Origin of the sequence: Aeromonas sp. FDAARGOS 1419, assembly GCF_019047045.1 — a bacterium.
Taxonomy (GTDB): domain Bacteria; phylum Pseudomonadota; class Gammaproteobacteria; order Enterobacterales; family Aeromonadaceae; genus Aeromonas; species Aeromonas veronii.
The window spans coordinates 3,567,501-3,682,843 of record NZ_CP077209.1 but is presented as its reverse complement, the minus strand read 5'-3'; the positions used below and the strand labels follow the sequence as shown (position 1 = coordinate 3,682,843).

Below are 115,343 nucleotides of genomic sequence, written 5' to 3'. Positions count from 1 at the left end.
GCCAGCGACCGGCGCCGGTGCCACCATCAACTCAGCTCGGTGGGGTCGATATCCAGACTCCAGCGCACCCTTTTGGTCTCAGGCCAGCCTTCCAGCTCCTTAACCGCCCAATCCAGCAGTTGGGCCAGCGGTGCCCGGTTCGGCCCCTGCACCAGCAACTGCATGCGGAACTTGCCAGCCTTGCGCTCCATAAAGCCGCTGATGGGCCCCAGCACCTGAACGTGGGGATAGCGGGCGCTGCGCAGGGTATCGGCGAGGCGGGCGAGGAACAGCTGCACCTCGTCACGGCCATTGGCCTCGGCGCGGAACAGCCCCTGATAGCTGAAGGGCGGCAGCCCCAGCAGGCGGCGCTCTTTCAACGCCGTATCGGCGAAGTGGCCGTAGCCATTCTGGGTCAGATCCTGCAGCAGGGCGTGCTCCGGATGGTGGCTCTGCAGCACTACCAACCCGGGTTTGCTGGCGCGACCGGCGCGGCCCGCCACCTGGGTGTAGAGCTGGGCCAGTTTCTCGGCGGCGCGAAAATCGGCGCTGAACAGGGCACCATCCACATCCAGCAGACCCACCAGCGTCACATCCGGGAAGTGGTGGCCCTTGGCCAGCATCTGGGTGCCGATCAGGATCTTGTACTTGCCCGCCTTGATGTCGCCGAGATGGGTCTCCAGCTCCCCCTTGCGACGGGTGTTGTCCCGATCGATGCGCACCACCGGATATTGTGGGAAAACCGTGGTAAGCAGCTGTTCCAGCTGCTCGGTGCCCACTCCCGATCCGATCAGTTCGTTGCTGCCACACTCGGGGCAGTGGTGGGGCAAGGGGCGCACGCTGTCACAGTGGTGGCAGTGCAGCCGTCGTCCGGCCTGATGCCAGGTGTACCAGGCGTCGCAGCGCTCGCAGGCGGCGCTCCAGCCGCACTGGTGGCAAATCAGAGCCGGGGCATAGCCACGGCGGTTGAGAAACAGCATCACCTGATTGCCCGCCGCCAGATGCTCTGCCATCAGCTGCTCCAGCTGGGGGGAAAGCCCGGCCTGCAGCCGCACGTTTTTGATATCGAGGATCACCTGACGGGCGGTCTGGGCATTGCCGGCGCGGCGAGTCAGGGTGAGGTGGTGATACTTGCCGGTGCGGGCGTTGTGCAATGTCTCCAGGGACGGGGTAGCCGAGCCAAGCAGGATGGGGATACCGGCACGATGAGCCCGCATCACCGCCAGATCTCGCGCGTGGTAGCGAAAACCGTCCTGCTGCTTGAAAGAGCCGTCGTGCTCTTCGTCGATGATGATGATGCCGAGGTTGTGAAACGGGGTGAACACCGCCGAGCGGGTGCCGATCAGGATGGCGGCGCCACCGTCGCGGCAGGCGAGCCAGGCGTCGAGCCGTTCCCGATCGTTCATGGCGGAGTTCATCGCTACCACCGGCACGTTGAAGCGGCGCCGGAAGCGGTTGATGGTCTGCGGGGTGAGACCGATCTCCGGAACCATCACCAGCGCCTGCTTGCCCGCCTTGAGCAAGGGCTCAAGGATGCTTAAATACACCTCGGTTTTGCCGGAGCCGGTAATGCCATCCAGCAGGAAGGCACCGAACTTGTCGCTCTGGCTGGTAACGGCAGAGACAGCCAGCGCCTGCTCGCCATTGAGGCACAGCCCCTCCCCCGGTTCAAAACGGGCAGCCCAGTCGCCGTCATGGCTTGGCTCCAGCGAGCGCTTCTCCAGCAGCCCCTTCTTCTCCAGCGCGGTGAGAGCGGCGCTCTGGATCTCCTCCTGCTTGAGGGCGGAGGGGGTCTGCGGCCCTTTGCGCAGCAGGGCGAGCGCTTGCTGCTGCTTGGCCGCCCGCTTGAGCTCGTTAAGGTCGATGGCCATGCCCGCCTCGGTGGCAAACCAGAACTCCAGCTCACGATAGGCGGCAGGCTCCCCCTTGCGCACCAGCACTGGAAGGGCGTGGGGCAGCACTTCCCCCAGCGGATGCTGGTAGTAGCTGGCGCTCCAGTTCATCAGCGCCAGAATATCCGGCCCCAGCACCGGCGTCGCATCGAGTACGCGCTTGATGGGCTTGAGCTTGTTGCGGGGCACCTGGCTGTCAGCCGGATGATCCACCACCAACCCGACCAGGGTCTGGGGACCGAAAGGGATCTCGACCCGGCAACCGAGGGCAGGTAACGGCAGGGGAGAGAGATAGTCGAAGTGACGGCGTAGCGGCACCGGGACAGCGACACGAACCAGATCCAGCGTTTGGGAAGAATTCACCAGGGGTTGCCTATTTTTTCTGCGAAGCCACTTGCCTGATCTCAGGCATTTCCTATATTATTCGCAGCCTTTGAAACTGTGTTCAACAATCGTGTGGTGTCCGACAAGAGATCGGATGGCGACACGGCCTATTAATTGAGGTTGTCCATGAAAGCTGGTATCCATCCTGACTACGTAGCCATCACCGCCAAGTGCTCTTGCGGTAACGTCATCAACACTTTCTCTACCATCGGTAAAGATCTGAACCTGGACGTGTGCTCCGAGTGCCACCCGTTCTACACCGGCAAGCAGAAAGAAGTTTCTAGCGGCGGCCGCGTAGACAAGTTCAACAAGCGTTTCGGTGCGATGACCACCAAGAAGTAATTTTACTTCTGAAGAATTCTGAAAAAGGCGCCCAATGGGCGCCTTTTTTACGATCCCTGTTTTTCATCCTTCATGTTCCCGCAGCCAGACGTACTCTCCCCTACTGGCCAAACCCTCTGGAACGACGCAAATAGACATACCCCTCACCCGGGCTCCCCCAGCGCGGGCTCCCTGCGTTGTCATAGGCGCGATCCAGCAATCTGACGCTGTCGGGGCCAATCCAGATATGCTGCACCAGCGTCGTGGCACCACCAAAATCGGTGGAGCAGTGGCCCACCCGGGTGTGACCGGCATATTCGCCGGAGGGAGTGCGTGTCAGCCAGATCTCGCAACCGTGGCGCAAGGAGAGCTGCTGTGGGGTCAGACTGTCGAGCAGGGCGGGATCATGCCAAGCACCGGCAAAATCGGTAGCCCGAGGCATGGTCAGCTCTGCCATCAGGATCCGCCCGTCAGGGGCGGGTGAGAAGCGATAAATACGCTGGCGAAAGGGGCGGATGGAGCGCATGCTAAGATACTGCTCGGCATAGACCCAGCGATAGCCCTGATAGCCGGGCCAGATCTCCATCAGGCGCAGCTCGGCACTGGTAAAGCGGCTGTCGTAACTGGCCTGCTCCCGGCTCGTAAAGGCCCCGTTGAACCAGCTGAGTAGCGGCTCCATACCGGGCTTGAGTGGGGTAGCCTGAGGCGCCGAACCTGCCAACACCAGACAGGAACAGAGCAGCCCGAATACGGCCACCAGCAACTTTGCCATCGAATCCTTCCGAATCATCATAGTGGCGGCGATTATATGAGCGAATTACCCCAATAACAGCCATTACGATCAAATCATTGCCACTCTGGTGCAAAAACCTCACAAGGATGCCAGTCCGCTCACTAAACCCGATATTTTGCCACCGCCTTGTTGAGCAGCTGGGCCTGCTCGTTGAGGCCCTCGCTGGATCTCGCATTTTCCTCCGCCATGATGCTCGACTCCTGGGCGATGTCGCGGATGTTGTTGACGTTGCGGTTCACCTCGTTGGCCACCAGACTCTGCTGTTCGATGGCGGCGGCAATCTGGGTGCTCATGTCCATGATGTTGGTAACATCCTGAGTGATCTGCCCCAGCAACTCCCCTGCAGTACTGGCCTGATCCGAGCTGCGGTTGCCCTGCTCGCGGCAGGTTGCCATCACCTCGACGATGCTGCCGGTCTGTTTCTGCAGCGAGCTGATGATGCCGGCGATCTCCTGGGTCGATTTCTGGGTACGGATGGCCAGATTGCGCACCTCATCGGCTACTACCGCAAAGCCACGCCCCTGATCCCCTGCCCTGGCTGCTTCGATGGCCGCGTTGAGAGCCAGCAGGTTGGTCTGCTCGGCAATACCACGGATCACGTCGAGCACGGAGCCGATGGTCTCGCTCTCTTTTTGCAGCTGGCTCACCTCACGGGATGAACTCTCCAGATTGCCCGCCAGCGAGCGGATCTGCTCGACAGTGTTCTCGACCGCAGTCCGCCCCTCCATCGCCTTGTTGTTGGTCGCCTGCGCATTGTTGGCCGCCTGCTCGGTGTTGCGGGCGATCTCTTCGATGGTGGAGCCCATCTCGGTGGACGCGGTCGCCACCATGTCGGTCTCCTGCAGCTGGCGCGCCGCCCCTTCACTGGTGCGCTTGACGTTGGCCGAGAGGTGATCCGCCGCTTCGGTCAGGGTGTGCACGCTCTGCTTCACATCGCCAATCAGGTTGCGAAACCCGTCCAGCATCACGTCGAGATTACCTGCCAGCTGGGACATTTCATCTGCCCCGCGCAGCTCTATCTTCAGGCGCAGGTCATTATCCTGGCGAATGCGGTTGACGGTATCATTCACCTGAGTAATGGGACGGTCGATGCTGCGCCCCAGCAACACGCTCATGATGGCGATCAGCACCACAATCACCCCGCCACAGACCAGCATCAGGCTGTTGAGGCGAGCGCTCTGCCGCTCCAGCTCAGCGACAATGTGCTGATCAACGGCGGCAAACCCCTGTTCGGTCTGATGCACCAGATCCCGCATCTGGTTGCGCAGCCCCTCATCCTCTTTCAGCCCCAGTATCTGCATCCCCTGCACCAGCGCCACAAAGTCCTGCCGGTACTGCTTGCTGGCCTGCTCCAGCTTGCCGCGACCCGCCTCCGGCAAAGTGGCAAGGCTATCCTGAAAACTCTTGTGCAAGGTTTCGAAACGCTCCAGATACTGGATATCGGAGCGCAGCATGAAGTCTTTCTCCGCCCGTCTCAGCTGCAACATGGTGATGAGCAGCCCCTGCTGATCCAGCTGCTTGAGCCCATTCTCCACCTCATGCACCGCCGCCCGCAGCTTGCCATAGAGCCCCTCCTCCGGCCCCAGACCAATCTTCTGCTGCTGGGCCACCAGATCGTTGAAGGCTTTGCCATAGCCGCTGATCTGCTGATCCAGTCTGGTCAGCTCCCCCTCGACGGCCGCCAGATTGTCATCGGTCACCAGCTCCCGGTTGTGCTGGTGAAAGTCAGACAGCCCCTGATTGAAGCGCTCGACGAAGGTCATATCCTTGCGGATCAGAAAATCCTTCTCGGCCCGGCGCAAGTTGAGCATGGCGATCTCCAGCTGGTCGATATTGCGCTGGGCTTCGGTCAGGTGACGGTGCACCTGGCTGGAGTAGATAAACAGGCCGCTCAGTACCAGCATGGCAACGGCAACCAGCACGGTATTCAGGATCAACTTATGACGGATAAGCACGATAGACCTCTCGCAAACTGGCAGTGAACTGCATTGAGCTTATGCAGAAAAGCGGCGACAGGTGATCTGTGCAAGGAATATTCATTGAAATGCCACACCCACTCCTTATACTGGTTGCACCTGTTTCCAGCCGTGGATTTGACACTATGGAATACAATACTTCCGAACTGTGCGACATCTATCAGGACATGGTGGATGTGCTTGAACCCATGCTCTGCTCCTTCGGCGGCCGCGCCTCTTTCGGCGGCGTCATCACCACCGTCAAATGCTTCGAATCGAATGGCCTGATCCGTGAACTCGTCAAAGAGAACGGACTGGGTCGCGTCTTGCTGATCGATGGCGGTGGCTCCATGCGCCGAGCTCTGATCGACAGCGACATCGCCACCACGGCGGCCGAGAACGATTGGGAAGGGATTGTCTGCTACGGCTGCGTCCGCGAAGTCGATATTCTGGAAGATCTGGATATCGGCATTCAGGCACTGGCAGCCATTCCGGTCGGTGCCGACAGCAAGGATGTGGGGGAGACCGATCTGCCGGTCAACTTCGGTGGCGTGACCTTCCTGCCTGACGACCATCTCTACGCCGATACCACAGGGGTGATCCTCTCCCCCGAGGCACTCGATATCGAGTAAGCCACAAACAGCGTGACGACGGGAGCCTTGGCTCCCGTTTTTTATGCCTGCAACTTGCTGAAAAATGACAAAAAAAGAGGGCCAGATAAACTGGCCCTTAACTGGAAGCAATGTGAGCAATGTCGTGCCTTCACAAGAAGTCCATCACGTTGGAACAAATGAAGTCTTTCCCGGAAAACAAGTTAACAATAATCATTCTCATTTAACTAGGCAAGCGCTATTTGCAGAAAGTGCAAAAAAATTGACCACCGCGAAGGGTGGTCAATCTGGTCAGGCTTGCCGGGTGGCCGTTTGCAGGCTGGATAATCCGGCCTCGCCCACCAGCTTGCGGCTGAGGTAGCGCAACAAGACACCGTAGAGTGGCACGAATAAACCAAGGCTTATCAGCAACTTGAATACGTAATCAACGGTTGCGATCTCGACCCAGTGCTCTGCCATGAAAGGATCTGTGGTGCGCCAGAAGGCCACACTGAAGAAAGCGATGGTATCAACCAGATTACCAAACAGGGTGGAGGCCGCTGGCGCAATCCACCACTGCTTGAGCAGACGCAGGCGGTTGAACACCACCACATCCATGAACTGCCCTACCAGATAGGCCATAAAGCTGGCCAGTGCGATACGCGCCACGAACAGGTTGAATTCGGCCAGATGACCAACACCCTGGAAGCTCCCTTCGAAGAAGAGCACGGAGAGCGCATAGGAGACCGCCAGTGCTGGCAACATCACGGTCTGGATAATCTTGCGCGCCAGACCGGCACCGAAGATCCGCACCGTCAGGTCAGTGGCGAGGAAGATAAACGGGAAGCTGAACGCACCCCAGGTAGTGTGGAAGCCAAACACAGTGATCGGCAGCTGCACCAGATAGTTGCTGCTGGCAATGATCAGGATGTGGAACAACGACAGGCGAACGAGCGCCGTTTGGTACTGCGCAGGGGTCAGATTCATCTTGTGACCTTTTTGGTTAATGGGGTTAGGGAACCCATATCGCCACCATTGGCGATAATCGAGGGGCGAGATTATACGCCCCAAAACCGATAGTTCAATCTTTATGCGATTACGCTTGTCCAGGTTGGCCTGCGGCAGAGCAAGCCTTGTGGGCGATAGTCACGCCTTGTGCTGTCTGGCGAGCCAGAGCAGCGCCTCCCGATCCACCGGGCGCACCGCCTCCAGCCAGCAGCCGCTGTAGTGTTCATACTCCAGCCGAAACTGACTCTCTTCAAACTCCAGCAACCAGCTATGGCGGTCGGCCCCCGCATCCTGCTCGAGCGGCTGCAGCTCCCACTCTCGCAGCAAGGCCTGCGCTAACAGCGGAAACGAGTCCCAGTCGAGCGCCGGACAATCCAGCGTCACCACGCCAGCTTCGTTATCTACCTGTTTGTTGATTTGCCAACTCATTCCCTGTCTCTCAGCTACTGCAGGATAGCTCACCACCGCAATACCATGCCGGAGTCGGGGTGGCGAGATCCTCATATTCGGGTTGTTCATCATAGGGGTGCTGCAAGGCGGCGAACAGCCGCTCAAACGGCTGCATATCCCCTACGTCGGCGGCGTCGATCACCTGCTGGGCCAGCGCATTGCGCAGCACATACTTGGGGTTGATGGCATCCATCTGCGCCTTACGCACAGCATCCTCGCTGCCTTCGCGCATTAGCCGCGCCCGATAGCGTTCCAGCCACTCCTGCCAAACACCAGGTTCAGACAACAGGGCCAGCAGAGACGCAGGCCACGCCCCCTCTTGCGTCACCTCACCGAGACGTCGAAGGAACAGGTGATAATCCACCTTGTGGGCCGCCAGCAACCGGAACAGCTCGCGGAACAGAGCAGGGTCATCCTCCTCCCACACTGCCAGTCCGAGCTTGGCCCGCATCAGCTCGGAGTAGTGCAGCATCAGCTGCTGCTCATACTGGGCCAACGCTGCAGCCAGCGCATCACCGTTTACATGGCCAGCCAGCGCCTGCGCCAGTTTTTGCAGATTCCAATAACCGACCGCGGGCTGCTGATCCAGTGCGTAACGACCCGCCGGATCCGAGTGGTTGCAGACAAAGTCCGGCACGTAGGCATCGATAAAGCCGTAGGGGCCGTAATCCAGCGTCAGGCCGAGCAGCGACATGTTGTCGGTATTCATTACCCCGTGACAGAAGCCCGCAGCCTGCCATTTGGCGATCAACCGCGCGGTGCAGCGCACTACCTCGGCAAACAGTTCGGCACCACTCTCCAGCTCGGGGAAGTGGTGGCGCAGCAGATAGTCGATGAGTGGCGGGATCTTCTCTCCCTGCCCGCTCCAGGCGAAATACTCGATATGGCCGAAGCGCAGATGGCTGGGGGCGGTGCGCAGCACGGTCGCTCCCGTCTCCACCTGCTCGCGATAAACGGGCTCCTGACTCCCCACCAGCACCAGAGCACGGGTGGTCGGGATGCCGAGGGCATGGAGCGCCTCGGAGGCGAGATACTCGCGGATGCTGGAGCGCAGCACGGCACGACCGTCACCAAAGCGGGAAAACGGCGTCTTTCCTGCCCCCTTCAGGTGCAGATCCCAGCGCTGGCCATCCGGCGCCAGCTGCTCACCCAGCAACAGCGCGCGACCATCACCAAGCCGGGGGCTATAACCCCCGAACTGATGGCCCGCATAGACCTGCGCTACCGGCTGCATGCCTGGCAGCACCTTTCCCTCGCCACAACAGGCGATCCAGTCAGCCTCGCTGACGCCTCCCAATCCCAGCTCATCCAGCAAAGTCCGGTTGAGATGAAGCAACCGGGGTTGCTGCAGCGGCTGGGGGACCACGGGTTCACAGGCCCAAGGCAGCTCGGTCGCAAAAGTGTTGATCAACTTCATGGTTGTGCCATTCGTCCCTGCGTATGCTCGTGTCACTCTTTATACTGCCGTCAGCCATGCTTGTGCTCACTGGCAACCATCATTTTTCAATTCAAGGAGAAGAAGATGCAAAAATGGGTATATGCCCTGCCCTTGCTGGCACTGGCGTGGGGTCATCAGGCCAAGGCTGCAGATATCGAGGCAGGCAAGGCCAAGGCGGCGGTCTGTGCCGCCTGTCACGGCGTAGAAGGCAAGGCGATGATCCCCAACTATCCCCATCTGGCGGGTCAGAATGCCGCCTATCTGGTGAAACAGTTGAAAGCGTTCAAGGATGGCACCCGCAAAGAGCCCTTGATGGACCCCTTCATGGCGCCGCTGACCGATGCGGATATCGACAATCTGGCGGCCTTCTACGCCAGCCTGAAATAACCTCGCGTCTGACCCCAGGTTCTTCCGAGCCGCGCTTACCGTGGTCGATTAGGCTGCCTAATCGACCCTAACGACGGCAGTAGTCGATGATCAGGTCCATAAAGGCTTCGCCAAAGCGTTCCAGCTTGCGGTGACCGACACCGTTGATAGCCAGCATCTCGTCTTCGGTCATCGGCATCAGCTGAGCCATCTCAACCAGGGTCGCATCGTTGAACACCACGTAGGGCGGCACCTCTTCATCCTCGGCAATCTGCTTGCGCAGGCCGCGCAGCTCCTTGAACAACCGTTTGTCGTAGTTGGCGTTATCGAGCAGACCGTTGCGCTTCTCCTTGCGGCTGGAGATGGGCTGCAGGCGGGGTACCGCCAGTTCCAGCTTCACCTCGCCACGCAGTACCGGACGGGCCGCTTCGGTCAACTGCAGCACCAGATTGCGAGTGATGTTCTGGGTCAGCAGCCCCTTGTGGATCAGCTGGCGGATCACGCTCATCCAGTATTCGTGGCTCTGATCCTTGCCGATGCCGTAGGTCGACAGCTTATCGTGGCCATGATCCTTGATGCGCTGGTTCAGCGACCCGCGCAGCACCTCCACCACATAACCCACCCCGAAATTCTGGCCCACCCGCCAGACGCAGGAGAGCGCCTTCTGGGCATCTTCAGTGCCGTCATAGCTCTTGGGCGGATCGAGACAGATATCGCAGTTGCCGCACGGCTTGTCGTTGTACTCGCCGAAGTAGTTGAGCAGCACCTGACGGCGGCAGGTTTGCGCCTCGGCAAACGCCGCCATCACGTTGAGCTTGTACTGCTCCACCTGCAACTGCTGCGGGTTCTCGATGTTGTCGAGCAGGCGGCGCACCCGGCCGATATCGGCGGGATCGTAGAGCAGCAGCGCCTCGGCGGGGGTGCCATCGCGACCGGCGCGGCCGGTCTCCTGATAGTAGGATTCGATGTTCTTCGGAATGTCGTAGTGCACCACGAAGCGTACGTTGGGCTTGTCGATACCCATACCGAACGCCACCGTCGCCACCACTATCTCGATGTCATCCTTGAGGAAGGCATCCTGGGTCTGCTGGCGCAGCTCGAGCGGCAGCCCCGCATGATAGGGCGCCGCCTTGCAGCCGTGGCGGGATAACCGCTCGGCCACCTCCTCCACCCGGTTGCGACTGGAGCAGTAGACGATGCCACAGTTGCCCTTCTGGCTCTGCACGTAACGCAGCAGCTGCTCGGCCGCCTTGAACTTCTCCACCAGGCTGTAGCGGATATTGGGGCGATCGAAGCTGGCAGTGTGAATAAAGGGATCGTTGAGCTCCAAACGGTGGAGCATGTCGCTGCGGGTCGCCTCGTCGGCAGTGGCGGTCAGCGCCACCACCGGCACCTGCGGGAACCACTGTTTTAGCCGCCCCAGCGCCGCATACTCAGGCCGGAAATCGTGGCCCCACTGGGAGACGCAGTGCGCCTCGTCGATGGCGAACAGCCCGAGCGGCAGCTCGGCCAGTCGATCCATAAACTCGTGCTGCAACAAGCGCTCGGGGGAGACATAAACCAGCTTGATCTCGCCGCGACGCATGGCGGCAAAGTTCTGGATCATCTCCTCCCGACTGAGGGCCGAGTTGATGTAGACCGCCGCTACGCCGTTGGCGCGCAGGCTGTCGACCTGATCCTTCATCAGCGAAATAAGAGGAGAGACCACCACACCGAGCCCGGGCCGCAGCAGTGCCGGGATCTGGTAACAGAGCGACTTGCCGCCGCCAGTGGGCTTGAGCACCAGCGCATCGCGCCCCGCGACGATCTGCTCGATGATTTCGAGCTGACCCGGCCGAAACTGCTGATAGCCGAAGACCGCCTGCAGCAGGGCAAGCGGACTCTCTGGCTGAGGATCTGGCAGGGTTTCGGCAATCGCAGTCATGGGCTCTCCTTTGGGGTCGCCATTCTAAAGCAGCCGCCGCCCACAATAAACCTGCCATTGCGACTGTTAAGGAACTGTTGCAGACTGGCTGGAGTTTTTACTCGGCTTTGATGACAAGGATTGGGATCAGAGAATGAAACAGATGCTCAAGAAGATGGCGCTCAGTGGCATTGCCAACCTGTTTGCCGAGAAGATGCCGTTCAACAAGCTGATCGGCATGCAGGTGACCCACTACGACTTCGACAAGGTGGAACTGCGCATCAAGATGGACGACAAGCTGATCGGCAACCCTTTCCACAACATCCTGCACGGCGGCGTCACCGCCACACTGCTCGATGTGGCGGGCGGCATGATCGTCGCCGCCTCCTGCATCGACGAGCTGGAGGAGTTCTCCCCCAGCTATCTCAAGGAGCGCTTCGCCCGCCTAGGCACTATCGATCTGCGGGTGGATTACCTGCGCCCGGGACGCGGCAACGAGTTTATCGCCACCGCCCACATCATCCGGGCTGGCAGCAAGGTGGCCGTCGCCCGGATGGAGCTGCACAACGAAGAGGGCACCCACATCGCCTTCGGCACTGGTACCTATCTGGTGGGTTGAACCAAGTTAGTGCATAAAAACCACGCGGCTAATCTACTTTTAATCATTAGATTCCTTACCCCCTCTGGCCGAACAAGGTCCATACTGATAGTCGGGATTGTGTGCAGAGGGAGGATTGCAGGCGATGAGTGCGAAACTGGCCATCAAACCATCCAGAGCCTTGTTGACACAGCTCGAGTCCATGCTCGACGAGGTGCAGACACCCGAGTGTCGCCACTGGTTGGAACAGGAGCTTGAGGGGTATTCTCTCTCCTCACCCCTGCCTTGGTATCGCATCGTTCCCTGTCGGCAACGCGGTCACTTTCTGGATCTGAAAACGGGAAAATATTTGACCTGTCATATCAACAGTCAAACGCTATGCCAACGCGATCTGGCCCAAATTCAGTTCATTTATGCCCGTGAACCCGCCGCCCACTATTTGCTGCAACGCAATTCCGGTATTGAACCCTGGCCAGAACAGCTGCTGGAAGATTATCAGGAGCAGTTGATCCCCGGCCATCTATGCCTGCAAGCCTGGCATGAGCCCGTTATTTCATTACGTGCACAACTGATGGAGGGAATAGAACATTTCATTAGTGAGTACCCCAAGCACGCGGCCTTGCTGCCTCAACACAGTTTCAAGGCTTTGCGGCATCAGCACTGGCATATCTGAGTAAGCGCCTGGCGCGCAAGGAGGGCACCATAGACAAGACCCATAGCGAGATTGCCACAATCTAGAGTGCCGGAGTCAGGATCAGACTCCACCGATGGGCCACCGAGCGGTGGCCCTTTTAATGTCTGTGGGCTTGCTTCGACCCTGCATACATCAAGTCAGATCACTTGGCCAGGTAACAGGTCAGCAGCTAATGAAAAACCGAGTAACTGGAAGGAAAATGCAAAAAGGCCGCTCTATTGAGCGGCCTTTTCAAATTTGGTCGGTGTGAGAGGATTCGAACCTCCGACCCCTTCGTCCCGAACGAAGTGCGCTACCAAGCTGCGCTACACACCGATGTCTGCGGGACGGGAATTTACCGAAAGCCCAGACCCGACACAAGCCTTTTTTGCGTTTGGCAGGAAAAAAAGTGCCATTTGCTCAACTATTCAGCACTCTTTTCACCCGTTTACCGGACTGCAGCCAGCTGGTGACATTCCGGCAACCGGACGTCAGGCCAGGCGCAGGGATGCTGGCCCCAGCAGACGGCGCTGCCAGTCAGCCACAGTGCCATGCTCCAGCCAGTCGGCTGCATGCTGGCGCCAGTTGGGGGAGAGAGCAGGATTCTCCAGCAGCATCAGCAGATCCGCTTCATTGCGCACCTGATTGAACAGGATATCCGCCGTGCGCTTCACCGTCAGTTCGGGATAGGGTCTGTCTACCAGCTCCATGGCCGTGTCAGGCGCGATCATGCCCTCCTCCAGTACCCGCAGCAGCCAGCCACAACGGCCATTCAGCTGCATCACCTGCGACATCTGGCCATAGCCAAAGCGCTGGTTGAGCTTGAAGCAGGGGGATCTTGGCTGACTTATCTGGATCAGCGCCTCGCCGAGTCGATAGACATCGCCAATGCAGGCTTGCACCTCGGTCAGCCCGAGACCGGAGAGATTCTCGCCAAAGGCGGCAGGTTGCCAGGGTGTGCGTGGCGCAGGCAAGCCCAGCGCGGTTTGCCAGGTCTGCCACCAGAGATAGTGATCGGCCGGATAGTAGTGGAGCGCCCGATCCGGGCCACCGTGGTGGCGCTGGTCACACTGTTCATCCCCTTCCAGACCGGCAAAGGTACAGCGAACTGGTGCAGAGATCGGTTGCTTGTGAATGGCGCTGGTGAGGCCGGGCACCAGCTCGGTGCCACGACCGCTAAAAAGGGAGATCCGCATACTCATCCTCCAGGTTGACGAGAGTAGGCGGATCTTATCATGGCGTCAGACGACGGCCTGCATCTGGGTGGTCATGGCTATCTCGGCGCGACGGAGCTTCTCCGCCCTGGCCATCAGATACCAGCTGCCGAAGGTAAAGAGCGATACCGACAACAGGATCAGGCTGGCCACCGCGTTGATCTCGGGTTTCACCCCTAGCCGCACCGCCGAGAAGACCTCCATCGGCAAGGTGGTCGAGCCCGGGCCGGAGACGAAGCTCGCCAGCACCAGATCATCCAGCGACAGGGCGAACGACATCATGCCGCCTGCCGCCAGCGAGGGGGCGATCATCGGGATGGTGATCAGGAAGAACACCTTCCACGGCTTGGCGCCAAGATCCATGGCCGCCTCCTCGATGGAGAGATCCAGCTCCCGCAACCGCGCCGACACCACGATCGCCACATAGGCGGTACAGAAGGTGGTATGGGCGATCCAGATGGTCAGCATGCCCCGCTCGGCGGGCCAGCCCACCAGCTGGGCCATCGCCACGAACAGCAGCAGCAGCGACAGACCGGTGATCACCTCGGGCATCACCAGCGGCGCCGTCACCATGCCGCCGAACAGGGTGCGACCACGGAAGTGGGGAATTCGGGTCAGCACGAAGGCCGCCACCGTCCCCAGCGCCACCGCAGCGATCGCGGTGTAGAAGGCGATCTCCAGCGAGCGGAACACAGATCCGATCAGCTGCTTGTTATCGAGCAGGCCAAAGTACCACTTCAGCGACCAACCGCCCCACACCGTCACCAGCTTGGAGGCGTTGAAGGAGTAGATCACCATGATGATCATGGGCAGGTAGATAAACAGCAGCCCCAGCCAGAGCATCAGTTTGGCAAAACCGAAACGCTTCATCATGCCTTGCCCTCCAGCTCTTTGGCCTGGTTACGGTTGAAGAGGATGATCGGAATAATCAGCACCGCCAGCATCACTACCGCCAGCGCAGAGGCAACCGGCCAGTCGCGGTTGTTGAAGAACTCCTGCCACAGCACCTTGCCGATCATCAGGGTCTCAGGGCCGCCCAGCATTTCCGGAATAACGAACTCCCCCACCACCGGAATGAACACCAGCATGCAGCCAGCGATAATGCCGTTTTTGGAGAGCGGCACCGTGATCTGCCAGAACCGGGTCAGGTTGCGGGCCCCCAGGTCGGAGGCCGCCTCCAGCAGGCTCTGATCGTGTTTGACCAGATTGGCGTAGAGCGGCAGCACCATGAAGGGCAGGTAGGAGTAAACGATGCCGATATAGACCGCCAGGTTGGTGTTGAGGATCTGCAGCGGCTCGTCGATCACCCCGATCCCCAGCAAGACGCTGTTGAGCAGGCCGTTGTTACTGAGGATCCCCATCCACGCATAGACCCGGATCAGAATGGCGGTCCAGGTCGGCATCATGATCAGCAGCAGCAGAACGGTCTGGGTCTCCTTGTTGGCCCGGGCGATGGAGTAGGCCATCGGATAGCCAATCAGCAGGCAGAGCAGGGTGCTGACGAAGGCCATCTTGAGAGAGCCCAGATAGGCTGCGATATAGAGCTCATCCTCCTGCAGCAGCAGGTAGTTGCCCATGTTGAGCAGTATGGTGAGCTGATTGTCGGCCCAGCTCACCACGTCGGTGTAGGGCGGGATCGCCACATCCGCTTCAGCAAAACTGATCTTCACCACGATGACGAAGGGCAGCAGGAAGAAGAGGAACAGCCAGAAGAAGGGGATGCCAATCACCAGTCGGCGCCCCCCGACCCGCTTCAGTCGTTGCAAGAACTTCATGATTGCAGCACCACGCCGCTGTCATCTTCCCAGTAGAGGAACACCTGGTCATCCCAGGTTGGCCGCTTGCCGTGGCGTTCGGCATTGGCGATGAAAGCCTGAACGATTTTGCCCGAGGGCAGCTGGATGTGATAAACCGAGTGACCGCCCAGATAAGCGATGTCATAGACCTCACCCTTGGTCCAGTTGAAGTCCGGGTGCTCGATCTCCTCCGGCTTTTGCAGACTCATCAGCAGTTTTTCCGGCCGCAGGGCGTAGGTCACCTTCTTGTTCTCGGCGCGGGAGCTGATGCCGTGGCCCACATAGATGGGCTGCTCCAGATCGGCGCAGGCGATGGTGGCGTGGTCCTGCTCATCCTCCACCAGCAGGCCGTCAAACAGGTTGACGTTGCCGATGAACTCGCACACCAGCCGACTGGCCGGAGTCTCGTAGATATCCATCGGGCTGCCGATCTGCTCGATGCAGCCGAGGTGCATGATGGCGATCCGCTCCGCCATGGTCATGGCCTCTTCCTGATCGTGGGTCACCATGACACAGGTAACCCCGACCCGCTCGATGATCTCCACCAGCTCCAGCTGCATCTTGGAACGCAGCTTCTTGTCGAGCGCCCCCATGGGTTCATCCAGCAGCAACAGTTTGGGACGCTTGGCTAGCGAGCGAGCCAACGCCACCCGCTGGCGCTGGCCACCGGAGAGCTGATGCGGTTTGCGGCGGGCATACTGGGTCATCTGCACCAGCTTGAGCATCTCCTCCACCCGAGCATCGATCTCGGCCTTGGGCAGGCCATCCTGCTTGAGGCCAAAGGCGATGTTCTGGGCCACCGTCATATGGGGGAACAGGGCGTAGGACTGGAACATCATGTTGATGGGGCGTTCATAGGGGGGCATGTCGGTGATGTCGACCCCGTCGAGGAACAGTCGCCCCTCAGTCGGGCGCTCGAAACCGGCCAGCATCCGCAGCAGGGTCGATTTGCCGGAACCGGACCCGCCGAGCAGGGCGAAAATCTCCCCCTTGTGAATATTGAGAGATACGTTATCGACCGCCAGCGTTTCGTCGAACTGCTTGCTTACCCGATCAATTTTCACCAGCACTTCTTTGCGCTGCTGACTGCCCTCGAGGGCTTTCTTGTAGGCACTGGAGGCTATCGCCATTACCAAACTCCCCAACGTGATACCGGCCTTGCGGCCGATCCATAAAAGCGATTTGGCGCCCCCGAACGGGCACCAAGGTTAGGTACCGGACTTGATCTTGGTCCAACTCCGGGTGATTAGACGCTGTACCGAGCGGGGATGTGCTTCCTGCACATAGAGTCGCTCCAGCACGGCCTGAGGGGGATAAACCTCCTCATTGTTGCGCACCGCCTCATCCATAAACTCGCCCGCCCTTGAGTTGGGATTCGCGTAGCCCACATAGTCGCTGACCTTGGCGATCACTTCGGGCTGCAGGACGTAGTTGATGAGGGCGTGCGCCTCTTTGACATTGGTGGCATCGGACGGGATCGCCATCATGTCGAACCAGAGATTGCCCCCCTCTTTCGGAATGCTGTAGGCAATTTTCACCCCCTTGCCAGCTTCATCGGCGCGGGCAGCGGCTTGCAGGATGTCGCCGGAAAAACCGGCCGCCACGCAGATGTCGCCATTGGCGAGATCGCCGATGTATTTGGAGGAGTGGAAGTAGGCCACATAGGGCCGCACCTTGAGCAGCAGCGCCTCGGCCTGCTTGATATCCCCCGTCGCATGACTGTTGGGATCGAGCCCGAGGTAGTTGAGGGCAGCAGGGATCATCTCGTCGGCAGAGTCGAGGAAGGCGACGCCGCAGCGAGAGAGTTTCGCCATGTTTTCCGGTTCGAAGATGGTGGCCCAGGAGTCAATCTTGTCGACCCCCAGCACCGCCTTGATTTTGTCGACGTTGTAGCCAATGCCGTTGGTCCCCCACAGATAGGGCACCGCGTACTGATGACCCGGATCCACCTTGTCGAGCTGCTTGAGCAGCACGGGATCCAGGTTGGCCAGATTGGGCAGCAGGGATTTATCCAGCTTCTGGAAGGCTCCCGCCTTGATCTGCTTGGCCAGGAAATTATTGGAGGGCACCACCAGATCGTAACCGGTCCGCCCCGTCAGCAACTTGCCTTCCAGGGTCTCGTTGGAGTCAAACACGTCATAAACGGTCTTGATCCCGGTCGCCTGCTGGAAATCGCTGAGGGTGGTCTCACCGATATAGTCAGACCAGTTGTAGAAGTGCAGCACAGGGGCAGCCTGGGCCACATTCGCCAATCCCATGGTCAGCGCTATGGTTAGCAATCTGGTTGTATTCACGGTGTCAGTTCTCCTGTTTCAGTGGTTGACCGTCTGCGCATCCATTCGCGCGGCCCATCCGGATGGATGGCATCACTACCCTCCCGGCCGAACTGCGGACCGGGAGGGGCATTCGTTACTTACTTGCCGGACTTGATCTTGGTCCAGCTGCGGGTCATCAGACGCTGCACCTTGGCCGGCAGATCCGGGAAGGTGTAGATCTTCTGCAGGGTCGCCGCATCGGGGTAGATACCCGGATCGGTGCGGATCGCCTCATCCACCAGCGGGGTCGCCGCCTTGTTGCCGTTCGGGAACTGCACCACGTTGGTGATGTTGGCGATCACCTCGGGCTTCATCAGGTAGTTGATGAAGGTGTGGGCCGCCTCGACGTTCTTGGCATCCGCCGGAATGGCGATCATGTCAAAGAAGCTGCCTGCCCCCTCTTTCGGAATGGTGTAGGTGAGCGCGACGCCATTCTTGGCCTCGGCTGCCCGCGCCTTGGACTGCTGCAAGTCACCAGAGTAACCGACCGCTACGCAAAGGTTGCCGTTGGCCAGATCCGAGATGTACTTGGAGGAGTGGAAATAGGCGGTATAGGGACGGATGGAGAGGAACAGCTCCTCAGCCTTCTTCAGCTCGGCCGGTTTCTGGCTATCCGGTTTGAAGCCCAGATATTGCAGGGCAGCCGGCAGCATTTCGGTCGGTGAATCGAGGAAGGAGACGCCACACTCTTTCAACTTGGCCATGTTCTCCGGCTTGAACACCAGATCCCAGGAGTTGACCGGGGCATCGGCCCCCAGCACGGCTTTCACCTTCTCGGCGTTGTAGGCATAGCCGATGGTGCCCCACAAATAGGGGATGGAGTACTGGTTGCCCGGATCGCTCGGCTCGAGCGCCTTGAGCAGGTCGACATCCATGTTTTGCCAGTTGGAGAGCTTGGACTTGTCCAGTTTCTGGAACACGCCCGCCTTGATCTGCTTGGCCAGGAAGGGGTTGGATGGCACCACGATGTCGTAGCCAGAACTACCCGCCAGCAACTTGGCTTCCAGCACCTCGTTACTGTCGAACACGTCATAGACCACCTTGATCCCCGTCTCCTTCTGGAAGTTATCCAGGGTATCCGGTGCTATGTAGTCGCTCCAGTTGTAGACGTGCAGCACCTTCTCTTCAGCCATTGCTCCGGCACTTGCCATGACCAGAGCCACAGAGGCAGCGATCACTCCTGTTTTGAAAGACATCATCCTTGTCTCCTAAGCAAATTGTATGCGCATGCCAACCTGCCCGACCCGCCTCAACCCTTCAGCTTTGCGGCTGTCAGATCCAGACTACGCCTGGCCAGATCGACCAATTCATCAACCTGTTCCTCGGTGATGACCAAGGGGGGCGATATGATCATGGTATCGCCTACCGCCCTCATCACCAAGCCATTGTTAAAGCAGAACTCCCGGCAAGTCATCCCCGCATTTGCCTGAGCCGGGAAACGCCGGTTGGTCTGCTTGTCCTCAACGATTTCCAGCGCGGCGACCAATCCTTTGCCTCGGGTTTCTCCCACCAGCGGATGATCGGCCAGCTCCGCCCAGCGGCGCTGCAAATAGGGGCCGATAGTATCATGCACTCGCTTAACTATGCTCTCTTTCTGCATAAGCTGGATATTGGCCACCGCCACGGCGCAAGAGACCGGATGACCCGAGTAGGTGAAGCCGTGGTTGAACTCGCCCCCCTCCTCCACCAGCCCCTTGGCAACCCGGTCACTCACCATCACTGCGCCGAGCGGCAGATAACCGGAGGTGATCCCCTTGGCCAGACACATCAGGTCCGGCTTGATGCCAAACCCTTCGCTGGCAAACCAGTGGCCGGTACGGCCAAAGCCGCAGATCACCTCGTCGGCGATGAGCAGGATGCCGTATTGATCGCAGATGCGCTGGATCTCCGGCCAGTAGCTGTCGGGCGGAATGATGACGCCGCCCGCCCCCTGGATCGGCTCGCCGATAAAGGCAGCCACCTTGTCCACCCCCAGCTCCAGAATCTTCTGCTCCAGCTGACGGGCCCGCTCCAGCCCGAACTCGTGGGCACTCATCCCCTGCCCCTCACCGAAGTGGTAGGGCTGATCGATGTGCACTATGCCGGGAATGGGCAGACCACCCTGGGCATGCATCCCCTTCATACCGCCCAGACTCGCCCCCGCCACGGTGGAGCCGTGATAGGCGTTATGGCGACTGATGATCACCTGTTTGTCAGGCTGACCCTTGCTGGCCCAGTAATGGCGCACCATCCGCAGCACGGTATCGTTGCACTCGGAGCCGGAGCCGGTGAAGAAGACGTGGTTGAGGTGGGCTGGTGTCACCTCGGCCAGCAGGGTAGCCAGCTCGATCACCGGCGGGTGAGCGGTCTGGAAGAAGAGGTTGTAGTAAGGCAACTGCTGCATCTGGCGGGTAGCGGCATCCACCAGCTCCTGGCGGCCATAGCCCATATTGACGCACCACAGGCCCGCCATGCCGTCGAGAATGCGTTTGCCCTCGGAGTCTTCCAGATAGACACCGCTGGCGTTGGTAATGATGCGCGAACCCTTCTTGTTCAGGGCCTGAAAATCGGTAAAGGGGTGCAGGTGGTGGCTGGCATCCAGTTGTTGCCACTCACGGGTTGTCTGCTGCATTTGTTGCTCCTCGGTTCCTTCGATTTAGCAAGATTCAGTCGTCAAATAGTCAGGTGAGTCGGCACGTTCGCAGCCACAGTCACTCACGGCGTGTCTGCTGCATTCGCTACTCCCCTGCGCCTTCGATTTGGCAAGATTCAGTCGTTAATCAATCCAGGTGGCAGCGCTCTTTCGGCCACAACCACTCACAGGTGGCTGCCGCCACCTGACTCACGTTCCGGTCTGTTCGATACAGGGATCGGGGAGGCCGACTCCGACCTCCCCGTTACAGGGGGATCAAACGTTCAGCAGCAAGAACTCCCGCTCCCAGCGACTGATCACCCCGAAGTAGGTTTCGTACTCTTTGCGTTTAACCGCGACGAAGGCGCGGGTGAAGCGCTCCCCCAGCATCTCCTTGATGGGCTCGCACTGTTCGAGATGGCTGAGTGCCTCCTCCAGCGAGCGGGGCAGGCTGTAGGGCAGGTCATAGGCGCTCGACTTCATCTCCGGCAGCGGCTCCAGCTTCTCCATCATGCCGAGATAGCCACAAGCCAGAGTGGCGGCCAGCGCCAGATAGGGGTTGGCATCGGCACCGGCGAAGCGGTTCTCCACCCGCCGCGCGCTCGGGTCGGAGAAGGGCACCCGCAGGCCGCAGGTGCGGTTCTCAACCCCCCACTGGACGTTGCGCGGCGCGCTCTCGCCAAAGGTGAGGCGGCGGTAGGAGTTGACGTTGGGGGCCAGCAGGGCGGTCACCGCCGGGGTGTATTTCTGCAGACCGGCGATGAAGTGCATGAACTGTTCGCTGTTGCCGCCATTCGGGGTACCGAACAGGTTGTGGCCGTTCACATCTTCCAAACTCTGGTGGATGTGCATGGCCGACCCCGGTTCGTCGCTCATCGGCTTGGCCATAAAGGTGGCATAGATACCGTGGCGGTGAGCGGCCTCACGCATGGTGCGCTTGAACAGGAACACCTGATCCGCCAGATCGATGGCATCACCATGCAGGAAGTTGATCTCCATCTGGGCGGCGCCCGACTCGTGGATCAGGGTGTCCACCTCCAGCTCCTGCGCCTCACAGTAGTCATACATGTCTTCAAAGATGGGGTCGAACTCGTTGACTGCATCGATACTGAACGACTGGCGGGCGGTCTCAGGGCGGCCGTTGCGACCGACCGGCGGCACCAGCGGATAGTCGGGGTCTTCGTTGCGGGTGACCAGATAGAATTCCAGCTCGGGCGCCACCACCGGCTTCCAGCCCTGCTTCTCGTAAAATGACAGAACCCGACGCAGCACGGAGCGCGGCGCTATGTCGATCAGCTTGCCGTTGACGTCGAAACAGTCGTGGATCACCTGTGCAGTGGGCTCCAGCGCCCAGGGGACAAAACGGATGGTGTTGGGGTCGGGATAGAGCTGCATGTCCCGCTCCAGCGGGTCGATCATGCTGTCGTCATCCGGATATTCGCCGGTCACCGTCTGGGTGAAAATCACCTCGGGCAGACGCATGCCCCCTTCGCGCAAAAACTTGTTGGCTGGGATGATCTTGCCCCGGGCGTTGCCGGTGAAATCCGGGAACAGGCACTCCACTTCCGTGATGCGATTGCTCTCCATCCAGCCTTTGATACTGTCCATGTTAAACCCCGACTTTACGGTTGCCATTGGCAAGGGTGTCTAATATATGGAACACCCTTGTTATAAAATTGTAATCAACATCACCATAAAAGCCCGCCATCAAGGGCAATGTCAAGCGGGCGTGTTTAAAAAACTATAAATAACGGCGTATATAATGACCAAGGCGGCACCAAATACTAAACACTCAAATCCGTACGAAGCCCACCCTTCTCATCGTTGCAAAGGCGATGCCAACAGAGGGTGAAGCAGGCGCCAGATCCCGACCAATCCCCCGCAGGAACGGACCATTTTTTTGCAAGGGCGCACAATCCTTATCCTATTTGCTTTGCTTGGCTGCATTTTTTTGGTACAAGGCCCGCCCTGATTTGCACTCTCTTGCATGAAACAGGTGCAAATCGGGATACAAGGGCTTGGTCTGTAGGCAGACAGCCCCCATAAACAGGGATAATTGGGTTAGTAAACTGACTGGTAGTTAATCGTATGTGTGATTTCATGACTGAAGACCAACTGGCCTTTTACAAGGGGCAGATCGAGCGACAGATCGTCGAGCTCGAAGAGCGCCTGAACTCCCAGGCCAGCCAGGCCATCGCCACCGACACCAACGAGATGGCTGATGAAATTGACCGTGCCAGTATCGAGGAAGCCCGCCGTCTGGAGCTGAACCGCATCGAGCACGACAAGCTGCACCTGCGCAAGCTGCGGGGCGCATTGAAGCGCATCAGCGAAGGGGATTTTGGTTACTGCGAATCTTGCGGTGACGAGATCTCCCTCAAGCGGCTGCATGCCCGTCCGGAATCCCGTTTCTGCGTCGAATGCCAGAGCACCAAGGAATTTAACGATACCCACGTGTTCCGTCGCGTCGCCTGATTCTTCGAAGAACCGTCACCATTCTGGTGCAACAGACGCCAGCAAGACAGGGCCCCGCGCTCAAACCTTGCACAACGCCTCGCAGCAAGATGGTGACAAGTTCTGTTAGACTCCGGACACCTTCCGGAATCTACAGGAGAACAGAGAGTGAAATGGCTCATCAAGCTGTGTTTGTGCCTGCCACTGCTGGCACAAGCACAGGTTCTGACGGTCAAGGTCCCCAGCCGTCCCGTCAACAATCTTGACCAGGAGTACCAGTACAAGCTGCTGGAACTGGCCCTGACCCGCTCCGGGCAACCCTTTCGCATCCAGCCTGTCGAACTCGACCTCAACCAGTTCACCCTCCAGCAGCAGCTGAGCAAGGGCAAGACCATCAACGTCTTCTGGATGGGCACATCCAGCGTACTCGAATCCTCCCTGATTGCCGTCCCCATTCCGCTGTTTCGCGGGCTGGAAGGATTGCGGCTGTCCTTCATCCACGCGGATGCTCAGGAGAAGTTCAACCAGATCAATACCCTGGCCGACCTCAAACAGCTGAAGGCGGCGCAAGGGGTCGGTTGGGCCGATAACAAAATTCTGGAAAATGCGGGCATCCCGACCTTCTCCGGCCGATACAGCAGCCTGTTTCGCCTTATCAACGACGGCGACAAGATCGACTTCTTCCCTCGCGCCCTGGTGGAGATCTTCGCCGAGCGCAGCGAGCTGGTGGCGCAGTATCCCAACCTCGCTATCGAGCAGCATCTGCTGATCCGCTACCCCTTCGCCCAGTTCTTCTTCGTCAGCCCCGAATACCCCAAGCTGGCCAAGGCGATTCAGACCGGGCTGGAGCGGGCCTATGCCGATGGCAGCTTTATGAAGTTCTTCAATGACAACCCCAAGATCCGCGAAGCGCTCGCCAGCGCCAACCTCGATCAGCGGGTCACCATCGCCCTGCCCAATCCGGATATGACCCCGTTGCTAAAATCCATTCCGGCCCAATATTGGGAGTATCCACCGCAGGGATAAGCATCGCGAGCGCCTGACCACGAAGGTCAGGCAGCGAGAACACAGTGCGCCAGGGAGGTGCCATGAAGGGAATCCAGGAGTGGTTTGCGCAGTACGGCCAGAGCCATCGCCATCCGACAAACGTCGCCATCCACAAACTGGCGGTGCCGGGCATCTATCTCTGCTCGCTGGCGCTGCTCTGGTGTCTGCCACACGGGCCCTTGCCAGAGCCCCTCAACTGGGCGGCAGTGGCAGCCATTCCGGTGCTGCTGTTCTATTTGCAGCTGTCGTTTTCGCTGTTCGCGGGGATGGCCGGACTGACCGCGCTCGGGCTGGCCTTCTGCCACCAGTGGCAGGGGCCGCTGCTGTGGCCCTCGGTGGCAGCGTTCGTGCTGCTCTGGATAGCCCAGTTTGTCGGCCACAAGATCGAGGGCAAGCGCCCCTCCTTCCTCGCCGACCTGCAATTTCTGCTGATAGGCCCCGCCTGGGTGCTTGCCAGCCTCTATCGTCGCCTGGGCATTCCCTATTGAGGAATGCCGGGCCAACAGGAGAGACCATGACACATAACCACACGCGACATAACGCCCTGCGCCGCGCCCTGCCCCTGCTACTGGGGGCCCTGTTTGCCGGCCCGGCGCTGGCCGACAAGGCTGATACCGTCGGTGAAGTGAGCACCGCCTTCAAGCTGTTTGGCCCCAACCACAAGATCCTGGTGGAGGCGTTCGACGACCCGCGCATCGACGGCGTCGCCTGCTATCTGGCGCGCCCAAAGACCGGTGGTGTAAAAGGCGGGCTGGGACTGGCGGAAGATCCCTCCCACGCCTCCCTGTCGTGCCACCAGATCGGCCCCATCGCCCTGCCCGAAAAGCTGAAAGCGGGGGAAGAGGTGTTCGATGTCAGCACCTCGCTGGTGTTCAAGGAGCAGAAAGTGGTGCGTTTTTACGACAAGAAACGCAATGCACTGGTTTACCTGACCTACAGCACCAAACTGGTGGATGGTTCGTACAAGAGTGCAGTCAGCGCCGTTCCCATTATGCCGTGGGGACAATAACCAGCCGGTTTGTCCGGTGATAGCTGACCCATTTTGTTGTAATTTGACGACACACACGCTGCGGAGCAAATACCATGAAAGTCGCCGTATTCAGTACCAAGAGCTATGACAAAGAGCATTTCAACCAGGCCAACAGCCAGTACGGCTTCGACCTGGAGTTTTTCGATGTGCGGCTGGAGGCCAAAACGGCCCGACTGGCTCACGGCTTCCCTGTGGTGTGTCTGTTCGTCAATGACGATGCTGACCGCGAGGTATTGACCGAATTGGCCGCCAACGGTACCCAGGTGATTGCCCTGCGCTGCGCCGGTTACAACAACGTGGATCTGGCCGCCGCCAAAGAGCTGGGGCTGAAAGTGGTGCGGGTGCCCGCCTACTCCCCCGAGGCGACTGCAGAACACGCCGTCGGCATGATGATGTGCCTCAACCGCCGCATCCATAAGGCTTATCAGCGCACCCGCGACGCCAACTTCTCGCTGGAAGGGCTGGTCGGCTTCAACATGCATGGCAAGACCGTTGGCGTCATCGGCACCGGCAAGATCGGTCTGGCCGCCCTGCGCATCCTCAAGGGGTTCGGGGTTCGCCTGCTGGTCAACGATCCTTACCAGAATCCGGCAGCTATCGAGCTGGGAGCCGAGTACGTGGATCTCGATACTCTGTTCCGCCAATCCGACATCATCAGCCTGCACTGCCCGCTGTTCAAAGAGAACTACCACCTGTTGAACAAGGAGGCATTTGCCAAGATGAAGGACGGGGTGATGATCATCAACACCAGTCGTGGCGGCCTGCTCGACTCCAACGCCGCCATCGAGGCACTCAAGACCTCCCGTATCGGCGCACTGGGGCTGGATGTCTACGAAGAGGAAGAGGATCTCTTCTTCTCCGACAAGTCCAACGAGGTGATCACCGATGACGTGTTCCGCCGCCTGTCTGCCTGCCACAACGTGCTGTTCACCGGCCATCAGGCGTTCCTGACCCGCGAGGCACTGCACGCCATCGCCGATACCACCCTCGGCAATATCCGCGCCATCGAGAGCCAGGGCCGCTGCGACAACGAAGTGGAATAAGGGCTCGCCCTCTCTTCGTCACGCGCCGGGTTGTGAGACCCGGCGCCTTCGGGTAGGCTAGCCCCCCTTTTTTATTCAGGAGTCTGGCGCCCATGTTTATCGGATTTGATTACGGCACCTCCAACTGTGCCGTGGCCGTGATGGAACAAGGTAGCCCCAGGCTGCTGAATCTTGGTGCATCCCGCTATCTCCCCTCCACCCTGCATGCCCCCCACCGGGATGCTATCGCCGGTCTGCTGGCCGAAGGGCTGGCCCCCGCCCAGCAGGCGGAGTACCTCAAGCTGCGTGGCCCCGTGGTCACCCGCGCCCAGATGGTTCGCCGCCAGATGCGCGAAGAGGGACTGATCGACGAGCTGAGCTTTGGCGGCGCTGCACTGGAGCGCTATCTGGAAGAGCCGGACGACGGCTACTACATCAAGTCACCGAAATCCTTCCTCGGTGCCTATGGCCTCAAGGCTCCCCAGATCGCCCTGTTTGAAGATATCGTCTGCGCCATGATGCTCCATGTCCGCCAGCAGGCGGAGCAGCAGCTCGGTGCCCCGATCCGCCAGGCGGTGATCGGTCGACCGGTCAACTTCCAGGGTCTGGCGGGGGAAGAGAGCAACCAGCAAGCTATCGCCATCCTGACCGAGGCGGCCCGTCTGGCCGGTTTCGAGCAGGTGGAGTTCCTCTATGAACCGGTGGCCGCCGGGTTTGAATTCGAGGCGCGCCTCACCGAAGACGCCGTGGTACTGGTGGTGGATATCGGCGGCGGTACCACCGACTGCTCCATGCTGCGGATGGGTCCCAGCTACCGCGATCAGCTGGATCGCAGCGGCGATCTGCTCGGCCACAGCGGCCAGCGGATCGGTGGCAACGACTTCGACATCCGCCTGACGGTGGAGGGGATGATGCCGCTGCTCGGCATGCACGAGACCCTCAAGACCGGCAAGCCGCTGCCCCACCCGCTGTTCTGGGATGCGGCTGCCATCAACGACGTCAGCGCCCAGAGCCGCTTCTACAGCCTCGACACCGCCCGCCAGCTGCAGGATCTGCAGCTCGACAGCCAACCCGGCAGCAAGTTGGGGCGTCTGGCCAGCCTGCGGGCCCACAAGCTGAGCCACCAGCTGGTGTGGCGCGCCGAGCAGGGCAAGATCGCCCTATCGGAGCAGGAACTCAATCGCCAGTCGCTGGCCGAGCTGGAAAAAGGGCTGGAAGCGGAGCTGACCCGCGAACAGCTGGCCAACGCCTCGGCCCTGCTGCTGGAAAAAATTGGCGAGCTGATGGACGAAGCGATTGCCGCTGCCGGTGTGCAGCCGGATCGCATCTTCGTCACCGGCGGTAGCGCCCGCTCGCCGCTGATCGCCAGCTTTATCCGCCAGAAGCTCCCGTCCATCCCGCTCGAGGGTGGCGATGACTTCGGCTCGGTGGCCGCGGGTCTTGCCCGTTATGCCGAGCGGCTGTTCGCCAACTGAGCCCTGAGGCCGCGTTAATCGATGGCAACATCACCCGGGTGTTGCCATTAAGCGACAGTCGTGCGGGACAAGGGGCGACAGAAGCGGTCGGTCGTCCCCTCTCCCGCCCTGCTCCCGACAGCCCAAAAAGGGTATTCTTGACGCTCCCCCAACCGGAGCCCCCTCATGCCCAGATTGCCCTTTTTGCTGATCCCCCTGTTACTGCTCGCTGGCTGCAGCTCGACCGCTTTTGTTCAGCAAGATCTGCAACACCACCACTGGGTACTGAGCAAACTGGATGGCGAACCGATCGAGGCCCCCCGCGACAATCCCCCCGATTTCGAGATCGGCGAGCACTTCACCGTCAACGGCATCGCCGGTTGCAACCGCTACTTCGGTCAGGGCCATCTGGAAGATGACAAACTGTGGGTCACCAGTCTGGGCAGCACCGAAATGGCCTGCATGCCGCCGCTCGACACCATAGAACAGGCCGTACTGACCACCCTGACCGAGGGTGCGACCCTGAGCGGCACCAGCCAGAACCTGATCCTGCAGGGCAAACAGCACCGTTTGGAATACACCTTGCGCGACTGGGTGTTCTAGCGCTCACAAAGCCGCATCACAAACAGGAACATGTTGTCCGGCTGTGGCACAATATGAGGCAGAGTTCGCAACGGAGGCTGCCTCAGCCATGTCGATGGATCGCCTGTTTGACAAGATCAAACAACTCCCCACTATTCCCAAGCTGCTGCACGAGTTGATGCAGAGCTTCAACGACGAGAATGCCCGCATCGACGAGATTGCGGCCAAGATCGCCATGGATCAGGTGATCAGCGTCAAGGTGCTGCGGATGGCCAACTCGGCCGCCCTGCGCCGGGGCAACGAAGTGACCTCCATCGAACAGGCGGTGATCCGGCTCGGCTTCAACCGGCTGCGCTCCGTGGTGGTCGCCTCCGGCATCATCGGCACCTTCAAGGCCCCGCCCAGCTTCGACAAGAACAAGTTCTGGACCGAGACCTTCCAGGTCGCCACCATAGCCCGAACCCTGGCCCAGGAGGCCAAGGTGATGGATCCCGAGACCGCCTTCACCTGCGCGTTGATCCACAACATCGGCGAACTGCTTATCCAGAGCACCTTGCCGGAGGAGGCCGAGCTCATCAACATGGCGATCCAGAACGGCAGCAGCCGGGTCGAGGCCCAGCGGGAGATGCTGGGCTACGACTATGCCCAGCTCGGTGCCGAGCTGGCGCGGCGCTGGAACCTCTCTGAGGCCTTCGTCGATGCCATCTCCCAGCAGCTTGACCCGCTCTCCCACGATCCGGTCAGCAAGGAGGCGGTGCTGATCCGCCTCGCCGTGTTTATCTCCTTCGCCTGGAACGCGGGCGTGCCTGCCCAGGCCATCATCGCCCGCTTCCCCAAACCGCTCGCCGACCAGTTGGGACTGGATCCCAAGTCGCTGGCAGGCCAGCTCGAAACACTGCATGAACAGGGTAATGCCCTCGCCGATCTTCTGACTCAATAAGCATCATGACCCATCCGTTTCTGTTTCATCCCCAGGTGGCGCCCTGGTTCAAAGAGAGCGCCGACGCACTGCAATTGACCCTCTTTAGCGAGCTGGATGCGCCGATCCGCGAGGTGTGGCTGCGCCACGAGCCGGATAACGAGGAGTACCTGATCCCGATGACAGCGGTCTCCACCCGCGATCGGCTGCAGGTGTGGCAGGCGACCCTGCCGCTCATCAAGGGACAGGATATCCACCTCTACAGCTTCAAGTGCCTCACCGACGAGGAGCAGTGGTGGCTGCACGGTGCGGGCGTCAGCGCGTCCATGCCGCCACGGGAACAGCATTTTCGCTTCAACAGCCTGCACCAGCCACCGGCCTGGGTGCAGGATCAGGTGTTCTACCAGATCTTCCCCGACCGTTTCTGCAACGGCGATCCGTCGCTGAGCGTCAAGCATCACGAGTACGAATATCGCGGCAAAGCGGTGATCAGCAAGGCGTGGGGCGAGCCGGTCAGTCGCCACGAAGAGGGCCACGGCGCCTGCGAATTTTACGGTGGCGATCTGGCGGGGATCGATGCCAAGCTCCACTACCTGCAATCTCTCGGGGTGACGGCGCTCTACCTCAACCCCATCTTCGATTCGCCGAGCAACCACAAGTACGACACTCAGGACTACTTCAAGGTGGATGCCCACCTCGGCAGCAACGAGCAGTTCGCCGAGCTGACCCGCAACCTGCACCAGCGCGGCATGAAGATCATCCTCGATGCAGTGGTCAACCACACCTCTACCGAGCACCCCTGGTTCTGCCCGCCACTGGGAGCCCAGAGCAACCCGGACTCCCCGTGGCGCAGCTTCTACACCTTTGACAAAGAAGGGGATTATGTCAGCTGGAAGGGCATTCGCAGCCTGCCCAAGCTCGACTTCTCCTGCGAGAAGGTGCAAGACGCCGTCTATCGGGCCGACGACGCCATCCTCCGTTACTGGATGCGCGCACCCTACCAGATCGATGGCTGGCGCTTCGACGTCATCCACATGCTGGGGGAGCGCGGCACCGCCGAGGGCAACCGCAGCCATGTGCGCGCCATTCGCGGCGCGGTGAAGCAGGAGAACCCGGACGCCTATGTGCTCGGCGAACACTTCTTCGAAGCGAGCCAGTGGCTGCAAGGGGATCAGGAGGATGGCGCCATGAACTACTACGGCTTCGCCCACCCGATCCGCGCCTTCCTGGCTGGCAAGGATATCGCCTACCACCCCATCAAGATCAGCGCCGAAGAGCTGGATCGCTGGCTCAAGCTGGCGCGGGCCCATATCCCGTTCAAGAACCAGCTGGCCCAGTTCAACCTGCTGGACAGCCACGATACCGCCCGTTTCCTCCATCTGCTGGGCGAGGACAAACAGCGGATGCAGCTGGCCGCCACCCTGCTGCTCACCTATATCGGTGTGCCGTCTATCTACTACGGCGATGAAGTGGGACTCTCCGGCGGCAACGACCCGGACTGCCGCCGCTGCTTCCCGTGGGATACCACAGACTGGGATCACGTGCTGCACGACCACTATCGCCGGCTGATCCAGATCCGCCGCCAGCGCCCCTCGCTGCGCCGTGGCGATATCCAGACCCTCTACGCCGGGCCCCACAGCTATGTGTTCGCCCGTACCCTGCAAAGCGATCAGGTGGTGGTGGCCTGCAACCGCCATCCGAGCGAGCCGCGCACCATCAGCCTGCCTCTGTGGCAGACCGCCAGCCCCGCCAGCCGCTTCACCGACGCCTTCAACGGCGAGAAGTTCGAAGTGGTGCAGGGCGAGGTGCAGCTCACCATCCCCGCCAACTCGGCCCGGGTGCTGATCTCCAGCTGAGTGGGCAACTGACATGCTGAAAAACAAAACCGGAGCCCAAGGCTCCGGTTTTTTATTCCATTCAATCCACCATGACGTTTGGATCTTTGCCTGCCGCCATCAGTAATTGATGCTGACGTAGGGCACTTCCGGCACCTGCCAGCGCTGCTTGAGGTAGACGGTGAGCACGAAGAAGAAGTTGGCCAGCAGGTTGGCGAAGCGATAGAGAATGGGATCGAAGGCCACCCCGCTCTCTTCCAACCGGACCAGCAGCCGCACCACCTTCTTGCTGCCACAGCGGCACAGATGGAGGGTGGGAATGGGCTGCGGCCCCTGCGGCAGCACGAAACCGGTGACGCTGCCGCGACTCGCCTCGTTGTAGTGGTCGTAACGGGCCTTGAGCCACTCAAGGTCTGCATCGAAGATCCCCAGCTTGCCGCGTACCGAGCCGTTTAGGTTGTAGATAAGTCGCTGCAACGCCGCGAGATCCGCCAGCATGGGCTCGGTATCGGCATCCGGCGCAAGGTGTGACAGCACGGCCCCGACCTGACAGCAGAGCTCGTCGGTGGCGATTTCAAAATCACATTTGAGCGAGGTTTCGAAGATAAAGGGGTAGCAGAGCTCGCGCTTGTCTCTTGGCTTCTTGGGGTTCATGGGGCAACCGGATTGGAGAAAAGGCCAGTTTGCCAGCCCCGGGAAGGGCTGGCAAACGGCAGGTCATTACTTGCGTAACGCGCTGTGGTTCAGGCGTTCTTACTGGTGGGCTCGGTAGACGGCTGGAACTGGTTGATCATCCGTAGCGCCTCCAGCATCCGCTGGTTGAAGCTGGTGAAGCGATCGACCTGTGCAGGTTCCCCTTCCCCTCCCGCCGCCAACACGGCCGGGGTCAGCGCCTGTTGCTGGGATGGTGGCAGCAGGCTATCCGCCTGTTTCTGCACCTGATCCAGCTTCGGCAGATAGTCGGCAAACGGCTTGATCAGATCCTGCAGGGAGTGCGCCCCCTGATAGGTCTGGCTCAGCTTGACGCTCTGCTTGAGCTTGAGAGAGTAGGAGGCCAGCTGGCTGTCATCCAGTTTCAGCTCGCCCGCCTTGTCCAGCAGATCCTCGAAGTTGCCGGAGAAGAAGTTCCCCGCCAGCTCATCGATCCCTTTGACCAGCTTGCCGATGGACTCCATCTCGTCGCTGCTGAGCTCCCCTTCAAGCGAGAAGCTGAAGCTCTGGCTCGACTTGAGGCTGAACTGGCTGCCGCTCTCGCTGCTCTGGGACTTGGTCTGCCAGCTGTCGTTGAAGCGCAGCACCACCTTGTCGCCATCCTTGGTCTGGATCTCCAGATAACCCTGCTGGCGGCTGGCCATCTCGGCCTGCCCCATGTCGGTCGGAGAGACCTTGCCGAAGAACTCCTTCTCGAACTCCTCGAGCCCTTTCTGGATCAGCTTGTAGCTCTGATCGATACCGGTTTTGATATCGTCATTGTCAGTCGCCCACTTGCCGAGCTGCTTCTTCGCCTCGCCAAAGCCATTGTCGACCCCCTTGCGGGCCTGCTCCATCATCCCGGTCAGGTCGTCGTCAGACTTGCCATCGGCCCGCGCGGCACCGAGCCGTCCGGTCACGAACTGCAGCACGTTGTCCGCCACCGACTGGAAGTCAAACAGGGTCTCAGGGGTGATCTCTTCGGGCTCTTTCACCTTCGGCGCCTGATAACCCTGGCCGTTGATCTCCAGCGAGAACTGTAATGCCTGCTGGATCAGCACCTGCGCCCACTTGGGCGGCTTGTGCAAGGAGACAGCCTCCTCGCTCTTGACCTGTTTCTGCTCCGCCTGTTGGGGCGATTTGGGAGAAACACCCACTCCCTTGGGTTGGGCTGCGCCCACGCCTTCGATCTGCATAATGTGTCCTCCCACCATGCCTGTAGATCAGCTATCGGCCTGACTGAACACTTCTTGACCACAAAATGCTGGACAATCTGCCGCTGGCTTTTAAAATCGGGCCCCTTTGGGTGGCCTGTTGCCTTCCCCCGATTTCGACCCGGCCCGGCCGGTGTGCATGTGAGGTATTTATGACCCAGTCCCAACAGCCTTCCGCGAACGCTCCGGCGCCTAGAACCGCGGCCGACTATCAGGCCCAACTCGACGAAAAGCGCGCTCGCCTCACCGAGCTGTTTGCCGGCTTCACCCTCCCGGCGCTGGAAGTGCACAGCTCACCGGCGGAGTACTACCGGATGCGCGCCGAATTTCGCATCTGGCACGAAGGGGATGACCTCTTCCACTGCATGTATGCCCCGGCGACCAAAGAGATCATCAAGATAGACCACTTCCCTACCGCCAGCCGCCTCATCAACCAGTTGATGCCGCTGCTGCTGGAGGGGCTGCGCCCACACCCGGTGCTGCGCCGCAAGCTGTTCCAGATCGACTACCTCTCCACCCAGTCCGGCCAGATCATCGTCAGCCTGCTCTATCACCGCAAGCTGGAAGCAGAGTGGCAACAGGCCGCCGAAGCGCTGCAGGCCGATCTGCGCGCCAAGGGGTTCGAGCTGCAACTGATTGGCCGCGCCCACAAGCAGAAGATCTGTCTGGGGGATGACTTCGTCATCGAACAGCTCAACGTGGCGGGTCGCCAGCTCACCTACAAACAGGTGGAGAACAGCTTCACCCAGCCCAACGCCGCCATCAACGAACAAATGCTGGCCTGGGCGCTGGATGTGACCAAGGGGAGCGAAGGGGACCTGCTGGAGCTCTATTGCGGCAACGGCAACTTCTCCATCGCGCTGGCGCAGAACTTCCGCAAGGTGCTGGCCACCGAGATCGCCAAGCCGAGCGTCGACTCCGCCCAGTTCAACATCGCCGCCAACGGCGTCGACAACCTGATCATCCTTCGGATGTCGGCCGAAGAGTTCACCATGGCGATGCGTGGCGAGCGGGAGTTCAACCGCCTCAAGGGGGTCGATCTCAAGAGCTACCAGTGCAACACCATCTTCGTTGACCCACCCCGCGCAGGTCTGGACGATGCCACCGTCAAGCTGGTGCAGGAGTACGACAACATCCTCTACATCTCCTGCAACCCAGATACCCTGCAGGCCAACATGGCCGTGCTGGGCGAAACCCACGAAATCGCCCGTTTCGCCCTGTTCGACCAGTTCCCCTGGACCCATCACATGGAAGCCGGGGTCTATCTGCGCCGCAAGGCCGGTTGATTCAGGCAGACAAGAAAACAACAACAGGGCCGGATGGCCCTGTTTTGTTATTGACTGAACACCGGCCTCACTCCAGCCGGAAGTGACCCACGATCTCCCGCAGCCGGTCGTAGGTCTGCTGCATCGCCACGGAGCTGGCGACCGTCGCTTCGCTATTGTGGGTCAGCTGGCGGATCACTTCGGCGATGGCACTCATGTTGCGGTTGATCTCTTCGGCCACCGCGCTCTGCTGCTCCGCCGCCGTGGCGATATGGCTGATGAGATCGTTGATCTCCACTACTTCCCCTGCCATCAGATCCAGCGACTCGTTGACCCTGGTGGTGTTCTCGGCCGCCCCCTGACAGCTCTGCTTGGTGTTGCCCATGGCATCCACCACGGTGCGGGTGCCCCGCTGCAGACTGGCCAGCATGGTCTGGATCTCGGCTGTGCTCTGCTGGGTGCGGGCCGCGAGGGAACGCACTTCGTCTGCCACCACCGCAAAGCCACGCCCCTGTTCACCAGCGCGGGCCGCCTCGATGGCGGCGTTGAGGGCCAGCAGGTTGGTCTGTTCGGCAATGCTGCCGATCACCCCGAGCACTGAGCCAATCTGCTGCACATCCTGTTGCATCGCTTCAATGGAGCGGGCAGTGGCTTCCACTTCGTCCACCAGCGCCATCACGCTGGCCATTGCCTGATCTACCACCTGACGGGACTGGCTCGCCAGTTGCTGGCTCTGGCCGGTGAGCTGGGCGGTGCTGGCCGCACTCTCGGAGACGGAGACCGCGGTGCGGCTCATCTCGTTGATGGCGGTCACCACCTGCTCGGTCTCGCGTACATGGTCCGCCAGCAGGGACTGGGCGGCGCCGGTCTGGTTGGCCAGCCCCTCGATGCCGCTGTTGAGCTGGCCGCTCGCCTGCCGCACCTCCCCCATCATCTCCTGCAGCCGCTCGATAAAGCGGTTGATCCCAGCCGAGATCTGGCCCAGGTCATCCTTGCTGGTCACCGCCAGTCGGCGGGTGAGATCGCCGCTGCCGCGGGAGAGCTCCAGCACCAGATCCCGCAGCGAGAGGATGGGGCGATAGGCCACATTGAGCGCCAGCATCGCCAGCACCATCACCACGATCGCCACGCCGCACAGTGCCATGATGATCTGGCCGTTGAGGGCCCGGGTCATGGCACGGATGTAATCGAGGTCGATGTAGCCGGTCAGCGTCCAGCTGCTGCCACGAATATCCAGCTGGTTGGGGCGCGCTTCACTCTCCCCTTGCGGCTTGCTGTTATAGAGGCTGTTGCCCCGGCCGTCGGCCAGCGAGAAGTAGCGGCCATCGCCACTCATCTTCTCCAGCAGGCTTTTGAACTCGCTCATGTCGAGGTAGTAGAGATAGGCCGAATCGGCACCGCGTGGCACCAGTATGGTGATGACCGGCTTGCCATCCACCTGTTGCAGCGGGCTGACGGTGATCTGGTTGTTGGCGGCGGGGATCAGCTTGCGCAGGGCATCGACTTTGGCGCTGTCGTTGATGACCCCGTTCACGTCGAAGGCCATGTCGCCGATCACCTTGACGATGTTGTGAAAGCCGGTCTCTTGCAGAGTTTTCTTGACGTTGGTCACCCCGAAGTTGAGGTTGGCGGCCAGCAGGATTTTCTGATTGATGTCGCTGGCCAGCTTCTCTTTGACCAGAGTGATCTGCTCGGTGATGTTGTGGGTGGCCTGAGTACGAATGTAACCACTGATGAAGTGATTCACGCTGAGCCCGGCGGTGCCGATGGTGACCAGAATGGCCAGTAGCAGCAAGAGGTAAATCTTGACCTTGAATGGCATGGGTTCCCTCCAGAAGAGAGGGCTGGCAACGCCAACCCTCCCTGCCAATCGTTATTTCTTCTTGGCGTACTTCATGGAGTCCAGGGCCACCGCCAGAATGATGATGCCGCCCTTGATGATGAACTGCCAGTAAGGGCTGACGCCGATATAGGTCAAACCATAGTTGATCAGGGTGAAGATAAGTACGCCGGTGATCACACCTGCGACAGTTCCCACCCCGCCGGCAAACGACACCCCGCCCACCACGCACGCCGCGATGGCATCGAGCTCGTACATGAAGCCGAGGTTGTTGGTGGCACTGCCGATCCGGCCCGCTTCCAGCATGCCGCCGAAAGCGTAGAAGACCCCAGCCAGCGCATAGATCATCACCAGATTGACCGCCACGTTGACGCCGGAGACCTTGGCAGCCTCGGGGTTACCGCCGATGGCGAAGATGTTTTTGCCAAAGCGGGTCTTGTTCCACAGCACCCAGACAAAGACGCTGGCGATGGCCGCATAGAAGGTGAGATAGGAGAGCTTGAATCCTCCTATCCGGATAAACCCTTGGGCGAAGCTGGAGAAGCGAGGGTCAAACCCGGCCACCGGCGAGGCACCCACCGAGTCGAAGTAGAGGGAGTTGATACCGTAAACGATGATCATGGTGCCCAGAGTGGTAATGAACGGGGTTACGTTCAGGTAGGCCACGATCAGACCGTTGACCAGACCTATCAGGGCCCCCACCACGCACACCAGCAGGATCACCGCAGGAATGGGCACCTCCCCCAGCGTCGGGAATACCTTGTTGACGTTGGTCAGCGCCTGCAGCATGGTCGCAGCGATCAGCGCTGCCAGACCTACCTGACGACCGGCCGAGAGATCCGTCCCCTGAGTGATGATGATGCCCGCCACCCCCAGCGCTATGATGACCCGCACCGAGGACTGGGTCAGGATGTTGCTGAAGTTGGTGAGGCTCAGGAAGGAGGGCTCCTGGATCACGATGACCATGAGCAGCACCAGCAGCACCAGATAGATGGCGTTTTCCTTGAGCGCCTGCATCAGATTGAAATTTTTAGCCGACTCCATAAATGTCTTCCTGTCTCTAGAGGTACAGAGATGCCAGGCGCAGTATCTCGCTCTGGTCAGTTTCTTTGGTATTGACGATCCCGGCGACCCGGCCATTACTCATCACCATGATCCGGTCGGTGATCCCCAGCAATTCCGGCATCTCTGACGAGATGATGATGATCCCCTTGTCCTTCTTCGCCAGCTCCAGGATGAGCTGGTAGATCTCGAACTTGGCCCCGACGTCGATGCCGCGGGTAGGCTCGTCGAGCATCAGGATCTCCGGCTGGGTCAGCAGCCAGCGGCCGATAATCACCTTCTGCTGGTTGCCCCCGGAGAGGGAACCTATCTGGGTCTGCTGGGTCGGCGTCTTGACCCGCATGGAGTCGATCACCCACTGGGTATCGCTCTTCATCTTGTTGTCGCTGAGCAGCCCCATGGAGCCTTTGTAGCTGTCCATGTTGGCGATCAGGGAGTTGAAGGCGATATCAAGCCGCGAGTAGATGCCGGTGGAGCGGCGCTCTTCCGTCACCAGCGCAAAGCCGTTGCGGATCGCTTCGTGGGCGTTGTGGTTGGCCACCTCTTTGCCGTGCAGCTTGATGCTGCCCTGGCTGCGATCGCGAATGCCGAACAGAGTCTCGACGATGTCGGTGCGCTTGGCCCCCACCAGTCCGGCGATGCCGAGGATCTCCCCCTTGTGCAGGTTGAAGGTGATGTCCTGAATGGAGGGCTGGTTTTTCGCCGTCAGGTGTTCGATCTCGAGGATCACCTCTTTCGGCTGGTTGGTTTTTTCCGGGAAGCGCTGGGTCAGTTCACGGCCGACCATCATGCCGATGATCTGATCCATGGTCATGCCCTTGAGCGGCTGGGTTGCCACCCACTGGCCATCCCGCAATATGGTGATCTCGTCACAGAGCTGGAAGATCTCCTCCATCTTGTGGGAGATGTAGACGATGCCGCACCCCTTCTCCTTCAACTTGTTGATGATCTTGAAGAGGTGGTTCACCTCTTTCTCGGTCAGGGAGGAGGTGGGTTCGTCCATGATGACGATCTTGGCGTCGTAGGAGAACGCCTTGGCGATCTCGATCATCTGCATCTGGGAGACCGACAGGGTCGCGACCTTCACCTTGGGGTCGATGTCGATATCCAGCTCATCGAAGATGCGCTTGGTGTCGTCATACATCTTGCCGTGGTCGATAAACCACCCCTTGGTGGGGTAGCGGCCGAGCCACATGTTGTCCATCACGGTACGCTGCAGCACCAGGTTGAGCTCCTGATGCACCATGGAGACGCCATTTTCCAGCGCCTCTTTGGAGGAGGTGAAGTTGATCTCCTGCCCCTTGAAGAAGATCTTGCCCTGATCCTTCTCGTAAATGCCGAACAGGCACTTGAGCAGTGTGGATTTTCCCGCTCCGTTCTCGCCCATCAACGCATGCACAGAATGAGGACGGACCCGTAAATTGACATTATCGAGTGCCTTGACGCCGGGAAAGCTCTTACTGACGTCAATCATCTCCAACAGCCATTCTGATTGTTGCTGTGTTGTCATATCAGCCATCACATCTGGTTGAAAAAAGGGCAAGGGGATCTCCCTTGCCCTGGAGGAGGGAATTACTCGAATTGGGACAGGTTGTCTTTATCCACACCGACGTAGGCAACACGTACTACCTTGTCGACGATATTCCACTTGGTGCCTTCACCGGCCGGTTTGCCTTCAGCCAGATTCTTGGTCAGCTCGAAGGTGGCTTTGGCCTGGTTGGCCGCATCGTTCAGCACGGTACCCGCCATGGCGCCGCTCTTGACCATGGCCAGCGCTTCCGGCAGCGCATCGACGCCGAATACCGGAATGGCAGTCTTGCCCTGGGCTTTCAGTGACTCGACCGCACCCATTGCCATGCCGTCGTTGTTGGCGATGACCACTTCGATCTTGTTGGCGTTGGGGCCGGAGATCCAGGCGTCCATCTTGTCTTTCGCCATGGCGGTATCCCACATACCGGTATCCATGTGCAGTTGCTCGGTCTTGACGCCGCCATCGTTCAGGGTCTTGACCACGTAGGAGGTGCGCGCTTCGGCATCCGGGTGGCCCGGCTCCCCTTTCAGCAGCACGAACTGGATCACGCCATCCTTGTTCAGATCCCACTCCGGATGGGCTTTCCAGTGTTTGGCAATCAGCTGACCCTGGATGATCCCTGACTCCTTGGAGTCGGTGCCCACGTAGTAGGCCTTGTCGTAGCTGGCCAGATCGGTAGCGCTCGGCTCCTTGTTGTAGAAGACCACCGGGATATCTTCGCCACGGGCTTTCTCAATCACCACCGGGGCCGCAGCCGGGTCAACCAGGTTGATGGCCAGCGCCTTCACCCCTTTGGCCAGCAGCACGTCGATCTGGTCGTTCTGCTTGGACTGGTCGTTCTGGGAGTCGTTCATCAGCAGTTCCACCCCCGGAGTGGCTGCCGCCTCCTTCTCGATGGCCTTGCGTACGACCGCCATGAAGTTGTCGTCGTATTTGTAGACGGTTACCCCGATACGGGTGTCAGCCTGGGCATTGGCTCCAGCCATCATGCCCATCAGCAGGGCGGCAACTGTGGTCAGTTTTTTCATTATGTGTGCTCCGATGTGTCTATCTGTGTTGTAGGGTGGCGAGCAATTGAGCAAGCGCCAATCAATGTAATCAGTTTGTTGTCATTTCTTCTGTGATCATGACGACAAAATGAAAACGTTTACACTCTGTTACATTGAAACTTTATATTTATTTTTCAAATACATATAAATAAAAATCAAATTTGAGACTCAATCTTTCCCACAGCATTGAGGCTAGTCGTTACTGGTCTGTTGTCAAAATGGCGCACTGGCTAGACAGTCGCTTCAATAGCTGGATTAGCGGAGAGTGCAGCCCCAACGGTAACGACGCTCGAGCAGCTGATATTCGGGACGCACGCTCTGGCTCCAGGAGTCATCCCCACCCACCCCCATGTGGGCGCCATCGAGGCAGACCCACAGCCCCTCTTCGACCACCAGATCGCTCTGGTGACGAGCAGCGGCCAGCTGTTGCTGACTGAAGCGGCTGGCACTGAAATGGAAGCAGCCGTTTACTGTCGTGCTACCCAACTGCAACTGGCGGGTATCGCATCGCAAGCCGTTGTCGCTCGGGAAGATGTAAGGGGTGTGCATGGCCTCCAGCGGCAGGCTCCAGCGCCCCAGATCGGCGCCCAGCAGGCGATCCGGATAGTTCTCGTGCGGCCCACGCCCCAGCCATTCAGCTCGCGCCGGTACCTCGGCCAGATGAAGCAACAGACCGATCCGCGGCAGCGAAGGCAGCACCTGCGCCAGCTCGGTCTCTATCTCTAGGCTCATGGCGCCATCGTCGGTAAAGCGATGATGCCAGTGACTTACCAGCAGCAGCTCATCGTGGTGGAAGTAGCCATGACTGACCCGGATATCCCCTCCGGCGACCGCGATCCCTAAGCAGCGGTGTTGCCACTGACCGAGACCACAGCCCTGCCAGCGGGCAATCCAGGAGTTGGGGTCGGCGTGATCCGCTTCGCTGGTGCCGATGTCGTTGTCGAGCGGCGCGCGGTAGAAGTGATCCATGATCGGCGCCAGCAGCTGCTCCTGCCCCAATTTTTGCCAACTGGTGATACGGCCGCTCTGCTTGTCGAGCCACCACTGGCTGTTGGCGGCAGTGATCCGCCAGCCATCCGGCTGTTCGGTCAGGGTGGCGGCAGCGGCAGGAGCAGGCAGGGCAAGGGGGGTCGGCAGGGTGAACTGCTGACGGGCGACCTTGTGATCCGCCTGCGACCAGAGGGTGGCCTGTGGCTGAACGATCGCCAGATCGAGCCAGGCCAGTGAGCCTGCCGCAAAGGTGGGCAACGCCTCGCTCAGGGTCAACTCGACCACCCCTTGCGGCACCAGCATGAGGGAAACCTCCCCTTGCTGCTGCACATGGCCGTTCTCGCACAGCTGCCAGCAAAGCCGCTCGTTATCGGTGGAGCGGAACAAGTATTCGCTCTCGATCCGCACCCGCAACGGGGTGTGCTCAAGCAGAGTGAAGCGGAACGGCTGCTGGGCACGCTTTGCCTCGCACAGGGCTGGATGGGGGGTGCGATCCGGGAACAGCAGGCCGTTGCAGCAGAACTGGCGATCGTTTTGCACATCACCGAAGTCGCCGCCGTAGCCCCAGTAGTGGCGACCATCGGCGGTGTATTTGTCGAGCCCCTGATCGACCCAATCCCAGACAAACCCGCCTTGCAGACGTGGATGATCGCGAAACGCCTGCCAATAGTGGGCGTAGCCCCCCAGACTGTTGCCCATGCCGTGGGCATATTCGCAGAGGATCAGCGGCCGGTGCTCGCCAGGCAGGCCGATCCACTTGGCCAGCGCCCATTTGGGCACCGCCGGGAAGGGTTGATCCTGATGGGTTCTGGCATACATGGGGCAGATGATGTCGGTGGCCGGGGTATCGGCCCCGCCCCCCTCGTACTGCACCGGACGGCTCGGGTCGCTGCGCTTGATCCAGCCATACATGGCATCGTGGGCCGGGCCGTAACCCGACTCGTTGCCGAGCGACCAGATGATGATGGAGGGGTGGTTGAAATCCCGTGCCACCATGCGGGTCGCCCGCTCCAGAAAGGCGTTGCTCCAGGCGGGATCCCGCGCCAGCCGCCCCATGGGGGTCATGCCGTGGGTCTCCAGATTCGCCTCGTCCACCACATAGAGACCGAGTCGATCGCAGAGGCGATAGAAGTCGGGGTGGTTGGGATAGTGGGAGCAGCGCACCGCATTGAAGTTGTGCCGCTTCATCAGCAGCAGATCCCGCTCCATGGTGGCGCGATCGATGGCATAACCCTTGGCGGGATGGTGTTCATGACGGTTGGCACCGCGAACAAGCAGCGGCAGCCCGTTGACCCGCAGCAGGCCGCCACGGATCTCCACCACCCGAAAGCCCACATCACATGCCTCACTCTCGATAGCCTGGCCCTGCTCGTCCAGCAAGGTCAGGGTCAGACGATAGAGATGGGGCGTCTCGGCGCTCCACTTGCGCGGCGCAGCCACATCGATCCACAGCTCGGCGCGATCGTCATACGCCCCTTTTTCATCAATGGCTTGGGTGCCGATCGGCTGGCGCAGGGTCGCGACCCGCTCGCCACCGTCATAGAGATTGGCCTCTACCGACAGCCCAGCCCCATTAGCGACCTGCAGGGCAATCTTGAGACGACCATCCCGATAGCATGCATCCAGTTCAGGCGTCACCCGCATATCCATCAGATGGCGGATCGGTTTGTGCAGCAGGCTGACGGAGCGGAAAATCCCCGACAGCCACCACATATCCTGATCTTCCAGATAGGAGCCGTCGGACCAGCGCAGTACCAGCACCGCCAACCGGTTGCGACCGGCTTGCAGATAAGGAGTCAGATCGAACTCGGCGGGCAGGCGGCTGTCCTGGGAGTAGCCGACCCAGCGGCCGTTGCAGAAGAGATAGAAGGCGCTGCTCACCCCGTCAAAGATGATCCGGCTCTGGCCGCTTGCCAGCCACTCGGCGGGCAGTTCGAACTCGCGGGAGTAGCAACCGGTGGGGTTCTCTGCTGGCACTCGCGGTGGATCGCAGGGAAAGGGGTATTTGATATTGGTGTAGATGGGGCCATCGGTGAGCGGCCGCGTAGCCGGATAGGCGGCATCCAGCTGCCAGTTGCCCGGCACCGTGATGGGGCAGGCATCCACCAGATCCTGCGCCAACCAGCTCTCGGGCACCCGCTCGGGAGCGGCAAAGAAGGAGAAGCGCCACTCGCCATCGAGCAAGAGACGGGAGGAAGAGGCCAGATCACCTCTGGCATCCGCTTCGCTGCGCCAGCTGAACATGGGGGTATGGGCAGCCAGCCGGTTTACCGACGTAATGGCCTGAGTCTGCCAATCCTGACGCGCCACTATCTCCCTGAGCATTCACTCTCTCCCTGCTGATTGGAAAACCTATTCAGTCTAGAGAAGTATGACGCAGGGAACGGCGATCTCGCTCACACAGATGTAAACGATTACACTTAATTTGTTAAGTAAAGCGGAGTAAAAATGATTAAAAATAGGTAAAACAATAACTGTGCAATAAACGGCCCCGAACAGGGCCGCAAAAGGGGGTTATCCGGCCCGAACCGGTGCAACCGAGTGGCGATTGATCAGGGTGGGGGTATAGATCCGGCTCTGGGTCGCGTCACTCTCCCCCGCCGCCAGCTGAATGGCCAGCTTGGCTGCCTGGGCCGCCATCAGCTCGATGGGATAGCGCATGGTGGAGAGCTTGGGGCGCAAGTATCTGGCATAGATGATGTCATCGAAGCCCACTACCGAGACCTCCTCCGGCACTCGCAGGCCGTTGTCTGCCAGCACAGAGATGGCGCCCGCCGCCATGGCATCGTTATAGGCAACCACGGCGGTCACCTTGAGCCCCTTGGCCAGCAGGTTGAGCATGGCGCGCTCCCCCCCCTCCTCGTTCGGCGTGCCGCTCTCGATAAGCTCGGGATCGGCTGCCAGACCGGCTTCCATCAGTCCATCCTGATAACCCTGCAGACGCAAGGTGGCATCCTCGATGGCGTGATCCGAGCTGATAAAGGCGATATGGCGGTGGCCCAGTTCGATCAGGTGGCGAGTCGCCGTAGCCGCCCCCAGCCGGTTGTTGAGGGCGATGCAGCGCCCCTTGAGGGCCGGAATATCGCGGTTGATCAGCACCATGCCGGGCACTCGCATGGCGTAATCGTAAAGTTCCTCGTCGCTCAGCGCCTTGCTGTGCACCACCAGCGCCTCGCAACGCTTGCCGATCAGCAGCTCGATAGCCTCCCGCTCCTGACGCGCCTTGTGAAAACCGTTACCCATCAGCAGGTGAAGGTTCTGCTCGACGGCGATGCCGGAGACCCCCTTCACCAGTGCACCGAAGAAGGGATCGGCCACGTCACCGACCACCACCCCCATGGTGTCGCAAGTCTGGCTCACCAGTGCCCGCGCGTTGGCGTTGGGGGTGTAGCCCAGTTCGGCCATGGCCTTCTGCACCACTTCGCGAGACGCGGCGCTGGCCTTGGGGGAGTTGTTCATCACCCGTGAAACCGTTGCCACTGACACATTGGCCAAACGGGCGACATCCTTGATGGTGCTCATACTGTTTTCACTTCTTTCACTGTGCAATAGAGCGCCATTATACCCAGCAAACCCATTGAAAACAGGGGTGAAACGCATATCTGCCGTCAGGATGATCACAAAAACAGTGTAATCGTTTACACTGTTTTGCAAGCAAGCTCACAGTTTGGTCGCCACACCCTCGGCTAGACTCCTTCCAGACACTTTTTCAGTGGAGAGCAAGATGAACGTTCTGGTCACCGGCGGTTGCGGATATATCGGCAGCCACACCTGTCTGGCCCTGCAAGCGGCAGACATGAATCCCGTGGTGGTCGACAACCTCGGCAACAGCAAGCGCAGCGTGCTGGCCAGAGTCGCCGCCATCAGCGGCCAACAACCCGTTTTCTATCAAGGAGATATTCGCGATGCCGCCCTGCTGGACCGGATCTTCGCCGAACAGCAGATCGATGCGGTGATCCACTTTGCCGCCCTCAAGGCGGTCGGCGAGTCGACCCGCATTCCACTGGATTACTACGAGAACAACCTCGGCGGCACCCTCACTCTGCTACAGGCGATGAAACGGGCCAATGTGCACAATCTGGTGTTCAGCTCATCAGCTACCGTCTACGGCGATCCCGCCAGCCTGCCGATCCGCGAGGATTTCCCCCGCAGTGCTACCAACCCCTACGGTCGATCCAAGCTGATCATCGAGGAGATCCTCGAGGATCTGCAGCTGGCCGAGCCCCACTGGAGCATGACCCTGCTGCGCTACTTCAATCCGGTCGGCGCCCACGAGTCGGGCACCATGGGGGAAGATCCCCAAGGCATTCCCAACAATCTGATGCCCTATATCACTCAGGTCGCCATCGGCCGTCTCGACTGCCTGTCTGTCTTTGGAAACGATTACCCCACCCCGGACGGCACCGGCGTGCGCGACTACATCCATGTAATGGATCTTGCCGAAGGACACGTCAAGGCACTGCAACACTGCGCCGGCAAGGGTGGCGTGCACACCTACAACCTGGGCACAGGTCAGGGCCAGAGCGTGTTGCAGCTGGTCGCCGCCTTCTCTGCCGCCTGTGGCAAGCCGCTGCCATTTCGCATCGAACCGCGCCGCCCGGGCGACATCGCCGCCTGCTGGGCCGATCCGGCCAAGGCCGAGCGTGAACTGGGCTGGCAGGCGACCCGCAACATCGACGCCATGTGCGCCGACAGCTGGCGCTGGCAATCCGCCAATCCGAATGGTTACGAGGAGTAGGCCTGCCTGCCCCCTGTTAATAAACGCCCTATTTTTCAATACCTTATTCAGGAGAGATGATGTTCAACCCCGTCGATCATCCCCATCGCCGCTTCAACCCGCTGACCGGCCAGTATGTGCTGGTCTCCCCCCATCGGGCCAAACGCCCCTGGCAGGGACAGGTGGAGAAGGTGAGTCAGGCCCCCAAACAGGCCCACGATCCCGACTGCTTCCTCTGTGCCGGCAACACCCGGGTCACTGGCGACATCAACCCCGACTACAAGGGTACCTTCGTCTTTACCAACGACTTCGCCGCCCTGATGCAGGATACCCCGGCCGCCGATAGCGCCAGCGATCCCCTGCTGAAACTGGAAGCCGCCCGCGGCACCAGCCGGGTCATCTGCTTCTCACCGGATCACGGCAAGACCCTGCCCGAGCTGCCGCTGCCCGCCATCGAGGGGGTGATCACCACCTGGATGGATCAGGTCGCCGAGTTGTCGGCCCAGTGGGAGTGGGTGCAGGTATTTGAAAACAAAGGGGCCGTCATGGGCTGCTCCAACCCGCACCCCCACGGCCAGATCTGGGGCAGCGATTTCCTGCCCAACGAGATCGCCCGCGAAGAGCAGCACCAGTGCGACTGGCTGTCAGTGCATGGCCGCCCCATGCTGCTGGAGTATGTGGAGCGGGAGCTGGCGGATCGCTCGCGCATCGTGGTGGAGAACGAGCACTGGCTCGCCGTGGTCCCCTTCTGGGCCGCCTGGCCGTTCGAAACCCTGCTACTGCCCAAGGCGCATGTCCCCTCCATGCTCAACCTGACCAAGGCCCAGCAACAGGATCTGGCGGTGGCGCTCAAGGAGCTCACCAGCCGCTACGACAACCTGTTCGAGTGCAGCTTCCCCTACTCCATGGGCTGGCACTTTGCACCGCCCAAATCGGATTGCCCCGAGGCGTGGCAACTGCATGCCCACTTCTATCCGCCACTGCTGCGCTCCGCCACCGTGCGCAAATTTATGGTGGGCTTCGAGATGCTGGCCGAAACCCAGCGCGACCTTACCCCCGAGCAGGCTGCCGAGCGGCTGCGTGCCCTGAGCCCCGTTCACTACACCCAGACCAACCACACCAATGAGGAGGCCCTATGACCCCCAGCCAACGCGTCAGCACCGTTTTTGCCGAGCAATTTGCCAAAGCGCCCGATCTGCTGGTGCGCGCCCCAGGTCGCGTCAACCTCATCGGTGAACATACCGACTACAACGACGGCTTCGTGCTGCCCTGCGCCATCGACTACGAGACCTGCGTTGCCATCGGCCTGCGCGATGACCGGCAAGTGCAGGTGATCGCCGCCGACTACGACAACCAGCGCGACCAGTTCGACCTCGACCAGCCCATCGAGCACCACCCCAGCCAACGCTGGAGCGACTACATCCGCGGCGTGGTGAAGTATCTGCAGGAGCGCGGTTATGCCCTGCGCGGCCTTGATCTTGTGGTCTCCGGCAACGTGCCGCAGGGGGCGGGGCTCTCCTCCTCTGCCTCGCTGGAAGTAGCCATCGGTCAGGCATTCAAAGAGGCGCTGGGGCTCGAGATCAGCCAGGCCGAGATCGCCCTCAACGGTCAGCAGGCGGAGAACCAGTTCGTCGGCTGCAACTGCGGCATCATGGATCAGATGATCTCCGCCAGCGGCAAAACCGATCATGCCCTGCTGCTCGACTGCCGCTCGCTGGAGACCCGCCTCATCCCCATGCCGGCGGATCTGGCAGTGCTGATCATCAACTCCAATGTGCGCCGCGGTCTGGTGGACAGCGAATACAACACTCGTCGCCAGCAGTGTGAATCGGCCGCCCGTCACTACGGGGTCAAGGCGCTGCGCGATCTCGATCTGGCCGGACTGGAAGCGGGAAAAGCCGGGCTGGATGAGGCCTGCTATCGCCGTGCCCGCCACATCGTCGGTGAAAACGCCCGCACCCTGGCGGCGGCCGATGCACTGGCGAGCCACGATCTGACCCGACTAGGCGAGCTGATGGCCGAGTCGCACGCCGCCATGCGCGATGACTTCGAGATCACAGTGCCCGCCATCGACGGTCTGGTGGAGATCATCAAGACTAAAATCGGCACAGATGGCGGCGTGCGGATGACCGGCGGCGGCTTCGGCGGCTGCGTGGTCGCCCTGTTGCACCCCGAGAAGGTGGCCGAGGTGATTGCCGCCGTCGAGGCGGAGTATCCGGCCATCTCGGGCCTCAAGGCAGACTGCTACGTCTGCCGCGCCAGCGCCGGTGCAGGGGGCATCGCATGAAAGAGTTCCATCTGCAAAATGCAGCCGGCCTGCGGTTGAGCGTGCTCGATTTCGGGGCAACGCTCACCGCCCTCGAGATCCCGGTCAATGGCATCTATCGCAATGTGCTGCTGGCTTGTGATCCGCTGGATTACCCCAATCAACGCTCTTATTTGGGGGCGATAGTAGGACGTTTTGCCAATCGTATCGGCAACGCCCGCCTAGAACGAGCAGGGCAAGAGTGGCAACTAGACGCCAACGAGGGCACCACCTGCCTGCACGGGGGCAGTGACTCTCTGCACAACCGGGAGTGGCAACTGGACGGGCTGGCGGAAGATCGCATCCGTCTGCAAACTCGGCTGGCCGATGGCGAACAGGGTTTCCCTGGTAATCTGGACGTCACCCTAGAATACCGGCTGGAGCAGACCGATCTGGTGATCGAGCTGAGCGCAACCACAGATGCTCCGACCCCGGTCAATCTCACCAGCCATGCCTATTTCAACCTGGATGGTGGTGATGTGCGTGATCACCACATCATCATTAATGCAGACCGCTATCTGCCAACCGATGAACACTCGCTGCCGCTTGGTATTGTGCCGGTCGAAGGAGTATTCGATCTACGTCATGGCAAGCGGGTCGGAGAGCAGTGGATGGCCCATTCGCAGCAAAAAAAATGTCTGGGATTCGACCACTGTTTCTTGTTTGGTGATGCCTCGCCCTCACCACAAGCCACCCTGATGGCAGGGGATGGCAGCCTGTGTATGGAGATGTACACCAATCAGCCAGGCGTCCAGCTCTACAGCGGCAACTGGTTGGCTGGCACCCCAAAACGCGGGGGGGGACATTGGGGCAACTATCAGGGGCTCTGCCTGGAAGCACAGCAAGTGCCAGATAGTCCGAACCGTCCAGAATTAGGTAACCCATGGTTGGAGCCAGGAGAACGCTATCAGCACATAACCCGTTATCGGCTCATTCCGGTTATGGCTTGACCCACTGAAGGGGCGCGTCAAGGCGCCCCTTTGTCGCATCTCTCCCGCCCGGCTTATTCAACACAACCAATAAAGAAGCATACTACGGCTTGGCATCGTTACGATATCAGCCACCGCGTGCAGTGCTGATGGGTGTATGGATTTCAGAGTGACGTTGACCTGCTCGTGTCGGGTGAAGTCATTGAGTACCCATTATGTGCTTTACATTCTTACCGCCAACCACACAACTTGGCAGGCATGACGGGAACATATCGGCACGCCCTGTGGCATAAGGAACCACTACGCAACAGGTCATCGAGAGAGGATCAAATTTTGTTAACTGGCTGACCCTTGGTCGAGGCACGGATCAGCAACTCCCCTTCCAGCTTCATCAGTAAAGCGATGGGCTTCTCTCCTTGGGCCAGTTGCAACAAGGTGTCCACCGCCAGTTTACCCATCTCGTCGTAAGGTAGTTCGATAGAACTCAAAGGGGGCTCCATTTCGCAGGCCAGCATCTGGTTATCATGGCCCGCCACCAGAATGTCTTCCGGGATGCGCAATCCCGCCTCGGCTATCGCCTGGTAACAACCCTGAGCCATGTAATCACTGCAACAGAAGATACCATCAGGCGGCTGAGGCAGCGCCAGCAGTTGCCGAGTCTGTTCATAAGCCTCATGTAGCGACCAGTTGCCCACGCGCACCCATTGTGGATCCGGTATCAAATCGTGGTTGATCAACGCCTGACGATACCCCTCCAGCCGCAGACTATTTGCCTCCATCCATGGCTCCCCCTGAATAAGAGCCACTCGTTTGCAGCCTTGCTCCAACAGGTGCGCCGTCACCTTGTAACCCGCCAGCTTATCGGCAGGCAGGATGGAATAACTCTCGGACGAGCCACTGCCCTCCAGGTAGCAGTTGAGCAAAACGGTAGGCACCTGTGGGGAGAGCTCCATCTCGGCAAGTTGTCGTGTCATGGAAGAGGCAAAAATCATCCCCAGATAATCCCCCTGATTGATCTCCTGCTCGATCAACTTGGTGAGCTCCGCGCTGTTGCGATAATCGAATGTAACCAGCATGCGATCTGCCTCCCAAGCGCGTTCATTGCAGGCATTGATCGCATCCAGAAAAGGGTCATATGGAGTCAGGCCATTGAAAACAAAAGCTATTTTTCTAGCAGATGGTCCCTTGGGTAGATGTTCAGCTCGCTTATGCTGGTAACCCAGTTCGGCCGCTTTTTCAAGCACTCTACGCCGCGTTTCCTCCGCCAGTTTGATGGTGGTTGAACCATTGAGCACCAGTGAAACCGTTGATTGGGAAACACCTGCAGCTGCAGCGATGGCGCTCATGGTGATGCGTTTACTATTCATTGATATGGCCATAGTTTGAGCAGTACCGCCCAGATAATAATATTAATTATTTATCTTTTATCATGACTCATGATTACGGACATGAGCAAGCAGCACAACAGCCCGCAAGGACGATAGAGGGGTTTCGGTTATCGTCCCGAGTACAGATGGCTCGCCAGTCATGCCTGTTAACCCCCTAAATTTGTTCATTTTGTGACTAATCCCTGAATTCTGTCCTTCATGATTTGCAACTAAAGATATTAGCTAATATTAATTGCTGTAAGTTTAAATAATTAGTTGCAAGGATATCCGATGGCGATACAGCAGTGGTCAACAGAACGAGCTTGGCAATGGTGGAACAAACAACCTTGGCTATTGGGCTTCAACTATCTCCCCCGCACAGCGGTCAACTGGACCGAAATGTGGCAGGGAGAAACCTTCGACCCAGTCACCATTGACCAGGAACTGGGTTGGGCCAACAAACTGGGCTACAACACCCTGCGAACCAATCTGCCCTTTATCGTCTGGCAGCATGATCGGGATGGCCTGCTCGCGCGCATTGAGCAGTTCCTTGGCCTGTGTAGCAAGCACAATATCCGCGTGATGATGACCTTGATGGATGACTGTGGCTTCTCCGGCGATCACCCCTATCTGGGCCGCCAGCAACCACCTCGGGAAGATGTACACAATAGCCAGGCGGCGGCCAGTCCCGGTCGGAATGTCGTCATTGACCCGACCCAATGGCGCGAAGTGGAACACTATATTCGCGACCTGATACGTACATTTGCACAGGATGAGCGGATCTTTATCTGGGATCTGTACAATGAGCCGACCAACCGGGGCATCTTTTCGGAAGGCGATGTCGAGGTGCGTTTCGATGAGTCGCTGGAGACATATGCCCACTATCTGATGGAGTTGGCTTTTGTCTGGGCCCGAGAAGAGAACCCCTCCCAGCCACTCACCGTCGGCGCGTGGCATGCACCCTACAGCATCGGTCAGGGGGATTCGGAATTTACTCCGGAAAACACCTTTACTCATCCGACCGACCTGCGCGCTATGGAGCTATCGGATGTCATCACTTTCCACTCCTATCAGCGTATGGAGGGGCTGAAAATCTCTCTGGATGTGGTCAGCAAATATCGCCGCCCGCTCCTCTGCACAGAGTGGCTGGCCAGGCATGTCGGCAGCGTGATGGAACAACAACTGCCACTCTTCAAAGAGTTAAAAATAGGTGCCTATCAATGGGGTCTGGTAAAAGGGAAGACGCAAACTCACTTGCCATGGCCTTTCGTTCGCAATATCGACCCCGATTTCCGCAGGGTCTGGTTTCACGACCTGCTGGAGGAGGATGGTACCCCCTACTCTGCCAGTGAAATAGAACTGCTCCACACATTGACCCGTTCATAACGCAAAAGAGGACGCCACCCTAGTGGCGCCCCTCATAACACATTCATGTTGGGAAAGGTTGGCAGATGACAGATCAAAAGATACACAATAGAGAGCTGGTGGGATATTTCAGCTATGCCGTCGGGCAATGCCTCAGTTTCGGCCTGGTGGGATCATTTATCCTCTATTTTTACACCGATATCCTTGGAATATCGCCAGCTGCAGCTGGGGCTATTTTCCTCATTGCCAGAGTATGGGATGCCATCAACGATCCTATTATCGCTGGTTATATGGACACTCTTAATTTCAAACGTGGCAAATTCACACCATATATGCTTTTCGTTCCCTTCTTGATTGCCGGGATCACCTCTCTCAGCTTCATTGGCATGGATTTACCCATGACCACCAAGGTAGCTTATGCAGCAGTCACCTATATCGCGTGGGGGATGATATACACCTTGTCTGATGTACCTTTCTGGACCATGTCATCGGTCATGAGCCAAGAGCCACAGGAGCGAGCCAAGGCCGTAACCGTCGCCATGTTGGGCGTCAATATCGGCATTGGCAGTGCTTCCATTATATTCCCGAAGCTCACCGAACTGTTTGCTGCAACCAGCAGCACCAAGGGCTACATGGAAGGTGCCATCTGCCTGATGCTGATCGCCCTGCCGCTGATGGTGCTCGGAGCAAGCCAGATGAAAGAGCGCATCAAGCCCAATCCGAATGACAAGATCACCATTAGGGACTCTTTCCGCGTCCTGCGTTCCAACAAACCGTTGGCGTATGTACTTGGCGCCTTCTTCTGTAACGTGTTCTTTAATCTGGCCACCGGGCTCTACATTTTCTTCTTCACCTACAACATGGGTGATGCCGGGCTGCTCTCAGTGATGGGCTCTATCGGTGTAGCAACCTCTATGGCCTGTATGCTGATGCCGATATTGACCAGCAAGCTCAGGAAACGTGATCTATTCCTGCTACTCACTCTGCTGGAGATTGCATTACGCATCGGTTTCTATACGACAGGCTACGACAATCTGATAATGGTGTTCAGCTTCCTCGCCTTGATCCATGCGGCCAACGTCATCACCAATCCGCTTATCTCCGCCATGTTGAGTGAGACCATCGAATATGCAGAACTAAAGTCTGGCCGCCGTTGCGCTGCCATCGCGTTCTCGGGGCAGACCTTTACCGGCAAACTGGCTTGGGCCATCGCAGGTGGTATTTCCGGTACCCTGCTGATCTGGCTTGGCTATCAACCGAATGCGGCACAGACTCAGGCTACGATGGACGGACTATTTATCTGTATATCACTTGTGCCGATATTGGGTAGCATATTACGGGTGATGATCATGACCCGCTACAATTTCACCGAAGATAAGCACGCCAAAGTACGTCATGCTCTAAATAAATGGCGATCCATTTCGTCTCTTTAACATAAAAAAATGAATGCTTTACCATAAAATATACGCCAGTCGAATTGAGCGCCTCTATCCATTCAACTTGACTGGCAAATTCCATTCAAGAACATGAAAACTACAATGATTGATAAATTATTTTTTCGTTGCATTGCGCATAGGAAAAGCAATCAACATAAGTTACATGAATCATCGAAAGCCACTGGGTAAACTTTTGCTGAAGTATATTACACGATAATAAATATCCATTGCCTCCATTGGTCTTTGAGGAGTTCAAATTTGTCGGTTTATTTCTGGCACAATATCGTTATTGTGCCAATCGCTCTCTGCGTTCTGGTTTTCTGGCTCGACACCGCCAACCTCGGTCTCTGTGCAGCCTTTCTGACCACAGGATCTTTTGCCTTGCAAGTTATACAAATCATAAAGACCCAAGAAACCAAGGCCATCTCAACCAATATGTATCTGGCCTTCAGCTGTGGCGTACTTCTATGGTTGATCTACGGCCTGCGCACTAACGACATGCCCATCACCATAGCAAACAGCATTACTCTCGCTCTGGCCTGCGCCGTCCTGATGCTCAAGCTGCGTAACGAAAGGAACTGATGAGCATTCATACAACCTGGGGCTGGCACTCGGGGATCACGACGGCTTCTGTCTTGAGGCGCAACAGCTACCGGACAGCCCCAATCGCCCCGAGCTGGGCAACCCCTGGCTGCTGCCTGGCGAGCGTTATCACCACCAGACCCGCTACCGCTTTATCCGCGACTAACTTAAAGAATTCATGATTTTTACATAGCCTCAGCAGTCACAATCGAGCAAGATATGCCGCCCCGAGACCCTTTCGGGGCGTTTTTACATCAACGAAGTTAAGGATTGTTTGTTCGATGACTGACACTTATAGCCTGCTGGTCGCCTTTATTCTGGGCGTCGTCGAGGGGCTGACCGAGTTCCTCCCCGTCTCCTCCACCGGCCACATGATTATCGTCGGCCATCTGCTGGGCTTTGAAGGGCCCAAGGCTGCCACTTTCGAAGTGGTGATCCAGCTTGGCTCTATCCTCGCCGTGGTCGCCGTCTTCTGGCGTCGCCTGTTTGGCCTGATTGGCATCCACTTTGGCCAGAAGCCGTCCCGGGATCACGCCACCCTGTCGCTGATCCACGTCATCCTCGGCATGATGCCCGCCATCGTGGTCGGTCTGGCCATCCACAGCTGGATCAAGGCCAACCTGTTTGGCCCACAAACCGTAATGTACGCACTGGTCGCGGGGGGCATCCTGCTCATCATCGCCGAGAAGTTCCGCCCCGCCGTTACAGCCGAAACTCTGGATGACATCAGCTACAAACAGGCGTTCGGCATCGGTCTGTTCCAGTGTCTGGCGCTGTGGCCAGGCTTCTCACGCTCCGGCGCCACCATCAGTGGTGGCATGCTGATGGGGATCAGCCGTCACGCCGCCGCCGAGTTCTCCTTCATCATGGCAGTGCCCATGATGGTGGCGGCCAGCGGGCTTGATCTCTACAAGAGCCGCGATTTCCTCTCGATGGCCGACTTCCCGATGTTTGCAGTGGGCTTTATCACCGCCTTCGTGGTAGCGATGTTTGCGATCAAGACCTTCCTGACATTGATCCGCCGCATCGACTTTATCCCGTTCGCCATCTACCGCTTTATCGTGGCATTCGCCGTCTATCTGGTGTTTGTCGCCTGACAGGCAGCCTGCAATGAAATGACAAAAGGGACCAACTTGGTCCCTTTTTCTATGGCGTCAGAGTGCTTAGTAGAGGTGCTGGCTGATGCCGTTCAGCAGCCGCGACAGCCCCTTGGTGAACTGCACCGGCGCATCCTGCACCGTGTAGCAGAGGCAACCGTCCGGCGTATGCGGGCTGTGGGAGTGGCTGGCATCGCGCCAGATGAAATCTCCCGCCTTGTAAAGGGTATCGCCATCCTGAATATTGCCCGCCAGCAGCAGGGTCAGCTCATAACCCTGATGGGTGTGCTCGGGGATGCGACCGCCCGCTTCGATATGGAGCAGGCTGGCGCGCGCCCCCATCTCGTCCAGCGGCAGACTCTGCTGACGAATGGCCCCGATATGGCGCCACTTGGGGGAACGGTAGCGGGCCAACACCCGCGGCAAACGGTAGGCGTGACCGGCCACCTCCAGCTCGCCGGGCTGGACTCGGGGCTGGTCATATGTTGGCTCGGACAGGGGCTCGGAGAGGGGCTCTGCCAGCGGCTGCGCCAGAATATCCGCCAGCATGGCGTCGAATCCGGCGTCCAGTCCCACGTCATCGCGGGAGTCCACCTCGGGCTCTGTTGGCGAGGCAAGATATTGCTGCGCCAGCTCCTCTTCGAATGTCTTCAGTCGGGCAGCACAATCGGGGCAGAGTTCACAGTGAGCGGAGAGCCCCACCGCCAGCGGCAGAGGGAGCTCGTCGGCGGCGAAGGCGCGCAGCATAGGGTCGGTCGGATGGGCTTTAATCATGGCCTTGCTCCACTTGCTCTTTCAATTTCTGTAACGCCAGTCTGAGGCGGGACTTGATGGTGCCGAGCGGCACGCCGAGTCGCTCCGCCAGCTCCTGCTGGGAGAACTCCTGCAGATAGATGCCACGCACCACCTGCTGTTGCGGCTCCGGCAGGGTGCCCAGATAGTGGGCCATCTGACGGGTCAGCACCGCATCCTCACCCCCGCTCAGATGCTCCTCTTCGGCCTGAAACTCCAGCACGGGCCACAGCTCCTCGGCGCAGAGATCCTCCTTGCTGGCGCGACGACGGCGCAGCATGTCGAAGCACTGGTTGCGCATCACGGTGTAAATCCAGGTGGTCGGCGCTCCCTTGTCAGGGTGGTAGAGGCGCGCCTTTTGCCACACCAGCAGCATGGTCTCCTGCACCAGCTCCATGGCGTTGGCTTCGCTGCCGAGGTGGCGCAGGCCATAGCTGCGAATGCGCGGCGCAAAGTGTTGGAACAGGCGGGCAAAAGCAGCCTTGTCGGCCTGCTCAGCCACCCTGATCAGCAGAGATTTGAGGTCGCCATCCGGGTTATCCATCACGGGCGAGGTCCTGCGTATGGTCGAGTGTGGTTGGCCAGTATATGCCATTGCGCCATCCCTTTGGTGTGCTGTCGAACATGCTGTGGTGATGACTGGTACGGCGCTGCGGCGCTGGCGGATCAGCGGGTCAGAAAAAATCAGTGGCTGGCCACCAGCACCCCCTTGAGCAGGGCGATGGCGGGCTGATTGTCGGCGGCAGCCAGCAGCAGTTGCTTCTGCTCGGGGGGGATCGGCAACACCTCCAGCCAGCGCTGGGCCACCCAGTTGCCATCATCCCAGCGGGGGGCGGGATAGAGGGCAGCATAGTCGGGATAGTCGGCAAACACCTCCCGCAATGCTTCGACAAGCGGTTGCTGATCGGGATGGAGCCGGCGGGGCGGCCAGGCCGTCAGCGGCGTCACCTCGCCGATGCGCAGGCCGTCTGGCTCCTGCCACAGATCCTCTATCTGCACCCGCTCCATCCCCTGCACCGTGATCCCCAACATGCCGTCCGGCAACCGGTCGAAATCGATAATGGTGACCCGGGTGGCGATGGGCAGCATGTTGCGCAGGGCATCGGGCTGGCGAGGGTCCACCATGCAGAGGGCAAAGCCGGACTCCCCCGCCTCTGCGATCATCCGCTGGTATCTCGGTTCGAAGATCCGCAGCGGCATGACGCCGCCGGGCAGCAGGTGGGCAGATAGGGGAAACAGCGCCAGTCGCATCGCAAACTCCTCGGTTGGGAACCTCTGTTGATACGCCGGGCCAGAGGGAGGAGATCATTCCCGTCATTGGAAAGGAAAAACCCTTAACAATCAGGGGAAAATAGCCTGGACAAGCCGCTTCGATATGCAGTAGAAATGGATAAGCACCGTAATTTCCGCCCAATATTCTGGAATATGGCGCCAAACGCAGTGAAATATCCGCCCGACAGCGAGCGGCGGGTCATCCCTATAGTTTTCTCGGGCCGATGCGGGTAAAATTCACGCCCTTATATATCAGTCATTTTTCGACGCGCAACCTTGGTGGTCAGTTATGAAAGAGCATATTCATCATCTACTTGAACAAACGGTAGCCAATCTCAAGTCAGCAGGCGTCCTGCCGGCGGACCTGGAAGCCCGCGTGCAAGTAGACCGATGCAAGGAAAAAGCTCACGGCGACCTGGCTACCAACCTGGCCATGCTGCTGGCCAAACCGGCCCGCAAGAATCCCCGTGAGCTGGCAGCGGCCATCATCGAGCACCTGCCTGCCTCCGACCTGATCGCCAAGGTCGAGATCGCCGGTCCCGGCTTCATCAACTTCTTCTTCGACCAGCGCTGGCTGGCCGGTCAGGTCGAGGCCATGGTGACCTCTGCCAACGCCAACGTACGGTTGCCCGCGCCACAAACCGTGGTGGTGGACTACTCCGCCCCCAACGTGGCCAAAGAGATGGCGGTGCACCACATCCGCTCCACCGTACTCGGTGACGTGGCTGCGCGTGCGCTGGAATTCCTCGGCCACAAAGTGATCCGTGCCAACCACATCGGTGACTGGGGCACCCAGTTCGGCATGCTGATCGCCTATCTGGAGAAGATGTCCAACGAGCACGCCAGCGACATGGCGCTCAAGGATCTCGAAGCCTTCTACACCCAGGCCAAGCGTTGCTACGACGAAGACGAAGCCTTCGCCGAGCGCGCCCGTAACTACGTGGTCAAGCTGCAGGGCGGCGACGAGTACTGCCGTACCATGTGGAAGAAGCTGGTCGACATGACCATGGAACAGAACCAGATCAACTACGACCGCCTGAATGTCTCCCTGACCAACAAGGACATCATGGGCGAGTCCATGTACAACGACATGCTGCCGGAGATCGTTGCAGACCTGAAAGCCAAGGGACTGGCGGTCGAGAGCGAAGGCGCCACCGTTGTCTTCCTGGACGAGTTCAAGAACAAGGATGGCGAGGCCATGGGCGTCATCATCCAGAAGAGCGATGGCGGTTTCCTCTACACCACCACCGACATCGCCTGTGCCAAATACCGTTACGAGACCCTGGGCGCCGACCGTGTCATGTACTTCATCGACTCCCGTCAGCACCAGCACCTGATGCAGGCCTGGACCATCACCCGCAAGGCGGGCTATGTGCCGGAATCCGTACCGCTTGAGCACCACGCCTTCGGCATGATGCTGGGCAAGGATGGTCGTCCCTACAAGACCCGCTCCGGTGGCACCGTCAAGCTGGTTGACCTGCTGAACGAAGCGGAAGAACGCGCCGCAGCCCTGCTGGAGAGCCGCAACAGCGACCTCTCTGCCGAAGAGAAGGCCAATGTGGTCAATGCCATCGCCATGGGCGCAGTCAAGTATGCGGACCTCTCCAAGAACCGCACCACCGACTACATCTTCGACTGGGATCTGATGCTCTCCTTTGAAGGCAACACTGCCCCTTACCTGCAGTACGCCTACACCCGTATCCAGTCCATCTTCCGCAAGGCCAACATCGATGCCGAGACGCTGACCGGCAACGTGACCCTGAACGAAGAGGCCGAAGAGGTGCTGGCCCAGAAGCTGATCCAGTTCTCCGACGCGGTCAACGGCGTGGCCGACAAAGGCATGCCACACCTGCTCTGTACCTACCTGTACGAGTTGTCAGGCAACTTCATGACCTTCTATGAAGCCTGCCCGATCAACAAGGATGGCGTGGACGAGGCAACCCGTCAGAGCCGTCTGCTGCTGTGCGCCGCCACCGCCAAGGTACTGAAACTGGGCCTCGGCGTACTGGGCATCCATACCCTGGAGCGCATGTAATAGATGGCAACCCGGGATTATGTCGGCAGCCGCCCGCGACGTCGGGCGGGTGGCCGCAATACCAAGAAAGCGGCCCCTCGCCGCTTTCCTGTTATTCCAGTGCTGCTGGTCGTGGCACTGCTGGCAGGCTTTGGTGGCTTCCTTTACATGATCAATGGCAAGGGCAACGACGCCCCCACCATTGAGGAGCAGGTAAAGGCCAACAAGCCAAAAGCGCAGAATAACGGGCTGCCTCAGGAGAAGTGGAGCTACATCGAACGGCTTGAGAACAAGCAGGTCGATATCATAGAGCCGCCGACCCAGCCGGGTGTGCTGCCGCCACCACCGGCAGATACCATGACCCTGCAACCGGAAAAACTGCCGCAGCCGGTGCCGACCGACATTCCCCAACCGGGAACGCCCATCGGCCAGCCCAAGCCCTATCAGCCCAATCCGGCGACCACCCCTTCCACCTCCGGAGCACCGGTTGCCAGCGCGCAAGAGCAGGTGATCGACCGCAAGGCAGAACGGGAACGGATGGAGCGAGAGATCCGTGCCGAGCTGGAACGGGAGCGCGCCGAAGCGGCCAAGGCCAAAGCGGCCACTCCGCCAGCCCAGACCGCAGCCGCCGACAGCGGTCGCTACATGATGCAGTGCGCCGCCCTGCGCTCGCAGGATTCCGCAGAGTCGCTCAAGGCGCGTATCGCCTTCACCGCCGGCCTCTCTTCCAGCCTGCAGGTGATCAATGGCGCCAGCGGCACCGTCTACAAGGTGATGGTGGGCCCCTTCAACGGCAAGGCGGCCGCCGACGCGGCCAACAGCAAGCTGCAGAGCTCCGGCATCAGCGGCTGCATTCCCAAGAAAGGGTAATCCGCTTACCGATGACGCAGGGCCGGGTGGCAACACCCGGCCCTGTTCTTTTGGTGTCACTCGCACCCACGCTCTTTATTACCCCGTTTATCCCGACCAAAGGCAGGGTTGAAAAGCCCGTTTGCCATCCCCATCTTTCTTGCCATGCACAGTCAGGCCGTCATTCGGCTCAAGCGAGGTAAGTAAAGTGACTACCATAGTTTCAGTTCGCCGCAACGGTCAGGTCGTCATCGGTGGCGATGGCCAGGTTTCTCTTGGCAACACCGTCATGAAGGGCAACGCCCGCAAGGTTCATCGCCTCTACAACGGCAAGGTACTGGCAGGTTTTGCCGGTGGTACTGCCGACGCCTTCACCCTGCTCGAACGCTTCGAAGCCAAACTGCAGGCCCATCAGGGTAATCTGGAGCGCGCCGCCGTGGCGCTGGCCAAAGATTGGCGCACCGATCGTGCCCTGCGCCGCCTCGAAGCACTGCTGGCCGTCGCCGACGAGCAAAAATCCTTCATCATCACCGGCAACGGTGACGTGGTGCAGCCGGAGCACGATCTCATCGCCATCGGCAGCGGCGGCAACTTCGCCCAGTCCGCGGCCATCGCCCTGCTGGAAAACACCGATCTGGATGCCAAGAGCATCGTCGAGAAGGCGCTCAAGATCGCCGGCGACATCTGCGTCTTCACCAACCAACACCACACCGTCGAAGTGCTGGACTATTCGGCCAAATAAGCCGGCTACATAGCAACCAATTCTCCAAGGGGTGGGCACTGCCCGCCCCTGATACAGGAACTCCATCATGTCCGAGATGACCCCGAGAGAAATCGTCCACGAACTGGATCGTCACATCATTGGTCAGGCCGATGCCAAGCGCGCGGTGGCCGTCGCCCTGCGCAACCGCTGGCGTCGGATGCAGCTCAACGAAGAGATGCGCCATGAAGTGACTCCGAAGAACATCCTGATGATCGGCCCGACCGGTGTCGGCAAAACCGAGATCGCCCGTCGTCTGGCCAAACTGGCCAACGCCCCCTTCATCAAGGTGGAAGCGACCAAGTTCACCGAAGTGGGCTATGTCGGCAAGGAAGTGGACAGCATCATTCGCGATCTGACCGATGTCGCCATCAAGCTGGTGCGCGAGACTGAGATGGAGAAGATGAAATACCGCGCCGAGGAAGCCGCCGAAGAGCGCATTCTCGATGCGCTGCTGCCCAACCCGCGCAACACCTGGGGCGAGGAAGAGAAAGCCGACAACTCCAACACCCGCCAGATCTTCCGCAAGAAACTGCGCGAAGGTCAGCTGGATGACAAGGAGATCGAGCTGGATCTGGCCGCCTCCCCGATGGGCGTCGAAATCATGACCCCGCCGGGCATGGAAGAGATGGCCAACCAGCTGCAGGGGCTGTTCCAGAATCTGGGCCAGAACCAGAAGAAGAAGCGCAAGATCAAGGTCAAAGAGGCCATGAAGGCGCTGATCGAAGAGGAAGCGGCCAAACTGGTCAACCCGGAAGAGCTGAAGCAGAAAGCCATCGCTGCGGTCGAGAACAACGGCATCGTCTTCCTCGACGAGATCGACAAGATCTGCAAGCGTGGCGAGAGCTCGGGCCCCGATGTCTCCCGTGAAGGGGTTCAGCGCGACCTGCTGCCGCTGGTCGAGGGCTGCACCGTCAACACCAAGCACGGCATGGTCAAGACCGACCATATCCTGTTTGTCGCCTCCGGCGCCTTCCAGATCGCCAAGCCGTCCGACCTCATCCCCGAGCTGCAGGGCCGTCTGCCGATCCGGGTCGAGCTGACCGCGCTGACCACTGAAGATTTCGAGCGGATCCTGACCGAGCCGAACGCCTCCCTGACCGATCAGTACAAGGCGCTGATGGCCACCGAAGGGGTCAACATCGAGTTCACCCAAGATGGTATCCGCCGTCTGGCCGAAGCGGCCTGGCAGGTCAACGAGCGTACCGAGAACATCGGTGCCCGCCGTCTGCACACAGTGATGGAACGCCTGATGGAAGATATCTCCTACGACGCCTCCGAGAAATCCGGCGAGACCTTCGTCATCAACACCGACTACGTCAACGCCCACCTCGGCAAGCTGATTGAAGACGAGGATCTGAGCCGCTTTATTCTGTAAGCGCGCCCCTCCCGATAAAACGCCTCCCTTCGCGGAGGCGTTTTTATTTCTCCACCCCCTCCGTCATCTGCCCGGATTCTGGCCCACACCTGCGGCAACCCGTTCAATCCCAAGCCGTTTCCAAACTTCCCCTTGCCAACGCCCGCCGTTTTTTCATCCCCGCTGAAATCTGCTCAAAAAAAGATCTTTCCTATTCTCGGCGGCTGATTTATACATACGTATAAATCAGATCAAAATCTGTGCAGCAGGAACCTGAAAGATGAATCCAACCCGGCAGAAACTGCTCGATACCGGCCTCGCCATCGCCACCGAGAAGGGGCTGCGCGGCCTGACGGTGCGCGAGCTGGCGGCGGCGGCAGAGGTGAACCTCGGCTCCTTCGTCTACCACTTCGGCAACCGCGACGCCTTTATCGACGAGCTGGTCGAGCTCTGGTACGCCCCCCTCTATGACGAGCTCAAGGCGGTGGCAGCCAAAGGCTCCTACCCCTCTGCCATCGCCATGTTCGAGGCCACCATGGAGGCGCTGATCGGGCTGGTGGCGCGCCAGCGCGGCTTTATCAACCACCTGTTTGGCGATGCGCTGGCGGGTGAAGGGGCGGCCCAGCGCTTTCTGCTCAGCCTGCCGCGCCGTCATCCCCTGCTGCTGATCGAGCAGGTACGGATGGCACAGGCGGAAGGGTCGCTGGTCGCGGGTCACCCGCTCCAGCTGATGATCTTCATCATGGGGTCGGTCGGCCTGCCGCTGGTGATCGCCGGCAGCGGTCGCCAGCTCGGCTGGCTGCCCGAACAGGCCGCCCCCTTTCTCAGCCAGATAGACAGCCCTGAGGCCGCCAGACAACGGCTGGTATGGGCCCTGCGCGGCCTGCGCCCCACCGACATGAAAGAAGGAGAAGCGGCATGAAACAACGCATTGCAATCGTGGCCCTGCTGCTAACCGTTATCGGTGGCTACCTCTGGTGGCAAGGGCGCCCGGCTGACGGCTCCATCCTCTACGGCAACGTCGATATTCGCGACGTCAATCTGGCCTTTCGGGTCGGCGGCCGCGTCGATCAGGTGCTGGTCGATGAGGGGGATAGGGTAAAAGCCGGTCAACTGCTGGCCCGCCTCGATCCGGTTCCCCTCACCCACAGCCGCGACAGCGCCCGCGCCAATCTGGCCGCGCTCACTGCCGCCAACGCCTTGATCCACAAAGGCTATCGCAGCGAAGAGACCGACCGCGCCCGGGCCGCACTGGCCGCCGCCGAAGCAGCTGCACTGGAGGCCGACCAGCAGTGGCGCCGCCAGAGCGCACTGGCAGCCACCGGCGCCATCTCCCGCGGTCAGCTCGATACCGCCCGCTCCCAGCGGGATCAGACCCAGGCGCAGGTGCGCTCCGCCCGCGAGCAGCTCGCCCAGCTCGAAACCGGCTACCGCCCGGAAGAGATTGCCCAGTCCGATGCCCAGCTGGAAGGAGCCAAAGCGGCGCTCGCCAGTGCCGAACTGGCGCTGGCGGATGCCAGCCTGACCGCCCCCAGCGACGGCATCATCATCAGCCGCGCTGTCGAGAACGGCAGCATGGTGCAGAGCGGTGCTACCGCCTTCAACCTCTCCCTGACCGCGCCGGTCTGGGTGCGCGCCTATGTGGAGGAGCCCTGGCTCGGCCACTTCCCGAGCGGCGCCAAAGTGACCCTCACCACCGACTCGCGGCCTGATCAGCCCTATCACGGGGTGGTGGGCTTTGTCTCGCCGACCGCCGAGTTCACCCCGAAATCGGTGGAGACGCCTGACTTGCGCACTCACCTCGTCTACCGGCTGCGCATCGTGGTGCAGGACCCCGACCCGGCCCTGCGCCAGGGGATGCCGGTCACCGTCAGGCTGGCGCCATGAGCTGCGCCATCTCCCTCGAGGGGCTCACCAAACGCTTTGGTGAGCGGGTCGCCCTCAACGCCATCTCGGCCACCATTCCGGCTGGCGGCATCACCGGGCTGGTCGGCCCCGACGGCGCGGGCAAGAGCACTTTGCTGCGCCTGCTGGCCGGTCTGCTGATCCCCGAAGCGGGCACCATCCGAGTGCTGGGGCTGGATCCGGTAAGCGAGGGAGATCTGCTGCGTCAGCGCCTCGGCTACATGCCCCAGCAGTTCGGCCTCTACGAGGATCTCCGCGTGCTGGAGAACCTCACCCTCTACGCTGACTTGCGCGGCGTACTGGAGCCCGAACGCACGCCCACCTTCGCGCGGCTGCTCGCCTTCACCGATCTCGCCCGCTTCACCGCACGACCGGCGGGCAAGCTCTCTGGCGGGATGAAGCAGAAGCTCGGGCTGGCCTGCGCCCTGCTCGGCACCCCGGATGTGCTGCTGCTCGACGAACCAGGGGTAGGGGTCGATCCCATCTCTCGCCGCGCCCTCTGGCAGATGGTGCGCGAGCTGGCCAAGGGGGGGATGACGGTGCTCTGGAGTACCGCCTATCTCGACGAGGCGGAGCTGTGCGACCACGTGCTGCTGATGGCGGATGGCGAGGTGCGCACCAGCGGCACGCCGGCCGACCTGATGGGGGCCATGGCCAGCCGCTGCTGGCTGCTGGAGGCGGGGCAACTGGATGGCCGCGAGCGACGCGCCCTGCTGCGCCGGGCACTGGCTCACCCGGCGGTGATGGATGGCGCGGTAGCGGGGGAGCGGGTTCGCCTGCTGCTGCACCCGGGCATGACGCCCCCGCCGCTGGCGGAGCTGCAACTGACCAACGGCGCCTTTCAACCGGCTCAGCCCCGGCTGGAGGATGCCTTTATCGACCTGCTCGGCGGCGGCCCCGGCGGGGAGTCGAGTCTGGCGGCGGGGATGCGGGAAGCCGAACTGCCGCAGGGAGTCTCCCCCGAAGCGGTGATCGAGGCGCGCCACCTCACCAAGCGCTTCGGCGATTTTGCCGCCACCGATGATGTCAGCTTTGTGGTGCGCCGCGGCGAGATCTTCGGCCTGCTCGGCCCCAACGGGGCGGGCAAGTCCACCACCTTCAAGATGGAGTGCGGCCTGCTGCGCCCGAGCGAGGGACAGGCGCTGGTGACCGGCATCGATCTGGCCCACAGCCCCTCGGCGGCACGCCAGCGCCTCGGCTACATGGCACAGAAGTTCTCCCTCTACAAGCAGCTCACCGTGGCGCAGAACCTCTCCTTCTTCGCCGGTATCTACGGCCTGTTCGGCCGCCACCAGCAGACGCGGATCGATGCCATGGTGACTGCCTTTGCCCTCGCCCCCTGGCTCGATCAGAAGGCGGAATCCCTGCCGCTCGGCCTGCGCCAGCGCTTATCGCTGGCCTGCGCCCTGCTGCACGAGCCGCCGCTGCTGTTCCTCGACGAGCCCACCTCCGGGGTCGATCCGGTGACCCGGCGCGAGTTCTGGTCGCACATCAACGCGCTGGCCGACCACGGCGTCACAGTGCTGGTCACAACCCACTTTATGGATGAGGCGGAGTATTGCGACCGCATCGCCCTCATCTATCGCGGCAAGCTGCTGGCGCTCGGCACCCCGGACGATCTCAAGGAGCTGGCCGCCAAAGAGGCGGCGACCTCTTTGCCAACCGGCTCCTTGCCGACCTGTTCTTTGCCAACAATGGAAGAGGCCTTTATCACGCTGGTCGAGCGGGCCAGCGAGGAGGACGCATGAGCATCAACCGTCGGCGACTGCTGGCCCTCTGCCGCAAGGAGACGCTGCAAATCATCCGCGATCCGAGCAGCATCCTCATCGCTTTCATCATGCCGGTGGTGCTGCTGGTGGTGATGGGTTACGCCATCAATCTGGATGTGGACCACCTGCGCCTCGGCATCTGGCGTACCGACAGCGGCGCCCCGGCGGTGCGGCTGGAGCAGGCCCTGCGCGGCTCTACCGCGCTGGAGATCCACAGCGGCCCGAGCAAGGAGTCCCTGCTCGCCAGTCTGGCCCGCGGCGAGATCCGCGGCCTGCTGGTGATCGATGACGGCTTCTCCCGCGCGCTGGCCGGTCAGGGCAATGGCACGCCGCAGGCGCTGCTGCTGACCGACGGCTCCGAGCCCAACACTGCCAACTTCGTCACCAACTATGTGCAGGGGATCTGGCAGGGGTGGCTCGCTGGCGAGGGGGTCGCCATGCCGGTGTCGATAGAGAGCCGCGCCTGGTTCAATCCGGCGCTGGTGAGCCGCAACTTTCTGGTACCGGGCTCCATTGCGGTGGTAATGACCATCATAGGCGCCCTGCTCACCTCGCTGGTGGTGGCGCGGGAGTGGGAGCGCGGCACCATGGAGGCGCTGCTCGCCACCCCGGTCACCAAGGGGGAGCTGCTGCTCTCCAAGCTGTTGCCCTACTATGGCCTTGGCATCATTGCCATGCTGCTCTGCCTGCTCTTCTCGGTGGCGGTGATGGGCGTGCCGTGGCGCGGCTCCCTGCTGCTGCTCTTTCTGGTCACCAGCGTCTTTCTCGGCAGCGCCCTCGGGCTCGGGCTGTTTCTCTCCACCGTGATGCGCAGCCAGTTCAACGCCGCACAGGCAGCGCTGATCGCCGCCTTTCTGCCCGCCGTGATGCTGTCGGGCTTCGTCTTCGAGATCGCCAGCATGCCGCCTTGGCTTCGGGCCATCACCCACCTCATTCCGGCCCGCTACTTCGCGAGCTCCTTGCAGACCCTCTATCAGGCGGGCAGCGTTTTTTCGATCCTGCTGGTCAACGGTTTCTGTCTGCTGCTGCTGGCCGGTTTCTGGCTGGCCCTGACCGCCCGCAAGACGCGGCGCACTCTGGAGTAACCCATGCTGATCCGACTCTGGTGGCTGATCCGAAAAGAGCTGCAGGCCCTGATGGGCAATACTCAGGGGCGCTTTCTGCTCATCATGCCGGTGCTGCTGCAGACCGCCCTCTTCCCGTTCGCCGCCACTCTGGAGGTGACCGGCAACACGCTGGCCATCTACAACCAGGATGGCGGTGCCCAGAGCCGCGAGCTGCTGGAGCGCCTCACCCATATGCCCGCCTTTACCACCATCATCCCGGTACAAGGCGAGGCGGGCATGACCGAGGCCATCACCGGGCAACAGGCACTGCTCGGGCTGATTATTCCGGGCGATTTTTCGCGCCGGCTGGCACGGGGCGAACAGGCCAAGGTACAGCTGATCATCGACGGACGCCGCTCCAACGGTGGTCAGGTGGCGGCTGGCTACATCAGTCAGGTGATCGCCCGCTGGCAAAGTGAGGGCAAGGGGCAACCCGAGCTGGCGGTACGCAACCTCTACAACCCCAACGTCGAGTTCCACTGGCATATCCTGCCAGCGCTGGTGGCCATCATCACCACCACTGGCTGCCTGATTGTCACCGCCCTCTCGGTCGCGCGGGAGCGGGAAGAGGGCACCTTCGATCAGCTGCTGGTCTCCCCCCTCACCGCGGGCTGGATCATGGCGGGCAAGGCGGTGCCCGGCATCATGGTGGCGGTGGGGCAAGGGTGCATAGTCGCGCTGGCCGCCCGTTTTGTCTTTCACCTCCCCTTTGCCGGCAGCCTCAGCCTGCTGATGGCGGGCATGGTCTGCTACGGGCTGGCACTGGCCGGGATCGGGCTCTTCATCTCGTCGTTCTGCTCGACCCAGCAGCAGGCCTTTCTCGGGGTCTTCTCCTTCACCGTCCCGGCGGTGATCCTCTCGGGCTACATCTCGCCGGTGGAGAACATGCCGCAGGTGTTCCAGTGGCTGGCGGCCATCGACCCCCTCACCCACTTCATCGTGCTGCTCAAGGGGGTCTTCCTCAAGGGGTTTGACTGGTCGGCCGCCTGGCCCCTGCTCTGGCCGCTGCTCGCCATCGCCGGCGTCACCCTGTCGCTAGCGCTCGCCATGTTCCGCCGCCATATCGCCTGACGCGCCACCTTGTTCAGCTGATGCCGGTCTCGCCCAGTGCGAGGCCGGCCATTTTCCGCCAGAAGTTTTCACTCCCCGGCCGTGGGTAAACCGGGCTTTCCCTCCACCACCCCTCACTCCAAGCCAGCGCAGAAATCATCAACTGGTATACCTATTTTTGTATATCTTTGAATTTTATCGAATTACCCCTGACGAGATATATAAATAGACACTTGATTTGCATCAATTGCCCGCCCCGACTGACTGGGTAGCCTAGCCCCAGAATGATGTTTTATTACTCCAAACTAGAGGCAATCATGAGCAAAGTCAGACTGGTCGTTGTGGGCAACGGCATGGTGGGGCACCGCTTCATCGAAGAGTTGATCGAGCGGGCCGAGCCGGGCCGCTACGAGATCACCGTCTTCGGTGCAGAACCCCGTCCCGCCTACGATCGCGTCCATCTCTCCTCCTACTTCTCCCATCACACCAGCGAAGATCTCTCCCTCGTCAAACCCGGCTTCTACGACAAGCACGGCATCCGCCTGCTGCTCGGCGAAGCGGTGAAAAAAATCGACAGGGCCAACCGCGAAGTGCACTCCAACAAGGGCACTGTGGTCGGGTACGACAAGCTGGTGCTGGCCACCGGCTCCTACCCCTGGGTGCCGCCCATTGCGGGCAGTCAGCACCACGAGTGCTTCGTCTACCGCACCATCGAGGATCTGAAAGCCATTCGCAGCGCCGCCAGGAGTGGCAAGAGCGGGGTGGTGATCGGGGGCGGCCTGCTTGGCCTCGAAGCGGCCGGTGCCCTCAAGGCGCTGGGTCTCGAGACCCACGTTGTGGAGTTTGCTCCGGTACTGATGGCCGAGCAGCTCGACGGTCAGGGCGGCCAGCTGCTGCGCCGCAAGATTGAATCCATGGGCGTGCAGGTGCACACCAGCAAGAGCACCAGCGAGATCCTGATGCATGGCGGTGAGCAGGCGAAACACCGCCTCTCCTTCGCCGATGGCAGCCAGCTGGAAGTGGATGTGGTGGTCTTCTCCACCGGCATTCGCCCGCAAGATACCCTCGGCCGTTACGGTGATCTCGCCATCGCCGAGCGCGGCGGCATCGTCATCGACGATCACTGCCTCACCTCAGACCCCGACATCTATGCCATCGGCGAGTGCGCCGCCTGGCAGGGCCGCTTCTTCGGGCTGGTAGCGCCGGGCTACAAGATGGCCCAGATCACCGTCGACCATCTGCTCGGCGGTGACAGCCGCTTCGAAGGGGCAGACATGAGCGCCAAGCTGAAACTGCTCGGCGTCTCCGTCGGCTCCATCGGCGATGCTCACGGCCGCACCCCGGGCAGCCACAGCTATGTGTTTCAGGACGATCAGGCTGGCGTCTACAAGAAGATCGTGGTGAGCGAAGACAACAGCCGATTGCTCGGCGCCGTGCTGGTGGGTGACGTGGATGACTACGGCAACCTGCTGCAGATGATGCTCAACGCCCTGCCGCTGCCGAGCCACCCGGACACCCTGATCCTGCCCGCCTACGCCGGGGCCAAACCGACGCTGGGGGTGGATGCCCTGCCGGAAAGCGCCCAGATCTGCTCCTGCTTTGACGTCTCCAAAGGCGACATCGCTCAGGCGGTGGCCGAGGGGCACACCACCCTCGCCGCCATCAAGCAGCACACCAAGGCCGGCACCGGCTGCGGCGGCTGCGTGCCGCTCATCAGCCAGGTGCTCAACGCCGAGCTGGTGAAGCAGGGCATCGAGGTCAACAACCACCTCTGCGGCCACTTCCCCTACTCCCGTCAGGAGCTGTTCCACCTGGTCAAGGTGGAAGGGATCAAGAGCTTCGACGAGCTGCTGGCCAAGCACGGTCACGGCCATGGCTGCGAGGTGTGCAAACCGACCGTCGGCTCCATCCTCGCCTCCTGCTGGAACGACTATGTGCTGAGCCCGCTCAACACCCAGCTGCAGGACACCAACGACATCTTCCTCGGCAACATGCAAAAGGACGGCAGCTACTCCGTCATCCCGCGCATGGCCGGCGGTGAAGTGACCCCGGAAGGGCTGCTGGCGGTGGCCGAAGTGGCCCGCGACTACAAGCTCTACACCAAGATCACCGGCGCCCAGCGCATCGGCCTGTTCGGGGCCCAGAAGGATGATCTGCCCGCCATCTGGCGCAAGTTGCTGGCAGCGGGCTTCGAAACCGGTCAGGCCTACGCCAAGGCGCTGCGCATGGCCAAGACCTGCGTCGGCAGCACCTGGTGCCGCTTCGGCGTGCAGGACAGCGTCGGCCTCGGGGTCTTCCTCGAGAACCGCTACAAGGGCATTCGTACCCCGCACAAGATGAAGTTCGGCGTCTCCGGCTGTACCCGCGAATGTGCGGAAGCCCAGGGCAAGGACGTCGGCATCATCGCCACCGACGCGGGCTGGAACCTCTACGTGGGTGGCAACGGCGGCATGAAACCGCGCCACGCCGATCTGCTGGCTTCTGACCTTGACCGCGAAACCCTCATCAAGCTGATCGACCGCTTTATGATGTTCTACGTCACCAGCGCCGACAAACTGCAGCGCACATCGGTCTGGCTCGGCAATCTGGAAGGGGGTATCGACTACCTGCGCGAAGTGATCGTCGACGACAAACTCGGGTTAAACGAGACCCTGGAGCGCGATATCCAGACCCTCATCGACAGCTACGAATGCGAATGGTCGCGCACCCTCAACGAAGAGCAGGCGCTGCAGCGCTTCAGCCACTTCATCAACAGCGACAAGCGCGACCCGGACGTTCAGTTCGTCGCCGAACGCGCGCAGCACCGACCGGCCACCCCGGCCGAGCGCATCCCCGTCTACCAGATCGAGGTGGAAACCAAATGATGAAACTTGCCTGCCAACTCAACGACATCCTGCCGGGCACCGGCGTTTGCGCACTCATTGAGGGGCGCCAGATCGCCCTGTTCCGCCCGAGCGCGGCGGCCGAGGTGTTCGCCATCGACAACCGGGATCCCTTCTTCGCCGCCAACGTGCTGTCGCGGGGCCTGATCTGCGAACACGACGGTGAACTCTGGGTCGCCAGCCCGCTCAAGAAGCAGCGCTTTCGTCTGAGCGATGGCCACTGTTTCGACAACCCCGCCATGTCGGTTCAAGGCTACCCCGTTGAAGTGCGCGACCAGCAGGTCTGGGTCGCCGTCTAAAACCAAATTCACTCTCTTTCGGGCTGCCAGAGGGCAGCCCTTTCAAGGACTCACAAGATGTACACGGAAACCATCAACAAGTGTGCCGCCAACGCGGCCCGCATCAACCGCTTCGAGCGCAGCGACAAGCTCGGCTTCTGGCTCAGCTCCGCCATGGCGGGGGCCTATGTGGGCCTCGGCATCATCCTCATCTTCACCCTCGGCAATCTGGTGGATCCCGCCATCCGGCCGCTGGTGATGGGAGCCACCTTCGGCATCGCCCTGACGCTGGTGATCATCGCCGGCTCGGAGCTCTACACCGGCCACACCATGTTCCTCACCTTCGGGGTGAAGACGGGCAAGATCACCATGGCTGACCTGCTGCGCATCCTGCCGCAGACCTGGGCCGGTAACCTGATTGGCTCCATCGTGGTGGCGCTGATCTACTCCTACGGCGGCAGCCTGCTGCCGGACGCAGGCAGTCTGGCCCACAAGGTGGCACTGGCCAAGACCCAGGCACCGGCCCTGACCCTGTTTATGAAGGGGATCCTCTGCAACTGGCTGGTCTGCCTCGCCATCTGGATGGCGCTGCGCACCGAAGGGGCCGCCCGCTTCATCGCCATCTGGTGGTGCCTGCTCGCCTTTATCGCCTCCGGCTACGAGCACTCCATCGCCAACATGACCCTGTTCGCCCTCTCCTGGTTTGGCGCCCACTCCGATGCCTACACCCTGAGCGGCATCGGCCACAACCTGCTGTGGGTGACCCTGGGCAACACCGTCTCCGGCGCCCTCTTCATGGGCCTCGGCTACTGGTATGCCACCCCCAAGGCCGAGCGCCCGGTCGCGGTGAGCGAAACCACCAGTACCGCCAACCAGACCCGAACCACCTGATCCGGAGGCCCCATGGACTACTTGCCCATCTTTTGCCGACTCGACAACAAACCCGTGCTGCTGGTCGGCGGCGGCGAGGTAGCGGAGCGCAAGGCGCGCCTGCTGCTGGATGCCGGTGCCCAGCTCACCGTGGTCGCGCCCGAGCTCGACCCCGAGCTGGCGGAACTGGCTGCCAACGGCAGCATCGAGTGGCTGGCCGGTGAATTTGTGCCGGAACAACTGGCGGGCAAGTGGCTGGTGGTGGCCGCTACCGATCGGCGCGAGGTGAATGCACTGGTTTACCAGAGCGCCAACCGGGCGCGGATCTTTGCCAACGTGGTGGATGACCCGAAGCGCTCCAGCTTCATCATGCCGTCGATCATCGATCGCTCGCCGCTGATGGTGGCCATCTCCTCCGGCGGCAAGGCGCCGGTGCTGGCTCGGCTGCTGCGGGAAAAACTGGAAGCCCTGCTGCCGCAACATCTGGGGGCCGTGGCGGCCTTTGCCGGCAGCCTGCGGGAGCGGGTCAAGGCGCGATTCGCCAGCATGGGAGAGCGGCGCCGCTTCTGGGAGCGGCTGCTCGGGGCGGATCGGCTCGGGCAGGCGCTGGCGCGGGGCGATTGCGCCTCTGCCCACCAGCTGGCCGACAGCCTGTTTGCCGACGAGAGCCGGAGCGCAGGCGAAGTGGTACTGGTGGGAGCCGGCCCCGGCGATCCGGGTCTGCTCACCCTGCACGCCCTGCGCCAGATGCAGCAGGCCGACGTGGTGGTCTATGACCGGCTGGTCTCCGACGAGGTGATGGCGCTGGTGCGCCGCGACGCCAAGCGCATCTTCGTCGGCAAGCAGGCGGGCAACCACTGCGTGCCGCAGGAGGGGATCAACCAGCTCTTGCTGGAGGAGGCGAAGAAGGGGCAACGAGTGGTGCGGCTGAAGGGGGGCGATCCCTTTATCTTCGGCCGTGGCGGCGAGGAGCTGGAGACGCTGGTGGGCAGCGGCATCGGTTTTCAGGTGGTCCCGGGGATCACCGCGGCCAGCGGCTGCGCCGCCTACGCCGGCATTCCGCTCACCCATCGCGACCACGCCCAGAGCGTACGTTTCGTCACCGCCCACGGCAAGGGGGGCGCCCGGGATCTCGACTGGCCGCTGCTCGCCAAGGACAAACAGACTCTGGTGTTCTACATGGGGCTCTCATCCTGCGCCACCATCCGTGAAGAGCTGCTGGCCCACGGCAAGGCAGGCGACACCCCGGTGGCGCTGATCGAGCGCGGCACCCAGCCCTGCCAGCGGGTCATTCGTGGCACCCTTGATGAGCTGCCCGCGCTGGCGGTGGGGGTTGAGAGTCCGGCGCTCATCATGGTGGGCTCGGTGGTCACTTTGGCCGACCAGCTCGCCTGGTTTGGCTCGGCACCACAGGCTCAGCAAGCCCTCGCCTGAGGTATCCTCGGCAACTCACCATGAGGCCACCAGCAGGTGGCCTCACTTTTACCTCCCTCTTCTCCCATCACGGTCATAACCTGTTGTTTTAAGTCTGGTATCCTATGGGCATTGAGCCCTTGGCTACCATCTCAGGAATTCATCCCATGTCTCTTCCCATCAAGAACAGCGCCCGGCAGCGCGCGGATGACAGATCCCGCATTCTCACCCTGCTGCTGCGCGATGATGCCCTCACCGACAGCCTGCTCGATCCGCAGGTGGTGCAGGATGCCGAGCAGCGCGATCAGACCAGCGAACTCACTGCGCTGGTCAACGGGTTGCCCGCCGCCGACGTCGCCGATGCGCTGGAATCGCTGCCGCCCGATGAGCGTCATGCCCTGTGGGCGCTGGTGGAGGAGGAGAAGCGCGGCCAGATCCTGGTCGAAGCGTCGGAGACGGTGTGGGACAGCCTCATCAGCGGGATGAGCGACAAGGAGCTGCTGCACGCCCTGCGTACCCTGGATATCGACGATCAGATCTATCTGGGCCAGTACCTGCCGCGCAACCTGATGGGGCGGTTGCTCACCTATATGGCCCCCGCCGACCGGGATCGGGTGCGGGAGGTGATCCGCTACGGCAAGCACACCGTCGGCGCAATGATGGACTTCGAGATCATAACCATCCGCCCCGAGGTGAGTCTGGCCACAGTGCAGCGCTATCTTCGCCTGCGCGGCAAGATCCCCGCCAACACCGACAAGCTGTTCGTCATCGATCGGCGCAACCATTTGCTGGGGGAGCTGGCCCTCACCACTGTCCTGCTGCACAAGCCCGCCACCCTGGTGAGCGACGTGATGGAGCGGGATCCGGTCACCTTCGATCCGGAGGATAACGACGAAGCGGCCGCCCGCACCTTCGAGCGGGATGACCTGCTCTCCGCCGCCGTGGTGGATGGCAAGGGCAAGCTGATGGGCCGCCTCACCGTCGAAGAGGTGGTGGATCTGGTCTATGAGGAGAGTGACACCGACCTGCGCCGGATGGGGGGTATCAGCGAGGATGAAGACGTGTTCGCCCCAGTCTCCAAGGCGGTCAAGACCCGCTGGGCCTGGCTTGCCATCAACCTCTGCACCGCCTTTGTCGCCTCGCGGGTGATCGGCCTGTTCGAGCACACCATCTCCCAACTGGTGGCGCTGGCGGCCCTGATGCCCATCGTCGCCGGGATCGGCGGCAACACCGGCAACCAGACCATCACCATGATAGTGCGGGCGCTGGCGCTGCAGCACATTCAGACAGGCAACCTCTCCTTCCTGCTGCTACGGGAACTTGGCGTCGCCTTTATCAACGGGCTGGTGTGGGGCGGCACCATGGGCATCGCCACCTATCTGCTCTATCAGGATGCGGCGCTCGGCGCCGTGATGACCCTGGCCATGATGCTCAACCTGCTGGTGGCCGCCCTGATGGGGGTGATTATCCCCATGACCATGACCCGCCTCGGCCGCGACCCGGCAGTCGGTGCCAGCGTGATGATCACCGCCATCACCGATACCGGCGGCTTCTTTATCTTCCTCGGGCTGGCGACCCTGTTCCTGCTGTAAACCGTGCGTTGAAAACAACAAGGGAGCCACTGGCTCCCTTGTTGTTTCAGGCGCGTTTGCCCACCCCTGCCGTTAGCTGCTTATCGCTTGTCAGCGGTGATCAGCAAGCCATTGGTGTCGGGGAAGCCGATGGCCAGCGCCTCTTTTTTGGCATCCGTGGTATAGGTGGTGACATAGGCGACGCGGTTATCCATCGCCCGGGCCAGAGCAGCATTCCAGAGGTTTTCGATCGGCGTGGCGGCAGCGGATTGCTTGAAGTTGCACTTGCCAAACCCGGTCATGGTCAGCTTGCTCAACCCGGCAGTGGCACTCCCCTCGCCCACCAGCGTACAACCTGCCGCCGGAAACTCGATCGCTACCGTCAGCTTGCCGCCGTTGTTGGTGGTATCCACCTTGCCCACCATGTCGCTGCTGAAGCCATCGCTGTCCGTGGCACTCCAGCTGGCCGTGGTCACCGCTTTGGTGGTCAGGGCTGTCACCGCCACATGACCGCTGAAACCGGAATAGATGGGGGAGTTGTCGGAGAACTTGGTGCCGGTGCGAGTGAAATCAAAAACCCAGCGCTTGATCTCCTTGCCCTGCAGATCGATGACCGGCTGATCCTGGAAGGTGATGAGGTTGTGGTCGTTGGTCACCGAGCTGAGCGCCGTGCTGGTACCGAGCCGCTCGCTGTTGCGGATCAACTGCACCGGGTAGATCCCGTCTTTGTCGGCTTTCTGGTCAGCCTGACCCAGCCACTGGCTGTTGGTCTCGACCTTGCCCACCTGATGACCCACCCAGACACCCCAGTACTGCACGGTTTCACCCTTCGGGTAGACCAGCGCCAGACCATCCAGATCCTTGATCATGCGCGGCGTCGCCTTGTCGCCGTCGCGGCTCAGCAGATTCGCTTGGTAAAGACCCGCCTCCGGCAGGGCCAGTGGCACCCGCTTGGCGATGCTGTTGGCAGCTTTTTCGCTGTCACAGGCAGACAGGGCCGCAGCGCAGGCGATGGCCAGCAGCGCTTTGTTGTGCATTTTCATGAGTTTTTATTCCTTGCTGTCGCTTTGTAATTTTTAGATGCAATCAATCGCCGCTGAATTTAAGGGAAAGGTCATCTATCAGTCGAATGGAGATCTGTAACCAACCATTACAGCCTCGCAGGAGCGGCAGACCGCGCCGCTTGCCCCGACCGCACTGCGGTAACGACAGGGTGACTAACGGCGGAAAAGCAGCGAGGGTAGCGACCCGAAAAAACAGATGAAAATCAGAGTCATAACTCTATTAACAGGAGGGTAATTAGCCCGAATTGCCAGCCTGCTCACAATAGGATTCTTTTGCTGTCGATAGAATGCACCACGCTGGCATACCCATAACAAGAGAATCCAACAATGAAAACCACCCTCAAACTGAGCGCGGTGGCAGTTATCTTTTTGCTGTCCGGCTGTGACGACAACAACTCTCAGGCCCCCGGTGATCTCACTCTGCGGCTGATCGAAACCTCTGATATCCACTCCAACCTGCTGAGTTACGACTACTACCAGAACAAGCCGGATGCCTCGCTGGGCTTCGCCCGCACCGCTGTGCTGATCCGCAAGGCCCGCGAAGAAAACGCCAACAACTTGCTGATCGACAACGGCGACCTGATCCAGGGCACCCCGCTGGCCGACTATATCCACGACCAGCAGGTCAAACAGCAGTGGCTGAGCAAGCAGACCCACCCCGCCATCAAGGCGCTCAACACCATGAGCTATGATGTCGGCAACCTGGGCAACCACGAATTCAACTTCGGTCTCGACTTCCTCTCAGAGACCCTGAAAGGGGCCAACTACCCCTACATCAACGCCAACGTCTTTCAGGCCGATGCCTTCAGCCGTGATGGCAAGGGCACCATCGACTGGAGCAAGCAGAAGTTCAAACCCTATGTGGTGCTGGATCGTCAGGTGAAGGATGCCAACGGCAACACCCAGACCATCAAGGTCGGGGTGCTGGGGCTGACTCCGCCCCAGATCACCCAGTGGGACAAGCGCAATCTGGAAGGCAAGGTGGTGGTGGCCGATATGGTCGAGACCGCCGAGCACTATGTACCCGAAATCCGCGCCAAGGGCGCTGACATCGTCGTGGTCGTGGCCCACACCGGCATCATAGGTGACCCGCGCGAACCCATGATGGAGAACGCCGCCCTGCCGCTGGCCAAGGTGAAAGGGGTCGATGCCCTGCTGCTGGGCCACGCCCACCGCACTTTCCCGGGCGATTACCCCAACATGACCGACGTGGACAACGAGAAAGGCACCCTGGCGGGGGTACCGACCGTGATGCCGGGCGTCTGGGGCAACCACCTCGGCATCATCGACCTGCACATGACCTGGAAAGAGGGTCGCTGGGAAGTGGCCTCCAGCCAGTCCCAGCTGCGCAAGATCGACAGCAGCGCCAGCAGCACCGAAGATCAGGCGGTGGTCGATCAGGTCATTGCCGAGCACGAGCAGGCCAACCAGTGGCTGGACGAGCCCCTCAGCAAGATCACCAAGCCAATCCACAGCTTCTTCGCGCTGGTGCAGGATGACCCCTCCATCCAGATCGTCAGCGACGCCCAGCTGTGGCATGCCAAGAAGCTGCAACAGGATGGTCAGCTCAAGGAGAAATGGCCCATCCTCTCCGCCGCCGCACCATTCCGCGGCGGTCGCAACGGCCCGACCGACTTCACCTATGTACCGGCTGGCAATATCTCCCTGCGCAACGTGGCCGACCTCTATGTCTACCCCAACACCCTGCAGGTGGTCGCCATCAATGGCGCGACCGTACAGGAGTGGCTGGAGAAGAGTGCCGTCCAGTTCAACAAGATCGATGCCGCCAGCACCGCTACCCAGTGGCTGGTGAACGAGAAGTACCGCACCTACAACTTCGACGTGATCGACGGGGTGAACTATCAGGTCGATGTGACCAAACCCGCCCGTTACGATGTGGATGGCAACAAGGTGAGCGACAGCTACCGCATCACCAACCTCACCTATCAGGGCAAGGCAATCGACCCGACCCAGATGTTCTACGTGGTGACCAACAACTACCGCGCCAGCGGTGGTGGCAACTTCCCGGGCATCAACGCCAAGGTGATCGTCCATGAAGATCAGTTCGAAACCCGCGAAGTGCTCTCCGAATACCTCAAGGATCTGGCAGAGAAGAATCCGGCCGGTTTCGAGCCCCCGGCAGACAACAACTGGCAGCTGGCCCCCCTGCCCGCCAATCTGGATCTGCGCATCTACAGCTCGCCACGCAGCGAAGCGCAAGCCCTGACCGGCGGCAAGCTGAACTATGTGGAGACCCTGCCACCCACCGATGCCAAACACCCCGGCTTTGGCGTCTACAAGCTGGTGCTGGCACCCTGATCCTCAGGGCTAATCCGGCAATAACCTCTGCAACCCCCTCCTGATACGAGGGGGTTTTTGATGGTGTTGGCAGAGGGGTCAGCGCCTGTACGTCAACCACGACCTGCGGCAACTCGCGCAGCCCATTTATCCCTTCACGCCATTGTCACCCTCTATCACACCATCCAGCTCCCGGCAGGTCTGCCCCATCCCGCCCATAAAAGAACAGGCCCACCGAAGTGGACCTGCTGTTATTTGCGTGACCGGGAGTATCGCGATAGAGGGCGCTACTCCCGCTCCTTCACATAAGGTGTACCAAGTGCCTTGGGTGCCACCGCACGGCCGATAAAACCGGCCAGCAGGAACACGGTCAGGATGTAGGGCAGTGCCTCGATGGCCTGCACCGGAATGGCGAAGCCACCGATGCTGACCCCTTGCAGGCGGATGGCGACCGCATCGAGGAAGCCGAACAGCAGGCAGGCAGCCATGGCATTCCAGGGGCGCCACTTGCCGAACACCAGCGCCGCCAGCGCCATAAAGCCCTTGCCCGCACTCATGTTGGGGATGAACTGGGCCGTCTGGGCCACCGCCAGATAGGTGCCACCGATACCGGCCAGCAGGCCGCCGATGAGGAGCGCGGTGTAGCGCATCCGCACCACAGAGATACCGGCGGTATCGACCGCTGCGGGCGCCTCGCCCACCGCCCGCAGACGCAGACCGAAGCGGGTACGGAACATCACCCACCAGGCCAGCGGCACACAGGCAAATGCCACGTACTCCAGCAGGGAGTGGCCGCTCAGCAGCTCGCTGTAGAGCTGGCCGATCACCGGCACATCCCACAGCTCCTTGGCATAGGGCAGATCGATGGGGGCGAAACGGGCATCACCGGAGAGTGCCGGAGTCTGGCCACCCTGATCGAACCAGTAACGACCCAGCGTCACGGTCAGACCGGCCGCCAGAATGTTGATGGCCATGCCGCTCACCACCTGATCACCGCGATGGGTGATGGTGGCAAAGCCGTGCATCAGGGCGAACAGGATGGAGACACCTACCCCGGCACCCAGACCTACCCAGGCAGAACCGGAGACCGCCGCCGCCGCACCACTGGCGAACGCCGCCGCCAGCAGTTTGCCTTCCAGCGCGATGTTGACCACCCCGGAGCGCTCGCAAAACATACCCGCCATGGCCGCCAAAATGAGAGGCGGCGCGGTACGGATGGTCGCATCCAGCATCAGGATCAGAATTTCAAACATGATCAGACTCCTTTAGCTTGCGCGGCTGAGCGGTTGGCAAACGCCAGATAGAGCTGCTCGATGCGCGGACGCATCATGTGCTCAAGGGCGCCACAGAACAGGATCACCAGACCCTGCAACACCACCACGATGTTGCGGTCGACACCGAACTCGAAGCTGAGCTCGGCGCCCCCTTGATAGAGGAAACCGAACAGCAGGCTGGCGATGATGACGCCAACCGGATGGTTGCGCCCCATCAGCGCCACCGCGATACCGGTGAAGCCGAACCCTTCCACGAAGTTGAGCTTGATCTGGTGTAGCTCACCCTGCAGCACGTTGAGGGCAAAGAAGCCCGACAACATGCCGGAGATCACCATCGCCAGGATCACCACCTTGGGATAGGAGATACCGGCGTAAGCGGAGGCGCTTTGGCTGGCGCCGACCGAGCGGATCTCGTAACCCCAGCGGGTGTGCCAGATAAAGACCCACACCAGCGCCGCACAGATCAGCGCCCAGAAGAAGCTGATATTGAGGGGGCTGTTGGGGATATCCATCCCGAACAGGCTCGCCATCCCGCTCATCTTGGGCAGCCAGCTTGCCTCGGCAAACACCTTGCTCTCGGTCGCCATCGAACCGGGCGGCTTGAACACCTCCACCAGCAGATAGGCCATCAGCGAGGCGGCGATGAAGTTGAACATGATGGTGGTGATCACGATATGGCTGCCGCGCTTGGCTTGCAGCCAGGCCGGAATAAAAGCCCAGGCCGCACCGAACAGACCACCGGCAATGATGGAGAGCGGCAACAGCAGGGCAAACGGCAGCACATCGCCGAGCATCAGACAGACCAGACCGACACCGAGCCCGCCGATATAGGCCTGACCTTCACCACCGATGTTGAACAGACCGGCGTGGAAGGCGACCGCCACCGACAAACCGGTAAAGATAAAGCCGGTTGCGTAGTAGAGGGTGAAGCCGACCCCTTCACCAGTGCCGAACGCGCCGTACCACATGATCTTGGCGGCATCGACCGGGTTGATGTCGAGGTAGTAGAACAGAATGGCCGACACCAGGAAGGCCAGCAGGATGTTGACCGCAGACAAGACGCCTACGGAGACCCAGGCAGGAATACGTACTTGGCTCATCAGTGGGCCTCCTTGGCAACTTCGTCCGGCACTATGTTCGCCATCATCAGACCTATGGTGCGCTCATCCGCCTTGGCACCATCCAGCTCGCCGACGATGCGACCGTCGGCAATGACCAGGATCCGGTCAGCGAGGCTCATGATCTCGTCCAGCTCCACCGAGACCAGCAGCACCGCCTTGCCCTTGTCGCGCATGGCGATGATCTGCTGGTGGATATACTCGATGGCGCCGATGTCGACCCCGCGGGTCGGCTGGCCGATCAACAGCACATCCGGGTCCTGCTCCACTTCACGGGCGATCACCAGCTTCTGCTGGTTGCCACCGGAGAAGTTGGCGGTCTTGTGATCGGGATGAGGCGGGCGCACGTCCCACTTCTCCATCTTGGCCTGACAATCCTGCTGGATCGCCTCCTTGTTCTGCAGCCACCCCTTGTTGTATTGCGGGCGACGGTGATAACCGAGAATAAAGGCCTCTTTCGCCTCGAAGCGGTTGATCAGCCCCATCTTGTGGCGATCTTCCGGCACATGGCCGAGGCCGTAGTTGCGCACCAGCTCGGGATCGGCCGGGTGCTCCGCGCTCACCTTGTGCACGCCGCTGCGGCTGCTGATGGTAAAGCCACCCTTGCTCGGCTTGAGAATGCCGCCAAGCAGGCTGAGCAGTTCGGACTGACCGTTGCCGGAGACCCCGGCGATGCCGACCACTTCACCGGCCCGCACCTCGAAGCTGACCGATTTGACCCGCTCCACCTTGCTGGCGTCGAAATAGCTGAGCCCTTCGATCTTCAGCTTGGCTTCACCGGGCTGGGTTGGCCCCTTGTCGACCTTGAGGCGCACCTTGCGGCCCACCATCAGTTCGGCCAGCTGCTCCTTGTCGGTATCCTTGGTGGCGACGTGGGCCACCATCTCGCCACGGCGCATGATGGAGACCTGATCGGTAATGGCCAGGATCTCCCGCAGCTTGTGGGTGATAAGGATGATGGTCGCCCCCTGATCCCGCAGCTTTTTCAGCACCTCGAACAGGTGATCCGCCTCTTGCGGGGTCAGTACCCCGGTCGGCTCGTCGAGGATCAGGATGCGGGCGCCGCGATAAAGCGCCTTGAGAATTTCGACCCGCTGTTGCAAGCCAACCGGCAGATCTTCGACCTTTTCGTGCAACGGCACGTCGAGGCCATAATCTCGCGCCAGTTCGCCCAGCAGCTTTTCGGCTGACGCCACACTCTGCTGAAGGTGCCAGCCGTTCTCAGCGCCGAGGATGACGTTTTCCAATACGGTGAAGTTATTGACCAGCATGAAGTGCTGGTGAACCATGCCCACCCCTGCGGCAATCGCATCTTGTGAGCCATGGGGTTTGAAAGGATTCCCGTCGATCAGCATCTCGCCTTTGTCGGCATGGTAGAAACCATAAATGATGCTCATCAGGGTGGACTTACCGGCGCCATTTTCGCCGACAATGCCGTGGATACTGCCTTTGCGAACCTTAAGGTCGATCAGCTTGTTGGCGTACACTTCGCCGAACCGCTTATCGATACCTCTTAATTCGATGGCATAGCGATCTGTCTGGTCCATGATGCAGCCCTGCGTTTCATGAAATAAGACTAAAAACCGGCCCGTGCGGGCCGGTGGTGCGTTGAGAGTCGTAGCAGCTATCTAATTAGTATTTGCAGGTGTTATCGCTCATGTAGTCATGAACCTTGACCTTGCCAGCGATGATTTCAGCCTTGATGGCATCTACCTTGGCTTTCATTTCCGGGGTGATCAGCTTCTCGTTGTCCTTGTCGAGTGCCCAATCCACACCGCCTTCGGCCAGACCCAGGTTCTTGATACCCGGCTTCCACTCGCCTTTGGCAGCGTCATCCCAGGTCTGGTAAGCGGCCAGACCCACAGACTTGACCATGGAGGTCAGCATGGTGCCCGGTTGCAGGTGGTTCTGGTTGGAGTCCACACCGATGGCGAACTTGCCGCTGTCCTTGGCTGCCTGATAGACACCGATACCGGTACCGCCAGCTGCGGCGTAAACCACGTCAGCACCCTTGGCGAACTGGGACTTGGCCAGCTCGGCACCTTTGGCCGGGTCAGCAAACGCGGCCGGGGTAGAGCCCGCCATGTTCTGGAACACTTCGATCTTCGGATTGACGAACTTGGCACCCTGCTCGTAACCGCACTGGAATTTGCGGATCAGCGGGATATCCATGCCGCCCACGAAGCCGACTTTGCCGCTCTTGGAAGCGATGGCTGCCAGTGCGCCCACCAGGAAGGAACCTTCATGCTCCTTGAAGATGACGGACTGGACGTTCGGCTTGTCGACCACCATGTCGATGATGGTGAACTGGGTTTTCGGGAATTCGGTCGCAACCTTCTCTACCGCAGAACCCATGTTGAAACCGACCGCCACGATCGGGCCGTTGCCACGGCTGGCCAGACGACGCAGACCCTGCTCGCGCTGGGCTTCGTTCTGGGGTTCAAACTCTTTGACCTTGACGCCCTTGTCCTTGTTGTAGAGCTCGACGCCGTTACGGAACACGGCTTCGTTGAATGATTTGTCATACTTGCCCGCGGTGTCATAAATGACGGCTGGCTCGGAAGCAGCCTGAGCAGAGAGAGCAGCGAGAGTGAGGGAGGCCACAGTGGCCAGCTTGAGCACTTTAGTCACGATCGTATCCTTGATTGTTATTAAGTGAGGGAACTTGCTTGCCTGTCAGAGCAGGCTATCTAGCACGCAGGCTTACTCTAAGTCAGCCCCGATGCGGGTCAAGCAAATGATAAGGGAAAAACGTTTGCGTTAACGGTTTGAATTCTAAGCAAACAACCTTATAAGCAGTTGTTTTTTAGCTACTTTTCAGTTTTTTATGCTAACAACCAAAAGACCCAAACGACATTTCTCTTATTGTTCAGCAAGTTACTGTAAACCGTTTTCCCCTGTTATTCATCCAGCCCCCCGGCAAGCCCGTGATCCGGCTCGCAAAATCCCCACAAACCGCGCGAGCAAGGATTGGCTACAGCTGGAGACCTCCCCATCCCGTTCTCTTTGCACCAGCCAAAAATGGCCGCACCGACTCCCCTCGCCTGCCCGTCGTGCGGAGTTTGCAGTTGGTCTGACGGGGGGATGGCCGTATAATCGCCGACTGTATAAATAAACAGGAGTGGTGATGGACGTTTCAACCCTGCTCGACGGGCTCAACGACAAGCAAAGAGATGCCGTTGCGGCGCCCCGCAGCAACCTGCTGGTGCTGGCCGGTGCCGGTTCGGGCAAGACCCGGGTGCTGGTGCACCGTATCGCCTGGCTGATGCAGGTGGAACGCTGTTCACCCTTCTCCATCATCGCGGTGACCTTTACCAACAAGGCGGCGGCCGAGATGCGCGGTCGGGTCGAGAAGGTGATCGGCGACGGCGTGCGCGGCATGTGGATCGGCACCTTCCACGGCATCGCCCACCGATTGCTGCGGGCCCACCATCTGGATGCGGGCCTGCCGCAGGACTTCCAGATCCTCGACTCCGACGACCAGTACCGTCTGATCCGCCGGGTGCTCAAGGCGCTCAACCTCGACGAGAAGCACTGGGCCCCGCGCGCCGTGATGGGCTACATCAACGGCAAGAAAGATGAAGGCTTGCGCCCCGGCGACATCGACCTCTACGGCGACCCCGTCACCCGCACCTATCAGCAGATCTACAAGACCTATCAGGAGACCTGCGATCGTTCCGGTCTGGTGGACTTCGCAGAACTCTTGCTGCGCGCCCACGAGCTGTGGCTCAACAAGCCGCACATCCTCGAACACTACCGCGACCGCTTCCAGAACATCCTGGTGGACGAGTTTCAGGATACCAACGGCATCCAGTACGCCTGGCTGCGGATGCTTGCGGGCAACAGCGGCAAGGTGATGATCGTCGGCGACGATGACCAGTCCATCTACGGCTGGCGCGGCGCCAAAATCGAGAACATCCAGCGCTTCCTGACCGACTATCAGGGCGCCGAGACCATCCGCCTCGAGCAGAACTACCGCTCCACCGCCAATATCCTCAAAGCGGCCAACAGCGTCATCGCCAACAACGCCGAGCGCCTTGGCAAGGAGCTGTGGACCGAAGGGGCCGAGGGCGACCCGATTTCGCTCTACGCAGCCTTCAACGAGGTGGACGAAGCACGCTTCGTGGTCGGCCGCCTCAAGGATTGGAAGGAAAAGGGCGGCCTGCTGGCCGACTGCGCCATCCTCTATCGCTCCAACGCCCAGTCGCGGGTGCTGGAAGAGGCGCTGATGCAGGACGCCATGCCCTACCGCATCTACGGTGGCCTGCGCTTCTTCGAACGGCAAGAGATCAAAGACGCCATGGCCTACCTGCGGCTTATCAACAACCGTGGCGACGACGCCAGCTTCGAGCGGGTGGTCAACACCCCGACCCGCGGCATCGGCGATCGCACCCTCGAGATCCTGCGCGGCAACGCCCGCGATCAGGGGCTCAATCTGTGGCAATCGGCCAAGGCGCTGCTCAACGACAAGGTGCTGACCGGTCGCGCCGGCAACGCGGTGCGCGGCTTTGTCGATCTGATCGACGCGCTGGAGGAGCAGGTCGCCATGCTGCCGCTGCACCAGCAGGCGGATATCGCCATCCAGAACTCCGGCCTCAAGGCAATGTATCTGGCGGAAAAGGGCGAGAAATCCCAGGCGCGGGTAGAGAACCTCGACGAACTGGTCACCGCCTGCCGCCAGTACCAGCGCCCGGACGAGCTGGAGGATATGAGCGATCTCTCCGCCTTCCTCGCCCACGCGGCGCTGGAATCCGGCGAGAATCAGGCGGACGAATATGCCGACGCGGTGCAGCTGATGACCCTGCACAGCGCCAAGGGCTTGGAGTTCCCGCTGGTGCTGCTGGTCGGCGTCGAAGAGGGCATGTTCCCCAGCCAGCAATCGACCGAGGAGTCGGGCCGGCTGGAGGAGGAGCGCCGCCTCTGTTACGTCGGCATGACCCGCGCCATGGAAAAGCTCTACATCTGTTATGCCGAGAGCCGCCGCATCTACGGCCGCGAGATGTTCCACAAGCCGAGCCGCTTTATCCGCGAAATGCCTGCCGAGTGTCTGGAAGAGATCCGGCTGCGCACTCAGGTCAGCCGCCCCACCCAGTACGGCCGCTTTAGCCAGAACGAAGTGCAGCAGAGCTTCGACGCCAGCGGCATCAAGCTCGGCCAGCGGGTGCTCCATCCGAAATTCGGCGAAGGGGTGGTACTCAACTTCGAAGGGGTCGGCCAGCAGAGCCGGGTGCAGATCCAGTTCGACGACGTCGGCGCCAAGTGGCTGGTGACGGCTTATGCCAGATTGGAAGCGCTTTGATTTTTCCTGCCTTTTGAAATAACCAACCCGGCTTAGGCCGGGTTGATTTTTATATGACCCATCGTGACAACTTTAAATACGCGATCGTCCGAATACGCTTCGCTATTCGAACCTACAGCTGTGTTTAAGCTGTGGAAGAACAATATTTGTCCCATATTGGACAAGGTATATTCAACTTAAGTTTGCTATTAAAAAAGCACCCTTTTCGCAAGCAAAAAAAGTTATTTAAATTTTCCATCCTTGATCGGGAGACTTGTATTTAGCGGAGCGGACGGATGAAAACCCGCTCAGTGTGAGTGGATACTAACAGACAGAGTGGGACTCACAATTTATCCACAGCACGCCAGTTATCCACACATTGCAACTCTGTCTCTGCACCATTATCTTGTGTTACGAAGCGGCAGGAGCACCACATATAGTGGTTTTACATCAAATGAGGAGCAACTCATGGTGATAAACGAAGTATCAAAACCCTTCCCGGGCAAAACTGTGTCCATCCCATGGCAAATGATGGAGGTTATCCATGCCAAAAAGACCACGACGTTCACGTCGTTCAACACCAAAGGCTACAAATGATAAAGCCACCCTTCCAAAGTGGATCAGGTGGCTCATATCAGGGTTCCTAGACGCTTTAAGGCAAAAGCTTGTAGGATTTGTGTTTTTACTTCTGCTTAGTGCAGTCCCGCACGATTACAACGATTACTCTTGGAGTACCAGTCCAGAGGCAATCAAAGTGCAGTACTACCAGATCTAACCAGGGGCCTTCGGGCCCTTTTTTACACCCTTAACTTACAATTTGTGAGTCAAATGTGTAACCGGAATCATGGACAATCGTGACCTAGCCGTCAATGAAAATATATCACTATTTGTGATACACCAACGTTCAGAGAAGCACAAAACCACAATATATTCATATTGTTAAATGACGCAGGACCGTAGGTTCGATTAGCGAAGCGTAATCGGACGATCGAGTAATCAGACGTTCGCGTAATCGAACGCTTACAACGGAACAACCCTTTAGGGGTTTACTCCAATCCCCCCGATGCCCCATCCACCGACCCGCACCAATCCGGTGGATAGACGCCGCTCGCCACATAACGATGGAAGGTGGAATACGGCCAATCGGCCACCCGGGTGACATGACCATGCTTGAGCGGGTTGATATGGACGTAATCCATATGGCGGCGGTAATCCTGCTCATCCCGGATCAGATGTTCCCAATAATGGCGTTGCCAGATGCCCCGCTCCCCGTGACGTAACCGCGTCTGGCTGCGCCGCTCGTTCACCGGCAAGGCGCGGGAAAAGTGGCTTTTGATCAACCGCCACCGCAGGGGGAAATCGGTGTCTCCTTCCGGCAAAGAGAGAATGCAGTGGAGATGGTCGGGCAACACCACCCATGCATGAATGGCGAAGGGGTGAGCCTGTTGCACCTTGGTAACGCTATGGCGCAGCAAGTCGATCTGCTCCACCAGCAACCGGTTATTGCGCCGCTCCAGCAGGTTGACGGTAAAGAACCAGGTTCCTCCGGGCCACCATGCCCGCCGCCAATTGGCCATCCCTTTCCCCTCGTTGAGACCGAAAAGCCAAGCATAGCCTTGCCTCACTTCGATCTGCTTGCGGGCCGTGATGATGCGGATGTTACTTACGCGATCGTCCGATTACGCTTCGCTAATCGAACCTACATGGACAGGAAATCTGGAACACCCACTTTCGGGCAAAGGCGTAACTGGTGGAGCTACGCCTTGTTTTTGGTGAAAGCCTCTGGTCACTTGACCAACTTGCTCTCCATCACCCCTTGCTTGCCCTCCTCTTCACTGACCTGACTCAGCTTGGAGCGGGCCATCAGCAGGCCCATCTTGACCTCCTGCCATACGTAGTAGTTTTTACCCGCCTCGGTGCTGAGGGTCAGGGTGGCATCGTTCTCCGACTTTGAGGTGATGGTGTGGCTGCCCGGCGTCACCTGCTTGAGGATATAGCTGTGGGCCACGGTATCGCCGACCGCCACACCATCCACCAGCACCGGCATTTTCACCGCCGTGCCGAAGGTCTCGTTGCGATAGATATAGAGGTTGGCCGCATCCTTGGGCGCCACAAACTGCTTGGCCTGCGCGTCTGCGGTGGCATCGGCCATGGGTACGGAAGCACAACCGGAAAGCAGCGCCGCCGACAGCAGGGCGGCACTCATCATTATTTGCCTGAACATAGTCGTTATTTTTTAGTGAGTTAACGGGATTTAAAGGTTCGCATGAGCCTGCTCTGGCTGACAATCGCTCAAATCGAGCGGGATGTGACCCGGTTCAATTTTTCGGCATTTGGTGGGATGAAGAGGGGAACTCAGAAACCCGGCCGCCAGATGGGACGCGGCGGTCGGGTGAATTGTAAAGAGTAGGGTGACAGGGAAAGGGATCAGCCTAGTCTAATCAACTCGATGGGGGCGTAGCGCTCCCCGGAGTTTGCCAGCAGCACACACTTCTCATGCTCCGCCTGATAGGGGGTCATATTGTCGGTATGGGCCTCTTTCAGAAAATCGACTGCGCCAGTGGCGGCAATCATCACGCGCTGACCTAGGTTCAGCACATTGCGGTTACGGTCATAGATCTTCATCTTATTCTCCTTTTCTTGTGTCCTGGCGGATGCGCAGGCGTGTGTCCAGGACAACGGCATTCAGCCTACGCCCCTGAAAAAAGGTGATTTATGTCACAGATCAAAAAAGGGGCGATAAGGGACTCACAGGTTCAAAAAGCGAGCAGGGCTGCTTGGCCAGCTGCTGTCGCGCGAAGTCGCGCTGCCCTGCCCTTTCGTCGTGGCGGGCTCGAACCCGGCAGCGGTTGGGGTATATTGGTGGTCGATTAGCCAGTCTCATTCACCGTGGCCGCGCACGCAGGCCGCTGTTTCAACAAGATGGAGAGTGCTCATGAATCGCGACATTACCGCCCAGTTCATCAAGATGTTGACCAACCTCGACCACTGTCTGGCCAAGGCCGAAGCCCACGCCGCGGCGAAGCAGTTCAACGTGGAGAACTTCTTCGGCGAGCGGCTGATCGTCGATATGCTGCCGCTGTCCAAGCAGGTGCTGATCTGCTGCGATTCGGCCCGCGCCGTGGTGGCCACCGCCAGCCACAGCGAGCTGCCGGCCATGGGCGATGAGCCCAAGACCATCGCGGATCTGCGCGCCCATATCGGCAAGACCATCACCTATCTGCAAGGCAAGCTGGACGCGGACTACAGCCAGTATGCCAGCGGCCGTTACCTGCCCCACTGGGCGGGCGGCAAGGGGATGGATGGCCATACCTGCGTCCATGAGTACGGCATTCCCAACTTCTACTTCCACCTCACCATGGCCTACGCCCTGCTGCGCCGCGCCGGGGTCGATCTCGGCAAGCGCGACTATCTGGGCGGGCTCAACCTGCAATAAACGCTGCACGCCACAGGCGGCAAACAGATAGCAAAAGCCTGCCAAGCGGCAGGCTTTTTTATATCGGATGGCACTGGGCTGATGCGCAGAAGGGCTGCGCTCTAGAAGGGGCCGTTGCTCTCGCGCAGCTTGTCGGGCAGGCCGTCGTGATCACCCAACTCACGCTCGGGCACGTCATCCCAGTGCAGCTTGCCGAGGGTGATATTGCGCTCGGGGTGCACGGCGTAGTGGATGCGGTTGTCCTCCCGATCGGTATCGCCAATGCAGAGCAGCCGGACAGTCTCTTCGGTGTTGTTGATAAAGGCGTGGGCCAGCCCGTCACCGGCCTTGAAGCCGACCGAGTCGCCCGGTTGCAGCCGATAGAGCACGCCATCGAGCCAGACATCCGGCGTCCCTTCCAGCACGTGAACAAACTCGTCTTCGGTCTTTTCGGCATGGGGCCAGCTGGTGCGATGGCCGGGCTCGACAATCTCGTGGTGAATGCCGATGCGGCTAAAGCCGAAGTGTTTGCCGAGGGCACAGCCGCGGGAAAGGGGCTCCTGACTGCCGGAGTAGTAGCGCGGCGTCTGCTCTTGCAGCTCGCGCCAGTGTTTGATGCAGGGGTGGCGATTCATAGCGGTTCCTTTTCCATGAGGATGCAGTCACGGGAAGGGTCATCCTGACTGTCAGAATGCGGGGAGAAAAGCAGAAATTTTCTGGTCAGATGAGCCCCTCTGAGGAGGGGCTCAACAAGCAGGAATTACTTGGCCTTGACGCAAGGCAAGGGAGGAAGCTCACCCTGTGCAGCCGTGCGGGTCATCTGGTAGTTGCCGGCAAGATCCCGATAGACACGGGTGTTCCACACCTCTCCGTTGTCGAGCTGGAACTCAATGTCGTAGTTGACCCCGGAGACCACCTGGCTGCGCACCTCGCGGATGCTCTGCAGTTTGGCGGCCGTGTTCATGCGAGCCAGCACGCTGGCCAGCGCAGCCTCTCCTTCAGCATTGGGCAACGGCTGACTCTGCCAGCCACCCGCCATCGGTGCACACTCCGGCGTGGGTGACGAGGTGCTGCAGGCACTCAACAGGCCAGCAACAAGGATGGGTAACAACACGCGTTTCATATCATTTTCTCCTGCCTGCAAAATGACCACCTTATCAACATCTTGCCATTATTGCAGCCCAAAAGGCTCCCGCTGCGCCCCGCTTGGACGCACCAATCGATCAGCGCCCCAGATTGTCCGCCAGCTGTTTGGCGCGGCTGGCCGCCCACTGGTCGATCATCTTCTCCATCTCCTCGGCGGTGATGGGCTCATCCTTGTGGGTAGTATCCGAGCTCTCACGGGCATCCATCACCCGCACCAGCAGCTTGCCGCTCCGGGAGTCGAGCAACTGGGCCATGCTGCCCACCTTGAGCAGGTAGGGCTCCTTGCCGATCACTTCGCGGGTGACGTTGATGGCGATCTTGGCCGGCAGCAGGTCACGCAGCTTGGGGTCGGGGCGGGTCAGGTCGAAGTTGGTGACGGCGGCCTGGATCCGCATGACCTTCGGGCCGGGGGCTGTGGCGATCTTGACGCCCTGCTTGATCAGCTCGCTTTGGAACTTGTCGTGGTAGTAGCGGCCAATCTGGTTCTGTTCGTTGGCGGTCAGCAGATACCACTGGCCGTTCTCCTGCCGGATAAACTGCAGCGGATCGAGCAGCACCTCATTGTATTGGCGCAGGTCAACGCCCGGCTCCTTGTAGACGCGCTGATTGGGGTTGCTCTCGCTCTGCTGGAAGGCAGTCAGCGGGATCGCCTGCAAGCTGTGGGATACCTGATTCTTGACGGCGCAGCCACCCAGCAGGGCCGCAGCCACGGCAACCATCACGACCTTTTTCATATTTGCTCCTGCATTTTACTGTTTGTTTTTGCTGTGGATTTCGCACCACATGGCTGGAGAACCCGTACCGGATGCCACCAATGTCACAGAGAAATAACCTATTCATCACCTTCCCACAAGCAACAGATCAGGATTGTTCAGCTCACATCCAAGTTGTCACAATTGCGGTGCTTTTATACAGGGTCAGCCAGGGTACGAACGGCGATCTGGCGAGGGTTCGGTTGTTTAATCCGGCTAAATGGGGCTGCGAAAAGTGCTCGGTTTTTTTCAAACGATGGGGGCCCGCGAGCGGCGTGAGTTGAACGGGGGAATGCCCTGGAACACGCGATGACCGATCATCAGCCATCTTGCGCAAACTTGCCTGCCGCCGGAGAAGCGGCAGGCTCATTCATCAGTTATCGAGATCCCAGGGGCACTGCTTGACCAGCCCCTCTTTGCCACTGGCGACGATCGCCTGCTGCACCATCCGTTTGTAGCGATTCTTGATATGAGCGGGTAGCGCGGGCACCAACAGCCGCTCGTCAAACTCCGGCAGTGGGCGATCCGGCAGCACCGCCTGCTCCTGCGGGCTGAGGGGCGGCCGGGAGGCCATATTGCTGGCCGAGATGGTGGGCGTGCCCACCAGCATCTGGCGTTGCAGCGGCGCGCTCAGCAGAAAATCCACCAGCAGGTAGGCAGCCTTGAGCCGTGCAGGATCATCCCCGACATGGCGAGCGATGGAGAGGGCATCGAGGGCATAGATGGCCCCCTCCTGCACCATGGCGATCCGCCACTGCTGCTCGTTCTGCTTGTTGCACTCCACCAGCTCCAGCCCCCAGGTGGTAGCAAAGGTCTGCTGGCGCAGATCCTCGCAGCGGTTGGCCTGATTGAACCAGAAGCCGCGACTGGCTCGCAGCCGCTGCGAGAGCTGCTGCTCCACCTCTTGCTGCAAGGTCTTGTCGGCCAGCATCTCGCCGCTGGCAAACAGGGCGGGCGACTTGCCCAGCGAGAGCAGCACCGAAAAGAGCAGCGGCTCGAACTGGTCGCAGAACTCGGCAAACTGACCCGGCGGCGAGCTGTTGGCGAGCACCTGCCAACTGGTGGGCGCTTGCGGCACCTGCTTGTTGTCATAGGCGAGGCTGAACATGGCGTAGGAGAAGGGCACCGAGTAGTTGCGCTCCCCCTGCTTGTCATACTCGGTGTTCTTGAGGGCGGGTTTCACCTCGGGGTAGTGCTGCAGGCGGCTGAAATCGATGGGGAGCAGCAGCTTGAACAGCGGCTGGTGATGGGCCTTGTAGAAGTAGCTGGTCGGCAGCACCACATCGGCGCTGCGGGTGCGCAGGGCGCGGTAGACGCTGTCGAAATCAGTCAGCAGCGGCTCGATCCGGCTGACCGTCGCCTCCACCCCATGGGCTTTGGCGTAGTCGGCAAACTGTTGTTCATAACCCGCTGGCAGATAGCCCCACTCCAGCAATTTGAGCTGAACCGGGGCCGCCAGCGCCGGGGTCATCCCCAGCAACCAGCAAAGAGGCAGTAGACGCATGGCCGGGCACTCCTGACAGGTAAACCTTGCTGGAGTATAGGCCCATGCGCCGACTCGTCAGGCCACCAGCTCGGCGCCCATGCTCGCCAGAATGGAGAGGCTGACCACCGCAAACAGCACGCCGGTCACCAGATTGAGCGGCCGCTGCACCCGCAGCAGCAGGCGCTGGGCGCGATCGGTGGAGAGGCTCCACGCCAGCAACCCGAACCAGCAGAGGGAGATGATGAACAGCTCGCCCACCAGCAGACTGCGGGTCATCCCGTCCACCTCTGGCGTCACCATGGCGGCCAGCAGACCGATAAAGAAGACCAGCGCCTTGGGGTTAAGCAGGTTGGTGGCAAGGCCAGTGCGCACGCCCCTGCCCCAGCCGCGCAGCTCGTTGGCGGCGCTGGCCATCAGGGTGCTGCTCTGCTGGCGAGCCGCCATCAGGGCGCCCCACCCCAACCAGCCCAGATAGAGGGCACCGCAGCACTTGATCACCATAAACAGCAGCGGGTGACTGGCGATCAGCATGCTGATCCCGGTCAGGCTCAGGGTGGCGTGCACCATGATCGCCAGCGAGATGCCCAGCGCCGCGCCAAGGGCGGTCGGCCGGTGCAGGCTGGTGCGCAGGATCAGGGCGAAATCGGGGCCGGGGCTGGCCAGTGCAATCAGGTGCATCAGGCCGAGGGTAACGAACAGACTGGTCAGCATAACAACTCTCGCTTTAACGACGGAGAGTCAGCATGGCGGATCAGCGGGGGGCGCGGCTTGTAAAAGATTGCATCTGGGCACGAAATTCGGCGGGTGTCAGACCGAATGCCTGGCGAAAGCCGTGGTGGAAGTGACTCTGATCGAAGAAGCCGACCGCCAGCGCCACCTCGCTCACCGCCATGCCGCTCGCCAGCAGCCGCTTGCCCTGCTCCAGCCGCAGCCGTTTCAGCCAGGCGTAGGGAGTCATGCCGCTGCGCTTCTTGAACTGGCGCAGGAAGGCGAAACGATCGAGCCCGAGCAGCCCCGCCAGCTCTTCCAGCGAGTGGGGCTCGTCGAGGGCGGCCATCAGGTAGTCGCGCAGGAATCGCAATTGGGGATCCGCCAACTGGTGTACCTCGGGGGCCAGATGCAGCAGCTCCCCCAGCAGGGCAAGCAGCTGGCTCTCGATCAGCAGGCCATCGGCCTTGGGGTTGTCGAGATAGCTGTGCAGCTGGGCAAAGCCCTGATAGAGGTCGGGGCGGCTCTGCAATCCCTTGTCGAAGAAGGGTTCAGGCTGCTCCGGCAGCCAGAGCGCCAGCTGCTGGGGATCGATGGCGAAGACCCGTACCTCATACCCTTCCGGCAGCAGGCTGAGGCCGTCGTGCACCTCGTCCGGGTTGACGGTAGAGAGCACCCCGCGCACCAGATGGTGGCTGTTCCCCTTGTGGATAAACTTCTGGCCACCCCGCTGCACCAGCCCGATATGGTAGTCGAGATGGACATGGCGGCCGTAGCTGAACGCCCTGTGGTGGGAGTGTGACAGCTCGACCCCCGGCAGGTGCGGGGATTGCCAGTAGCGGATAAGGGAATCGGTGGTATTCATGGGTTATAGATACACCAGAAGCGGGCCTTGGGCTTGTAGATTATTGCACGCAACCCCCTCTCAATGCCCCCACAGCCGCGGGGTTGACTCCACCAGCGAGGCGAGCGGCACCCGCTCCACTATCTGACGCATATGTTGCACCAGTTCGGGATTGCCATCTCCCAACGACTTGTTCAGCACGATATGCACCTGCAGCGGAGTGACCGGCAGGTAGATGAGGCGGGTCGCCGCAGGGAGCTTGGCGCGAAAATGGTTGGCGGAAATATCGTTGGAGAAGAGCGCGGCATCGATGCGCCCACGCAGCAACTTCTGCATGTTGCCATGCTCCCAGCTGAGCTGGGAGAGGGTGTCGATGTGGATCTGCGGATGCTGCAACAGCGGCGGCACGATCGCCTGACTCGACCAGCCGATGGTGGTGCCGTAGAGATCTTCTTGCCGTTCAACCGCGTGAAGTCGCGATGGCACCAGTACCACCAGCACTGGTCGCAGCAGCAACAGGTGGGGGTCGATATAGCGGAAATGACTAGCACGCTCGGGACTGTAACTCAGCAGCGGGGTCAGATCGCACTCGCCGCTCTCGAGGTTGCTGAGCAGCCGCGCCACATTGAGCCCCTGCCACTCGATGGTACGCCCGATCGCGGGTTCGATATGACGGCGAAAGTAGTCGATCACCGGCCCGGAGACCTCGCCCTGCTGATCGATGGTGACCAGCGGCGCCAGCTGGAAGACACATCCCCGCAGTGGCGCATTGGCCGCCACGGCTTGGCTGATGGTCATAAGAGGGAGAAGAAGTGCCGATAGCAGTAATAACAAACGCATACCCGAACGAGAGATGCCCATAGGTGACGACCCGATGCCCTGATAGCCATCAGCATGGCACAAGGCAAAGGGGCGGGCTATCCGCTCCTGCCGCGCGTCGGCCTCTTGTGCCCCCTGTTTTCATGGCCATCGACCACCCATTTTATTGCGGTGAAAATCAATACTTCCGCGGCTTTGATGGATTTTGGTCTCTTGAGATATAGTGCGGCCCCATTCATCAAACCGGCGGATGAGCGCCCCGCCGGACAGGTAGATTCATGAGACTGTTTTTGCTGTTGTTGTCGTTGTTTGCTGCGACTGTAAGTTCTGATGAAAAGCCGCGCCTGCCCTATTACGACTGGGGTCGCTGCCCGTTTGAAGGTTGTACCTATCAGTCGTGGACTACCAAGCAAGAGGTGATCGTCAGAGCCGAGCCATCCCTGACGGCCAAAGCGCTGTTCCGGCTACCCCGCGGCCAGCAGGTGGAAGGGCTGACCGGGGTCGTCATTACCGAACAACCGGGGATCGTCGAGATACTCAGATCGGTCAAGCTGGGCTATGGCAAGGAGGGAAAAGGGCCGCTGTTGAATATGAAGGCAGGGGAAACGCTTTATATCCTCGGCGGACTGGGCGAAGGCAATAGCCTGTTCTGGTACAAGGGCAAAACCTACATTCTCGATTATGACTATGCGCGCAAAGAGATCAGATACGGCCGGTCACCGCAGAACCAGTGGTGGGTAAAAATTCGGGACAAGCAGGGGCGTGAGGGTTGGGTTGCCGAAGCCAAAAACTTCGCCCATATGGACCGTTTCGAATAGTGATAGCCAGCCCCCCGAGATCGGGGAGCTGGCCGTGGATGACTCACTGCTTGGGTTGCAGCTTCATCTCTTGCAGATACTCCAGCACCTGGGTTTTGTAGTCCGCCTGATAGGAGAACTTGGTGCTGTCGCACGCCGCGATCAGGTTCACCGCGGTGCAGAACAGGGTTGCCGCCAGCAGCCCCTTGCCAACCCACTGCGGATAACGGCGGCTCCAGCGCACCAGCAACAGCAGGATCGGGAACAGGGCGTAGGGGAAGATCAGCATCAGGTGCCAGTAGTTGAAGATGATGGGCGAGAGCGCCGCACTCACCAGCACCGCCAGCACCGCCGCCAGCGCATAGAGGCCGAGCCAGCTTTCACCATCCACTGGAGCACGGTCGCTGCGCAGCAGACGCGGCTTGAGTTCACGCCACAGCTGCCAGTTGGCCTTTGCTGCCAGCAGCACGGTGGCCGAGCCCACTCCGTAGATCACCACCCGCCACAGCCAGATGGCCGCCATCTGCAGGTATTCGTGTCCCGCCAGCCAGATGAACTGGGTGTCGTTGACCAGCTTGCTGGCAAACAGCCAGGAGCCGTAGCGCAGCCAGTAGAGCACTGATTTCAGCACCGGATAGACATGCACCAGCCCCCAGCCGATATAGCGCTGGCGCGCCTCGGGATCGACGTTCTGGGTGATATGGCTGTTGCTCATCACTTCCATGACGTAAGGGATCAGGGAGGCACCGATCAGCAGGGTAGCCACCACCACCCCGCTCCAGCTCACCTTGAGAATGCGGCGCCAGAACAGATAGGTGGACATTACAGCCAACAGTGGCCAAGAGTAGTGCAGCTGCATCGCCATGCCGATGGCCAGCAGGTGAACGATCATGTGCCAGAAGGAGGCCCGCTCGCGCATATGCCAGGCAGACCAGCAGTGCATGGCCGAGAAAAGGAACAGATAGGAGGGGTTGTAGAGCAGACTCTCGTACTGGAACCAGGGGTTGAGCCAGCAGAGCACCAGAAACAGCAGACGTACCCTGTCATCAAACACCTGACGGATCACTGCATCAAACAGCAGGAATCCGACCAACCGCATCGCCAGCAGCAACACCATGGGAGCATAGGGAGAATCCCACAGCAACAGCGGCCCGCCAATCAGCCAGGCCGACAAACTCCCCGGCACATTGCCCACCGCACTCGCCGCATTGCCATAGCTGAGCCAGACCCCCTCATAAGCCCCAAGGTACCCTTTGTAGAGCATCTGGGTCTGGTCGCCGGTGAGGAGTTGGTGGCTAAAGAACAACCAAGATAACATCAGCCCAGACAAAATAACGGCCCCAAACATCATCTTGCTGTAGCGCTCACTAAACACAACCATCAAATTCATACCAACCAGAAAAATTTGACTGGAACTTTAACAGTTATTCACCAATGTTTCCCAACTGCAACTCACATTTTATCATCGACATCAAGCGTTAAGAATGAATGCAAAAAGTGTATCATTCCTTAACTCCTGAAGCGAAATAGCTCTTTTTGATATTCATATAGAAACCCCAACATACCCTTATGTTTTGATTTCAGGAATACTAATCCGTTTGAGCGTTTCCAACTATGTTGAAACCAGTGTGTTACATATCTATCTGGGTGTGGAGTATAATTTATTTTTTCGCCACTATAATCATAAAAATAATGTTTATCAAAAACCCCAACATTTTCCACAATAGATTCATTTTTAAGAATATAGGTCATAATATCAGGCCCCATATAGAGCTCTGAATTCATGATTTCATTCTCGTAGAAATGGATCAACCGTGCTAATGTAGAAGAATCCTGCTTGGCGTAAATTATTGCCGTACCAATTCTATCACCCTCTTCATAACCAACCCCAAAATTATAGCCATGGAAAATAGCAAACGGATTTTTATTTATTGTAACATCCGTATCCATATATAGACCACCCTCTTCAGCAAGAATTTTCAAGCGAAGATAATCAGTCACAAAAGCATAGAGACCCTTTTCATAGCATCGCCTGGAAAATTCACACCCAGCGATCCAATTTTTTATTTTAGGGTCACAATCTAACCATATCTTATATTTGTACCCCTGCTTACTCCAATCATCAATACATACATGAGCAAGTGGTGGCAAGCGGTCTCCCAACCATATTGCATGTATTTTATCACAACCTATTTCTACATTATTTTTTGTAGTTTTCATGTTACCCCTTCTGATTTTTATATTTTTTATTCCAAAAATACATTCTTACAAAGCGATAAAATCTATATATTTCTCGAGATGCCTTAAAAAGTAGTGGCACCTTAGCCAAGGCTACCTTGTTTTGAATTCCACTCTCCATATCACCGGGACTATATATTGCATATGGTAGCACACCGACTGACTGGACTTTGTGTCGATATGACTCACCAATAAAGTTATCTACTGAACATAGCCATCTGCTACTGCAATCAACCAGCTTTCTGGCTCCTTCAGGATTAATACTATATCCCGTCGTCCACCTAACATTGTTATGCCAGAGTATTGTTTGTATTCCATGCTCATATTCCAGTACCGTCGCGTCACCGATCTGCGGCTCCAGCTTCAAATACTCATATTTTTCATGTAGTTTAGGTAGGGCTTCGAATATATCACAGAAATATCTTGTCGGTAGAAAATCATCCTCAAGGACAATTATCGGCTCATTTAGCTCTATGCATTTCTCCCATAGTAAATAATGACTTGCATAGCAGCCTTTCTCACCAGGAGTCAGTGGACGACTTCTTAATAATTTTCGGTGCATATCATCCGGACACCCTTGTAATCTTTCGGGCAGTCCAGCAAAACCATTTATTGCATCAAAAAATTCAAACTCAACATCAAGTTCTGCCAAAACTCGCTTAACTCGCTCACGGCGAGACTCAGCATTTTTTAAGCTGACAATAAAAATTTTCATATATTATATTCGTCCAATTTATTTCGGCGAGATTGATATTCAAGAAAGTCACTATATAATGCAAATGAATACACTGTTCCCATAAACGTATTGAAAACCCATTGACCTGAACGCATATACAAGAACGATTCAAAATTGTTAATTATTAGCCAATAGATCAAGAAACTAATGGCAATACCTTTTATTAAGGTAGGAGCATTACTCCTCACAGCCTTGTATACAGGATAACACATCAGTACATAGGTGAATACGAGCCCCATTGCACCATAAGAAACTGCAGTTTCAAAATTTGAATTATGCAGATGTCTAAATTCCGCCTTAATATAGTCAGGCAAAACAGTTGACTGAGTAATCACTAAAGAACGACTGCCATCACCGGTACCAAAAATAGGATGAGAATAAAACCAATTAATCGCCTCCAGCCATGTCTGTAGCCTGACACCAATACTTATATCTTTCACCTCCCGCCAGTTCCCTGATAACATGTTATGTAAATCACCTGGATGTGAAAAGCCAGCATAAATACGATTATGAACAAAATCAACATGATATATGAGAATTCCGATGGCGAATAATATACCATATAGCATGATAATCTTTCTGAGTGAAACCCTGTCTCTAAAATAAGCATACAACAATGGTATCAAAAATATAGATATGAACACTGCCAGCCAAGATTGTCTTGACTGTAACATCATCAACAATGCCCCTAAAAGAACCAAAAACAAACATGATATTGAAACAACAATACCTTTGTTATTTATTTTTCGTGGCGCAATAGTATATATAAACCAAAGTGTACAAATGAAAGCTGCGCCTATTATCAAGGAACCATGCTGCGCATTTCTATAGCCAAAGTCTACTCGACTACCGTGCATTCCAATTATAAATTGTTCAAAAAAATCAGAGTAATAAAACAACGTAAAAACACTACCAACAGAAAATGCAAGTAGTGTCACTATAGATCGCTTAAGTGACCCCTTTAGCCAAAAAGCCACGACAAGAAACACCATTAAATAAGAAAACGGTTTGAGATTAGGAGTAGGCTGTGCGAGTTCAGGTATAGTTCTAGTTGACATAAACCAGCTTGCGAACTGAATTACTCCTCCAATTACCAGCAACCAAAATACTACATTTCTGGAAAAAAAATCCCGATACACTGCTATTGCCACCAAACCACCAATAATCATAACGGTTTGAAAGAAATCGCCAACAACCTGAAATGAATCTTTAAACATCACGTAGCATATAATGGAGAGAAACATTAATGATGAGCAACGCTCACTCTCCAAGTATCGCTTTATAGAGTCTGTCATACCTATTAATTACCTTGAGTATGGCAGGAAGCTATCAGTTCACTTCCTGAACACATAATTCCCGCGAATTTTGCGCCACAATCCGAACACATCGGTTCGGGGGAAGATAGCAATCCGGCGGATCTGGAAAGGGTCCTGGTGCATCGCTTTGGGGCCGCTATTGGTAGCGACGGCAAAACGATACCCAGCGGCGATAGCCTGCTCCTTGGCACTCTCGTTCATATCTCCGTAAGGGTAGGCGAACGAGAGCAGCGGATGGCCAAGCAGGGCCTCCAGTTGGCGTTTATTCTCCTGAATTTCATGGGCTTGTTGTTCGGGTGTGAGCTTGCTCAAGCGGGGGTGAGTCAGGGTATGGCCACCAATTTCCACATGACCGCTGGCGGCCAGCGCCTTGACCTGCTCACCACTCATCAATGAGACCTTGGTGTCCGGATTGGTCGGATGCTCCACATCCCAACGGTTATAGCCTTCACCGGTGACCACGTACACCACGGCTTTGTAACCATATTTTTCCAGCAGTGGCAGCATGCGGGTCAGGTTGTCCTGATAGCCGTCATCGGCGGTGATCATCAGGTACTTCTTGCCGTATTGCAGACGGTGGATAAAGCCTTTGTCCGCCAAATCGCGGAAAGTCAGTGTTTCGTAGCCTAGCCACTTCATCAGTCGCAGATGCTTCTCGAACATGGTGATCGGCATCCAGGTGCCATGCACCCCTTTCTCGCTATCCTGCTCGATAAAACGGTGGTACATGATAACCGGCATCTCGCGGCGCAGGGTTTCGACTACAGCATCCTGATAGATGGCTTCGAGGCCGGAGACCACCCCCTGCAAGCCATACTCATCCTGAATGCGTTGGCGAATGACTTCCGGCACCGTCTTGCTGGCCAAGGCGGTCTCGATTTCTCCCTTCAGGGCAGCAAAATCGATAGCCAGATCCTTGGGGCCGATATCGCCAAAATTACTCGCCAGCGCCTCGTCCAGATTCTGTTCGGTCACCAGACCAATGGCCCTGGCTTCACCAATGGCAAAGGCGGGCCGACCACAGAGCAGTGCTTCCATCGCCACCCGACCGGCACCTATCACCAAATCGCTGCCAGCCAGCAGAGCGGGAACATCATCGACGTACCCAACAAACTCGGCACGGCCTTCGAAACGGGCAAAGCGCTCCGGAACCTTGGTACCGCTGACAATCCGCACCTTGCAGGCATCCAGATCGAGTACCTCGTCGAGCAGACGGTAACAGAGCTCCCCTTTGGGGCCGCTCAAACGGCCAATGATGGCAATCACCGGCTTTGGATTATCCGGCGCAGGCACAGGCTGGAATTTGTCGGTTTCGATACCGTTGCGCAGCACCTGCACAATCGCGGGATCGACCCCCAGATTGTCGACAATCTGATGGGCAATATCCTCACAAACGGCAACTGCCCGATAGCCGAGAGCATGGAATGCCTTGCGCGAAGCGTGCACCGGCTGGCGACCATGAACCGTGGTGATCATCGGGGTGCCAGTCAGCTTGCAGGCCACATAACTGCTCCAGCCGGAGGCGCGGGAGTGAGCATGCACCAACTGGATATGGTGCTTTTTGATGAGATAGATAAGGTAGAAGACGTGCCAGAAACGGCGCAAGATGCTGCGCTTGTTGAATCTCAGCTTGAAGACTGGGCCAAGAGTCGGCTTGGTCAGGGTATCTGATACATAAAAGACGTTGTGACCACGCCGGGTCAGTTCGTTACCGACCGTGGTGGCATAGACCTCAGCTCCCGTTACCTCGAGCTGGGAGAGTGCCATCAATATATTCATCGCGCGGTTACCCGGTAGAGAAGAGAGGAACGGCAAGCAGCCACAGAGACCAGAAACCGGAAGCAGGCGAGTGCCCACTTCCGGTTTTGCGCTCAAACTGCCGCGTTGTGCTCACCTGTTAGCGGTTGAGCCAGGCCATGTAATCCGCTACCCCTTCGGCAACGGTTTTGAACTCGGCGTCATAACCCACGCTGCGCAGCTTGGTCATGTCAGCCTGGGTGAAGCTCTGGTAGCGACCCTTGAGGTGATCCGGGAAGGGGATGTATTCGATAGAACCCTTCTGATGATGCTTGATCACCGCTTCGGCCACGTTCTGGAATGGCTCGGCACGGCCGGTACCGCAGTTGAAGATGCCGGAGTGCTGCGGGTGCTGCCAGAACCAGAGGTTTACCTTGCAGACGTCGTCGATATAGATGAAGTCACGCATCTGACCACCGTTCGGGAAGCCATCGCAACCTTCGAACAGCTTGGGATTCTCGCCCTTCTTCACCTGGGTGTTGAGATGGAAGGCAACGGAGGCCATGGAGCCTTTGTGCTGTTCGCGCGGGCCGTAGACGTTGAAGTACTTGAGGCCAACAACCTGAGAGTTGATCTCCGGCATCCAGCGGCGCACGTACTGGTCAAACAACTGCTTGGAGTAGCCGTAGACGTTGAGCGGCTGTTCGAACTTGGGATCTTCGATGAAGTTGTCGTTGCGGCCACCGTAGGTCGCGGCAGAAGAGGCGTAAATGAACGGGATTTCACGCTCGATGCAGTAGTGGAACAGATCCTTGGAGTACTCGTAGTTGACCTCCATGATGAACTTGCCGTTCCACTCGGTGGTGGCAGAGCAGGCGCCTTCGTGGAAGATCACCTCGATGCCGTTGTCCCACTCTTCAAACTCGTCACCGGAGACGATCCGAGCCTGAAACTCGTCTTTGTCCATGTAGTCAGCGATGGTCAGATCGACCAGGTTGACGAACTTGGTGCCGTCGGTCAGGTCATCAATGACCACGATATCGGTCCGTCCTTGAGCGTTCAGCTGCTTGACCAGATTGCTGCCGATAAAGCCAGCACCGCCAGTTACTACGATCATGGAGTTTGCCTCTCGTACGTTGATGGCTACATGTGACTGCTTGTTAAAGCTGTGTATAGTGAGCCAATTTGAAATTGCCGAAAAGTTTATCACGGGCCGTCCGGGGATTCGACCTTGTTCAAAACTGCCCCGAGCGGAACCTGTTGGAGGAATGAGTGATGAAAACCAGAGACAGGATCATTCACAGCGCGACCGAGCTGTTCAACGATCAGGGTGAACGCAACATCACCACCAACCATATTGCGGCGCACATGGGCATCAGCCCGGGCAACCTCTACTACCACTTCCGCAATAAAGAAGACATCATCCACTCCATCTTCGACCAGTATGCCCGACACCTGAGCGAGAGCTTCGTGCCGACCCGCAATCGTGAAATCACCCTGCAGGATCTGATGGGCTATCTGGATGCCATCTTCTATCTGATGTGGCAGTTCCGCTTCTTCTACGCCAACCTGCCGGACATCCTGAGCCGTGACGAACCGCTGCAACAGAAGTACCTCAAGGCCCAGGAGCAGATGCGCTCCTCCGTGGTCACACTGCTCAGAAGCCTACGCGAAGGGGGCATTATCGATGTCAGCGATGAAGACCTGCCGGATCTGGGACAGACCATCAAGATGGTGGTGACCTGCTGGATCCCGTTCCAGATTGCCCAGGCCCCCAACACCCGCATCACCAAACCGCTGCTCTATCAAGGCGTGTTGAAGGTGCTGTTCCTGCTGCGCCCCTATGTGCAACCCCAGGTGGCCGGACAGATCCAGCAGCTGGAGCAGCACTACCGTCAGCTGGCCCAACCAGCTGGGTGAGATCTGTTTCACATTTGTTGAATATCAGCACAATCATTTGAATTTACCGCAACAGATTGCAGTAAAATGTCGCCCTCTGTTGATACGCAGCTGAAATAGCCACTAAGGATCGAGGATGTCTAACGGATTCTATCGTCACCTGACCGAGCAACTGAACCAGGTGCAAGCTGAAGGGTTGTACAAGCAGGAGCGCATCATCACCTCCGCCCAGCAGGCCAGCATCGCCGTCGGCGGTGAGCAGGTACTGAACTTCTGTGCCAACAACTATCTTGGGCTGGCCAACCACCCGGATCTGATCGCTGCCGCCCATCAGGGACTCGACAGCCATGGCTTCGGCATGGCCTCGGTGCGCTTCATCTGTGGCACCCAGGATCAGCACAAAGCGCTGGAGCAGAAGATGTCTGCCTTCCTCGGCACCGAAGACACCATCCTCTACTCCTCCTGTTTCGATGCCAACGGCGGTCTTTTTGAAACCCTGTTCGGCGCCGAAGATGCCATCATCTCCGATGCCCTCAACCACGCTTCCATCATCGACGGCGTGCGACTGTGCAAGGCCAAGCGTTATCGCTACGCCAATAACGATATGGCCGAGCTGGAAGCCCAGCTCAAGCAGGCTGACGCCGATGGCGCCCGCTTCAAGCTGATCGCCACCGACGGTGTCTTCTCCATGGATGGGGTCATCGCCGACCTCAAATCCATCTGCGATCTGGCAGACAAATACGATGCGCTGGTGATGGTGGATGACTCCCACGCCGTCGGCTTTATCGGCGAAAATGGTCGTGGCACCCACGAATATTGCGGCGTGATGGAGCGGGTCGACATCATCACCGGCACCCTGGGCAAGGCGCTCGGCGGCGCGTCCGGTGGCTATACCTCCGGCAAGAAAGAGGTGATCGACTGGCTGCGTCAGCGCTCCCGCCCCTACCTCTTCTCCAACTCGCTGGCCCCCTCTATTGTCGCCGCCACCATCAAGGTGATCGACATGCTGGCGGAAGGTCACGACCTGCGTGCCCGCCTGAAAGAGAACAGCCGTTACTTCCGCGAGCGGATGAGTGCCGCCGGCTTCACTCTGGCTGGTGCCGACCACGCCATCATTCCGGTGATGCTGGGGGATGCCAAACTGGCCTCCGAAATGGCAAGCCGCATGCTGGCAGCCGGCATCTATGTGGTGGGCTTCTCCTTCCCGGTCGTGCCCAAGGGCCAGGCGCGCATTCGCACCCAGATGTCTGCCGCTCACACCCGCGAGCAGCTGGACAAGGCGATCGACGCCTTTATCCGCATCGGCCGTGAACTCGGCGTTATCTGATTTGAATCAAGGGGCTGCAGCCCCTTTTTTCTGCATTCATATTGAAGGAACAGCCATGAAAGCACTCTCCAAACTGCACAAAGAGGTCGGCATCTGGATGACGGATGTGCCAGCCCCCGAGCTCGGCTACAACGACCTGCTGATCAAGATCCGCAAAACCGCCATCTGCGGCACCGATATCCACATCTACAACTGGGACGAGTGGTCCCAGAAGACCATTCCGGTACCCATGGTGGTCGGCCACGAATATGTCGGCGAAGTGGTCGCCATCGGTCAGGAGGTGCGCGGCTTCGCTATCGGCGATCGGGTCTCCGGCGAAGGGCACATCACCTGCGGTCACTGCCGCAACTGCCGCGCCGGGCGCACTCACCTCTGCCGCAACACCATTGGCGTTGGCGTCAACCGCCCGGGCGCTTTTGCCGAGTATCTGGTGATCCCCGCATTCAACGCCTTCAAGCTGCCGGACAACATCCCGGACGAGCTGGCTGCCATCTTCGACCCGTTCGGCAATGCGGTGCACACCGCCCTCTCCTTCGATCTGGTGGGTGAAGATGTGCTCATCACCGGGGCTGGCCCCATCGGCATCATGGCCGCCGCCGTCTGCCGCCATGTGGGTGCGCGCCACGTGGTGATCACCGACGTCAACGAATACCGGCTGGAGCTGGCCCGCAAGATGGGCGCCACCCGCGCGGTCAACGTGGCCAAGGAGAAGCTGGCCGACGTGATGAGCGAGCTGGGCATGACCGAAGGGTTCGACGTGGGGCTGGAGATGTCCGGCGTCCCGAGCGCCTTCCAGGAGATGCTCGACAAGATGAACCACGGCGGCAAGATCGCCATGCTTGGCATCCCCCCCTCCACCATGGCCATCGACTGGAACAAGGTGATCTTCAAGGGGCTGTTTATCAAAGGGATCTATGGCCGCGAGATGTTCGAGACCTGGTACAAAATGGCCAGCCTGATCCAGTCAGGGCTAGATCTCTCCCCCATCATCACCCACAGATTCCACATCGACGAATTCCAGCAGGGGTTCGATGCGATGCGCTCCGGCCACTCCGGCAAGGTGATCCTGAGCTGGGATAAATAACCCTTTTCACCCTTTGGTTACTCGAAACCCGGCGAATGCCGGGTTTCTTTTTATCTCCACCACCAGAATTGCCGTGAGATCGCCCAAAACTTTGTACGCAGAGTGTTTAACACTTCACACACAAGCGTTTAAATGGCTGTAACTATTCGGTTATAATCCCGTCGTTTACATGGATAATAAAAGACTGCTGGGAGTATATGAGCGTGTTGAAAAAACTGAGCTATTTGCTGGCTGTCGGGATGACGGCCGCCAGCTTGTCTGGGGCAGTGCTTGCTGCCGATGAGATGTCACCGGAGGCTATTGCCGAGCGGATCAAACCAATCGGTCAGGTCTATACCGCCAAGGATCTGGAAGGTATTGCCGGCGCGAGTGCTGCACCGACGGCGGCCGCCTCTTCCGGTCCCCGCGATGGCGAAACGGTATACAAGGGCGCCTGCTTTGCCTGTCACGACACCGGCGCCGCTGGTGCCCCCAAACGGGGTGACAAGGCAGCCTGGGATCCTCGCATCGCCCAGGGCATTGATACTCTCAAGAAACATGCCATTGAAGGCTTTACCGGCAAGTCCGGCATGATGCCTCCGCGCGGCACCTGTGCGAACTGTAGTGATGAAGAGATTGAAAACGCCATCCACTACATGATCGACAAGCTGTAAGTATTTGAAAGGGCCGCAATTGCGGCCCTTTCAATCTATCGGCTTCCGACTACTCTTGTAAGGTAGACATATCGGGAGTTGCACATGTCGTCCCAATCCATCGAACCCCACTACTCAACTCCTCTGTTGGCGTTGGTCTCTGCCATTATGGACTTCCCGGCGTCACAAACCGCCACGTCTGACGATTACGATTCCCTGATCCAGCAGATTGACCAACTCTGCCCGCTGCAACATTTCGGCATGCTGGGCCTCTCCGATACCGGTCTGAACTGGCTTTACGCCTACAAGGTCAGCGATATCTTCAAGCAACAGCTGGGCCGTGAGCAGTCCCGCATCACCGATCAGCTCACCCAGCTGGATGAGGCCGAAGGGTGGTGCGTCTTCCCCATTGAGCATGGCCAGATACAGTGGTTGCTGGCTCGCGGCACCCCTGCCGACCTGCCGACCCTGCGTCTGCTGCTGGAGTGTCTGGCCAAACGGCTGACCGAAACCCAGGCGGGATCCCATCTCACCGAGCTCCCTTCACCGCTGATCCGCAAAGACCCGAACTGGAAAAAGAAAATCGAGAGCATCAGCCGCATCATGCGGCTCGCCAATACCCTGCCGGCTCAGGCGCTCTTCTCCCAGCTGGAAGCGGTACTGTGCCAGATGCTCACCATCGAGGACATGCTGCTGGTCAGGCTAACCAGTCAGAAGCTGGAAAAGATCTACCCCGCCCATCCCCATCAGGGAGACGAGTTCATCAGCGGCTTATGCCACAGCACCAGCAATATCGAGGTGAGCAGGGAGTCACGCTACTGGCACAGCATGCCGCTGCGGCTGCAACAACAGTACTTCGCCCACTTCATCATCAGCACGGCTCAACCGTTGGAGACCGACGACAAGCTGTTTCTCGACTTCCTGCGTGGTCAGCTCACCCTGCTGCTGGAGCTGAGACGGATCCGCCAGCAGCTCAACGACATCAATACCGAAGACTCCATCAACCAACGGCTGCAACAGCTGCGTCAAACCAACCTCAGGCTGCAAAAGCAGCTCAAGCAGCATCAGGAGCTGGAACGGCGGCTGCAATTCGATGCGCTTCACGACCCGCTGACCCAACTGCCCAACCGCGCGCTGTTGATGAACCACCTCAACCACGCCATGACCCACTACAACCGCTACAAATCGCCGGGATTTGCGGTAATTTTTATCGATGTGGACCACTTCAAGCAGATCAATGACACCCTGGGCCACAGCGCTGGCGATCAGCTGCTCAAGGAGGTGAGCCGCCGCCTGCAAACCTGCATCCGGCAAAACGATCTGGTGGCCAGACTGGGGGGCGACGAGTTTGTCATCTATCTGGACAGCAGCAAGAGCGACGATGACATCAGCCCGGTGCTCAACCGCATTATCAGCCGTCTCTCCTACCCGTTCCGGCTACTCGGCAACGAGCTGAGCATTACCGTCAGCCTTGGGGTATCGAGCGTCTCCGAGCAAACCTCAGATATCAGCCAGCTGCTCCATCAGGCCGATCTGGCCATGTATCAGGCCAAGCGCAATGGTCGCAGTCGCATCGTCAGCTACTCGGATGATTGCATCAACCAGAACTGGAATTCGCCGGAAGAGATGCTGGCCAGAGCCCTGCGGGAGGGGCGTATCGTCCCCTACTTCCAGCCGGTGATCCGGCTGCAGGATAGCCGCCTGACCGGACTGGAGGTGATGGCGCGCTGGCTGACCGAGGAGGGGATTCTGAAGGATGCGTTCGACTTTATTCCGCTGGCGGAGCAGTGCGGCCTGATTCTGGAGCTGGATTACCAGATCCTGCGCCACACCTGTCAGCAACTGAAAAACTGGCTGCCAATCTCCGGGCAGAGCAAGTTCAAGGTCGCCATCAATCTGTCGGGCAAGCATCTGGTCAACCATGACCACATCATGCGACTGATGGGGATCATCGAAGAGGAAGGGGTCGCCCCAGGCTATCTGATTTTTGAATTCAACGAGCGGGAACTGTCGCGACAAGATTCCGATGCACTGGCGTCGCTGCACGAGCTGCGCGCCAAGGGTATCCAGATCAGCCTCGATGATTTCGGCACCGGCTTCTCCTCCCTCAACGCCCTGTTCCACTTCCCGGTGGATTACATCAAGGTGGATGACAGCTTTACCCAGCGGATGCTGCAATCGCCCAAAGATTTGGCGCTGATCCGCGCCATGCGGGATATCTGTCAGGATCTCGATTACACCCTGGTAGTCGAGGGGATCGAGAACCAGCAGCAATTGCAGAAGCTGATTGATATCGGCTGCCGGATGGGGCAAGGGCGCTATATCTCACCGCCCATGCCGGGAGCAGACATAGTACCGCTACTGACCCCGGCCAATCCTTAGGATTAATCCTTCTTGAACAGCGCCCGCAGGTTGGCAACACCAACCTGCCCCTTCTGCTGGCGCTCCTCGGCAGTCACCTTCTTCTGGTTTTCCCATTCAAGGTCATCTTGCGGCAGCTCCAGCAGGAAGCGGCTCGGCTCTGGCCGTACCGACTCGCCAAACTGACGCCGCTCCTTGCAGAGGGTGAAGGTCAGTTCGGTCTGAGCCCGGGTGATCCCCACGTAGGCGAGACGCCGCTCCTCCTCGACGTTGTCTTCATCTATGCTGGTCTGGTGGGGCAGCAAGCCCTCCTCCATCCCCACCATGTAGACATAGGGGAACTCCAGCCCCTTGGAGGCATGCAGGGTCATTAACTGCACCTGATCGGCATCATCCTCCCCTTCGTTGCGCTCCATCATGTCGCGCAGGGTGAGGCGAGTGACCACCTGTGCCAGCGTCATCGACTCCTCCAGCTCATCCCCTTCCAGCATCTCGGTGATCCAGCGATACAGAGTGGAGACGTTCTGCATCCGCATCTCGGCCGCTTTCGGGCTGGGGGAGGTCTCGTAGAGCCACTCTTCGTAGTGGATCTCCTTGATCATGTCCCGCACCGCCTCCACCGGATTGCCACGCAGCGCCTGATCGCCAAGGCGTACCAGCCAGTTGGTGAAGGCCTGCAGGGCCACGAGGCCCCGCCCAGAGAGGTGCTGCTCGAGCCCCAGCTCGAAGCTGGCGGCAAACAGGCTCTTGCCGCGCTGATTGGCATACTGACCCAGTTTTTCGAGGGTAGTGGGGCCGATCTCGCGACGCGGCAGGTTGACCACCCTCAGGAAGGCGGTGTCCTCATCCGGATTCACCAGCAGCTTGAGGTAGGCCATGATGTCCTTGATCTCGGTGCGGGAGAAGAACGAGGTGCCGCCGGAGATGCGATAAGGAATCCGGTTGGTCATCAACGCCTTCTCGAAGATGCGCGACTGATGGTTGCCCCGATAGAGGATGGCGTAATCCTTGAACCGGGTGCGGTTCATAAACTTGTGGCCCATCATCTCGGCGGCGATCCGCTCCGCTTCGTGCTCCTCGTTCTTGGCGAACAGCACCTTGAGCTTCACCCCCTCATCCAATTCGGAGAAGAGCGCCTTGTCATAGACGTGCGGGTTGTTGGCGATCAGAATGTTGGCGCACTTGAGGATCCGCCGCTTGGAGCGGTAGTTCTGCTCCAGCTTGATCAGCTTGAGGCTGGGGAAATCTTCGCTCAGCAGCACCAGATTCTGCGGCTTGGCCCCACGCCAGGAGTAGATCGACTGGTCGTCATCCCCCACCACGGTAAAGCGGGCGCGCTCGCCGACGATCTGCTTCACCAGCTCGTACTGGCTGGTGTTGGTATCTTGGTACTCATCGACCAGCAGATAGCGGATCTTGTTCTGCCAGCGCTCGCGCACCTCCTGATTGCTCTTGAGCAGCAGGGTCGGCATCACGATGAGGTCATCAAAATCCAGCGCGTTATAGGCCACCATCTGGCGGTGATAGCGCTCGTAGAGCTGGGCCATCAGCACCTCTTCCGGCCCGCGGGCGATACGCATGGCGCGGGCGGGCAGGATGAGGTCGTTCTTCCAGTTGGAGATTTGGCTGATAAGGGCCGAGAGCTTGTCCTTGTCGTTGTCGAGCTCGTCTTCAGTCAATTCTTTCAGCAGCGCCAGCTGGTCGGTGTCATCAAACAGGGAGAAGTTAGCCTTGAGATTCAGGCTCTTGTGCTCCCGACGAATGATATCGAGACCCAGGGTATGGAAGGTGGAGACCATCAGCCCCCGCGCCTCCTTACGTCCCAGGGTCTGGCCGACCCGCTCCTTCATCTCCCGCGCCGCCTTGTTGGTAAAAGTGACCGCAGCTATGTTGCGGGCGCTGTAGCCGCACTGCTGCACCAGATAGGCAATCTTGTTGGTGATGACGCGGGTCTTGCCCGATCCGGCACCCGCAAGCACCAGGCAAGGGCCGGAAACATACTTGACCGCTTCGTTCTGATTGGGGTTGAGCTTCATGGGCCGGATCTCTTGGCTTATGATGAGGGGCGGCATTGTACCAGAAATCACCCGACGAGCCGTACCTGCTGCACGGCAGGCAACCGCCAATCGGGCTTATCACGCCTTGTGTTCGGGCGCTATTTTCAGGATCATGGCCGACCTTTCGAGTGATGACTTTTTCCAGATAGTGAGGGGAGCATGAATCAGCAACAGCACGACCAGCTGCGCAGCCAGTTTCCGGCCTTGGCGCAGGAGGTAAACGGCCACCCTCTGGTCTATCTGGACAACGCCGCCACCACCCAGAAGCCGCAAGCGGTACTGGATGCCATCGTTCACTACTATCGGGCCGACAACGCCAACGTGCACCGTGCTGCCCACGCCCTGAGTGGCCGTGCCACCCGAGCCTTCGAAGCTGCCCGCGAAACGGTCGCCCGCTTCATCAACGCCCCCCGCAGCCAAGAGGTGATCTGGACCCGCGGCACCACGGAAGCGATCAATCTGGTAGCCCAGAGCTGGGGGATGAGCGAGCTCAAGGCGGGGGATGAAATCATTCTCAGCACCTTGGAGCACCACGCCAATATCGTCCCGTGGCAGCTGGTCGCCCAGCGCACCGGCGCAGTCATCAGGGTTATCCCCCTCGATGAGCGGGGCGATCTCGAGCTGGCCGCCTATCACGCTATGCTGGGGCCACGGACCCGGCTGGTAAGTGTGGCCCACGTCTCCAATGCCCTTGGCACCGTCAATCCAGTCAAAGAAATGGTGGCAGCGGCCAAGGCAGTCGGCGCTCTGACCCTGATCGACGGCGCCCAGGCGGTGGCTCATCTCGAGATGGATGTACAGGCCATCGGTTGCGACTTCTACGCCTTCTCCGGTCACAAGCTCTATGGCCCGACCGGCATCGGCGTGCTGTGGGGCTGCACCGAGCTATTGGAGCGGATGCCGCCCTGGCAAGCAGGTGGCGAGATGATCGATCGGGTCAGTTTCAGCGGCACCACCTTCAATACCCTGCCCTTCAAGTTCGAGGCGGGCACACCCCATATCGCTGGCGCTATCGGCCTTGCCGCCGCCATCGACTTTGTGATGGAGCAAGACCGGAGCTCATTAGCCAAGCATGAAGAGACGCTGACCGACTATCTGGTCGCAGGTCTGCAACAGGTACCGGGGCTGCGTCTGATCGGCGAACCCAATCAGCGCGCCGGTGCAGTCTCTTTCTTGCTCGACGACATCCACCCGCAGGATGCCGCCACCCTGCTCGATATGCAGGGGATCGCCCTGCGAGTCGGCCATCACTGCGCCATGCCGCTGATGGAGTCGCTCGGTATCGGCGGCACCATGCGCGCCTCGCTGGCCTGCTACAACAATCGGGATGATGTCGACGCCCTGCTGGCCGCCCTGCACAAACTCAGTGACTTCTTCTAAGGCAGACAACCGAATGAGTGACCTAGCAAGCTATACCCAGATTGGCCTTGAGCCCAACGCCGACATCATCCGCCAGCAGTTTGCCGCCGCTCACGGCTGGGAGAACCAGTACCGGCTCATCATCCAGCTCGGCAAGCAGTTACCGGTTCTACCCTGCGAATGGCAGCAGGAAGAGTTCCGCCTCAAGGGGTGTGAAAGCCAGGCTTGGCTGAAGGGAGAACAAAGCGAGGATGGCTGCTGGCATTTTGCCTGTGATTCCGATGCCCGGATCGTGCGCGGGCTGATCGTTATCGTGCTGGCGGCGCTTAACCACCAATCGTCTGCGGCGATCCAGGCTTTTGATATGGAAGGGTATTTTACCGAACTGGGGCTTGAGAAACACTTGAGCCCGTCACGAGGTAACGGGCTCAGAGCGATCGTACTGGCGATCCGGGAGCAGGTAGTCTAACCCGCCTTGTTCATCGGTCGATTACGCTTCGCTAATCGACCCGGCGTTTTCATTCCCGGCCTCTTTCTCGGCTCTGGCGCCCCGCTCGGCAATTTTCTTCAATACCCGGGACGCGGCAATCAGCCCAAAGGTTGCCGTCACCGGCGTCACAGCGCCAAAGCCGGAGGCGCAATCCATCTTCATATTGCCGTCGCTGGCCGCCTTGGCCTGACAGGTACCGCCATTGCCATCCGGATAACTCAGCTGCTCGGTTGAGAAGACACACTCCACACCGAATTTGCGCGCCGGATTCTTGCTGAAGTTGTGCAACCGGCGCAGGTCGGAGCGCACCTTGGCCGCCAACGGGTCTTGAATAGTCTTGGCCAGATCGGCCACCTTGATTTGAGTCGGGTCCATCTGCCCGCCAGCACCACCCGCTACAATCACCGGGATTTTGTTGCGCTTGCAGAAGGCAATCAGCGCCACCTTGGCCTTGACCGAGTCGATGGCGTCCACCACATAGTCAAACTCCCGCTTGATATGCTCGGCCAGATTGTCGGCGGTGACGAAATCGTCTACCTCGATCACTTCGCAATCCGGATTGATGGCGCGAATGCGCTCGGCCATCACCTCGGTCTTGAGGCGACCGACCGTCCCCTTCATGGCGTGGATCTGGCGATTGGTGTTGGTGATGCAGATATCGTCCATGTCGATCAGGGTGATCTGGTTGATACCGGCGCGTGCCAGCGCCTCCGCCGCCCAGGAGCCCACGCCACCGATCCCCACAACACAGACCTTCGCCTGGCTAAAGGAACGCAGGGCGTTTTGACCATAAAGACGGGCAATGCCCCCGAATCGCTGTAGATATTCTGCTTTCATACCACCACCTTGCTTGAGGGCGGCCATTATAACGACAACCACCGCCAGCGGCGATGGCAGAACCGAAGAAAATCGAGGAGGAAAAATGGAGAAAACGGCAGGGAAGAGGGAATAAAAGGTCAGTTATCTGACGATTTTCTGAATTGCAGGCAATAAAAAACCCCGCTCGATGAGCGGGGTTTCTTGTATTGGGTGCCTGGCAGTGTCCTACTCTCGCATGGCGAATGCCACACTACCATCGGCGCTACCGCGTTTCACTTCTGAGTTCGGCATGGGATCAGGTGGTTCCACGGCGCTATGGCCGCCAGGCAAATTCTTCAATCTGAGAAAGCTGACGTAAGTAATTCGTTCGTATTTGCTACAAGCCTTAGAACACTTCTTGGGTGTTGTATGGTTAAGCCTCACGGGTAATTAGTATGGGTTAGCTCAACACATCACTGCGCTTACACACCCCACCTATCAACGTTGTGGTCTCCAACGGCCCTTTAGGACCCTCAAGGGGTCAGGGATGACTCATCTCAGGGCTCGCTTCCCGCTTAGATGCTTTCAGCGGTTATCGATTCCGAACTTAGCTACCGGGCAGTGCCACTGGCGTGACAACCCGAACACCAGAGGTTCGTTCACTCCGGTCCTCTCGTACTAGGAGCAACTCCCTTCAATCATCCAACGCCCACGGCAGATAGGGACCGAACTGTCTCACGACGTTCTGAACCCAGCTCGCGTACCACTTTAAATGGCGAACAGCCATACCCTTGGGACCGACTTCAGCCCCAGGATGTGATGAGCCGACATCGAGGTGCCAAACACCGCCGTCGATATGAACTCTTGGGCGGTATCAGCCTGTTATCCCCGGAGTACCTTTTATCCGTTGAGCGATGGCCCTTCCATTCAGAACCACCGGATCACTATGACCTACTTTCGTACCTGCTCGACCTGTCCGTCTCGCAGTTAAGCTGGCTTATGCCATTGCACTAACCTCCTGATGTCCGACCAGGATTAGCCAACCTTCGTGCTCCTCCGTTACTCTTTGGGAGGAGACCGCCCCAGTCAAACTACCCACCAGGCACTGTCCGCGAGCCCGATTCAGGGCCCTGCGTTAGAACATCAAACATACAAGGGTGGTATTTCAAGGACGGCTCCAGCGCAACTGGCGTCACGCCTTCAAAGCCTCCCACCTATCCTACACATGTAGGTTCAATGTTCAGTGCCAAGCTGTAGTAAAGGTTCACGGGGTCTTTCCGTCTAGCCGCGGGTACACCGCATCTTCACGGCGAATTCGATTTCACTGAGTCTCGGGTGGAGACAGCATGGCCATGGTTACACCATTCGTGCAGGTCGGAACTTACCCGACAAGGAATTTCGCTACCTTAGGACCGTTATAGTTACGGCCGCCGTTTACCGGGGCTTCGATCAAGAGCTTCGCTTGCGCTAACCCCATCAATTAACCTTCCGGCACCGGGCAGGTGTCACACCCTATACGTCCACTTTCGTGTTTGCAGAGTGCTGTGTTTTTGATAAACAGTCCCAGCCATCTGGTCACTGCGACTCCCAACTGCTCCATCCGCAAGGGACTTCACTGTCAAGAGCGAACCTTCTCCCGAAGTTACGGTTCTATTTTGCCTAGTTCCTTCACCCGAGTTCTCTCAAGCGCCTTGGTATTCTCTACCCGACCACCTGTGTCGGTTTGGGGTACGATGACTTGTAATCTGAAGCTTAGAGGCTTTTCCTGGAAGCAGGGCATCAATGGCTTCCGCACCGTAGTGCGTTCGTCTCGTGTCTCAGTGTTGTGTCTCCGGATTTGCCTAGAAACACCACCTACGCACTTTCACCAGGACAACCGTCGCCTGGCCCACCTAGCCTTCTCCGTCCCCCCATCGCAATTACAAGTCGTGCAGGAATATTAACCTGCTTCCCATCGACTACGCCTTTCGGCCTCGCCTTAGGGGTCGACTCACCCTGCCCCGATTAACGTTGGACAGGAACCCTTGGTCTTCCGGCGAGGAGGCTTTTCACCCCCTTTATCGTTACTTACGTCAGCATTCGCACTTCTGATATCTCCAGCATACCTCTCGATACACCTTCGCAGACTTACAGAACGCTCCCCTACCACTCACACATAAGTGTGAATCCGCGGCTTCGGTGCCTGGTTTGAGCCCCGTTACATCTTCCGCGCAGGCCGACTCGACTAGTGAGCTATTACGCTTTCTTTAAATGATGGCTGCTTCTAAGCCAACATCCTAGCTGTCTGAGCCTTCCCACATCGTTTCCCACTTAACCAGAACTTTGGGACCTTAGCCGGCGGTCTGGGTTGTTTC

General features: G+C 59.3%; 99 protein-coding genes, 1 tRNA gene, 2 rRNA genes and 1 pseudogene (1 of these 103 only partly in view). 49 read left to right on the top strand and 54 right to left on the bottom strand.

Features of this window, described 5'->3' with window-relative positions; translation table 11 throughout:
- Window positions 1–26: 26 nt before the first annotated feature.
- Window positions 27–2,234: a primosomal protein N' gene (gene priA, locus I6L49_RS16715; RefSeq protein ID WP_216949973.1), complete on the bottom strand. Its 2,208-nt coding sequence runs from the start codon at window positions 2,232–2,234 to the stop codon at window positions 27–29.
- 147 nt (window positions 2,235–2,381) lie between these two features.
- On the opposite strand from priA, the gene rpmE reads away from it, so the two are divergent.
- Window positions 2,382–2,597: a 50S ribosomal protein L31 gene (gene rpmE / locus I6L49_RS16710; protein ID WP_005340673.1), complete on the top strand. Its 216-nt coding sequence runs from the start codon at window positions 2,382–2,384 to the stop codon at window positions 2,595–2,597.
- A 100-nt stretch (window positions 2,598–2,697) separates the two neighbouring features.
- Here the strand turns inward: rpmE and I6L49_RS16705 are convergent, their stop codons facing one another.
- Window positions 2,698–3,348 (bottom strand): chromophore lyase CpcT/CpeT, encoded by a 651-nt coding sequence (locus I6L49_RS16705; protein WP_216949972.1) that lies wholly within the window; start codon window positions 3,346–3,348, stop codon window positions 2,698–2,700.
- Between the two features lie 122 nt (window positions 3,349–3,470).
- Complete coding sequence (locus I6L49_RS16700) at window positions 3,471–5,324, bottom strand: methyl-accepting chemotaxis protein (protein WP_216949971.1); 1,854 nt, start codon at window positions 5,322–5,324, stop codon at window positions 3,471–3,473.
- Window positions 5,325–5,470: 146 nt separating this feature from the next.
- On the opposite strand from I6L49_RS16700, the gene rraA reads away from it, so the two are divergent.
- Window positions 5,471–5,956 (top strand): ribonuclease E activity regulator RraA, encoded by a 486-nt coding sequence (gene rraA, locus I6L49_RS16695; protein ID WP_005340678.1) that lies wholly within the window; start codon window positions 5,471–5,473, stop codon window positions 5,954–5,956.
- Between the two features lie 270 nt (window positions 5,957–6,226).
- Here rraA and I6L49_RS16690 read toward each other — a convergent pair whose 3' ends face one another.
- From I6L49_RS16690 to I6L49_RS16680, 3 genes are all read right to left on the bottom strand, one after another.
- Window positions 6,227–6,901 carry a 7-cyano-7-deazaguanine/7-aminomethyl-7-deazaguanine transporter gene (locus I6L49_RS16690; protein ID WP_005340680.1) on the bottom strand — a complete coding sequence of 225 codons (675 nt, stop codon included), beginning with the start codon at window positions 6,899–6,901 and terminating at the stop codon, window positions 6,227–6,229.
- Window positions 6,902–7,060: 159 nt separating this feature from the next.
- Window positions 7,061–7,351 carry a DUF3630 family protein gene (locus tag I6L49_RS16685; RefSeq protein WP_216949970.1) on the bottom strand — a complete coding sequence of 97 codons (291 nt, stop codon included), beginning with the start codon at window positions 7,349–7,351 and terminating at the stop codon, window positions 7,061–7,063.
- 10 nt (window positions 7,352–7,361) lie between these two features.
- Window positions 7,362–8,789 (bottom strand): YdiU family protein, encoded by a 1,428-nt coding sequence (locus I6L49_RS16680; protein ID WP_216949969.1) that lies wholly within the window; start codon window positions 8,787–8,789, stop codon window positions 7,362–7,364.
- A gap of 105 nt (window positions 8,790–8,894) precedes the next feature.
- On the opposite strand from I6L49_RS16680, the gene I6L49_RS16675 reads away from it, so the two are divergent.
- Complete coding sequence (locus I6L49_RS16675) at window positions 8,895–9,197, top strand: cytochrome c (RefSeq protein ID WP_005340687.1); 303 nt, start codon at window positions 8,895–8,897, stop codon at window positions 9,195–9,197.
- A gap of 67 nt (window positions 9,198–9,264) precedes the next feature.
- Here the strand turns inward: I6L49_RS16675 and recQ are convergent, their stop codons facing one another.
- Window positions 9,265–11,100, bottom strand: coding sequence for an ATP-dependent DNA helicase RecQ (recQ, locus tag I6L49_RS16670; RefSeq protein ID WP_216949968.1), 1,836 nt, complete (start codon window positions 11,098–11,100; stop codon window positions 9,265–9,267).
- Window positions 11,101–11,233: 133 nt separating this feature from the next.
- On the opposite strand from recQ, the gene I6L49_RS16665 reads away from it, so the two are divergent.
- Both I6L49_RS16665 and I6L49_RS16660 read left to right on the top strand, forming a co-directional pair.
- Window positions 11,234–11,698: a thioesterase family protein gene (locus I6L49_RS16665; protein ID WP_042054246.1), complete on the top strand. Its 465-nt coding sequence runs from the start codon at window positions 11,234–11,236 to the stop codon at window positions 11,696–11,698.
- Between the two features lie 124 nt (window positions 11,699–11,822).
- On the top strand, window positions 11,823–12,350 hold the full coding sequence (locus tag I6L49_RS16660; protein WP_005356927.1) for a hypothetical protein: 528 nt from the start codon (window positions 11,823–11,825) through the stop codon (window positions 12,348–12,350).
- 259 nt (window positions 12,351–12,609) lie between these two features.
- Here the strand turns inward: I6L49_RS16660 and I6L49_RS16655 are convergent.
- The 9 genes from I6L49_RS16655 to I6L49_RS16615 form a co-directional block, all read right to left on the bottom strand.
- Window positions 12,610–12,686, bottom strand: a tRNA-Pro gene (locus I6L49_RS16655).
- Window positions 12,687–12,841: 155 nt separating this feature from the next.
- Window positions 12,842–13,546: an MOSC domain-containing protein gene (locus I6L49_RS16650; protein WP_216949967.1), complete on the bottom strand. Its 705-nt coding sequence runs from the start codon at window positions 13,544–13,546 to the stop codon at window positions 12,842–12,844.
- A 45-nt stretch (window positions 13,547–13,591) separates the two neighbouring features.
- Entirely contained in the window at window positions 13,592–14,434 is an 843-nt protein-coding gene (locus I6L49_RS16645) for an ABC transporter permease subunit (RefSeq protein WP_216951676.1), read from the bottom strand.
- Complete coding sequence (locus tag I6L49_RS16640) at window positions 14,434–15,339, bottom strand: ABC transporter permease subunit (protein WP_005340703.1); 906 nt, start codon at window positions 15,337–15,339, stop codon at window positions 14,434–14,436. The genes I6L49_RS16645 and I6L49_RS16640 overlap by 1 nt, the downstream gene beginning before the upstream one ends.
- Window positions 15,336–16,490, bottom strand: a complete 1,155-nt coding sequence (potA, locus tag I6L49_RS16635) for a polyamine ABC transporter ATP-binding protein (protein ID WP_005340704.1) — start codon at window positions 16,488–16,490, stop codon at window positions 15,336–15,338. Before potA ends, I6L49_RS16640 begins: the two co-directional genes overlap by 4 nt.
- A gap of 78 nt (window positions 16,491–16,568) precedes the next feature.
- A complete protein-coding gene (locus I6L49_RS16630; RefSeq protein ID WP_005355476.1) occupies window positions 16,569–17,654 on the bottom strand; it encodes a polyamine ABC transporter substrate-binding protein in 1,086 nt (361 codons plus the stop codon).
- Window positions 17,655–17,773: 119 nt separating this feature from the next.
- Window positions 17,774–18,871 carry an extracellular solute-binding protein gene (locus I6L49_RS16625; protein ID WP_005340709.1) on the bottom strand — a complete coding sequence of 366 codons (1,098 nt, stop codon included), beginning with the start codon at window positions 18,869–18,871 and terminating at the stop codon, window positions 17,774–17,776.
- 53 nt (window positions 18,872–18,924) lie between these two features.
- On the bottom strand, window positions 18,925–20,286 hold the full coding sequence (locus tag I6L49_RS16620) for an aspartate aminotransferase family protein (RefSeq protein WP_216949966.1): 1,362 nt from the start codon (window positions 20,284–20,286) through the stop codon (window positions 18,925–18,927).
- Window positions 20,287–20,562: 276 nt separating this feature from the next.
- On the bottom strand, window positions 20,563–21,894 hold the full coding sequence (locus tag I6L49_RS16615) for a glutamine synthetase family protein (protein ID WP_013723370.1): 1,332 nt from the start codon (window positions 21,892–21,894) through the stop codon (window positions 20,563–20,565).
- Window positions 21,895–22,374: 480 nt separating this feature from the next.
- Here I6L49_RS16615 and I6L49_RS16610 point away from each other — a divergent pair, with 480 nt between their 5' ends.
- From I6L49_RS16610 to malZ, 9 genes are all read left to right on the top strand, one after another.
- Window positions 22,375–22,761: a TraR/DksA C4-type zinc finger protein gene (locus I6L49_RS16610; protein ID WP_005356952.1), complete on the top strand. Its 387-nt coding sequence runs from the start codon at window positions 22,375–22,377 to the stop codon at window positions 22,759–22,761.
- Window positions 22,762–22,908: 147 nt separating this feature from the next.
- Window positions 22,909–23,766 carry a hypothetical protein gene (locus tag I6L49_RS16605; RefSeq protein WP_216949965.1) on the top strand — a complete coding sequence of 286 codons (858 nt, stop codon included), beginning with the start codon at window positions 22,909–22,911 and terminating at the stop codon, window positions 23,764–23,766.
- A gap of 62 nt (window positions 23,767–23,828) precedes the next feature.
- A complete protein-coding gene (locus tag I6L49_RS16600) occupies window positions 23,829–24,275 on the top strand; it encodes a DUF962 domain-containing protein (protein ID WP_216949964.1) in 447 nt (148 codons plus the stop codon).
- Window positions 24,276–24,301: 26 nt separating this feature from the next.
- Window positions 24,302–24,796 carry a CreA family protein gene (locus I6L49_RS16595; RefSeq protein ID WP_216949963.1) on the top strand — a complete coding sequence of 165 codons (495 nt, stop codon included), beginning with the start codon at window positions 24,302–24,304 and terminating at the stop codon, window positions 24,794–24,796.
- A 74-nt stretch (window positions 24,797–24,870) separates the two neighbouring features.
- The gene (locus I6L49_RS16590) at window positions 24,871–25,860 is read left to right on the top strand and encodes a 2-hydroxyacid dehydrogenase (protein ID WP_005340720.1); all 990 of its coding nucleotides are present in this window, start codon (window positions 24,871–24,873) and stop codon (window positions 25,858–25,860) included.
- A gap of 92 nt (window positions 25,861–25,952) precedes the next feature.
- Window positions 25,953–27,314, top strand: coding sequence for a molecular chaperone (yegD, locus tag I6L49_RS16585; RefSeq protein ID WP_064339148.1), 1,362 nt, complete (start codon window positions 25,953–25,955; stop codon window positions 27,312–27,314).
- Window positions 27,315–27,479: 165 nt separating this feature from the next.
- Complete coding sequence (locus tag I6L49_RS16580; protein WP_107683310.1) at window positions 27,480–27,896, top strand: META domain-containing protein; 417 nt, start codon at window positions 27,480–27,482, stop codon at window positions 27,894–27,896.
- A gap of 88 nt (window positions 27,897–27,984) precedes the next feature.
- A complete protein-coding gene (locus I6L49_RS16575) occupies window positions 27,985–28,815 on the top strand; it encodes an HDOD domain-containing protein (RefSeq protein WP_075116200.1) in 831 nt (276 codons plus the stop codon).
- 5 nt (window positions 28,816–28,820) lie between these two features.
- Complete coding sequence (gene malZ / locus I6L49_RS16570; RefSeq protein WP_005355500.1) at window positions 28,821–30,650, top strand: maltodextrin glucosidase; 1,830 nt, start codon at window positions 28,821–28,823, stop codon at window positions 30,648–30,650.
- A gap of 99 nt (window positions 30,651–30,749) precedes the next feature.
- Here malZ and I6L49_RS16565 read toward each other — a convergent pair whose 3' ends face one another.
- Together I6L49_RS16565 and I6L49_RS16560 are read right to left on the bottom strand one after the other, a co-directional pair.
- Window positions 30,750–31,283: an ATP--cob(I)alamin adenosyltransferase gene (locus I6L49_RS16565; protein ID WP_043821496.1), complete on the bottom strand. Its 534-nt coding sequence runs from the start codon at window positions 31,281–31,283 to the stop codon at window positions 30,750–30,752.
- An 89-nt stretch (window positions 31,284–31,372) separates the two neighbouring features.
- Entirely contained in the window at window positions 31,373–32,515 is a 1,143-nt protein-coding gene (locus I6L49_RS16560) for a DUF5610 domain-containing protein (protein ID WP_216949962.1), read from the bottom strand.
- Window positions 32,516–32,685: 170 nt separating this feature from the next.
- Here I6L49_RS16560 and trmA point away from each other — a divergent pair, with 170 nt between their 5' ends.
- Window positions 32,686–33,819, top strand: a complete 1,134-nt coding sequence (gene trmA / locus I6L49_RS16555; protein WP_216949961.1) for a tRNA (uridine(54)-C5)-methyltransferase TrmA — start codon at window positions 32,686–32,688, stop codon at window positions 33,817–33,819.
- 67 nt (window positions 33,820–33,886) lie between these two features.
- On the opposite strand, the gene I6L49_RS16550 is transcribed toward trmA, so the two are convergent.
- From I6L49_RS16550 to I6L49_RS16525, 6 genes are all read right to left on the bottom strand, one after another.
- Window positions 33,887–35,620 (bottom strand): methyl-accepting chemotaxis protein, encoded by a 1,734-nt coding sequence (locus I6L49_RS16550; RefSeq protein WP_216949960.1) that lies wholly within the window; start codon window positions 35,618–35,620, stop codon window positions 33,887–33,889.
- Window positions 35,621–35,671: 51 nt separating this feature from the next.
- A complete protein-coding gene (gene mglC, locus I6L49_RS16545) occupies window positions 35,672–36,682 on the bottom strand; it encodes a galactose/methyl galactoside ABC transporter permease MglC (protein ID WP_005342585.1) in 1,011 nt (336 codons plus the stop codon).
- 16 nt (window positions 36,683–36,698) lie between these two features.
- Complete coding sequence (gene mglA / locus I6L49_RS16540; protein WP_069527674.1) at window positions 36,699–38,219, bottom strand: galactose/methyl galactoside ABC transporter ATP-binding protein MglA; 1,521 nt, start codon at window positions 38,217–38,219, stop codon at window positions 36,699–36,701.
- A 53-nt stretch (window positions 38,220–38,272) separates the two neighbouring features.
- On the bottom strand, window positions 38,273–39,259 hold the full coding sequence (mglB, locus tag I6L49_RS16535) for a galactose/glucose ABC transporter substrate-binding protein MglB (protein ID WP_005340747.1): 987 nt from the start codon (window positions 39,257–39,259) through the stop codon (window positions 38,273–38,275).
- Window positions 39,260–39,535: 276 nt separating this feature from the next.
- A complete protein-coding gene (locus I6L49_RS16530; protein WP_216949959.1) occupies window positions 39,536–42,595 on the bottom strand; it encodes a beta-galactosidase in 3,060 nt (1,019 codons plus the stop codon).
- Between the two features lie 189 nt (window positions 42,596–42,784).
- Window positions 42,785–43,792, bottom strand: a complete 1,008-nt coding sequence (locus tag I6L49_RS16525; RefSeq protein WP_041915397.1) for a substrate-binding domain-containing protein — start codon at window positions 43,790–43,792, stop codon at window positions 42,785–42,787.
- Between the two features lie 202 nt (window positions 43,793–43,994).
- Here I6L49_RS16525 and galE point away from each other — a divergent pair, with 202 nt between their 5' ends.
- The 4 genes from galE to I6L49_RS16505 are packed head-to-tail and all read left to right on the top strand — an operon-like array spanning window position 43,995 to window position 48,242.
- On the top strand, window positions 43,995–45,008 hold the full coding sequence (gene galE, locus I6L49_RS16520) for a UDP-glucose 4-epimerase GalE (RefSeq protein ID WP_216949958.1): 1,014 nt from the start codon (window positions 43,995–43,997) through the stop codon (window positions 45,006–45,008).
- Window positions 45,009–45,067: 59 nt separating this feature from the next.
- On the top strand, window positions 45,068–46,126 hold the full coding sequence (locus I6L49_RS16515) for a UDP-glucose--hexose-1-phosphate uridylyltransferase (protein WP_216951675.1): 1,059 nt from the start codon (window positions 45,068–45,070) through the stop codon (window positions 46,124–46,126).
- On the top strand, window positions 46,123–47,274 hold the full coding sequence (galK, locus tag I6L49_RS16510; RefSeq protein WP_216949957.1) for a galactokinase: 1,152 nt from the start codon (window positions 46,123–46,125) through the stop codon (window positions 47,272–47,274). The genes I6L49_RS16515 and galK overlap by 4 nt, the downstream gene beginning before the upstream one ends.
- Window positions 47,271–48,242, top strand: coding sequence for a galactose-1-epimerase (locus I6L49_RS16505; protein WP_216949956.1), 972 nt, complete (start codon window positions 47,271–47,273; stop codon window positions 48,240–48,242). The genes galK and I6L49_RS16505 overlap by 4 nt, the downstream gene beginning before the upstream one ends.
- Window positions 48,243–48,547: 305 nt before the next feature.
- Here I6L49_RS16505 and I6L49_RS16500 read toward each other — a convergent pair whose 3' ends face one another.
- Window positions 48,548–49,588, bottom strand: a complete 1,041-nt coding sequence (locus I6L49_RS16500; protein ID WP_216949955.1) for a LacI family DNA-binding transcriptional regulator — start codon at window positions 49,586–49,588, stop codon at window positions 48,548–48,550.
- Between the two features lie 291 nt (window positions 49,589–49,879).
- Here I6L49_RS16500 and I6L49_RS16495 point away from each other — a divergent pair, with 291 nt between their 5' ends.
- The 5 genes and pseudogenes from I6L49_RS16495 (at window position 49,880) to bacA (ending at window position 54,068) form a co-directional block, all read left to right on the top strand.
- Window positions 49,880–50,974: a cellulase family glycosylhydrolase gene (locus I6L49_RS16495; protein ID WP_254127491.1), complete on the top strand. Its 1,095-nt coding sequence runs from the start codon at window positions 49,880–49,882 to the stop codon at window positions 50,972–50,974.
- 65 nt (window positions 50,975–51,039) lie between these two features.
- Window positions 51,040–52,386 carry an MFS transporter gene (locus I6L49_RS16490; protein ID WP_216949954.1) on the top strand — a complete coding sequence of 449 codons (1,347 nt, stop codon included), beginning with the start codon at window positions 51,040–51,042 and terminating at the stop codon, window positions 52,384–52,386.
- 261 nt (window positions 52,387–52,647) lie between these two features.
- Window positions 52,648–52,971 carry a SemiSWEET transporter gene (locus I6L49_RS16485; RefSeq protein ID WP_254127489.1) on the top strand — a complete coding sequence of 108 codons (324 nt, stop codon included), beginning with the start codon at window positions 52,648–52,650 and terminating at the stop codon, window positions 52,969–52,971.
- 34 nt (window positions 52,972–53,005) lie between these two features.
- Window positions 53,006–53,137: pseudogene (locus I6L49_RS16480) on the top strand (galactose-1-epimerase); the annotation flags it as partial.
- A 115-nt stretch (window positions 53,138–53,252) separates the two neighbouring features.
- Window positions 53,253–54,068: an undecaprenyl-diphosphate phosphatase gene (bacA, locus tag I6L49_RS16475; protein ID WP_021230740.1), complete on the top strand. Its 816-nt coding sequence runs from the start codon at window positions 53,253–53,255 to the stop codon at window positions 54,066–54,068.
- A 66-nt stretch (window positions 54,069–54,134) separates the two neighbouring features.
- Here bacA and I6L49_RS16470 read toward each other — a convergent pair whose 3' ends face one another.
- From I6L49_RS16470 to I6L49_RS16460, 3 genes are all read right to left on the bottom strand, one after another.
- Window positions 54,135–54,842 carry a ChrR family anti-sigma-E factor gene (locus I6L49_RS16470; protein WP_216949953.1) on the bottom strand — a complete coding sequence of 236 codons (708 nt, stop codon included), beginning with the start codon at window positions 54,840–54,842 and terminating at the stop codon, window positions 54,135–54,137.
- Complete coding sequence (locus tag I6L49_RS16465; RefSeq protein WP_005342561.1) at window positions 54,835–55,404, bottom strand: sigma-70 family RNA polymerase sigma factor; 570 nt, start codon at window positions 55,402–55,404, stop codon at window positions 54,835–54,837. Before I6L49_RS16465 ends, I6L49_RS16470 begins: the two co-directional genes overlap by 8 nt.
- Window positions 55,405–55,544: 140 nt before the next feature.
- On the bottom strand, window positions 55,545–56,111 hold the full coding sequence (locus I6L49_RS16460) for an LON peptidase substrate-binding domain-containing protein (RefSeq protein WP_005356978.1): 567 nt from the start codon (window positions 56,109–56,111) through the stop codon (window positions 55,545–55,547).
- Window positions 56,112–56,421: 310 nt separating this feature from the next.
- On the opposite strand from I6L49_RS16460, the gene argS reads away from it, so the two are divergent.
- The 14 genes from argS to mgtE all read left to right on the top strand — a co-directional run bounded on the left by argS (window position 56,422) and on the right by mgtE (window position 73,977).
- Window positions 56,422–58,167: an arginine--tRNA ligase gene (gene argS / locus I6L49_RS16455; RefSeq protein ID WP_005355547.1), complete on the top strand. Its 1,746-nt coding sequence runs from the start codon at window positions 56,422–56,424 to the stop codon at window positions 58,165–58,167.
- 3 nt (window positions 58,168–58,170) lie between these two features.
- A complete protein-coding gene (locus tag I6L49_RS16450) occupies window positions 58,171–59,016 on the top strand; it encodes an SPOR domain-containing protein (RefSeq protein ID WP_005356980.1) in 846 nt (281 codons plus the stop codon).
- 187 nt (window positions 59,017–59,203) lie between these two features.
- The gene (gene hslV / locus I6L49_RS16445; protein ID WP_033115661.1) at window positions 59,204–59,737 is read left to right on the top strand and encodes an ATP-dependent protease subunit HslV; all 534 of its coding nucleotides are present in this window, start codon (window positions 59,204–59,206) and stop codon (window positions 59,735–59,737) included.
- 67 nt (window positions 59,738–59,804) lie between these two features.
- The gene (gene hslU / locus I6L49_RS16440) at window positions 59,805–61,133 is read left to right on the top strand and encodes an HslU--HslV peptidase ATPase subunit (RefSeq protein WP_033115662.1); all 1,329 of its coding nucleotides are present in this window, start codon (window positions 59,805–59,807) and stop codon (window positions 61,131–61,133) included.
- A 259-nt stretch (window positions 61,134–61,392) separates the two neighbouring features.
- Window positions 61,393–62,034, top strand: coding sequence for a TetR/AcrR family transcriptional regulator (locus tag I6L49_RS16435; RefSeq protein ID WP_041209771.1), 642 nt, complete (start codon window positions 61,393–61,395; stop codon window positions 62,032–62,034).
- Complete coding sequence (gene hlyD, locus I6L49_RS16430; protein ID WP_216949952.1) at window positions 62,031–62,999, top strand: secretion protein HlyD; 969 nt, start codon at window positions 62,031–62,033, stop codon at window positions 62,997–62,999. The genes I6L49_RS16435 and hlyD overlap by 4 nt, the downstream gene beginning before the upstream one ends.
- Window positions 62,996–64,765 carry an ATP-binding cassette domain-containing protein gene (locus I6L49_RS16425; RefSeq protein ID WP_216949951.1) on the top strand — a complete coding sequence of 590 codons (1,770 nt, stop codon included), beginning with the start codon at window positions 62,996–62,998 and terminating at the stop codon, window positions 64,763–64,765. The genes hlyD and I6L49_RS16425 overlap by 4 nt, the downstream gene beginning before the upstream one ends.
- Window positions 64,762–65,871 (top strand): ABC transporter permease, encoded by a 1,110-nt coding sequence (locus tag I6L49_RS16420; RefSeq protein WP_216949950.1) that lies wholly within the window; start codon window positions 64,762–64,764, stop codon window positions 65,869–65,871. Before I6L49_RS16425 ends, I6L49_RS16420 begins: the two co-directional genes overlap by 4 nt.
- A gap of 3 nt (window positions 65,872–65,874) precedes the next feature.
- On the top strand, window positions 65,875–66,963 hold the full coding sequence (locus tag I6L49_RS16415) for an ABC transporter permease (protein WP_216949949.1): 1,089 nt from the start codon (window positions 65,875–65,877) through the stop codon (window positions 66,961–66,963).
- A gap of 296 nt (window positions 66,964–67,259) precedes the next feature.
- Entirely contained in the window at window positions 67,260–69,806 is a 2,547-nt protein-coding gene (gene nirB, locus I6L49_RS16410; RefSeq protein WP_216949948.1) for a nitrite reductase large subunit NirB, read from the top strand.
- Entirely contained in the window at window positions 69,806–70,123 is a 318-nt protein-coding gene (gene nirD, locus I6L49_RS16405) for a nitrite reductase small subunit NirD (RefSeq protein ID WP_017784191.1), read from the top strand. The genes nirB and nirD overlap by 1 nt, the downstream gene beginning before the upstream one ends.
- A gap of 57 nt (window positions 70,124–70,180) precedes the next feature.
- Window positions 70,181–70,993, top strand: coding sequence for a nitrite transporter NirC (gene nirC / locus I6L49_RS16400; RefSeq protein ID WP_216949947.1), 813 nt, complete (start codon window positions 70,181–70,183; stop codon window positions 70,991–70,993).
- Window positions 70,994–71,005: 12 nt separating this feature from the next.
- The gene (gene cysG, locus I6L49_RS16395) at window positions 71,006–72,406 is read left to right on the top strand and encodes a siroheme synthase CysG (RefSeq protein WP_216949946.1); all 1,401 of its coding nucleotides are present in this window, start codon (window positions 71,006–71,008) and stop codon (window positions 72,404–72,406) included.
- A 146-nt stretch (window positions 72,407–72,552) separates the two neighbouring features.
- Window positions 72,553–73,977, top strand: coding sequence for a magnesium transporter (gene mgtE, locus I6L49_RS16390; protein ID WP_216949945.1), 1,425 nt, complete (start codon window positions 72,553–72,555; stop codon window positions 73,975–73,977).
- Window positions 73,978–74,057: 80 nt separating this feature from the next.
- Here mgtE and I6L49_RS16385 read toward each other — a convergent pair whose 3' ends face one another.
- A complete protein-coding gene (locus I6L49_RS16385; protein WP_216949944.1) occupies window positions 74,058–74,999 on the bottom strand; it encodes a hypothetical protein in 942 nt (313 codons plus the stop codon).
- Between the two features lie 348 nt (window positions 75,000–75,347).
- On the opposite strand from I6L49_RS16385, the gene I6L49_RS16380 reads away from it, so the two are divergent.
- Entirely contained in the window at window positions 75,348–77,339 is a 1,992-nt protein-coding gene (locus I6L49_RS16380) for a bifunctional 2',3'-cyclic-nucleotide 2'-phosphodiesterase/3'-nucleotidase (RefSeq protein ID WP_151287358.1), read from the top strand.
- Between the two features lie 266 nt (window positions 77,340–77,605).
- Here I6L49_RS16380 and I6L49_RS16375 read toward each other — a convergent pair whose 3' ends face one another.
- From I6L49_RS16375 to I6L49_RS16360, 4 genes are all read right to left on the bottom strand, one after another.
- The gene (locus I6L49_RS16375; protein WP_005340795.1) at window positions 77,606–78,571 is read right to left on the bottom strand and encodes an ABC transporter permease; all 966 of its coding nucleotides are present in this window, start codon (window positions 78,569–78,571) and stop codon (window positions 77,606–77,608) included.
- Window positions 78,572–78,573: 2 nt separating this feature from the next.
- Complete coding sequence (locus I6L49_RS16370) at window positions 78,574–79,692, bottom strand: ABC transporter permease (protein WP_201944166.1); 1,119 nt, start codon at window positions 79,690–79,692, stop codon at window positions 78,574–78,576.
- On the bottom strand, window positions 79,692–81,257 hold the full coding sequence (locus I6L49_RS16365) for an ABC transporter ATP-binding protein (protein WP_005342527.1): 1,566 nt from the start codon (window positions 81,255–81,257) through the stop codon (window positions 79,692–79,694). Before I6L49_RS16365 ends, I6L49_RS16370 begins: the two co-directional genes overlap by 1 nt.
- Before the next feature lie 85 nt (window positions 81,258–81,342).
- Window positions 81,343–82,341 carry a BMP family protein gene (locus tag I6L49_RS16360; protein ID WP_005340803.1) on the bottom strand — a complete coding sequence of 333 codons (999 nt, stop codon included), beginning with the start codon at window positions 82,339–82,341 and terminating at the stop codon, window positions 81,343–81,345.
- A gap of 496 nt (window positions 82,342–82,837) precedes the next feature.
- Here I6L49_RS16360 and uvrD point away from each other — a divergent pair, with 496 nt between their 5' ends.
- Window positions 82,838–85,009, top strand: a complete 2,172-nt coding sequence (gene uvrD / locus I6L49_RS16355) for a DNA helicase II (protein WP_216949943.1) — start codon at window positions 82,838–82,840, stop codon at window positions 85,007–85,009.
- A gap of 465 nt (window positions 85,010–85,474) precedes the next feature.
- On the opposite strand, the gene I6L49_RS16350 is transcribed toward uvrD, so the two are convergent.
- From I6L49_RS16350 to ydfZ, 4 genes are all read right to left on the bottom strand, one after another.
- Window positions 85,475–85,621, bottom strand: coding sequence for a hypothetical protein (locus I6L49_RS16350; RefSeq protein ID WP_158653277.1), 147 nt, complete (start codon window positions 85,619–85,621; stop codon window positions 85,475–85,477).
- 413 nt (window positions 85,622–86,034) lie between these two features.
- Window positions 86,035–86,565, bottom strand: coding sequence for a transposase (locus I6L49_RS16345; protein ID WP_139408915.1), 531 nt, complete (start codon window positions 86,563–86,565; stop codon window positions 86,035–86,037).
- 209 nt (window positions 86,566–86,774) lie between these two features.
- Complete coding sequence (locus tag I6L49_RS16340; RefSeq protein WP_139390179.1) at window positions 86,775–87,212, bottom strand: DUF2846 domain-containing protein; 438 nt, start codon at window positions 87,210–87,212, stop codon at window positions 86,775–86,777.
- 203 nt (window positions 87,213–87,415) lie between these two features.
- Window positions 87,416–87,613, bottom strand: coding sequence for a putative selenium delivery protein YdfZ (gene ydfZ, locus I6L49_RS16335; RefSeq protein WP_005342516.1), 198 nt, complete (start codon window positions 87,611–87,613; stop codon window positions 87,416–87,418).
- A gap of 310 nt (window positions 87,614–87,923) precedes the next feature.
- Between ydfZ and I6L49_RS16330 the strand changes: the two genes are divergently transcribed.
- On the top strand, window positions 87,924–88,424 hold the full coding sequence (locus I6L49_RS16330; RefSeq protein WP_216949942.1) for a DUF1993 domain-containing protein: 501 nt from the start codon (window positions 87,924–87,926) through the stop codon (window positions 88,422–88,424).
- A gap of 101 nt (window positions 88,425–88,525) precedes the next feature.
- Here I6L49_RS16330 and I6L49_RS16325 read toward each other — a convergent pair whose 3' ends face one another.
- The 7 genes from I6L49_RS16325 to I6L49_RS16295 form a co-directional block, all read right to left on the bottom strand.
- The gene (locus tag I6L49_RS16325; RefSeq protein WP_139433489.1) at window positions 88,526–89,038 is read right to left on the bottom strand and encodes a cupin domain-containing protein; all 513 of its coding nucleotides are present in this window, start codon (window positions 89,036–89,038) and stop codon (window positions 88,526–88,528) included.
- A 125-nt stretch (window positions 89,039–89,163) separates the two neighbouring features.
- A complete protein-coding gene (locus I6L49_RS16320; protein ID WP_026034886.1) occupies window positions 89,164–89,526 on the bottom strand; it encodes a cystatin domain-containing protein in 363 nt (120 codons plus the stop codon).
- 100 nt (window positions 89,527–89,626) lie between these two features.
- Entirely contained in the window at window positions 89,627–90,283 is a 657-nt protein-coding gene (locus I6L49_RS16315) for a DUF3313 domain-containing protein (RefSeq protein WP_216949941.1), read from the bottom strand.
- Window positions 90,284–90,674: 391 nt separating this feature from the next.
- Window positions 90,675–91,805, bottom strand: a complete 1,131-nt coding sequence (locus I6L49_RS16310) for a PotD/PotF family extracellular solute-binding protein (protein WP_216949940.1) — start codon at window positions 91,803–91,805, stop codon at window positions 90,675–90,677.
- A gap of 57 nt (window positions 91,806–91,862) precedes the next feature.
- Window positions 91,863–92,498, bottom strand: a complete 636-nt coding sequence (locus tag I6L49_RS16305; RefSeq protein ID WP_100652235.1) for a LysE family translocator — start codon at window positions 92,496–92,498, stop codon at window positions 91,863–91,865.
- 40 nt (window positions 92,499–92,538) lie between these two features.
- The gene (locus I6L49_RS16300) at window positions 92,539–93,360 is read right to left on the bottom strand and encodes an AraC family transcriptional regulator (protein ID WP_058056423.1); all 822 of its coding nucleotides are present in this window, start codon (window positions 93,358–93,360) and stop codon (window positions 92,539–92,541) included.
- 60 nt (window positions 93,361–93,420) lie between these two features.
- Entirely contained in the window at window positions 93,421–94,137 is a 717-nt protein-coding gene (locus I6L49_RS16295; RefSeq protein WP_216949939.1) for an ABC transporter substrate-binding protein, read from the bottom strand.
- Between the two features lie 299 nt (window positions 94,138–94,436).
- On the opposite strand from I6L49_RS16295, the gene I6L49_RS16290 reads away from it, so the two are divergent.
- Window positions 94,437–94,976, top strand: coding sequence for a hypothetical protein (locus I6L49_RS16290; RefSeq protein WP_216949938.1), 540 nt, complete (start codon window positions 94,437–94,439; stop codon window positions 94,974–94,976).
- Between the two features lie 43 nt (window positions 94,977–95,019).
- Here the strand turns inward: I6L49_RS16290 and I6L49_RS16285 are convergent, their stop codons facing one another.
- The 6 genes from I6L49_RS16285 to rfaD all read right to left on the bottom strand — a co-directional run bounded on the left by I6L49_RS16285 (window position 95,020) and on the right by rfaD (window position 102,099).
- Window positions 95,020–96,219 carry a 3-deoxy-D-manno-octulosonic acid transferase gene (locus I6L49_RS16285; protein ID WP_216951672.1) on the bottom strand — a complete coding sequence of 400 codons (1,200 nt, stop codon included), beginning with the start codon at window positions 96,217–96,219 and terminating at the stop codon, window positions 95,020–95,022.
- A gap of 245 nt (window positions 96,220–96,464) precedes the next feature.
- The gene (locus I6L49_RS16280; protein ID WP_216949937.1) at window positions 96,465–97,175 is read right to left on the bottom strand and encodes a glycosyltransferase family 32 protein; all 711 of its coding nucleotides are present in this window, start codon (window positions 97,173–97,175) and stop codon (window positions 96,465–96,467) included.
- Window position 97,176: 1 nt separating this feature from the next.
- Complete coding sequence (locus I6L49_RS16275) at window positions 97,177–97,908, bottom strand: glycosyltransferase family 25 protein (protein WP_216949936.1); 732 nt, start codon at window positions 97,906–97,908, stop codon at window positions 97,177–97,179.
- Window positions 97,905–99,224, bottom strand: a complete 1,320-nt coding sequence (locus I6L49_RS16270) for an O-antigen ligase (RefSeq protein WP_216949935.1) — start codon at window positions 99,222–99,224, stop codon at window positions 97,905–97,907. The genes I6L49_RS16275 and I6L49_RS16270 overlap by 4 nt, the downstream gene beginning before the upstream one ends.
- A 39-nt stretch (window positions 99,225–99,263) precedes the next feature.
- Window positions 99,264–101,024, bottom strand: coding sequence for a polysaccharide deacetylase family protein (locus I6L49_RS16265; RefSeq protein ID WP_216949934.1), 1,761 nt, complete (start codon window positions 101,022–101,024; stop codon window positions 99,264–99,266).
- 118 nt (window positions 101,025–101,142) lie between these two features.
- The gene (gene rfaD / locus I6L49_RS16260; protein WP_164535774.1) at window positions 101,143–102,099 is read right to left on the bottom strand and encodes an ADP-glyceromanno-heptose 6-epimerase; all 957 of its coding nucleotides are present in this window, start codon (window positions 102,097–102,099) and stop codon (window positions 101,143–101,145) included.
- 158 nt (window positions 102,100–102,257) lie between these two features.
- Between rfaD and I6L49_RS16255 the strand changes: the two genes are divergently transcribed.
- The 5 genes from I6L49_RS16255 (at window position 102,258) to I6L49_RS16235 (ending at window position 108,306) form a co-directional block, all read left to right on the top strand.
- Window positions 102,258–102,902, top strand: coding sequence for a TetR/AcrR family transcriptional regulator (locus I6L49_RS16255; RefSeq protein WP_216949933.1), 645 nt, complete (start codon window positions 102,258–102,260; stop codon window positions 102,900–102,902).
- A gap of 115 nt (window positions 102,903–103,017) precedes the next feature.
- The gene (locus tag I6L49_RS16250; RefSeq protein WP_127007235.1) at window positions 103,018–104,208 is read left to right on the top strand and encodes a glycine C-acetyltransferase; all 1,191 of its coding nucleotides are present in this window, start codon (window positions 103,018–103,020) and stop codon (window positions 104,206–104,208) included.
- A gap of 55 nt (window positions 104,209–104,263) precedes the next feature.
- Window positions 104,264–105,292 (top strand): L-threonine 3-dehydrogenase, encoded by a 1,029-nt coding sequence (gene tdh, locus I6L49_RS16245; protein WP_216949932.1) that lies wholly within the window; start codon window positions 104,264–104,266, stop codon window positions 105,290–105,292.
- A 197-nt stretch (window positions 105,293–105,489) separates the two neighbouring features.
- On the top strand, window positions 105,490–105,945 hold the full coding sequence (locus tag I6L49_RS16240; RefSeq protein ID WP_041234042.1) for a cytochrome c5 family protein: 456 nt from the start codon (window positions 105,490–105,492) through the stop codon (window positions 105,943–105,945).
- A gap of 84 nt (window positions 105,946–106,029) precedes the next feature.
- Window positions 106,030–108,306, top strand: coding sequence for a bifunctional diguanylate cyclase/phosphodiesterase (locus tag I6L49_RS16235; RefSeq protein ID WP_216949931.1), 2,277 nt, complete (start codon window positions 106,030–106,032; stop codon window positions 108,304–108,306).
- Between the two features lie 2 nt (window positions 108,307–108,308).
- On the opposite strand, the gene rep is transcribed toward I6L49_RS16235, so the two are convergent.
- Window positions 108,309–110,321: a DNA helicase Rep gene (rep, locus tag I6L49_RS16230; RefSeq protein ID WP_005340859.1), complete on the bottom strand. Its 2,013-nt coding sequence runs from the start codon at window positions 110,319–110,321 to the stop codon at window positions 108,309–108,311.
- Between the two features lie 180 nt (window positions 110,322–110,501).
- On the opposite strand from rep, the gene I6L49_RS16225 reads away from it, so the two are divergent.
- Window positions 110,502–111,722: an aminotransferase class V-fold PLP-dependent enzyme gene (locus tag I6L49_RS16225; protein WP_216949930.1), complete on the top strand. Its 1,221-nt coding sequence runs from the start codon at window positions 110,502–110,504 to the stop codon at window positions 111,720–111,722.
- 13 nt (window positions 111,723–111,735) lie between these two features.
- Complete coding sequence (locus I6L49_RS16220; RefSeq protein ID WP_216949929.1) at window positions 111,736–112,170, top strand: SufE family protein; 435 nt, start codon at window positions 111,736–111,738, stop codon at window positions 112,168–112,170.
- Window positions 112,171–112,191: 21 nt separating this feature from the next.
- On the opposite strand, the gene tcdA is transcribed toward I6L49_RS16220, so the two are convergent.
- The 3 genes from tcdA to I6L49_RS16205 form a co-directional block, all read right to left on the bottom strand.
- Window positions 112,192–113,028 (bottom strand): tRNA cyclic N6-threonylcarbamoyladenosine(37) synthase TcdA, encoded by an 837-nt coding sequence (gene tcdA, locus I6L49_RS16215; protein ID WP_216949928.1) that lies wholly within the window; start codon window positions 113,026–113,028, stop codon window positions 112,192–112,194.
- A gap of 194 nt (window positions 113,029–113,222) precedes the next feature.
- Window positions 113,223–113,337, bottom strand: a 5S ribosomal RNA gene (rrf, locus tag I6L49_RS16210).
- Window positions 113,338–113,418: 81 nt separating this feature from the next.
- Window positions 113,419–115,343 (bottom strand): 23S ribosomal RNA (locus tag I6L49_RS16205) (it continues 965 nt past the right edge of the window).

Bases quoted from the DNA above. Each gene is read 5' to 3' on its own strand.
- I6L49_RS16525 (WP_041915397.1), bottom strand. From the start codon at position 43,792: ATGAGCACCATCAAGGATGTCGCCCGTTTGGCCAATGTGTCAGTGGCA.
- I6L49_RS16575 (WP_075116200.1), top strand. From the start codon at position 27,985: ATGTCGATGGATCGCCTGTTTGACAAGATCAAACAACTCCCCACTATT.
- tdh (WP_216949932.1), top strand. From the start codon at position 104,264: ATGAAAGCACTCTCCAAACTGCACAAAGAGGTCGGCATCTGGATGACG.
- mglB (WP_005340747.1), bottom strand. From the start codon at position 39,259: ATGAAAAAACTGACCACAGTTGCCGCCCTGCTGATGGGCATGATGGCT.
- I6L49_RS16375 (WP_005340795.1), bottom strand. From the start codon at position 78,571: ATGTTTGAAATTCTGATCCTGATGCTGGATGCGACCATCCGTACCGCG.
- mglA (WP_069527674.1), bottom strand. From the start codon at position 38,219: ATGGCTGATATGACAACACAGCAACAATCAGAATGGCTGTTGGAGATG.
- malZ (WP_005355500.1), top strand. From the start codon at position 28,821: ATGACCCATCCGTTTCTGTTTCATCCCCAGGTGGCGCCCTGGTTCAAA.
- argS (WP_005355547.1), top strand. From the start codon at position 56,422: ATGAAAGAGCATATTCATCATCTACTTGAACAAACGGTAGCCAATCTC.
- rep (WP_005340859.1), bottom strand. From the start codon at position 110,321: ATGAAGCTCAACCCCAATCAGAACGAAGCGGTCAAGTATGTTTCCGGC.
- I6L49_RS16300 (WP_058056423.1), bottom strand. From the start codon at position 93,360: ATGAATACCACCGATTCCCTTATCCGCTACTGGCAATCCCCGCACCTG.
- nirB (WP_216949948.1), top strand. From the start codon at position 67,260: ATGAGCAAAGTCAGACTGGTCGTTGTGGGCAACGGCATGGTGGGGCAC.
- hlyD (WP_216949952.1), top strand. From the start codon at position 62,031: ATGAAACAACGCATTGCAATCGTGGCCCTGCTGCTAACCGTTATCGGT.
- I6L49_RS16270 (WP_216949935.1), bottom strand. From the start codon at position 99,224: ATGACAGACTCTATAAAGCGATACTTGGAGAGTGAGCGTTGCTCATCA.
- I6L49_RS16665 (WP_042054246.1), top strand. From the start codon at position 11,234: ATGAAACAGATGCTCAAGAAGATGGCGCTCAGTGGCATTGCCAACCTG.
- ydfZ (WP_005342516.1), bottom strand. From the start codon at position 87,613: ATGAAGATCTATGACCGTAACCGCAATGTGCTGAACCTAGGTCAGCGC.
- recQ (WP_216949968.1), bottom strand. From the start codon at position 11,100: ATGACTGCGATTGCCGAAACCCTGCCAGATCCTCAGCCAGAGAGTCCG.
- I6L49_RS16420 (WP_216949950.1), top strand. From the start codon at position 64,762: ATGAGCATCAACCGTCGGCGACTGCTGGCCCTCTGCCGCAAGGAGACG.
- I6L49_RS16425 (WP_216949951.1), top strand. From the start codon at position 62,996: ATGAGCTGCGCCATCTCCCTCGAGGGGCTCACCAAACGCTTTGGTGAG.
- I6L49_RS16310 (WP_216949940.1), bottom strand. From the start codon at position 91,805: ATGCGTCTACTGCCTCTTTGCTGGTTGCTGGGGATGACCCCGGCGCTG.
- I6L49_RS16495 (WP_254127491.1), top strand. From the start codon at position 49,880: ATGGCGATACAGCAGTGGTCAACAGAACGAGCTTGGCAATGGTGGAAC.
- I6L49_RS16615 (WP_013723370.1), bottom strand. From the start codon at position 21,894: ATGGACAGTATCAAAGGCTGGATGGAGAGCAATCGCATCACGGAAGTG.
- galE (WP_216949958.1), top strand. From the start codon at position 43,995: ATGAACGTTCTGGTCACCGGCGGTTGCGGATATATCGGCAGCCACACC.
- I6L49_RS16435 (WP_041209771.1), top strand. From the start codon at position 61,393: ATGAATCCAACCCGGCAGAAACTGCTCGATACCGGCCTCGCCATCGCC.
- I6L49_RS16295 (WP_216949939.1), bottom strand. From the start codon at position 94,137: ATGACCATCAGCCAAGCCGTGGCGGCCAATGCGCCACTGCGGGGATGT.
- I6L49_RS16290 (WP_216949938.1), top strand. From the start codon at position 94,437: ATGAGACTGTTTTTGCTGTTGTTGTCGTTGTTTGCTGCGACTGTAAGT.
- I6L49_RS16515 (WP_216951675.1), top strand. From the start codon at position 45,068: ATGTTCAACCCCGTCGATCATCCCCATCGCCGCTTCAACCCGCTGACC.
- I6L49_RS16690 (WP_005340680.1), bottom strand. From the start codon at position 6,901: ATGAATCTGACCCCTGCGCAGTACCAAACGGCGCTCGTTCGCCTGTCG.
- I6L49_RS16255 (WP_216949933.1), top strand. From the start codon at position 102,258: ATGAAAACCAGAGACAGGATCATTCACAGCGCGACCGAGCTGTTCAAC.
- trmA (WP_216949961.1), top strand. From the start codon at position 32,686: ATGACCCAGTCCCAACAGCCTTCCGCGAACGCTCCGGCGCCTAGAACC.
- I6L49_RS16345 (WP_139408915.1), bottom strand. From the start codon at position 86,565: ATGGCCAATTGGCGGCGGGCATGGTGGCCCGGAGGAACCTGGTTCTTT.
- I6L49_RS16590 (WP_005340720.1), top strand. From the start codon at position 24,871: ATGAAAGTCGCCGTATTCAGTACCAAGAGCTATGACAAAGAGCATTTC.
- I6L49_RS16460 (WP_005356978.1), bottom strand. From the start codon at position 56,111: ATGCGACTGGCGCTGTTTCCCCTATCTGCCCACCTGCTGCCCGGCGGC.
- I6L49_RS16340 (WP_139390179.1), bottom strand. From the start codon at position 87,212: ATGTTCAGGCAAATAATGATGAGTGCCGCCCTGCTGTCGGCGGCGCTG.
- I6L49_RS16350 (WP_158653277.1), bottom strand. From the start codon at position 85,621: ATGAGCCACCTGATCCACTTTGGAAGGGTGGCTTTATCATTTGTAGCC.
- I6L49_RS16625 (WP_005340709.1), bottom strand. From the start codon at position 18,871: ATGTCTTTCAAAACAGGAGTGATCGCTGCCTCTGTGGCTCTGGTCATG.
- nirC (WP_216949947.1), top strand. From the start codon at position 70,181: ATGTACACGGAAACCATCAACAAGTGTGCCGCCAACGCGGCCCGCATC.
- rraA (WP_005340678.1), top strand. From the start codon at position 5,471: ATGGAATACAATACTTCCGAACTGTGCGACATCTATCAGGACATGGTG.
- I6L49_RS16330 (WP_216949942.1), top strand. From the start codon at position 87,924: ATGAATCGCGACATTACCGCCCAGTTCATCAAGATGTTGACCAACCTC.
- yegD (WP_064339148.1), top strand. From the start codon at position 25,953: ATGTTTATCGGATTTGATTACGGCACCTCCAACTGTGCCGTGGCCGTG.
- I6L49_RS16580 (WP_107683310.1), top strand. From the start codon at position 27,480: ATGCCCAGATTGCCCTTTTTGCTGATCCCCCTGTTACTGCTCGCTGGC.
- I6L49_RS16660 (WP_005356927.1), top strand. From the start codon at position 11,823: ATGAGTGCGAAACTGGCCATCAAACCATCCAGAGCCTTGTTGACACAG.
- bacA (WP_021230740.1), top strand. From the start codon at position 53,253: ATGACTGACACTTATAGCCTGCTGGTCGCCTTTATTCTGGGCGTCGTC.
- I6L49_RS16550 (WP_216949960.1), bottom strand. From the start codon at position 35,620: ATGCCATTCAAGGTCAAGATTTACCTCTTGCTGCTACTGGCCATTCTG.
- I6L49_RS16505 (WP_216949956.1), top strand. From the start codon at position 47,271: ATGAAAGAGTTCCATCTGCAAAATGCAGCCGGCCTGCGGTTGAGCGTG.
- cysG (WP_216949946.1), top strand. From the start codon at position 71,006: ATGGACTACTTGCCCATCTTTTGCCGACTCGACAACAAACCCGTGCTG.
- I6L49_RS16465 (WP_005342561.1), bottom strand. From the start codon at position 55,404: ATGGATAACCCGGATGGCGACCTCAAATCTCTGCTGATCAGGGTGGCT.
- I6L49_RS16235 (WP_216949931.1), top strand. From the start codon at position 106,030: ATGTCGTCCCAATCCATCGAACCCCACTACTCAACTCCTCTGTTGGCG.
- I6L49_RS16275 (WP_216949936.1), bottom strand. From the start codon at position 97,908: ATGAAAATTTTTATTGTCAGCTTAAAAAATGCTGAGTCTCGCCGTGAG.
- I6L49_RS16225 (WP_216949930.1), top strand. From the start codon at position 110,502: ATGAATCAGCAACAGCACGACCAGCTGCGCAGCCAGTTTCCGGCCTTG.
- I6L49_RS16250 (WP_127007235.1), top strand. From the start codon at position 103,018: ATGTCTAACGGATTCTATCGTCACCTGACCGAGCAACTGAACCAGGTG.
- I6L49_RS16305 (WP_100652235.1), bottom strand. From the start codon at position 92,498: ATGCTGACCAGTCTGTTCGTTACCCTCGGCCTGATGCACCTGATTGCA.
- I6L49_RS16595 (WP_216949963.1), top strand. From the start codon at position 24,302: ATGACACATAACCACACGCGACATAACGCCCTGCGCCGCGCCCTGCCC.
- I6L49_RS16320 (WP_026034886.1), bottom strand. From the start codon at position 89,526: ATGAAACGCGTGTTGTTACCCATCCTTGTTGCTGGCCTGTTGAGTGCC.
- I6L49_RS16610 (WP_005356952.1), top strand. From the start codon at position 22,375: ATGTGTGATTTCATGACTGAAGACCAACTGGCCTTTTACAAGGGGCAG.
- I6L49_RS16560 (WP_216949962.1), bottom strand. From the start codon at position 32,515: ATGCAGATCGAAGGCGTGGGCGCAGCCCAACCCAAGGGAGTGGGTGTT.
- I6L49_RS16675 (WP_005340687.1), top strand. From the start codon at position 8,895: ATGCAAAAATGGGTATATGCCCTGCCCTTGCTGGCACTGGCGTGGGGT.
- I6L49_RS16470 (WP_216949953.1), bottom strand. From the start codon at position 54,842: ATGATTAAAGCCCATCCGACCGACCCTATGCTGCGCGCCTTCGCCGCC.
- I6L49_RS16220 (WP_216949929.1), top strand. From the start codon at position 111,736: ATGAGTGACCTAGCAAGCTATACCCAGATTGGCCTTGAGCCCAACGCC.
- I6L49_RS16650 (WP_216949967.1), bottom strand. From the start codon at position 13,546: ATGCGGATCTCCCTTTTTAGCGGTCGTGGCACCGAGCTGGTGCCCGGC.
- I6L49_RS16565 (WP_043821496.1), bottom strand. From the start codon at position 31,283: ATGAACCCCAAGAAGCCAAGAGACAAGCGCGAGCTCTGCTACCCCTTT.
- I6L49_RS16640 (WP_005340703.1), bottom strand. From the start codon at position 15,339: ATGAAGTTCTTGCAACGACTGAAGCGGGTCGGGGGGCGCCGACTGGTG.
- tcdA (WP_216949928.1), bottom strand. From the start codon at position 113,028: ATGAAAGCAGAATATCTACAGCGATTCGGGGGCATTGCCCGTCTTTAT.
- potA (WP_005340704.1), bottom strand. From the start codon at position 16,490: ATGGCGATAGCCTCCAGTGCCTACAAGAAAGCCCTCGAGGGCAGTCAG.
- rfaD (WP_164535774.1), bottom strand. From the start codon at position 102,099: ATGATCGTAGTAACTGGCGGTGCTGGCTTTATCGGCAGCAATCTGGTC.
- I6L49_RS16685 (WP_216949970.1), bottom strand. From the start codon at position 7,351: ATGAGTTGGCAAATCAACAAACAGGTAGATAACGAAGCTGGCGTGGTG.
- rpmE (WP_005340673.1), top strand. From the start codon at position 2,382: ATGAAAGCTGGTATCCATCCTGACTACGTAGCCATCACCGCCAAGTGC.
- I6L49_RS16385 (WP_216949944.1), bottom strand. From the start codon at position 74,999: ATGAAAATGCACAACAAAGCGCTGCTGGCCATCGCCTGCGCTGCGGCC.
- I6L49_RS16490 (WP_216949954.1), top strand. From the start codon at position 51,040: ATGACAGATCAAAAGATACACAATAGAGAGCTGGTGGGATATTTCAGC.
- hslU (WP_033115662.1), top strand. From the start codon at position 59,805: ATGTCCGAGATGACCCCGAGAGAAATCGTCCACGAACTGGATCGTCAC.
- uvrD (WP_216949943.1), top strand. From the start codon at position 82,838: ATGGACGTTTCAACCCTGCTCGACGGGCTCAACGACAAGCAAAGAGAT.
- I6L49_RS16600 (WP_216949964.1), top strand. From the start codon at position 23,829: ATGAAGGGAATCCAGGAGTGGTTTGCGCAGTACGGCCAGAGCCATCGC.
- I6L49_RS16265 (WP_216949934.1), bottom strand. From the start codon at position 101,024: ATGAATATATTGATGGCACTCTCCCAGCTCGAGGTAACGGGAGCTGAG.
- mgtE (WP_216949945.1), top strand. From the start codon at position 72,553: ATGTCTCTTCCCATCAAGAACAGCGCCCGGCAGCGCGCGGATGACAGA.
- I6L49_RS16325 (WP_139433489.1), bottom strand. From the start codon at position 89,038: ATGAATCGCCACCCCTGCATCAAACACTGGCGCGAGCTGCAAGAGCAG.
- I6L49_RS16415 (WP_216949949.1), top strand. From the start codon at position 65,875: ATGCTGATCCGACTCTGGTGGCTGATCCGAAAAGAGCTGCAGGCCCTG.
- I6L49_RS16530 (WP_216949959.1), bottom strand. From the start codon at position 42,595: ATGCTCAGGGAGATAGTGGCGCGTCAGGATTGGCAGACTCAGGCCATT.
- I6L49_RS16500 (WP_216949955.1), bottom strand. From the start codon at position 49,588: ATGAATAGTAAACGCATCACCATGAGCGCCATCGCTGCAGCTGCAGGT.
- I6L49_RS16285 (WP_216951672.1), bottom strand. From the start codon at position 96,219: ATGCTCTACAAAGGGTACCTTGGGGCTTATGAGGGGGTCTGGCTCAGC.
- nirD (WP_017784191.1), top strand. From the start codon at position 69,806: ATGAAACTTGCCTGCCAACTCAACGACATCCTGCCGGGCACCGGCGTT.
- I6L49_RS16620 (WP_216949966.1), bottom strand. From the start codon at position 20,286: ATGCAGCAGACAACCCGTGAGTGGCAACAACTGGATGCCAGCCACCAC.
- I6L49_RS16365 (WP_005342527.1), bottom strand. From the start codon at position 81,257: ATGGACCAGACAGATCGCTATGCCATCGAATTAAGAGGTATCGATAAG.
- I6L49_RS16705 (WP_216949972.1), bottom strand. From the start codon at position 3,348: ATGGCAAAGTTGCTGGTGGCCGTATTCGGGCTGCTCTGTTCCTGTCTG.
- I6L49_RS16280 (WP_216949937.1), bottom strand. From the start codon at position 97,175: ATGAAAACTACAAAAAATAATGTAGAAATAGGTTGTGATAAAATACAT.
- I6L49_RS16315 (WP_216949941.1), bottom strand. From the start codon at position 90,283: ATGAAAAAGGTCGTGATGGTTGCCGTGGCTGCGGCCCTGCTGGGTGGC.
- galK (WP_216949957.1), top strand. From the start codon at position 46,123: ATGACCCCCAGCCAACGCGTCAGCACCGTTTTTGCCGAGCAATTTGCC.
- I6L49_RS16240 (WP_041234042.1), top strand. From the start codon at position 105,490: ATGAGCGTGTTGAAAAAACTGAGCTATTTGCTGGCTGTCGGGATGACG.
- I6L49_RS16380 (WP_151287358.1), top strand. From the start codon at position 75,348: ATGAAAACCACCCTCAAACTGAGCGCGGTGGCAGTTATCTTTTTGCTG.
- I6L49_RS16645 (WP_216951676.1), bottom strand. From the start codon at position 14,434: ATGAAGCGTTTCGGTTTTGCCAAACTGATGCTCTGGCTGGGGCTGCTG.
- mglC (WP_005342585.1), bottom strand. From the start codon at position 36,682: ATGGAGTCGGCTAAAAATTTCAATCTGATGCAGGCGCTCAAGGAAAAC.
- I6L49_RS16450 (WP_005356980.1), top strand. From the start codon at position 58,171: ATGGCAACCCGGGATTATGTCGGCAGCCGCCCGCGACGTCGGGCGGGT.
- I6L49_RS16680 (WP_216949969.1), bottom strand. From the start codon at position 8,789: ATGAAGTTGATCAACACTTTTGCGACCGAGCTGCCTTGGGCCTGTGAA.
- I6L49_RS16370 (WP_201944166.1), bottom strand. From the start codon at position 79,692: ATGAGCCAAGTACGTATTCCTGCCTGGGTCTCCGTAGGCGTCTTGTCT.